This is a genomic window from Thalassococcus sp. BH17M4-6, from assembly GCF_049323015.1.
Lineage (GTDB): Bacteria > Pseudomonadota > Alphaproteobacteria > Rhodobacterales > Rhodobacteraceae > Puniceibacterium.
The window spans coordinates 319,228-428,449 of sequence record NZ_JBMPGU010000003.1; the positions used below are offsets into that span (position 1 = coordinate 319,228).

Here is a 109,222-nt window from a genome sequence, read left to right on the forward strand (position 1 = left end):
CTCAAAACGGGGGGGCGCGCCCGTCATCAACCCCGGGGGCCCGGGTGGACGGGCGCCCACAAACGCGGTCCCCCGCGCCAATCTCCAGCGGCCGGTTGCGACCTTCGCCGCCGGGAACGGGTCTGAGGCACTGGCAGGAACCCGGACGGACGTGTCAGCGGCGTCTGTGCATCAGGCTCATGAGCCGTGCCTGACGCTCGAAAGGCTCTTCCGGCCCGGGCGCACCGGCCTCTGCGCTCATCATCCGCTGAACCATCAGCGCAGCGATGCCCGCAAAGATTACGCCGCCCGCTGCCTGCCCGATCAGAACGCCCGCCGCGCCGAACATCGCGCCCCCCGCCAGAACGAACGGCACGGTGCCCAGCGTGTGCCGCCCCCAGTTGATCCCGGTGGAGCGGAACGGATGGCCCATGTTGTTGAACGCCGCGTTCGCGACGAAGATCACCCCGTTGAAGAAGAACGCCAGCGCCAGCGGCCCGCAGAAAAGCACGATCAGGTCGCGCGTCACCCCCTCGGCTTCGAAAAGCGCGATGATCGGGCCGCGCAGGGCAAAGAGGATCGCGGTCATGGCCAGGGTGAAGATACCGCAGAACAGCACGCCGTCGCGCCAGGCCTGCCTCACCCTGTCCATGCGTCCCGCGCCGAAATTCTGGCCGATCACCGGCCCGATGGCCCCCGACAGCGCAAAGATCACGCCGAAGGCCACAGGGGTCATCCGGCTCACGATGGCCATGCCCGCCACGGCCGCCTCGCCAAAGCTGGCCATGGCGCGGGTGACGACGGCCTGTCCCAGCGGCGTGGCCAGCTGGGTCAGGATCGCCGGGGCGGCGATGGTCACGATGGGCGGCAGGGCTACCGACAGCTCGGACACGCCCGGCCGCGCCAGCCCGCCGTGGTGGCGGAAGATCGGGATCAGCGCCGTGCCTGCGATCACCAGCCGCGCCGCCACGCTGGCCAGCGCCGCCCCTGCCAGGTCAAGTCCCAGTCCGAAGATCAGAATCGGGTCGAGCGCCGCGTTGACCAGCGCGCCCCAGATCGTCGCCATCATCGCGCGGCGCGCATCACCATGCGCGCGCAGGATCGCGCCGCCCACCATGCCGACGATCAGGAACGGCAAGCTGGGCACGATGATGCGCAGATAAAGAACGGCAAGATCCAGCGTCTCGCCCGAGGCGCCCATAAGCGCCGCCAGTGATCCGAGGTTCAGCCAAACCGCCGCCGCGAAGATCGCGCCGAAAACCACGCCCCAGACCAGCGCGGCCGCCGCCTGCGAGCGGGCCAGATCCGCATCGCCCCGCCCCAAGGCGCGGGCCACCAGCGCACCTGCGGCGATCGCCATGCCGATGCCGAAGGACGTTGTGAAGAACAGGATCGCGCCGGCATATCCCACCGCCGCGGCCAGTTCCGCGTTGCCCAGCATCGAGATAAAGACCATGTCGATGAAGTCGACCGCAAAGACCGCCATCAGCCCCACCGACGAGGTCAGCGCCATCACCGTGATGTGGCGAAAGAGGTTGCCCTCTAGAAAAACGGCGCGCGCTTCGGCCATGGGGCCTCCTGTTCGGGGTCTGATCGATCCACCCCGCCTTTGCGACGACGGGTCGATCCGCGGGAACCGACACGCGGGTGGTGCGCCAAACGTTCCAGCAGTAGAGGTCAGATCACGAGGAAAGCGAAGGGCAAATATCGAAGAGGCCGTAGAGCGCGGGCCTCGCGCGCGTTGATACGGGTCTTCCGCAGCTAAACACGAGGACGCAGAAGGCCCCCACGATGCCCGTCGCCTGCAACAAGGTCGTCCAGCCATTGGCCCAAAGACCAGGCCATGGCGTTCAGCGCGAAGACCCAAGGCCGCGTTGCCGCAAGAGCCATGACACTGTCCAGCAGAGTCCAGCCGACCTGGGGAACAAGGTCGTGGCTGAAGGGCCGATCAGGTGCCGCGCGTTTCACACCCAACATGGTGATCGCGTGCCCGAGGATGATCGGGCGTCCCTTTCCCCGCGCGTCGTCATAGCCGAGACCGGTCGGATCAGGACGACAAGGTCGGGCACCTTGCCCGCGGCATCAAGGTGGAGGATGTATATGCCGGTAATGGCCACACGGCCAACGCTATCGCGAAACGCGGGGTCATTTCCGAGAACCCCGCGCTCTGATCGGATATCGGGGCGGACCTCAAGCCTCAGATGTCCGCCCGAAACGACCGTTCGCCCATCGCCGATCGGGTGCGCGACGCCCAGGTCGACCTGATGCCTGCCGGACGGAGCGGGCCGAGGATATGGCCCTTGCGCTTTGTATCAGCCGCAGCACCTTGCAGCGGCGGTTGCGCGCGGCCGGCACATCCTATCAGGCCGCTCTCGACGCCACGCGGCGCGACATGGCATTCCGGGATCTCACCAAAACCACCCTGCGCGCCGACGAGATCGCGAATGTCCTCCTAGGCGAATTGCGCAAGGCGCAGGTCGAACCGATCCTGAGGTGACAGGTTCGCATCGATACCCTCGCGCTTGACCACCGCTTTTTCATGGTCGAGCAGGGAAGGCGAGCGCCAGAGCCACAGGGGTCTACGCCTCTTCCAGGAAGTAGCTGAGCTGCTCTATGAACCCGAACTTTCGCATCACGTCATCGCCGCGCGGCGAGCGGCTGATTTCGCGCAGTTTCTCGAGATCGTGGACCTGACCGACCACGGCGGCCTGATTGGCATCCTGCGGGTCGCGCAGAAACGTCATCTTGCCGACGGCTTCGCCAAAGACCTCTTTGTGAGCTTTATGAAAATCCTCAAGCTCGGCCCCGACGGGGATATGAGAAACGCGGCAGACAGATACGAGCATGGTCATGGTGTGTCCTTTCAAACCTTGGGATGCGCCGGCCGTTTGGTCGGCTTGCCTTAGGATGACACGGACGGATTACTGTGGGTATATAGGCATTATAGGCTTTATAGTTTCATAGGATCGAACAATGATAGATCAGCTCAGGACCATGGCGATCTTCCAGACGGTGGCTGAGCTTGGATCGTTTCGGCAGGCCGCGAAGGTGCTGAACCTGTCGCCCTCGGTGGTCAGCCATCACATCTCGAAACTCGAAGAGCACCTGGGCACACCACTGCTTTACCGATCCACCCGGCGCATGTCGCTGACCGATGCGGGACTTGAGTTGCTGGCGGCAAGCCAGCGCATGACGGCTGCCGCCCAGGATGGGCTGGCAGCCATCCAGCGGCGGGCAAAGCAGCCCTTTGGAACGCTGACGATTGCCGCTGCGACGCCGCTGGCGCAAAGCCCTTATGCCGAAGCCTTTACACGCTTTGCTCAGACCTACCCCGATGTGCATCTGAAAATTCAGCTTGATGACCGGTCGGTTCCTCTTGAGGGCTCGACCATCGATGTTGCCATTCGCGGGCGCACCAAGGAGCTCGACGACAGCAGCTACAAGGCGCGCAAGCTGGGCAACCTGCAGTTCTGCGTCTTCGCGGCGCCGTCCTACGTACATGGCCGGCCGAAACCGCACACGATTGAGGATCTGGCCGATTGGCATTGGATCCAAAGCTCACCGATTTCATGGACCGATTTCGCGAGGTCTGCGGATGGAACAGCGCCCGAACGGACACCGAAAATCGTGGCGACCTGCAACAATTTCGCATTGGCCCGGAAGTTTGTTGATGAGGGGCTGGGCTTCATGATCGAGACCTACCCGCTTGTTGCCGATGACATTCGCGCCGGGCGTCTGGTCCATCTTTTGCCACGGGCAAAACTACGCCCGATCGACGTTTATGCCATCTACCCGGCGAACAGTCCCAAGGATGGGATTGCGCATCTGTTTGTTGATTTCATGATGAATCAGGCCTGGGCTGCCGAGCATAGCTTTGGTCTCAGGTGATCGAATGCAACGCGGGAAAGCTGACATGGGCGCGGCCGCAGCGAAGGGTGATTTCCAGAGACGAGGCGTGAAAGTCCGGTTTGGGTCAAATATCGGCTCCGGGCCGTTGCATCCGTATGCTAAGGGGTCGTGATCGGCGGAGGTTTTCGGCGCTTTCCCGACAGCGCATTACCGACGATGGCAGCGAGCAGGACCGCACCGCCGATCAGGGTATAGACGCTCGCGGTTTCGCCCAGAAAAAGCCAGACCCAGAGCGGGCCAAGCAGGACTTCGGCCAAGGACAAAAGCGCGAGCTCTGCCGCGGGCAGGCTGCGTGAGCCCAGCGTGTAGAGGATCAGCCCGGCACCGACCTGGAAGACCCCCATACCCATCGCGATGCCGCCATCCCGGGCGCTCAGCACGACCGAGAGCCCGAGGCCCAGGCAAATCGCCAAGGTGATGGCGATCGCGAGAACGCCCGACAGGAAAACCGCTGGCAGCATTTCCCCCGTGCGTCCCCATCGCAGCGCCACGGTGAAGACGGCGAAGCCGAAAGCCGATCCAAGCGCGGCAAGGCTGCCCCTCAGGACCACGCCGCCGGACTTGTCGGCGACCATGATCGCGATTCCGCCGATTGCCACGGCGATGGCGAACCAGGTTGCGCCGCGGACAGGCTCCCGCAACACGATCCAGCCAAGCACCGCGGCCATGAACGGCGCGGTCGCAAACAGAAGCATGGCATTCGCGACCGACGTGTTCTGGATCGCGTAGATCCCGCCCGAATAGGCTGCGACCAGCGAAAGCCCCGCGATGATCGCCGTGGCGCCGATGCGTCGGATTTGAACAAACGGGCTTTCGCCCGAGCGCACGCGGATAAGTATGTACAGGAACAGCGACAGGCTGACCGACCTGTAAAGCAGTATCTGCCACACGACGGCATCCTCGATCAGGCGAATGCCAAGGCCGACGGTCGACCAAAGCACACCCGCCGCAAAGACGAATAGCACACCGTATTTGTGGGCATCCGTGTTGGTGGAGGCTGGCGAAATGGATGTCATGTCTGGCCGATCAGGAAGGTCACTGCGCCAAGGGTAATGTCTCGGCCGGCGTTTTGATCACTCATTAGCGACATTGATGGAGGCTGCTGCAAACCGCCATACGGAACCAGCATCACTGAAGGGTTCACGGAGGACCGCGACAGGGACGCTGCATTTGAAATGCACATAGCACGCACAAATGTCTGGCCTTGGCCGATTGCATTATTTGCATTTGGCCAAGGCGCCATCGCTTCACGCCACGGCTACTGGACGAATTCCACGTGCCATCCGTCCGCATTGGTTTCGACCGGCACCATGTGCATGATGTCGGTCAAATCGCCGACGTCACGGCCATGATGTCGCACCGGTTTCAGCAGGATCACACAAGTCTCAGCCACATTTGGAATGGCCGCAGCTGGCGCAGGTCATACAGCCTTCGACCATGCGCATGTCGTACTGGCCGCAGCTCGGGCAGGCCTTGCCGCGCGGGGTGTCGAGGTTCACGACACGGGCCTGCGGGTCGGTCTTGAGGCCCATGCCTTCGCCTTCGAGGAACCCGGTGGCCACGAGGTGCTGTTCGATCACGCCGCCGATGGCCGCGAGGATCGACGGGATGTACTTGCCCTTGATCCAGGCGCCGCCGCGCGGGTCGAAGACGGCCTTGAGCTCTTCGACCACAAACGACACGTCGCCGCCGCGCCGGAACACCGCCGAGATCATCCGCGTCAGCGCCACGGTCCAGGCGAAATGCTCCATGTTCTTGGAGTTGATGAACACCTCGAACGGCCGCCTGCGCCCGCCGACGATGATGTCGTTGATCGTGAGGTAGATCGCATGTTCGCTGTCAGGCCACTTGAGCTTGTAGGTATTGCCCTCGAGCGTCTGCGGACGGTCCAGCGGTTCGGACATGTAGACCACATCGCCATGCGGCTGCTGCGGCTCGGCGTCGTCATTGGCGATGACCTCGGGGGCGGCGGGCTTCTCCTCCGCCACGCTCAAGACCGATCCCGTGACGTCGTTCGGGCGGTAGGTGGTGCAGCCTTTGCAGCCGCTCTCCCACGCCTGCAGGTAGACCTCCTTGAAATCCTCGAAAGAGATATCCTCGGGGCAGTTGATCGTCTTGGAGATCGAGCTGTCGACCCATTTCTGCGCCGCCGCCTGCATGCGCACGTGATCGAGCGGCGCAAGGGTCTGGGCGTTGACGAAGTAGTCGGGCAATTCGGCGTCACCGAACTTTTCGCGCCACATCTGCACGGCGTAATCGACCACCTCTTCTTCGGTCCGGCTGCCGTCCTTCTGCAGCACCTTGCGGGTGTAGGCATAGGCAAAGACCGGTTCGATCCCGGAACTGACGTTGCCGGCGTAAAGCGAGATCGTGCCGGTGGGCGCGATCGAGGTCAGCAGCGCGTTGCGGATGCCGTGTTCGCGGATCGCGGCGCGCACGTCCTCGTCCATCTGCATCATCGTGCCGGATGCCAGATATTCCTCGGCATCGAAAAGCGGGAAGGCGCCCTTTTCCTTGGCCAGCTCCACAGAGGCAAGGTAGGCCTCGCGCGCGATGAGGTGCAGCCAGTCCTCGGTCTGCTGCGCCGCCTCTTCCGATCCGTACCGCAGCCCGCACATCAGCAGCGCATCGGCCAGACCGGTGACCCCCAGCCCGATGCGGCGCTTGTTGCGCGCCTCTTCGGCCTGCTGGGGCAGCGGGAAACGGCTGGCGTCGACGACATTGTCCATCATCCGCACCGCGGTGCGCACCAGATCCGTCAGCGCCGCCTTATCGACCGACGCCGCATCGCCGAACGGATCGGCCACCAGCCGCGAAAGGTTCACCGATCCCAGCAGACAGGCACCATAGGGCGGCAGGGGCTGTTCGCCGCAATTATGAACATAAAATCCGTTGGCATCGAAAGCGTTGACACCCGGCACCTGCACGTCGAAGACCTCGGCCATGCCCTCCTCTTCGACGCTGCTAATTTGCGCGACGAACCGTTCGCGGTTGAGCGCCCGCTTGTAGCCGCCAAGCGCCGACACCAGCCGCTGCGCCTTGTCCGCATCGGCAAAGCCGACGCGGCTGTGGAAGGCCTGCAGGTTTTCACCGCTGACCACCAGTTCGTGCTGCGCTTTGACATGATAGACGGCCTGACCGCCCTTGCCGTCCGGCAACAGCGCCTCGCTGCCGTTGGGGCGGCGGTCAGAATAGATGACAGCATTCACGCCCAACCGCGCAAGCATCCGTTGTGCGGCTTGCAGCAGCATCAGATCGCTTTGCGCCAGGCGCACCGAAACGCCCTTTTCCTGGCTGCCCTGCACCGATCCGTCGGCGTCGAAAAGCCCCTGCAGCACGGCCGCGACGAACCCGGGCGCGGCCGCTTCGATTTGTGGCGTTATGGCCTTGTGACCGCGGGACAGGCCAAAGCGCGCGGCCAGGTCGGTCAGCGCGGCCGTTCCAATCCGATATTCGCCGCGACCGTCCACGCGTTGCCATCCCGCAAAATCCGCGCGATGCGGCAAGGCGCGCAACAGCGCCTCGACCTTGGTCATGACCGGATCAGCGACGCTTGCGCCGTTGGCGACAGCCGCGCTTGGCCAGACCGAAATCAGCGTCTTGTCGTCACGGATCACACCGTCACCGATCAGAATGCCCAGCAGGTAGCCCTGAGCGTCCTCCGGGTTTTCCACAACAGGCGCCCTGCGGTGATCGTGCAACATCACCTCGTCGCCGATGGCAAGCTTCCCGGCCTCTACCCAGTCCGACTCAAGCCGCCAGCGCGTGCGCGACGTGACCTTGCGCACCAGATGATCCTCGGTCAGCCGCAAGACACGCCCGCAGCGTGTCGAAAGCCGTTTGACGGGCTTGGTCCCGGTCGGAAAGAACCCTTCGGGCCCACTGGCATAAGCTCTCCCGTCGACCATCGCATCGAACGGCTGCCCGACCAGATCGCTCACCTGTCGGGCGCCGTCGCGGGTGGCAACCCAGGTATCGGCAGTCACACAGGGATTGGTTGCGGCGATGGTTTCCACGTAGCTCAGGTTGTTGGCCTGGTTGATGCGGTCGATGAAGATTACGCCGGGTTCGGCATAGTCGTAGGTGGCGCGCATGATCCGGTTCCACAGGTCGCTGGCCTGCACGGTCTTGTAGACCTTGTCGCCGAACCGCAGGTCCCAAGGGCCGTCGGCCTTGACCGCATCCATGAAGGGATCGGTCACAAGCACCGACAGGTTGAACATGCGCAGGCGCGCTGCATCGGATTTGGCGCCGATGAAATCCTCGATATCCGGGTGGTCGCAGCGCATGGTCGCCATCATCGCGCCCCGGCGCGATCCGGCGGACATGATGGTGCGGCACATCGCGTCCCAGACATCCATGAATGACAGCGGGCCCGAGGCATCGGCGGCCACGCCCTTCACATCCGCGCCCTTGGGCCGGATGGTGCTGAAGTCATAGCCGATACCGCCCCCCTGCTGCATGGTCAGCGCGGCCTCTTTCAGCATTTCGAAGATGCCGCCCATGCTGTCGGGGATCGTGCCCATCACGAAACAGTTGAACATGGTGACAGACCGCCCGGTGCCCGCGCCCGCGGTGATCCGGCCCGCGGGCAGGTATTTGAAATCCTCGAGCGCGGTATAGAACCGGTCTTCCCAAACGGGGGCGTCATCCTCGACCTCGGCCAGGGACCGGGCGATGCGGCGCCAGGTATCTTCGACCGTGCGGTCGATTGCCGCGCCGTCCGCCTCTTTGAGGCGGTATTTCATGTCCCATATCTGTTCGGCGATAGGGGCGGCAAAGCGGGTCATGGGCGATTCCCTTGGATTCGGTCACGAGTCGGGCTAATTGAGAAGCAACACACTACAGTTAGAAGTACCGGTTGGCTAGTACACAACATCTTTGAAGACTGTGGGTAAGTCTGTGGATAGAGTATGGACAAGTTCACGCATCTGATCAAACTGAGCGTCGGCACCGAAGCCGTCGAGGGGCTGCAGGCCTGGCAGGCGTCATCGCGCGCCAAGGGGCCGGACGGCTTGCCTCGGCACGTCACCCGTATGTGGCCCAAGCGCGAGGCGGAAATCCTCAACGGCGGCAGCATCTACTGGGTGATCAAGGGCGTCGTGCAATGCCGCCAGCGCATCCTGCGGCTGGACGAGGTCACGGGGTCGGACGGCATCCGCCGCTGCGCCATCGTGCTTGAGCCGAAACTGGTTCGCACCAACCCCGCGCTGAAACGCCCGTTTCAGGGCTGGCGCTATCTGGATCCGGCAGATGCGCCCGCCGACCTGTCCGCGCGCCGCGCTGAGGATGACGCCCTGCCGCCGCAACTGGCCGGGGCGCTGGCCGAGATCGGGGTGCTTTAACCCCGCACAGCCGCCCTGCGGCGCTGCACATCGAACGACCTCTGGCAATTTGCGGGCGGGGTCATACCTTTTCCGGAACGTTCCAGAAAGGACCCTGCGATGACCGAAAGCTACACCCCGCCGAAAGTCTGGACCCATGACGCCGGCTCCGGTGGCAAGTTCGCCAATATCAACCGCCCCGTGTCCGGCCCGACCCACGACAAGGACCTGCCGGTTGGCAAACATCCGTTCCAGCTTTATTCACTGGCGACCCCCAACGGGGTGAAGGTCACCGTGATGTTCGAAGAGCTGCTGGCCGCAGGTCATGCAGGGGCCGAATACGATGCCTGGCCGATCAAGATCGGTGATGGCGACCAGTTCGGGTCTGGGTTTGTCGGGGTGAACCCGAATTCGAAGATCCCGGCGCTGATGGATCACAGCGGCGACACACCGGTGCGCATCTTCGAATCCGGGGCGATTCTGTTGCACCTGGCCGAGAAGTTCGGCGCTTTCCTGGGCGCACCGGCGGACCGGCCCGAGATGCTGTCCTGGCTGTTCTGGCAGATGGGCAGCGCGCCCTACCTCGGGGGCGGCTTCGGCCATTTCTACGCCTATGCGCCCGAGCCGATGGAATACCCGATCAACCGCTTCACCATGGAAGCCAAGCGCCAGCTGGACGTGCTGGACAAGCGGTTGGCCGACAACCGCTACCTGGCCGGGGACAGCTACACGATCGCCGACATGGCGGTCTGGTCGTGGTACGGGCAACTTGTGCTTGGGCGTCTGTACAACGCGGCAGAGTTTTTGGACGTAGAAAGCTACACCGACGTCGTCCGCTGGGCGAAAGAGATAGATGCCCGCCCCGCGGTCCTGCGCGGACGCATGGTCAACCGCACCTTCGGAGAGCCTGAGCTGCAACTGCATGAACGCCACGATGCGGCGGATTTCGACACGCAGACACAGGACAAGATCGGGGCGGACTGACGCTGGCCGACCAAACGAGTTGATCTGGCACCGCCCGAAACAAAACGGGCCCTGACGCGATAACGTCAGGGCCCGTACGTGTCATGGATCAGGCGTTACGACCGGTTGTCGGACTCGTCGCCGTTCAGCGCGTCCTTGATCTCGCCCTTGGTCTCTTGCGCTTCGCCTTTCAGCTTCTGCGCCTTGCCTTCAGCTTGCAACTGTTCGTTGTCAGTCGCCTTGCCGATCGCGTCCTTTGCGGCACCTGCCACCTTGTTCGCGGCGCCTTTTGCCTTGTCTGCAAATTCACTCATGGCGTTTCCTTTCATGTCGAAATGTCATGTCTACGTGCCTGCCGCAGCGCTAACATCGTCACGCTGCGGGGTCTGAAGAGGAAACGCGCGAGGCCCGCTTTGGTTGCATCGCACCGATCACGCTTCGGTGTAGGTTTGTCCACTCAGGCAGAGAGCCGCGCGACGATGCTGTCCGATGTGACCTGCCCGATAGGCTTGCCCAGAGACTCCACCGTCAGGCTCTTCTGATCCCTGAGCGCCGTCATCACCTCGCGCACGGGCAACTCTGAATTCACGGACACGACACCGCCCTCCCCCGGCACCATGACGTCGCGCGCGGTCAGCACCCCCAGCGGGTTCATGTTGGCGACGAAATCAGCGACGTAGTCCGACGCGGGGTTGGAAAAGATGTCGCGCGGGGTTCCGCATTGCACGATCCGCCCGCCTTCCATGATGGCGATGCGGCCGCCCAGCTTGAACGCCTCGTCCAGATCGTGGCTGACAAAGATGATCGTGCGCTGCAGCCGCGCCTGCAATTCCAGCAATTCGTCCTGCAGGCGGGTGCGGATCAGGGGGTCGAGGGCGGAAAACGGCTCGTCCATCAGCAGGATCGGCGCTTCGGTGGCAAAGGCGCGGGCCAGGCCCACACGCTGCTGCATGCCGCCCGAAAGCTCGGCCACCCTGGCGCCGGCGCGTTCCGACAGGCCCACAAGCTCAAGCTGTTCGGCGACCTTCCGGTCACGCTCGGCCTCGGGCATGCCCGCGAGTTCGAGGCCAAAACCCACATTCTCCGTCACCGTGCGCCAGGGCAACAGGCCGAACTGCTGAAACACCATCGCCACGCGGGTCTGGCGGATATGGCGCAGCACCGCGGGCTTGCAGCTGGTCACATCGACCATGTGGCCGCCATCGTTGACCAGCACCGCGCCGCGCGCCACCGGGTTGAGCCCGTTGACCGCCCGCAGCAGCGTCGACTTGCCCGACCCCGAAAGGCCCATGAGCACGAGGATTTCTCCCTCGTCCACGTCCAGCGTGCAGTCGTGCACGCCCAGCACCTGATCCGTGGCCGCCTGGATTTCCGACCGGGTCTTGCCCTGATCGGCGAGCGGCAGCGCCTTGTCCGGCGCGTTGCCGAACATGATGCTGACCTTCTGGAATTCGACCGCCTTTTTCATTTCGCACCCACCCGCAGCATCCGGTCCAGCATGATCGCGACTACCACGATGACAAAGCCCGACTCAAAGCCCAGCCCGGTGTCCACACGGTTGAGCGCGCGTACCACCGGCACCCCCAGCCCGTCGGCCCCGACAAGGGCGGCGATGACCACCATCGACAGCGACAGCATGATCGTCTGGTTCAACCCGGCCATGATCTGCGGCAGGGCATAGGGCAGCTCGATCTTCCACAGGATCTGCCGTTTCCGCGCGCCAAACGCCTCTGCCGCCTCGAGCAGCGCTGTCGGCGTGTTCGAGATGCCCAGATGCGTCAGGCGGATGGGGGCTGGCACCACGAAGATCACCGTGGCGATCAGGCCTGGCACCATGCCGATGCCGAAGAACACGATGGCGGGGATCAGATAGACGAAGGTCGGCAACGTCTGCATCAGGTCCAGCACAGGGCGCATCGTGGCGTAAAGCCGGGGCCGGTGCGCCGCGGCGATGCCGATGGGCACGCCGATCCCCATGCAGACCACGCAGGCCGACAGCACCAGCGTCAGGCTTTCGGTGGTTTCTTCCCAGTAGCCCTGGTTGACGATGAAAAGGAAGCCAAGCCCGATGAAGAGCGGCAGTTTCCAGCCTCGGTGAATGACCCATGTGAGCGCCACGAAGGCCGCGATCACCAGAAGCTCCGGCGGCGTCTGCAACACCCACAGGATCGCCTCGATCAGCCATTCCATCACGAGCGCCATCCCGTCAAAGAACCACGCGCCGTTGCTTTGCAACCAGCCAAAGATCGCTTCGGCCCAGTCCCCGATCGGGATTTTCCTGTCTGTCAGCCAGTCCATCGCCGCGTCCCCCTTGCCGATCGCGCCGGGGCGCGGTCCGATTGTGCGTTCTGCATTGTCATGCTGCAGTGTTAAGGCTTTTCTATCCCAAGAACAGCTACGGGAGGCAAGGATGCAGAAACTCACCTTCTACACGAACCCGATGTCGCGGGGGCGGATCGTGCGCTGGATGCTCGAAGAGGTGGGCGCGCCCTACGACACCGTCCTGCTGGGCTACGACACCACGATGAAGGCGCCGGAGTATCTGGCGATGAACCCGATGGGCAAGGTGCCGGCCATCCGCCACGGCAACACGGTGGTGACCGAGGGCGGCGCGATCTGCACCTATCTGGCCGACGCCTTTCCGGATGCAGGCCTTGCCCCCACCCCCCGCAGTCCGGACCGTGGCCCCTACTACCGCTGGATGTTCTTCGGCGCCGGGCCGGTCGAGGCAGCGGTCACGGCGGCCTCTTTCGGGTTCGACACCAAGGACCCGGCCGCCTACCGTCGTGCGGGCTGGGGAAACCTCGATGCCGTGGCGGACGCATTGTCGGGCCTGCTGTCGGACGGGCGCCCGCATCTGCTGGGCGAGGCATTCAGCGCTGTCGATGTCTATCTGGGCTCGCAGATCGTCTGGGGGCGGCAGTTCAGCGGCCTGCCCGACCGGCCCGGGTTCGACGATTACATCGCCCGCATCACCTCCCGCCCCGCGGCGGTGCGGGCCGCCGAAATCGACGATGCGCTGGGTCAGGACGGCGACGGGCAGGCCTGAAAATTGAGACGCTGCCCGGTGGCCCGGGCAGCGCGCGTATCTTGATGTCGCTCAGTTGGCCAGCGTCATCTGCGCCGCCTCGAGCCCGCTGCTGCCGTCGATGTGGGTCACGCCGTCAAGCCAGGCCGGGATGACCGCGTCATAATTCTCGGCGATCCAGGTGGCGGCGGCCTCGTTGGGGTTCATGCCGTCATCGAGGATCGCGCCCATGATCTCGTTCTCCATCTCGAGGGTGAACGCCATGTTCTGCAGCAACTTGCCCACATTGGGGCATTCCTCGACATAGCCTGCGCGGGTGTTGGTATAGACCGTGGCGCCGCCCAGGTCGGGGCCAAAGTAATCGTCGCCGCCGGTCAGGTAGGTCAGGTCATAGTTGGCGTTCATCGGGTGCGGTTCCCACGCCAGAAAGACGATGGGTTCGTCCTTTCCGGTCGCGCGCCCCACCTGCGCCAGCATCCCCTGTTCCGAGCTTTCCTTGACATCGAACCCTTCAAGGCCAAAGGCGTTTTCCTCGATCATGCTCAGGATCAGGCGGTTGCCGTCATTGCCGGGCTCGATACCATAGATTTCACCTTCCAGCGCGTCCTCGTGCTCGGCGATCTTGGAAAAATCGTCGATGCCCATTGCGGCGCCGGCTGCGTTGGTGGCCAGGGTGTACTTGGCCCCTTCGAGGTTGGCGCGCACGGTGTCGACGGTGCCTGCCTCACGGTAGGGGGCAATGTCGGCCTCCATCGTGGGCATCCAGTTGCCCAAGAACACGTCAATGTCGCCCGCCGCCATCGAGGTATAGGTGACCGGCACCGACAGCACCTTGATGTCGGTCGTGTATCCCAGCGCGTCCAGCACGACAGAGGCCGCCGCAGTCGTGGCGGTGATGTCGGTCCAGCCGACGTCCGAGAACACCACCTCGTCGCAGTTGGCAAAGGCCGTCCCGGCCACGAGTGACAGCGCCAGCGCGCTTGTGAATGTCTTGGTCATTGCTTTCTCCCGTTGGAAATGATCCTGCCCCGACTAAGCGCGGTTTTGCAGGAATTTGCAACCGAACGCGCGGGCGAGGCTATCCCCGGGTGCGGTTGCGCACATCAAGGCCCAGCCGGTCGTACAGCGCGCATAGCGTCGCCTGATGGGCTTCGTCACGCACCGCCGCGCGGCTGCGATAAAGGGTCGCCTGACTGCGCAACACCGGCTCCTCGGCCAGCACCTTGAGGTGGTTGGCGCGCAGCGTCTCCCCGGTCGAGGTGATGTCGGCTATCGCCTCGGCGGTCAGGTTCTTCACCGTGCCCTCGGTCGCGCCCTGGCTGTCGACCAGCTGATAATCCGCCACGCCGCCGTGGCGCAGGTATTCGCGCACCAGCCGGTGGTACTTGGTCGCGATGCGCAGGCGGAACCCGTGCCGCGCACGAAACGCCGCCGCCACCGCGTCCAGATCATCAAGCGTGTCCACATCGACCCAGGCCGCAGGCACGGCGATGATCAGGTCGGCAAAGCCGAAACCCAGTTCCGCCAGCGGTTCGACCTGCTGATCCCATTGCACCAGCTTTTCCTGCACCAGATCGGTGCCCGTCACGCCCAGATGAATGCGCCCCGCCGCCAGTTCGCGCGGGATCTCTCCGGCCGACAGCAGCACGAGGTCGATGCCCGCGATCCCTTCGACCGCGCCGGCATATTCCCGTTCCGACCCGGTGCGCGTCAGGGTCAGCCCGCGCTCACCGAACCACTGGAATGCCTTTTCCATCAGCCGCCCCTTCGACGGCACGCCCAGCTTCACGCTCATCGTACCGCCCCCCCAAGCATGCGCAGGATGTCGGGCCGGATCACGCCCCCCACCGCCGGGATGCTGGCCCCCTGCCCGAGCTGCCGGGTCAGTGCGTCATAGCGCCCGCCGGTGGCGACCGGCGGCAGGTCGGGCTGCGCCTCGGCGTAAAAGCCAAAGACGAAACCGTCGTAATACTCCATCGAGGTGCGCCCGTAGGACGCCTCGAAATCAAGGGTACCGACATCCACCCCGCGCGCCGAAAGCGCGTCGCAGCGGCGGGCAAAGCGTTCGACGGCGGAATGAATCGCGGGCAGGTCGACAGCGATGTCGCGCAGGTGATCCAGCGCATAGGCGCAGGTTTCGCGGACCGCCAGCACCGCGTCGATCAGCGCCACCTGGCCTTCAGACAGTGGCGGTTCCGCCGCATCCTCGCGCAGCGCCGCGACGCGGGCGGCAATCTCGGCCTCGCCGCGCAGGCCGATCACCGGTGCCGCATTGGCCATGGGATCGCCTTCGGCCAGCAGGGCGGCGCGGGTCGGCGGCATCGCCGTGCGCCCGGCAAACCGGTCGATCAGCTGGCGAAACCGCCGTGGCCGCCAGATGTGCCGCATCAGCGCCGCGCGCCTGCGCGCAGAGGTCTTCAGCCCCTGCACAGCCGCGGTCAGGATGCCGATGTCGCCGGTGGCCGCGCGCAGGTCATGACCCCCGAGCACGTCGCGGAAAAGCGCAAACACCTCCGCATCCGCCGCCTGCGGATCGCGGCGGTCGAATACCTCGTAACCGACCTGCAGGTATTCCGACGCACGTTCCGGATGATCCTCCTGCCGACGAAACACCGCGCCCGCGTAGGTGTAGCGCGCCGGTTCCGCGCCGCCCCGCATGTGCATCTGCACCACCGGCACCGTGAAATCCGGGCGCAGCATCTGCTCGCCCCGGCTGGGATCCTGCGTCACATAAGCCCGCGCGCGGATATCCTCGCCGTAAAGATCGAGCAGCGTTTCCGCCGGTTGCAGGATCGCGCAATCGACGGCCTGCGCGCCCGCCGCTTCGAACGCTGCGCGCAGCCGCGCCGCCTCGTCCTGCATGAGCACCGGTCCGGTCACGATCCCAGGATCTCTTTCACCTTGGCGACCAGATCGGCGCGGAGCACTTCGTACTGGCTGGGCCGGTCCTTCCATTCCTCGAGCGTCGCATTTTCGGCAATCTGCGCCCCCAGTATCAGGTCCTTGATCTGCACCACGCCCTTGTCGAACTCATCGCCCCCCGCGATGACCGCGACGGGGCTGCCGCGCTTGTCGGCGTATTTCAGCTGGTTGCCAAAGTTCTTGGGGTTGCCGAGGTAGACCTCGGCCCGGATCCCCGCATGGCGCAGCTCGGTCACCATGGTCTGGTAATCGGCCATCCGGTCGCGATCCATCACGGTCACGACCACCGGCCCGCGCGCGGTCTGGTCGATGCGCCCCTTTTCATGCAGCGCCGCGAGCAGCCGGTCCACCCCGATGCTGACACCGGTGGCCGGCACCACCTGCCCGGTAAAGCGCTTGACCAGATCGTCATAGCGGCCGCCGCCCGCGACCGACCCGAACTGCCGCTTGCGGCCCTTGTCGTCGAGGATGTCAAAGGTCAGCTCTGCCTCGAACACCGGCCCGGTATAATAGCCAAGGCCGCGGACGACCGACGGGTCGATGACGATGCGGTCGGGACCATAGCCCTGCGCCGCCAGCAGATCGGCCATCATGCGCAATTCCTCGACACCCTGCGCACCGATTTCGGAGCCGCCCACTGCGGCCGTCAGGTTCGCCAGCGTCTCATCCGCCGTGCCGCCTTTCGAGGTCAGGAACGCCAGCACCGGCGCGGCCTGTTCATCACTCAGCCCCACACCGTCGATATACGCCCCCGAGGCATCGAGCCGCCCCTTGCCCAGCAACTCGCGCACCCCGGCCTCGCCGACCTTGTCGAACTTGTCGATGGTGCGCAGCACCGCGTCGCGCTGATCCTCGGCCACGTCCATGACCTCAAGCACACCGTTCAAAACCTTGCGGTTGTTGATCCGCACGACGTAGTCGCCACGCGGAATGCCCACCTCTTCCAGGCAATCCGCCAGCATCGCGCAAATCTCGGCATCCGCCGCCACCGACGCCGCGCCTACGGTATCGGCATCGCACTGATAGAACTGCCGGAACCGCCCCGGCCCCGGCTTTTCGTTGCGCCAGACCGGCCCCATGGCATAGCGCCGGTAAGGCAGCGGAAGATCGTTGCGGTGCTGGGCATAGACCCGCGCCAGCGGCGCGGTCAGGTCGTAGCGCAGCGCCACCCACCCCTCGGCGTCATCCTCCCAGGCAAAGACGCCCTCGTTGGGCCGGTCGACGTCCGGAAGAAACTTGCCCAGCGCCTCGACCGTCTCAACAGCTGAGGATTCCAGCGCGTCAAAGCCGTAGCGATGATAGACCGCCGCGATCTTTTCCAGCATCTCAGTGCGCGCGCGCACCTCCGCACCGAAATAGTCGCGAAACCCGCGCGGCGTCTGCGCCTTGGGGCGGGGCTGCTTCTTGGTCTTGGCCATGGGGCGATCCAGCTCTGTGCACGTTCGCCGCCCAGATAGCCGCTCTCCCGCGCCGGAGCAAGCAACGCCCCCTTCTTCGGTTTCCAATAACCTCAGAGAGCACGAGAGACTGGTCTCTCGTATCGCCCGCCCGGGCGATCGGGCAATTGCACGCGACGCCCGAAACACCTATGTCGCGACCAACCAGAAGGACCCGCCCCGATGACCGACGTGACCGCCCTGACCGAACATCTGGCGCATCTGACCCGGATGCTGGACGACCTGTCGGATGTGGTCGCGCGCCAGGACCGGGAAATCGACCGGCTGACCCGCAAGGTCGAGATGCTGACCCTGCGCGAGGCCGAGCGTGAGGCGCAAAACAGCGGCGCGGTGGTGCTGGGCGACGAACGTCCGCCGCATTACTGATCGGCTCAGAACTCCTCGACCGCCATGATCCCGCCCAGCGACTTGATCGCGCCCTTGATTTCGGGCGTGACCGGGAATTGCTGTCCCAGATCCAGATCGACCTCGCCCGGCAGGGCCGGGTCCGACAGGCACAGGTGCACCGGACCGCGCGCGGCCTTGGGCAGCTGTTCCGCCGCGCGTTCCAGTACGGATGCGATATGCGGCAGGGCCGCCGATCCTTCGACGTATATCCGCAATCCCGCCGATCCCGCATCGGCCACCGCCACGTCCACCGGCGCGACCGACCGGCCCAGCAGTTTGAGCTGGTCGCTTTCCAGCGTCGCCTCGACCGTGACGACGACCTTCGCCCCGGTTTCCAGAAATTCACGGCTCTTTTCCAGCGTTTCGGAAAACAGCGTGACCTCGTAAGCGCCGGTCGTGTCGCTGAGCTGCGCAAAGGCAAAGCGGTTGCCGCGCGCCGATTTGCGCTCCTGCCGCCCCGCGACGACCCCGGCCATCTTGGCGATGCAGGCCCCGCGTTCGGCCTTGGCCAGCACCTCGTCGAGCGTGAGAACACCCTTGCGCTTCAGGGGGCCCATGTAGTCGTCCAGCGGATGGCCCGAGAGGTAAAATCCGATGGCCTTGAACTCTTCCGACAGCCGCTCGGCCGGCAGCCAGTCGCTGACCGGCGACAGGCGGGGTTCGGGCAGATCGTCACCGGCCTCGCCGAACAGCGACACCTGCGCCGATCCCTTCTGTTCGAAGATCGCCGCGGAATAGCCCACCAACGCGTCGAGCGAATCGAAGACCCGCCGCCGGTTCGGGTCAAGCTGGTCGAACGCGCCCGCCCGCGCCAGCATCTCGAGCGGACGCTTGCCCACCCGCTTGAGGTCGACCCGCCGCGCGAGGTCGTAAAGCGTGGCGAACGGTTTGTCGCCGCGCCCCTCGACCACCAGCCGCATCGCGTCGGTGCCCACGTTCTTGAGCGCGCCCAGCGCATAGACCAGCGCCCCGTCCGCCACATCGAACATCGCCTGCGACCGGTTCACGCAGGGCGGCACATACGCCAGGCCCAGCCCCTTCTTCACCTCTTCGAAATAGACCGCCAGCTTGTCGGTCAGGTGGATATCGCAGTTCATCACCCCGGCCATGAATTCGACCGGATGATTGGCCTTGAGCCAGGCGGTCTGATAGCTCACCACCGCATAGGCGGCGGCGTGGGACTTGTTGAAACCGTAGTTGGCGAACTTCTCCAGAAGGTCAAAGACCTCGCGCGCCTTCTTGGGTTCGACCCCGTTGGCCTTGGCGCCGGTCTCGAACTTCGGGCGTTCGGCGTCCATCGCCTCCTTGATCTTCTTGCCCATGGCGCGGCGCAGCAGGTCGGCGCCGCCCAGGCTATAGCCCGCCATTTCCTGCGCGATCTGCATCACCTGTTCCTGGTAGACGATGATGCCCTGGGTTTCCTCAAGGATATGGTCGATCAGAGGATGAACGGATTCACGTTCCCTGAGGCCGTTCTTGACCTCGCAATAGGTCGGGATGTTCTCCATCGGGCCGGGGCGATAAAGCGCCACCAGCGCCACGATATCCTCGATGCAGGTCGGCTTCATCCGCTTCAGGGCATCCATCATGCCCGAGCTTTCCACCTGGAACACCGCCACGGTCTTGGCCGCGGCGTAAAGTTTGTACGACGCCACGTCGTCCAGCGGGATCGCGCCGATGTCGTCCACCGCCAGTTCCGGCGGCTCGTAAAGCTCGGTCCCGTCGGCGGCGATGTGCAGATGCCGGCCGGATTTCTTGATGAGGTCGACAGCGTTCTGGATCACCGTCAGCGTTTTCAGACCCAGAAAGTCGAACTTCACCAGACCGGCCTGTTCGACCCATTTCATGTTGAACTGGGTCGCGGGCATGTCGGACCGCGGGTCCTGATAAAGCGGCACCAGCGCATCCAGCGGCCGGTCGCCGATCACCACCCCGGCAGCATGGGTCGACGCGTTGCGCAGCAGCCCCTCGACCTGCTGGCCGTAGGTAAGCAGCCGGTCCACCACCTCTTCGTTGCGGGCCTCTTCGCGCAGGCGCGGCTCGTCCGCCAGCGCCTTTTCGATGCTGACGGGTTTGACCCCCTCGACCGGGATCATCTTCGACAGCCGGTCGACCTGGCCGTAAGGCATCTGCAGCACCCGGCCGATGTCGCGCACCGCCGCCTTGGACAGCAGCGCACCGAAGGTGATGATCTGGCCGACCTTGTCCTTGCCGTACTTGTCCTGCACGTAGCGGATCACCTCTTCGCGGCGGTCCATGCAAAAGTCGATGTCGAAGTCGGGCATGCTGACCCGTTCGGGGTTCAGGAACCGTTCGAACAGCAGCGAATAGCGCAAGGGATCAAGGTCGGTGATCGTCAGCGCATAAGCCACCAGCGACCCCGCGCCCGATCCGCGGCCGGGACCAACGGGAATGTCGTGATCCTTGGCCCATTTGATGAAGTCGGCGACGATCAGGAAATAGCCGGGAAAGCCCATGCCCTCGATGATGCCCAGCTCGAATTCCAGCCGTTTTTCATACTCTTCCACCGGGGCCGCGTGCGGGATCACCCGCAGCCGCTCCACCAGCCCTTCCTTGGCCTGGCGGCGCAGTTCGTCGACCTCATCATCGGCGAATTTCGGCAGGATCGGATCGCGGCGGTAGGCCATGAACGCGCAGCGACGCGCGATCTCGACGGTGTTCTCGACCGCCTCCGGCAGATCGGCGAACAGCGTCACCATCTCTTGCTGCGACTTGAAGTAATGCTGCGGCGTCAGCCGCCGCCGGTCGCCCTGCTGGTCGACATAAGCGCCTTCGGCAATGCAGATCAGCGCATCATGCGCCTCGTACATCTCGGACTTGGGGAAATAGACGTCGTTGGTGGCGACAAGCGGGATGTCCATGGCATAGGCCATTTCGACAAAGCCGCGTTCGGTCTGGGCCTCGGCCTCTGGCAGGCCGCCGTCGCCCGGGTGGCGCTGCAATTCGACATAAAGCCGATCCCCGAACGCCCCGTGCAGCCGCACCATCAGCGCCTCGGCCGCACCCCGCTGCCCCTGCCGCAAGAGCCGACCCACCGGACCGTCCGGCCCGCCGCTGAGACAGATGAGGCCCTCGGCATGCTGTTCGAGTTCATCCATCGTCACATGCGCCAGCTGGCCGTCGCCGCGCAGGTAAAGGCACGAGTTCAGCTTCATCAGGTTCTCGTACCCGCCCTCGCTTTGTGCCAGCAGCACCAGCGCCGCCGGGTCCCGGGGTCGTTCGCCCTGCGCCGGGGCGACATAGCGCAAATCGACCTGGCAGCCGATGATCGGCTGGATACCCTCGCCCGCCGCCGCGACGGAAAATTCCAGCGCAGCGAAAAGGTTGTTGGTGTCGGTCACCGCCACCGCAGGCATGTCGGATTGTGCGCAAAGGCCGGGCAGCTTTTTCAGCCGCAGCGCACCCTCCAGCAGCGAATATTCGGTGTGGGTGCGCAGGTGGATGAATCGGGGGGTGTCGGTCATGGCGCCACACTAAGTTGCGGCGATGGGTGTGAGAAGGCCCAAATCGACTTTCTAAAAAACTTAGCCCAGGGGCTATCTTTCTTGTTGACGCGGAAACGATCCCGCCAATACTTAGCCAGATGGATAGCCAACTCGACGCCTTCTTCGCCGCCCTCTCAGACCCGACCCGCCGGGCAGTGATCGAACGTCTCACACAAGGTCCGGCGCCGGTGTCCGAACTTCACGCGCCGCACGACATGGCGCTGCCGAGTTTTCTCAAGCACCTGCGACGCCTTGAAACGGTCGGGCTCATCCGCAGCGAAAAAACCGGCCGCGTGCGTAGCGTGCGGCTGGCCCCCGAACCGCTGCACCGGGCAGAGGTCTGGCTCAATCAACAACGCAAGCTCTGGGAAGGCCGGACCGACCGGCTCCAGGCTCTGGCGGAAGCCCTGGAAAGGAAACCATCATGACCGATTTCGATCCGACCCTCGATCTGCGCATCGATCGCATGATCGCCGCCAGGCCCGAAACCTTGTGGCGCTGCTGGACCGATCCGGACCTCATCAAGCAATGGTTCTGCCCCGCACCGTGGCGCGTGTATCACGCCGAAATCGACCCCCGCCCCGGCGGTATCTTCCTGACCGCGATGGAAGGCCCTGACGGCGAACGCCACGACGGCGAGGCGGGGTGCGTTCTGGCAGCCGAACCGGGCAAGCTCTTTGCCTTCACCGACAGTCTCGGACCGGATTATCGCCCTCGCGGGTCCGGCTTTATGACCGGCATTATCACCTTTGCGGCCGAAGGCAACGGCACGCGGTACCTGGCGCAGGTGCTGCACGGCACAGCCGAAGACCGGCAGAAACACTTCGACATGGGCTTCGATGAGGGCTGGGGGACCGCCACCGATCAACTGGCAGCACTCGCGGCGACGCTCTGATGCACATGCAGCAGGCAGGGCGGCGCATCCGGCGCGGCCCCGCCGAAAAAAAGCTTGCAAAAGCGCGCGGCCCGCGCCTAGCCTGACCGAAAGACCGGCCCGCGCCCCCTCTACGCCGCATCGAGGGCGCGCATTCCAAGGGTTCTTTCGGTAAGGCGGCAGGTTTTCATCATGAATATCACCTTTCTTCTGAACGGAGAGAGTGTGTCGCTGACAGAGGTCGTTCCGACGACCACCCTGCTCGACTGGCTGCGCGAGGTGCGCGGGCTCACCGGCACCAAGGAAGGGTGCAATGAGGGGGATTGCGGCGCCTGCACGGTCATGGTCACCGACCCCGACGGCACGGCGCGCCCGCTCAACGCCTGCATCCTGCTGATGCCGCAACTCGACGGGCGCGCGGTGCGCACGGTCGAAGGCATCGCCGGCCCGGGCGGCGCGCTGCACCCGGTGCAGCAGGCGATGATCGATCTGCACGGGTCGCAATGCGGATTCTGCACGCCGGGCTTCATCGTCTCGATGGCCACCGCGCATCTCAACGGTGATGCCGCGCATGACGACGCGCTGGCGGGCAACCTGTGCCGCTGCACCGGCTACGCCCCTATCGTCCGCGCCGCAGAGGCCGCGGCGGGCGCCCCCGTGCCGCAGCACCTGCGCGACGATCCCGCCGCGCTGTCCGAACCCGGCCCGGCGGCAACGCAGGCCCCCGCCAGCGCCGATGCGCTGGCCGAGGCCTATGCCGCCAGCCCCGACGCGACGCTCATCGCCGGGGCGACCGATGTGGGGCTCTGGGTGACCAAGGGCCTGCGCGACCTGCCCGCGCCGATCTTTCTCAATAAATGCCGCGATCTTGCGCAGATCGAGGTGACCGACGATCAGATCCGCATCGGCGCCATGGTCACGATGGACCGGGTGCGGGACCTGATGCGCGATCACCACCCAAGCTATGCCGAAATGATCCGCCGCTACGGCTCTGCCCAAGTGCGCGCCGCCGCCACCATCGGCGGCAACATCGCCAACGGCTCGCCCATCGGCGACAACCCCCCGGCGCTGATCGCGCTGGGTGCCACGCTGCACCTGCGCTACCGCGACACCCGCCGGGAACTGCCGCTTGAGGCGTTCTTCCTCGACTACGGCAAGCAGGACCGCCATCCCGGCGAATTCGTCGAGGCCGTGACGATCCCCCGCCAGCCCGACCGGCTGCGGGTCTACAAGCTGTCCAAACGCTTCGATCAGGACATTTCCGCCGTCTGCGGCGCTTTCAGCGTCCGCACCGAAGACGACCGCGTGACCGAGGCGCGCATCGCCTTCGGCGGCATGGCCGGCATCCCGAAACGCGCGAGCAACGTGGAAAGGGCCCTGACCGGCAAGCCCTGGACCGACGACACCGTCGCTGCCACCTGGGACGCATGGGAGGATGATTTCCAGCCTCTGTCGGATATGCGCGCATCGGCCGACTACCGGTTGTCGGCGGCACGCAACATGTTGGCCCGCTACCTGCTCGACGATCTTGGCGCCACGACCTCGGTGCTGGAGGTGACGCCATGACCGCGCAAAGCCACACGAAAAGGGGTCGCCGATGACCGTCGCCAAACCCCTGCCGCATGACGCGGCGCATCTGCACGTGACCGGCCAGGCCCGGTATGTCGACGATATCCCGACTCCCACCGGCACCCTGCATCTGGCCTTCGGTCTGGCGACCATCGCCGCCGGGCGGATCACCGGGATCGACCTTGCCGCGGTGCGCGAGGCCCCCGGCGTCATCGCCGTGCTGCAAGCCTCTGATCTGCCGTATGCCAACGATGTCTCGCCTTCGGCACATGACGAACCGCTGCTTTCGGGATCGACCATCCATTATCACGGCCAGCCGGTGTTCCTGGTGGTCGCGACCACGCACCTTGCCGCCCGAAAGGCCGCGCGGCTGGCCCAGATCACCTATCAGGAGCGCGACGCGATCCTCGAGATCGAGGAGGCGATCGCCGCCGACAGCCGATTCGAGGACGGTCCGCGGATCTGGGAAAAGGGCAATGCGCCCGAGGCGATCGACGACGCACCCCGCCAGATCGAAGGCACGATCGAGATGGGCGGGCAGGAGCATTTCTACCTCGAAGGTCAGGCCGCGCTGGCGCTGCCGCAGGAAGGTGGCGACATGGTGGTGCACAGCTCCACCCAGCACCCGACCGAGATCCAGCACAAGGTCGCCGACGCCCTGGGCGTGCCGATGCATGCGGTGCGCGTCGAAACCCGGCGCATGGGCGGCGGCTTTGGCGGCAAGGAAAGCCAGGGCAACGCGCTGGCGGTGGCCTGCGCGGTGGCGGCGAACCTCACCGGACGGCCTTGCAAGATGCGCTATGACCGCGACGACGACATGGTCATCACCGGCAAACGCCATGATTTCCGGATCGAATACCGCGCGGGCTTTGACGGGCAGGGCCGCGTTTCGGGTGTCGAATTCGTGCAGTTCACCCGCTGCGGCTGGGCGCAGGACCTGTCGCTGCCGGTGGCCGACCGCGCGATGCTGCACGCCGACAACGCCTACCACCTGCCCCACGCCCGCATCGAATCGCACCGGCTGCGCACCAACACCGCCAGCGCCACGGCGTTCCGCGGTTTTGGCGGCCCGCAGGGGATGCTGGGCATTGAACGGGTGATGGACCATATCGCCCACGACCTTGGCCTTGACCCGTTGGCGGTGCGGCGGGCCAACTACTACGCGCCCCGCAGGAGCGCGCCCGCCCCCCAGTCCGCGCCGGAGGCGCCGCCGACCGCCAGTGCCGAAGGCACGGACCTTGCCAGCCGCGGCGCGACCGGACAGGTGCCGACAGGCACCGCCCCGCCGGTGCCCGAGGGCGCGCAGACCACGCCCTACGGCCAGCCTGTCACCGACTTCATCCTGAACGAACTGACCGACACGCTGGCCGAAAGCGCCGACTATGCCGACCGCAAGGCCGCTGTGGCCGACTGGAACGCCGCCAATCCGGTGATCAAGAAGGGCCTCGCGCTGACCCCGGTGAAATTCGGCATCTCGTTCACGCTCACCCACCTCAACCAGGCGGGCGCTCTGGTGCATGTCTACCAGGACGGATCGGTGCACATGAACCACGGCGGCACCGAAATGGGTCAGGGGCTGTTCCAGAAGGTGGCGCAGGTCGCCGCCACCCGCTTTGGCATCGACCTTGCGGCGGTCAAGATCACCGCCACCGACACCGGCAAGGTGCCCAACACCTCGGCCACGGCGGCGTCGTCGGGGTCGGACCTCAACGGCATGGCGGTCCAGGCCGCCTGCGACACCATCCGCGACCGCATGGCCGCGCATCTGGCCAAGCTGCACCAGGACACGCCCGGCGACGTGCGTTTTGCCGATGGCGCGGTCCACGTGGGCGGCAATCGCATCCCCTTCGCCGAGGCCGCGAAGCTGTGTTACGAGGGCCGCGTCAGTCTGTCCGCCACCGGATTCTACAAGACCCCCAAGGTGCAGTGGGACCGGATCAAGGGCCAGGGCCGCCCGTTCTTCTACTTCGCATACGGCGCGTCCTGTTCCGAAGTGGCGGTCGATACGCTCAGCGGCGAATACCGCATCCTGCGCACCGACATCCTGCACGACTGCGGCGCCTCGCTGAACCCAGCGCTGGACATGGGCCAGATCGAAGGCGGCTTTGTCCAGGGCGCGGGCTGGCTCACGACCGAGGAACTGGTCTGGGACGATGCGGGCCGCCTGCGCACCCATGCGCCATCGACCTACAAGATCCCCGCCTGTTCGGACCGTCCGCCCGTGTTCAACGTGACGCTCTGGGATGGTCGCAACACCGAAGACACCGTCTACCGCTCCAAGGCCGTGGGCGAGCCGCCGTTCATGCACGGCATTTCGGTGCTGATGGCGCTGTCGGATGCCATCGCGAGCTGCGGCACGGCGTATCCCGCGCTCGATGCGCCCGCCACCCCCGAACGGGTTCTGGCGACGATCCGCAAGGTGCAGGGCGATGGCTGAGCGGGCCGCGACAACCGGGGGCGGCGCATGAGCTTTGACCTTGCCGCCCTGCGCAGCGCCGTCGAAAGCCACGGCACCGTCGCCCGCGTGGTGGTCGCCGCCACCGCCGGGTCCGTGCCGCGCGAGGTCGGCGCGTCGATGCTGGTCTGGGACGGCGGGCAGTCCGGCACCATCGGCGGCGGCGCGCTGGAATACGAGGCCGCGCGTGTCGCGCTCCATACCTCCGGGCCCACCCGGCATCCGCTGGGCCCGTCGCTGGGCCAGTGCTGCGGCGGCGCGGTGACCCTTCTGACCGAGCATTTCCGTGCGCCGGACCTCGACGCGTTGTCGCATAGGCCGGTCCATGCCCGGGGGCCGGGCACCCCGCCGCTCGCCGTCCGCCGCATCCTTGACCGCGCGCGCAACAGCGGCGAACTGCCCGCCCCGCAGTATCTGCAGGGCTGGATGATCGAACCGCTGTCGCGTCCCCGCACCCCGCTCTGGATCTGGGGGGCGGGCCACGTGGGCCGCGCGCTGGTCGCCACGCTGGCACCGCTGCCTGAGATCGACATCACCTGGATCGACACCGCGCCGGACCGTTTCCCGCAGGATATCCCGCCGCAGGTCACGCCCCTGCCCGCGGCCGATCCGGCCCTGCTGGTCCCGCGCGCACCGCGCGAGGCGCATCACCTGATCCTGACCTACAGCCACGCCATCGACCTCGCCCTGTGCCATGCGCTGCTGTCGCATGACTTCGCCCGCGCCGGGTTGATCGGGTCCGACACCAAGCGCGCGCGATTCCACAGCCGCCTGCGCAACCTCGGGCATAGCGACGCCCGGATTTCGCGCATCCGCTGCCCGATCGGGCACAAAGCCTTTGGCAAGCATCCGCAGGCTATTGCCCTGGGCGTTGCGGCGCAGCACCTTCAGGACCTGCAAGAAAAGGAGGATTTGCCGTGGCAGACCCGCTCCTCAGCCTCCGGGGCCTGACCAAGGCCTATCCCGGCGTGGTCGCCAATGACGATGTCTCGTTCGACATCGGCAAGGGCGAAATTCACGCGCTTCTGGGCGAAAACGGCGCGGGCAAATCGACCCTGGTCAAGATGATCTACGGCCTCGTGAAACCCGACAAGGGCGAGATGCGGATGAACGGCACGCCCTTCGCGCCGCCGCAGCCCAGCGCCGCGCGGCAGGCCGGGGTCGCCATGGTGTTCCAGCACTTTTCGCTCTTCGATGCGCTCGACGTGGCGGAAAACGTGGCGCTGGGGATGGAAAACCCGCCCAAGCCCCGCGATCTGGCCCGGCAGATCCGCGAGGTGTCGGAAACCTACGGCCTGCCGCTCGACCCCGCGCGGCTGGTGGGCACGCTCTCGGCGGGCGAACGGCAGCGGGTGGAGATCATCCGCTGCCTGCTGCAGGACCCGCGCCTGCTGATCATGGACGAACCCACCTCGGTCCTGACCCCGCAGGAGGTCGAGATCCTGTTCGAAACCCTGCGCAAGCTGAAATCCGAAGGCACCTCGATTCTCTATATCTCGCACAAGCTCGAAGAGATCCGCAGCCTTTGCGACACCGCGACGATCCTGCGGCTGGGCAAGAAGGTCGACACCTGCACGCCCGCGGAAAAATCCGCCCGCGAACTGGCCGAGATGATGGTGGGATCGAGCTTTGCCACCCCGCAGGCCAAGGCGCATGCGCCCGGCGATGTCGCGCTGAGCGTGACGAACCTGTCGCTGCCCGCACCCGGCGCCTTCGGCACCCCGCTGCGCGACATTTCCTTTACTGTCCGCGCGGGCGAGGTGCTGGGGCTGGGCGGTGTCGCCGGCAACGGCCAGGACGAACTGCTGGCGGCCCTGTCGGGCGAACGGCTGTCGCAGTCCGGATCGGTCACCCTGCGGGGCGCGGATATCAGCCGCGCCAGCCCCGTGGCCCGGCGCGATGCGGGCCTGTTGTCCGCGCCAGAGGAACGGCTGGGCCATGCCGCCGCCCCCAACATGAGCCTGATCGAGAACGGTGTGCTGACCGCCGCCCGGCGCGAGGCGCTGGTGTCGCGCGGGATGATCAACTGGACGAAGGCGCGCGGTTTTGCCGAAACAGTGATCGAACGCTTCGATGTCCGCACCCCCGGCCCCGGCACGGCGGCGCGCGCACTGTCGGGCGGCAACCTGCAGAAATACGTGATCGGACGCGAGATCCTGCAGCGCCCCGACGTGCTGGTGGTCAACCAGCCGACCTGGGGCGTCGATGCCGCCGCCGCCGCCGCGATCCGGCAGGCGCTGCTGGATCTGGCGGCCGCAGGCGCCGCGATCATCTGCATCAGCCAGGATCTGGACGAGCTGATGGAAATCTCGGACCGTTTCGGCGCGCTGAACGAAGGGCGGCTGTCGGCCATCCAGCCGGTCGCCGACCTGACGATCGAAAGGATCGGCCTGATGATGGGCGGCGCCCACGACATGGAGACAGCGCATGTGGCGGAATGACCTGACCAGTCCAGCGGCGACGCCGCGGCGGACCCTGGCCAACGGGCACCGGAGGGGGCGCCGATGATCCACCTGGTCAAACGCCCGCAGCCGTCCCGGCTCTGGACCGTGCTGACGCCGCTTCTGGCGGTGGTGCTGACGATGATCGTCGGCGGCATCATGTTCGCGGCCCTGGGCACCGATCCGTTCGAAGCGATCCGCACGATCTTCTGGGATCCGCTCTTCAACCCGCAATTCGCGGGCTTCACCCGGCCGCAGCTTCTGGTCAAGGCGGGGCCGCTGATCCTGATCGCCATCGGCCTTTCGATCGGCTTTCGCGCCGGGATCTGGAACATCGGCGCCGAAGGTCAGTACATCATGGGCGCGATCTGCGGCGCGGGCGCGGGGCTGGCATTCTACCCGTCGGAAAGCGTCCTGATCTTTCCGCTGATGATCCTCTGCGGCGCGCTCGGAGGATGGGCCTGGGCGATGATCCCGGCAGTGCTCAAGGTCAGGTTCGGCACCAACGAAATCCTTGTCTCGCTGATGCTGGTTTATGTGGCCGAAAACATTCTCGCCTCGGTCTCCTCGGGTCTCTTGCGCAATCCCGAAGGACGCGGGTTCCCCGGCAGCCGCAATTTCAAACAATGGGACGCCGCCCACAATGCCGAGATCATCGGCGGCAGCGGCATGCACTGGGGCGTCGCCTTTGCCTTTATCGCGGTGATCCTGGCCTATGTGCTGATGTCGCGCCACATCCAGGGCTTCAACATCCGCCTCACCGGCGAGGCCCCGCGCGCCGCCCGGTTCGCGGGCGTCAACCCGGCGCGGATCGTCCTCTTGTGCCTGGGCATTTCGGGCGCGCTGGCCGGTATGGCCGGTCTTTTCGAGGTCACCGGCCCCGCGGGCCAGATCAGCATCGACTTCAATTCGGGCTACGGCTTCACCGCGATCATTGTGGCCTTCCTGGGCCGCCTGCATCCGGTGGGCATCCTGCTGGCGGGGCTGCTGATGGCGCTGACCTATATCGGCGGCGAACTGGCGCAACTGATGCTGGGCGTGCCTGGCGCGGCGATCCAGCTCTTCCAGGGCATGCTGCTGTTTTTCCTGCTGGCCACGGATGTCTTCACCAACTTCCGTATCGCCTGGGGCAAGGGAGAGGCCGCATGACCTCATTTTCTCTGGTTCAAAATAACCTCGGGGGAGTCGCCAGAGGCGACGGGGGCAGCGCCCCCACATCCACGCCCGCAAAAGGAGGCCACGCATGGACCTAGGCTCGATCAACCCGATCCTGCTGGTGGCGTCGATCATGGTCAGTGCCACCCCCATCCTGCTGGCCGCGATCGGCGAAATGGTCGTGGAAAAATCCGGTGTCCTGAACCTCGGGGTCGAGGGGATGATGATCACCGGCGCGGTCGTGGGCTTTGCCGTCGCCGTCAACACCGGCTCGCCCGTGATGGGCTTTGCCGCCGCGGCGCTGGCCTCGGCCATTCTGTCGCTCAGCTTTGGCTTTCTCACGCAAGTGCTGCTGTCCAACCAGGTCGCGACCGGCCTTGGCCTCACGCTGGTGGGGCTGGGCCTGTCGGCGCTGATCGGCAAACCCTACGAGGGGATGAAAAGCCCGACCCTGCCCAAGCTCGATATCCCGCTGCTGGGCGATATTCCGGTGCTGGGCCGGATGATCTTTTCCCATGACGTCATGGTCTATCTCAGCCTCGCGCTGGTCGCCGCCGTCTGGGGCTTTCTGAAATACACCCGCGCCGGACTGATCCTGCGTGCCGTGGGCGAAAGCCATGACGCGGCCCATGCGCTTGGCTACAAGGTCGTGCGCATCCGCATGATGGCGATCTTCTTCGGCGGGGCCTGCGCGGGGCTTGGCGGCGCCTACCTCAGCCTTGTGCGCGTGCCGCAATGGACCGAAGGCATGACCGCCGGTGCAGGCTGGATCGCGCTGGCCATCGTCGTCTTTGCAAGCTGGCGCGCGGGCCGGGTGCTGGTCGGTGCCTACCTTTTCGGCGGGGTCGCGGTGCTGCAGCTCAACCTGCAGGCCGCGGGCGCCAAGGTCCCGGTCGAGGTCTTGTCGATGTCGCCCTATCTGATAACCATTCTGGTGCTCGTCATCATCTCGGCCCGGGGCGTGCATGGCGCACCTGCCTCGCTGGGCCGATCCTTTCACGCCTCGAGCTGAGGCCAAAACCAATGAACCAAGTCCAACATCGGGAGATACCATGAACCGCAGAACACTTTTCGCCAGCGTCGCCGCCGCGGCCCTTGCCGCCACATCGGCCTTTGCCGCCGGTCACGGCGAACCGGTCAAGGCCGGTTTCATCTACGTCGGGCCCATCGGCGACGGCGGCTGGACCTATGAGCACAACAAGGCCCGCCTGGCCGTCGAAGAGGAATTCGGCGACGCGGTCGAAACCGTCTATCAGGAAAGCGTGCCGGAAGGGGCGGATGCGGAACGCGCGATCACCCAGATGGCGCTGTCGGGGGCGGACATCATCTTTACCACCTCGTTCGGCTACATGGATCCCACCATCGCCGTGGCCGAGAAATTCCCGGATGTGAAATTCGAACACGCCACCGGCTACAAGACCGCCGACAACGTCAGCGTCTATTCCGCGCGCTTCTACGAAGGCCGCGCGATCCAGGGCCACATCGCAGGCTCGATGACCAAGACCAACAAGATCGGCTATATCGCCTCCTTCCCGATCCCCGAGGTCATCCGCGGCATCAACTCGGCCTATCTGCACGCCAAGAAGGTCAACCCGGATGTCGAATTCTCGATCGTCTGGGCCTACACATGGTTCGATCCCGCGAAAGAGGCGGACGCCGCCCGCGCGCTGATCGAAAACGGCGCCGACGTGATCCTGCAGCATACCGACTCTACCGCCCCGCAGGCCGCGGCGCAGGAGGCGGGCAACGTCATCACCTTCGGTCAGGCGTCGGACATGGGTGAATATGCCCCGATGCCGCGCGTCAGCTCGATCATCGACGACTGGGCGCCCTACTACATCGAACGGGTCAAGGCGGTCATGGACGGCACCTGGGAAACCTCCGACACCTGGGACGGCATCGGCCCGGGCATGGTCGGCATCGGCGAGATTTCCGACGCCGTGCCCGAAGAGGTGAAGGCCGAGGCGCTGGCGATGAAAGACGCCATCGCGGCGGGCGAATACCACCCGTTCACCGGCCCGATCAACAAACAGGACGGAAGCGTCTGGCTCGAGGAAGGCCAGACCGCGCCGGACGGCGACCTGCTGGGCATGGATTTCTATGTCGAGGGTCTGACCGGCGAAATCCCGAACTGATCCGCAACGGATCCGGAACCGATAAGACCTGAAAGCCCCGCCATGTGCGGGGCTTTTTCCGTGTCCTGGCGGGCCGTGGGTGCGCTTGACCTTGCGTCCCGGGCCGGGACGGGGGAGCATGCGCCAAACGCCCCACCCAGCAACGCGTCAGGACAGCCCATGACAGAGCTTACGACCACCAGCGGCCAGCCCGTCGCCCGCTTCGCTTTCGGCACCATGCAATTCGGCGGCAAGGCCGACGAGGATCAGTCGCGCGCCATGTTCGACGCCTGCCGCGCCGCGGGCATCGCGCATTTCGACACCGCCCATGTCTATACCGAAGGCCGGTCGGAAACCCTGCTGGGCAGCTTTGCCCGGGCCGAGCGCGACGCGCTTTATATCGCCACCAAGGCAGGCTATGCGGGCGGCGCGTCGCGGGAAAATGTCCTCAAGACCTTTGACGAAAGCCGCTGGCGGCTGGGGATGGACGCGGTCGATCTGCTTTACATGCACCGCTGGGACGACGAAACGCCGCTGGACGAGACGTTCGAGACGTTGGCCGATCTGCAGACGCGCGGGCTGATCCGACATATCGGCGTGTCGAACTATGCCGCGTGGCAGGTCATGAAGGCGCAGGCCGTCGCCGCGAAACACGGCACGCGCATTGATGTGATCCAGCCGATGTACAACCTCGTCAAACGCCAGGCCGAGGTCGAGATCCTGCCGATGTGCGCTGCCGAAGGTATCCTGCCGGTGCCCTATTCCCCGCTGGGCGGCGGTTTGCTGACCGGCAAGTACGTGCAGGGCGACAAGGCCGGGCGGCTGGTCGAGGATGACCGCTATGCCAAGCGCTACGGCGTCGAGGCGATGCATGCCACCGCCGCCGCGCTGGTGTCGCTGGCGGCAGAGCTGGGCACCGATCCCGCGACGCTGGCGGTGGCCTGGGTCGCGCATCAAGCAGCGGCCCCGGTGCCGATCCTGTCGGCGCGCACCGCCGAACAGCTGGTCCCGTCGCTGGCCGGGATGGACTATGATCTGGACGAGGCCCTTTATGACCGGATCAGCGCGCTCAGCGCAACGCCACCGCCCGCGACCGACCGGCTGGAGGAGGCCTGAGCCGTCAGTCCCAGCGCCACTCCGCCGCCTCTTCCAAGCGCGCCCGCGCGGTACGAAAGCTGTTGGCGGGGTGATCCGCATCCGGGTGACCAAAGGCGATCCCGCACAGGACATCGCGGTCCTCGTCCACATCGAACCAGTCGCGCAGAAACCCCGCGTAACCCGCGACCGACGCCATCGCCGCCCCGGCCAGCCCGTGCGCGGTCAGGCCCAGCAGCACGGCGGTGACAAAGGCGCCGCAATCAAGCACGCCGTAAGGACCCAGCGCCTTGGGCGTCGTGACCAGCATGAAATGCGGCGCGCCGAACAGATGAAAGTTCTGCATCGACTGGCGCGCCGACCCGGCGCGGTCCCCCTTTTCCACCCCGACCGCACCGTAAAGCTGCCAGCCGCAGATGCTGCGCCGTTCCTTGTAGATGCCTTCGTAGGCCTGCGGAAACGGCACGTCGCTGCCCGCGTCACCGCCGCCCTGCACATGCTTCAACAGGGCGGTGCGCAGCGCCTGGGTCTGGTCCCGCCCGCAGACCGTGACCTGCCAGGGCTGCGAGTTGCACCAGGACGGCACGTGTTGCGCGGCCCGGAGCACGGCCTCGATCTTTGCGCGCGGCACCGCCTCGGGCAGGTATCCGCGACAGGTGTATCGCGCCTCGAGCAGCCTCTGAAATTCCTGCAGGGTCACAGCCATCCTCCGTCGTCTAGCTCTTGCCGGATCGCGGCGCTGTCCGCCCCGCGGTTCGGGCTGGGCGGGGCCGCCGCCGGTTGCCGGCCGTCGAAACGGGGAGCCGCGGCGGGTTGCAGCGAGTCGCCGCTGTCCTGCCAAAGGCCCCGCGCCGCCACGTGGGGGTCGTGCCGCGCCTCGGCCGGCGACAAGACCGGTGCCACGCAGGCGTCGGTGCCTTCGAACAGCGCACCCCAATGCGCACGGGGTCGGCTGGCGAAGAGCGTCGTCAGCCGCGCCGACAGATCGGGCCAAAGTGCGGCGTCGAACTGGCTGGCAAAGGCGGGATCCTCGGCCAGCCCCAGCCGGTCCAGAAAGATCGCATAGAACTTCGGCTCAAGACATTGCACCGCGATGTGCCCGCCACAGGCGCAGGCGTAACAGCGCGACCAGTGTGGCCCGTCCAAGAGCGACGCACCGCGCGCATCGGTCGAAAATTGCCCGCGCATCGACAAGAGCAGCGCCATCAGATGTGTCGCACCGTCGACGATGGCCGCATCCACCACGGTGCCCTGCCCGGTCCGCTGCGCCTGCAAGAGCCCCGCGAGCATGCCCACGGCCAGATACATCGCCCCCGCGCCCAGATCCCCCAGCATCGTCGGCGGCACGCCCGGCACCTGCCCCGGCAGCCCGGCATAGAACAGCGCACCGCTCAGACCCAGGTAATTCAGGTCATGCCCCGCCTGCCGCGCTCGCGGCCCGTTCTGCCCCCAGCCGGTCATCCGCCCGTAAACCAGCGCCGGGTTCAGCGCCAGCGCCTCTTCGGGGCCAAGGCCCAACCGCTCCATCACGCCGGGGCGCAGGCCTTCGGTCAGCCCCTGCGCCGAACGGATCAGCGCGCGGGCGATGCGCAGGTCGGCCGCGTCCTTGAGGTTCAGCGTGATCGACCGCTTGCCCCGGTCCAGCAGGTTGCGGTCTTCCTTGCCCGGCGTGTCGGCCGCGCCGGTGCGGTGCACGACGATCACCTCGGCGCCAAGATCGGCCAGCAGCATACCGGCGAACGGGGCCGGCCCCAGCGCCTCGAACTCGATGATGCGGATGCCGTGCAGCATGGCCCCTCCCTGCCCCGCAGAAAAGCCTGTGTCGGGCCCGAAGGCAATGGTGCAGGCGCACGGGCGGTGTTTGCCTTTTGTTCGGCGCGCGGTATCTGTTGGCGATGGCAGATCTTCCGGGCAATTTGCAGGCATGGTTCGACACGCGGGGCTGGAAGCTTCACCCGCACCAGCAGGCCATGCTCGCGCGCAAGGACGAACCGGCCCTGCTGCTGATCGCGCCCACCGGCGGCGGCAAGACCCTGGCGGGCTTCCTGCCCACACTGGCCGAACTGGGGAGCACCCCGCCTGACGGGCTGCACACGCTTTACGTCAGCCCGCTCAAGGCGTTGGCGGCGGACATAAAACGCAACCTGCGCACCCCCATCGAAGAGGCGGGGCTGGCGATCCGGGTCGAGGACCGCACCGGCGACACGTCGGCCCACCGCAAGAAGCGTCAGCGCGCCGATCCGCCGCATATTCTGCTGACCACGCCGGAATCGCTGGCGCTGCTGACCTCCTACGAGGACGCGCCACGGATTTTCGCGGGGCTACAGCGCGTGGTCGTGGACGAAATTCACGCACTTGCGGAAAGCAAGCGCGGGGACCAGTTGATGCTGGCGCTGGGGCGGCTGTCGACGCTGTGCCCCGGCCTGCGGCGGGTGGGTCTGTCGGCCACGGTCGACGATCCGGCAGCCATCGCCCGGCTGCTGGCCCGCCATCCCGACCCCTGCGCCATCCTTCAGGCCGATCCCGGCCCCGACCCAGACATCGCGATGCTGGTGACCGAGGAGGCCCCGCCCTGGTCCGGCGGCGGCGCGGCCTATGCGATCCCGGCGGTGCTGGCCGAGGTTCGCCGCCACCGCACGACGCTGATCTTTCACAACACCCGCGCGCAGGCCGAGATCTTCTTTCGCAATCTCTGGCTGGCCAACGAGGACGACCTGCCCATCGGCATCCATCACGGCAGCCTTGACCGGACCCAGCGCGAACGGGTCGAGGCGGCGATGGTGCGCGGCGATCTGCGCGCCATCGTCTGCACCGGATCGCTGGACCTGGGCATCGACTGGGGCGATGTCGATCTGGTGATCCAGGTCGGCGCGCCCAAGAACGTCAAGCGGCTGGTGCAGCGGATCGGGCGCGCCAACCACCGCTACAACGCCCCCAGCAAGGCGCTGCTGGTGCCCGCCAACCGGTTCGAGGTGGTGGAATGCGTCGCCGCCCTGCAGGCGGTGCGCGATCACGATCTGGACGGGGAGCCGCGCGGCCCTGGCCCGCGTGACGTGCTGTGCCAGCATATCCTCATCGCCGCCTGTGCGGGGCCGTTCGAGGCCGACGCGCTTTATGCCGAGATGACCAGCGCCGGGGCCTACGCCGATCTGACGCGGGCCGAATTCGACGCCTGCCTCGATTTCTGCGCCACAGGCGGCTATGCCCTGCGCGCCTATGACCAGTGGAAACGGCTGGTGCAGCGGCCCGACGGGCTCTGGCAGCTGCGCGATCCCCGCTCCGCCGCGCGCATCCGCCAGAACATCGGCACGATCCAGGACACCGACACGCTCAAGGTGCGCTGGCGCGGGCGCGGCGGCGCGCCGCTGGGCGAGATCGAGGAAGGCTTTGCCGCCTCGCTCAGCAAGGGTGACACCTTTCTGATCGGCGGGCAGATTGTGCGCTACGAGGGCCTGCGCGAACTTGTGGTCGAGGTGACGAAAGACCCCGGCCGCAAGCCCAAGATCGCCACCTTCATGGGCACCAAGTTCGCCACATCGACGCAGCTGTCGGACCGCATCGTGCGGATGTTCCAGCAGGACGATTGGCCGGAACTGCCCGCCCACACCGCCGAATGGCTGGCGCTGCAGCGCAAGGTCAGCCGCCTGCCCGAACCCGGACGCCTGCTGATCGAAAGCTTTCCGCATGACGGACGGCAGCAGCTCGTGGCCTACGGCTTTGCCGGGCGCAACGCGATGCAGACGCTGGGCCTGCTTCTGACAAAACGGATGGAGGAGATGGGGCTGGCCCCCATGGGCTTTGTCGCGACCGATTACGCGGTGCTGATCTGGGGGTTGGATGCGGTGACCGACCCCGCGCCGCTCTTTGACATTGCCGCGTTGGAGGCCGGCGTCGACGGTTGGCTGGCGGGCAACGCGGTGATGAAGCGCACATTCCGCGCCAGCGCCACCATCGCCGGGCTGATCGAACGCCAGGTGGGCGGCCAGCGCAAGACCGGGCGGCAGGCGACGATGTCGTCGGATATCCTCTATGACACGCTGCTGAAATACGACCCAGACCACCTGCTGATGCAGATCACCCGGGCCGAGGCGATGCGCGGGCTGGTCGATTTCGCCCGCATCCGCGAGATGGCGGCGCGCGTGGGCGACCGGATCGACCATATGGTGCTGGACCGGATCACCCCGCTGGCGGCCCCGCTGTTCCTGGAACCGGGCCGCGTGCCGATTCGGGGTCAAGCGGACGAACGCCTGCTGGAGGAAGAGGTGACGCGGCTGCTGAATGACAGCGGTCTGGCGCAGGTCGACGCGCCCAAGACGCGGGCGTGGCGGGTGCCTTACTGACCGGCGCTGGCCATCTGTGCTTGCAGCGCCTCAAGTGCCGCCTGCAGCTTGACCCCGAACTCCGGGCCGGGGTCGGGGTTGATGCGGATGGCGTGTTCCGCTTCGGTGCACTGCTGCGATAGCCACAGCACCGCCTCTTCCGGCGCACCTTGCTCGCGCATCCGCGTCATTTCGGCCTCGATTGCGTCTTCCAACGCGGTCAGGCGTGTTTCCAATGCCCCGTCGGGGATGGCATGACGCGTCATAAGCGCGTCCAGCCGCGCCGCGCCCCAGTCGCGATGCGCGCTGCGGATCGCCCCGGCTTCGGCGATCAGGGATTTCAGCGCAGCATCATGTTCCTCCCCGGTCTGCGCGGCGAGGCGAAAGTAGGCATTGAGGCTGCCCAGCGTCCTCGGATGTCCCGCCGCCAGCAGGTCGATCCGCGTGGCCGCCGCCTGTCGCATCAAAGCGCGCGCCTCCGGCAATTGCCCCTCTCGCTCCAATCGGATCGCCGCATTGTTGCGGTCGATGGCGACCTCAGCATTCAATGGCCCCAACGCGGAAAGCGCGGCGGACAAGGCGGCCTCTATGTGCAGCCGCTCCTTCTCGCGCAATGCCGCCGCCTCATCCTCGCGCACCGTCGCGGCCCATTCGCTGTAAAGCACGCCGAGGTTGCGGTCCTGGTTGATTGTCGAAGGATTGTCTGCACCCAGCGCCTCCCGACAGATGCGCTGCGCGTCCAGAAACATTGGCTCGGCTTGCGCGAAATCCTTTCGGGCGAAGTAAAGAGCGGCAATGTTGTTGAGTGTCGTGGCGTAGGACGGATGCCGGATGCCGATCTGCGGCAGGGCGGCCTTGATGTCCCTGACGCGGCTATACGTGTCAAAGGCGGCGTCGAGATCGCCGTCCTGCTTTTGAAACATGCCGAGGTTGTTCAGGCTTGCCGCGTGGCTTTCGCTGTCCGGTGCGTGTTTTTCATGGATGTTGGCCGAAGCTTCGGCAAAGGCGATATCCCCGGGCTGAACGCCGAAGCTGACGGCGTAGTTCGCGATTTCGTTGAACAACCGCGCTGCGGCACCGTCGTCGGCTCCGACTTCGAGCAGCGCACGAGCTTGGGGCATAAGGCGGCGGTATTTACCCCAGCTCGCGAGACTTTGAGGATTGGAGGGCGCATAGGCATTCACGAATTGCGCCGTCGCTGCGCGCCATTCTGCCGCATCCGCCAGTGTGGCGCGCCAGACCTCGGCGATCATGCGGTGCATGCGCCAGCGCTCCTCGTCTTGTTCGACCAGCGAATGCGCCGCCAGCCGGTCCATCGCCTCAGCCACCCAGCCGTCCTGCGCCGCCGCCACTTGCAGCGAGGTCGGGAGCGCCTGACCCTTAAACGGCGAACGTATCTCAGAGGCCACGCCCTCCGCCACCATCTCGGGCCACAGGTCGTCGGGGTCGATCCAGCACAGCACCGACAGCAGCGCGCGTTCGGGCGGGTTCAGCAGGTCGGTCGTCAGGCGCAGGGCGGCGGCGATGGTGTCGGTTTCCTCGCTGTCGGGATAGGAGGCGCGGCTGCCCGACCAGTCGATTTTGGTCATCTCGCGCTTTGTCACATCGAACCGCTCGAGATAGGCCTCGACCGTCACCGATGGGCGGGCGGACAGATACCCCACGGCGGCGTTGAGCGCGATGGGCCAGTCGCCCAGCCGTTTGGCCACCTGCGCCAGATCGCCCCGGTCGCGGTCCGGCAACCCGTCTGCCAGCATCTGCACCGCCTCATCGCGGGTCATGTGGCCCACGGACAGCAGCGACCAGTCCGGCCAGTCGGTGGAGCGCGAGGTGTAAAGCAGCGTCACCCGCTCGGCCGAGATCGGCGAATACCTCTGGCCACCTCTGGATCGTCGGCATTGTCGTAGATCAGCAGCCAGGGTGCGTCGTCCTGCGCGACCGTGTCGAGCGCGGCGCGGGCCGTGCCTTCACGATCCGTGCCCTCGGCCCCGGGAACGCTCAATCTGAGAGCCAGTTGCTGAAGGCTGGCGCGGATCGTGTCGGGGTTGGCCGCGCGAATCACCCAGACGCCGCGAAAGCGCGCTTGCTCGCGCCGAGCGACCTCAAGCGCCAGCGTGGTCTTGCCCACCCCCGCCATCCCCTTGACCGTCGCCTGCACCACCGAGCCCTTGGCCCGCGCGATCTGGCCGGACAGCGTCTGCATCTCGCGCCGCGCGACAAGGTTGTCGGGCGCGTGCTGCGAGGTGAGGTTGGAGATTTCGGGCCAATTGTCATTCGCAGGAAGCATTTCCGCCACTGCATCTGCAGCCCGACGCGCCCGCAGGTAAAGCCACACAATAATGGCAAGGATTGATGGCACACCGATCAGACCAAGAATGTCGAGCGGCTCAAGTCCGGCAATGCAAACTTCCCCTTTCAGGATGATCGCGCCCGCATTATCCAACAGACATTCGGGCACCCAATCCATACACACTCACTCCGGTCAAATCGCGCCCAGAATACACGCGCCCCACACCCTGTCACCCCTTGTCGGCACGGCGTCGGGGTGGCAGGAACAGGCCATGAACACCCATGCCTTCACCTTCCACGGCGCGGACCTCTGCGCGCTGCCCTCGGGGGCGCTTCACTGGCCGGATCAGGCGCTTTTGGTGGTGTCTGACCTGCACCTTGGTAAATCCGCGCGGCTGTCGGCCCAGGGCGGCGCGGCGCTGCCCCCTTACGAGACGCGCGAGACGCTGCAGCGGCTGGACAGCGACCTTGCCGCGACCAGCGCGCGGCGGGTCATCTGTCTGGGCGACAGTTTCGACACGCCCGGCATCGAGGATTGGCTGCCCGAGGACGACCGGCTCTGGATCATCCGCCTGCAGGCCGGGCGCGACTGGACCTGGATCGCCGGGAACCACGATCCCGGCCCCGTGGGGCTGGGCGGCGGGCATCTGGCACATGTCACCCTCGGACCGCTGACCTTTCGCCATATCGCAAGCGACGCCCTGGCCGAGGTCAGCGGGCATTACCATCCCAAGGCACGGCTTGCCTTGCGCGGTCGGATGCTGTCGCGGCCCTGTTTTCTGTTGGATGACCGGCGTCTGATCCTGCCAGCCTACGGCGCCTATACCGGCGGCCTGCGCAGCGACAGCAGCACGCTTTCCACGCTGATGGCGAAAAAGGCGCAGGCGATCCTCACCGGTCCGCGCCCCGTCGCCATCCCGATGCCACGCTGAGCCCTTGCCGCGACCCAGCCGACAGGTCAGAAAGGCGCATGGACGATTTCAACCGCATCCGCGCGAGCTTTGACCGGCAGGCGATCATGGCCACCTTCGGCGCCACGCTGGCCGAGGTGACGCGCGGCGCCGTCACGGTCACCGCACCGATCCTGCCGCTGGCCCGGCAGCAGCAGGGGTTCGGCCACGCGGGCCTGACCTTTTCGCTGGGCGATTCCGCCGCCGGGTACGCGGCGCTGACGCTGCTGCCCGAGGACCGCGAGGTCGTCACCTCCGAGATGAAGATCCACCTGCTGGCTCCGGCGATGGGGGAACGTCTGGTGGCCGAGGGGCGGGTGATCCGCCCGGGCAAGCGGCTGATCGTCGTCTCGGCGGATGTCTACGCGGTGGCGCAAGACACCCGGACCCACATCGCCCTGCTGACCGGCACGATGATCCCCGTCGCGGCCTAGCAATGCCCTCGTGAAACTGGACAGCAGCGCCTGATGGCCGCATCCTTGTACGGTCCGCTTATTGGGGTGCGACAGACAAGGGCCAACAGGGACATTTCGCAAAGATGCCGGACAGGGACAGCGTCGTGCTTTTCGGGGTCAAGAGCCCGCTGGTCGTCGACGTGGAGGAAACGCTCATCCGCGCCGGGGTCGAACTGGTCGCGGCGGTCGCGATGGACGACACCTCGCGTCTGCTGGACCGCAGCAGGCAGGTGGCGCTGGACGATTTCCTTGATCCCGATTTCGACATCGGCATCCTGCCCTGCGCCTTTGCCCCCGCCAACCGGCGCGCACTGGTGGACACCGCCATGGATATCGGTCTGATCCTGGCCCCGGCGCTCGTCGATCCCACCGCCACCCTGGCACAGTCCTGCCGCCGGGGTGCCGGCAGCTATGTCAACGCGGGCGCGGTGATCGGCGGGGCGACGATGCTGGGCGAATGCGTGCTGGTCAACCGCGCCGCCAGCATCGGGCATCACAGCGTCATCGGGGCCTATGCCAGCATAGGCCCTGGCGCGACCATCGCGGGCAACGTGCGGATCGGCGCGGATGCGATCGTCGGCGCGGGGGCGGTGATCCTGCCCGACCGGCGCATCGGGGACGGCGCGGTGGTCGCGGCGGGATCGGTGGTGCGGCGCGACGTGGCGCCGGGCACGCTGGTGTCTGGCAACCCGGCGCGGGTGTCGCGGCTTCGGCCCCATACGACGCCCGTGGCGCGGAATGCTCAGGAATGACCGCCACGCCCAGCCCCCTGTCCCAACGCCTTTGGAGCCGGATCACCGATGCGGCGGACGCGCCGTTCTGGATCGGACGCGATGCGCGGCGCAGCTATGCCGTGCTGGCAAGTCAGGTCCGGCGCATCACCGGTTGCCTGCAAACGCAGAACGTGCAGCCGGGCGACCGGGTGATGATCCTGGCCCGCGACGACTGGACCGGGTTCAGCACCTGGCTGGGCTGCCTGCTCAACGGTGCTGTGCCAATCCTGCCCGCCACCGATGCGGGCATCGACCGGCTGCGCGGCATCGCGGCGCGCGCCGAACCTGTTCTGATCGTGGCCTCACCGGACCGGCCCGGCCTGCCCTACGGCACGACCGCACAGGTTCTGCCCGACGCCGACATCGACACCCCCGGGGCGCAGGCGGACCCCTCGCTGATCCTGCCGGAAAGCAATCTGGCTTACGTGCTCTTCACCTCGGGCAGCACCGGCGCGCCCAAGGGCGTCATGATCACCCATGCCCATCTCAATGCGCAGTTGCAGACCGTTGCACGGGTGTTTCAGGTCACGCCAAAGGCGCGGATCTTCAACGGGCTGGTGCTCTCTCATACGGATGGGCTGATCCAAGGGCCGATGCTTGCGGCCTTTGCCGGGGCCAGGCTGATCCGCCCGCCCGCGTTTGCGGTGAACCGGCTCAACGCCGATCTGGACTGGTTGGCCGAGGAAGGGGCAACGCATATGGTCGCGGCACCGGCGCTGCTGGACCTCATCGACCGCTTTGCGACGCGCGAGGACTGTTTCGCCCGCCCCGGGGCCGTCGGCATCCTGTCCAGCGCTGCCACCCTGCGCCCGGCCCTGTGGGACCGGATCGAGGCGCGGTTCGGCGTGCCCGTGCTCAATGAATACGGCATGACCGAAACCGTGGCGGTCACGCATTTCGCCGGGTCCCTGCCCGAGGCGGGCGCGCGTCACAGCATCGGCAGGCCGGTCGATTGCGAGGCGCGGATCGCGGGCGACGGGCCGGTGGGTGAATTGCAGGTGCGCGGCGCGACTGTTTTCGCTGGCTACATGGGCGATCCCGAGCGGACACGGGCCGCCTTTGACGGCGACTGGCTGCGCACGGGCGACCTGGCGCGCAAGACCGATGCCGGGGATTACCATCTGCTGGGGCGGCGGGATACCGCGATCAACGTCGGCGGTTTCCTGATCCACCCGGAAGAGATTGACGAGGCCGTCATGGCCTTTGCCGGGATCACCGAAGCGCAGACCGTGGGGCTGGATGATCCGGTACACGGTGCGGTGCCGGTGACCGCCTTTGTCGCCGACAGCCCCGTTCCGCAAGCAGAGCTGATGGCCCACTGCCGCGCGCGGCTGGAGCTGCGCAAGATGCCCCGCCGCGTGGTGCAGGTAACCGGAATACCGCGCACCGCATCGAACAAGCCCGACCTTCCGGCCCTGCGTATCCTGCTGACACAGGCAGAGGCGAAAGCGCCGCCCGGCCCGGACAACGGCGATCTTGATGCACGGATCCTTGCGATCGCCGCGCAGGTTTTCGGCGTTGCCCTTGACGATCTGACCCTGGCGGGCACGCCGGACACCGTGCCGGGCTGGGACAGTTACGCCCACACCACCCTGATGCTCGAGGTCGAAGCCGCGTTCGGCATCCGCATCGGCACCGCCGACATCCTGAACGTCCAGTCGCTGCGCGACCTGCGCGATATCGTGGCGAAGGCGGTCGGCACAGGCGCGCCGGGCGACATCGCGCGGCTTGAGCGTATCCGCCCCGGCAAGGCGGCCGGCACGCTGATCGCCCTGCCTGCCATCGGTGGCAGATCCGAATACGTGCGCCGCTTCCTGCGCACTCTGGATCGCGGCCCGGCGGTCCATGCGATGTCGCTGGAGTCCGATCATATCGACCCGGACGATCCCGATACCGTGCCCGCGGCTGCCCGGCGCTGCGCAGCGGTCATCGCGCGCGACGACCTGTCCGAGCCGCTGATCCTTATGGGCCCGTCCTTCGGCGGCTTTCTGGCTTACGAAACCGCAGCCGCCCTGGCGGACACGGGTCATCGGATCGGGGCGGTGATCCTGTTCGACACGGCGATCCCGTGGCGCTACCGCAAGGCGCGGCGGCTGCATGCGCTGGCCTATGCCGCGCGGCGGGTGCGGCACAGCCTCAGGCCCCAGGGACAGGACGATCAGATCGCCTTTGTGCCCGGTTTCGGCGAGCTTGACCTTGCCGATTTTCCCGAGGCGCAGCGGGACAAGGTGCGGCGGTCGTTTCTGGCCATCGGCCGCTACAAACCGTCCCGGGCCCATCTGCCGATGCTGATCTTTGCGGCCGACAACCGCTGGCAGGGGCGCATCCCGGTCGAGGACAACCTGGGCTGGGGCCATTTCAACACCGGCCCGATGACCATGATCCGGCTGGGCGAGGGACATACATCCGCGATCAAGGACCCCGCCACCGCCCGCGCGGCGGCGGAGCGGATCAATCAGTTCCTGGGGGCGATCGGCGCGGTTTCGTGACGTTGACCGCTCAGGCCGCGTATGCTGGATGGACAGTCCCGTAGCCTGTGATACATCTTTAAAGCGAAACCATCCGCACATTCTTCATAGCCGAGCCGAGAAATGGGCCTGTTCCTCACCCTAGATGCCGTGACCGGTGCGCATGCACGGCGGCAGCCATTGGCCCCTGCGTTGCTGTCGCCGGGCCGCCCGCCGCTCGGCTACAGCGCGCTGGCGCTCTGTCTGGCGGACATGCGCAAGGGGCTGCGCGCGGCGGGGATCGGGCGCGCCGACCGGGTGCTGGTGATGGTCGAGGACCGTCCACGCGCGCTTGCGGCGATCCTCGCGGTCGCGGGCGCCGCCACCGCGATCCCTGTTGAACCGGACCTGCCCGAGGATGAACTCGCGGCGCTGGTCGCGCGGTTGCAGCCGGCCGCGGCGGTGGCCTGCGGCACGCTTTCCGACACCGTGGGCGATACGCTGCCACCTGACATCGCGCGCCTTCGGCTGGACGACCCGGACCGCCGCTACTGGCCGCATGTGCCGTCGCAACCGGGCGCGCGCCCAGAGGAAGAGGACGCCGCCGGCCCCGACGATATCGCGGCAATCCTGCTACGCTGGGACGACGGGGCGGAGGTCTTGGGCATCCCGCTTTCTCACGATGTGATGGGACAGCGCGCGGCAAAGCTGGCGGCGCAGCTCGATTTGAGGCCCGGGGATATCGGGCTGGACCTGCACCGCCCCTTTACCGGGCCCGAAGTCATGGCCGGGCTGATGGCGGCGATCTATGCGGGCGGTGCCTTTGGCGTGGCGCCGAACAGCGAGCCCACCAGCATCCTTGACGCGCTTGGCCAGAGCGCGGCCACCTGGCTGCGCGGGCCTGCACAGAACCTGCTGCGCCTGACGCGAAGCGACGACACCGCCCGGCCCGCGACGCTCAGGCTGATCGAATCCACCGGCCACGGCCTTGACGCAGCGGCGCAGCAGGCGCTGGCCGACCGCGTGGGCGCGACCTGCGTGCAGACCTACGGCACGGCGGAAACCGGGCCGATCAGCGCCGCCCGAACCCCGCTTGGTACGATAGGCCGCGCGCAGGACTGCGCCTTGCGCCTTCAGGATCCGCAGGGCGGGCCGGTGCATCCGGGCGGCGAAGGCCAGGTCGCGGTGTCGGGCCCGCTGCTGGTGCAGGGCTATGTCAAAGACGCCCCCCGCAGCCGCGCCGCCTTTTCCGGCGGCTGGTTCCGGACCGGCGATCTGGCGATGCAGGACGGCGGCGGGAACCTGATCCTGACCGGGCGGCTGTCAGAGCAGATCACGCGCGCCGGGCAGATCGTATCGCCGCACCGGGTCGAGGCGGCGCTGCGCCTGCATCCCGGCGTGGCCGATTGCGTCTGCCTGGGTCTGCCCGATCCGACCCTGGGCCAGCTCGTTGCGGCTCTGGTCGTGCCGGTTGGAGACGGGCTGGACCCCGATGCCCTGCGCGACACGCTGCGCGCACGCTTGCCGCCGTCGCATGTGCCCGCGCGGATCGAGCTGACCCCTTCGCTGCCGCGGGACCGCGCCGGACGTCCGCACCGCGCCCGTGCCGCGGCCCTGTTTCCAGGGGTCCGAGCAGCGATTGCAAATGCGTCGGACGCACCGGTCGGCAAAGCCGCGCCCGCGATCCTGCGGGTGCTGACCACGCTTTGGCGCGATGCGCTGCACCGCGCAGACGTGTCGCCCGACGCCGACTTCCTCGACCTTGGCGGAGATTCGATGGTGGCGGCGCGCCTTTTGTCGGAGGTGAGCGAGATTTTCGCCGTGCGCCTGCCCGAAGACGCGCTTTTGGGCAGCGCAAGGACCATCGCGGGCATGGCCGAGGCGATCCGCAGCGCGCGCTGCGGAACCGATGCTGCGCGCCCAAACGGTCATGTCATCCCGCTCTTTGCGCCGCCGTCGGCGGGCTTCCCACCGGACGCGGACGAGGTGGTTCGCCGCATGCGAATGACCGGCTCTCAGTGGGGCGGCACGCCGGTCGGGCAACGCCTGCCGGTGCTGGCGTTCAACGAAACCGGACGGGGCGTGCCGCTTTTCTGGTGCTTCAACGCCGCCCACGAACCCGCCGCACTGGCCGGGGCCCTTGGTCCCGATCAGCCGCTTTATGCGCTACGGTCCTTTCACGGGCTGGCCGATGGCGATGCCGCCAAGGCGCGCCTTCTGGCCCGGCTTCTGGATCCGATCTGCGACGAGGTTCAGCGCCTGGCGGGCAGCGGTCCGATCCTGCTGGGCGGCAATTGCCAGGCCGGGCAGATCATGCATGCCGTCGCCGAAAGGATGACCGCGCGGCAGACTCCGCCCGCGCTTCTGGCGCTGCTGGATCATGAACCGACGGCACCCTATCCGGGGCGGCTGGCGCTGTTTTTCGGGGCCGAAAGCGCCGAGTTCAATCCCTTCCTGCAGCGTCCGGACCCCGAGGCGGACTGGCGCGCCGCGCATGGTGATACCGTGCACGAGATTCTGCCCGGCGCGCATGGCAGCTACTTCGCCGAACCGCAGATCACAGCATTGGCCGCGGGGCTGAACCGACGGCTGCAAGAGGCTCTGGCGGATACGCATATGGGGGAGCGTGCAATCCGCCCCTGAACCGCGCGGGGTCGGCCCCCTGACGGCTTGCCCGGACCTCGCTGGGCAGCAATCATGGGTTAATATTTCCAACCAATAATACAACCTTAACGATACTAATTCTTGACAAGCCGCGAACCCCCTCGCTACCTTTTGAGCAGAGTTTCGATTTCCACCAAAGCCCTTTGGCCCCCGGGAGGGTTCAATGTCATTCTGCTCATCCCCCGTTTTCCGGGGGGCCAACCCCCTCGTCTTTCTGATCCTGACAGCGCTGCCCACTCTGGCCCCCGCGCAGTCGGCGCCGGTCGACATGTCGGGCCAGCCCGTCGTCGGCGAGAACTATGCCGGGCAGGATCTGAGCGGTGCCAATTTCCAGAACGCCCAGATCGAAGGCAGCAACTTTTCCGGCGCCAATCTGACCGGAGCGGATTTCAGCGGGGCCACCATCACCGATCAGGACGGAACGCCCACGCTCTTTACAGGCGCGGATCTGAGCAACACGGCCTTCACCGCCGCCGCCATGTCCGCCGCCGACATCCAGTATGCAACGCTCAGTTGTACCGATTTCTCAGACGCGCAGATGCCCGGTGTCGTGGCGGGAGCGGCGCTGGTCGGGCTGGACGCATCCTGCGCGCCGGTCTTCACCGGGGCCAGCGTCAACTGCAACATTGCGGAATTTCCAGATCAGCTTGACCTCGCGGGGGCCACGCTGCCGGCCTCCTGCCCGGGGGCCACGACGCAAAGCGCCGAAGCCGTCGCCACCGACCCCGCATGGGCCTGCGCGGGCACGGTGCCCACCGGCTATGACGCCTGGACCTATGCCAGCGCCAGCACCGGCCAGGACGGCGCGGCCTGCACCAGCGAAGCGCCCTGCGCCAGCGTGGCGGCGGCCCTGGCCGCCTGCCCCTCCGGCGGCTCTTGCGCGGCGCTGGTCTATTACGACGCCTACGAGGTGACCGAGACCATCAACCTGGGTCCGGACCAAGCCATACTCGGCGCCTGTTTGCCGTCCTCGACCCCGACCAGCGCCGACGCATCCAGCTATTATTCGGTGATCAGCATGACCGGAACCGACAGTGGCGGCGCGCCGGTCGTGGCGGCGGACGGAACCCCCAATGCGGCGCTGTCGTTCCTGCACCTGTCGGGCAATAGCCCCGCTGCCGCCTCGGCCCCCAGCGTCACGCTGCAGGCGACGAACGGCGCTTTCCTCACGCTGACCAGCGTGACAGTGGTGGCCGGAAACGGCAGTGACGGCGATGCCGGCGCGGATGCCAGCACAACATATTCCACCCCCGGCAGTGCCGGTGGGACGGCCGGCGCCAGCAACAGCCAGTGCACCGCCACCGGCGGCAGCGGCGGCAACGGAAAGGGCGGAACGGCCGAGCTGAACATGGACGGCCTGAAAATCAACCCAAGCTGCAGTTCCAGCTGTTCCGGCAATTGCGACGGCACCAACGGCGCGCCGGGCGGGGCCGGAGCCTCCACCAGTTATTCCAACGGCGGCGGCGCCGGGTCGACCGTATGCGGCAGCAACATCACCTATAACTGCGACAACGGAAAGGGCCACGGCGGGCAAGGCGGCCAGACCGGGCCTTGCGGTCCGGGCGGCGCGGCCAGCACCGTCGTGACCGGCACCTTCGGCGCCGACGGCTGGCAGCCGGTAAAGGGCGGCGACGGCACCGCCGGGGGCATCGGCGGCGCGGGCGGCGGGGGCGGGGGTGGCGGCATGTGCGCGGCCAACTCAACCCCGATTTCCGAGAACGTCCACACCGGCCAGAACGGCGGCGGCGGTGGCGCGGGCGGATGCGGCGGCGACTTTGGCCGGGGCGGCCAGCAGGGCGGCGCATCCATCGCGGTGGTGCTGGACAATGCCACGCTGACGGTGACCGACACGGTGATCACCGGCGGTCGCGGCGGGCCGGGCGGCAAGGGTGGCGCGGCGTTGCAAGGCGGCCAGGGGTCGAACGGCCATGCCGGGTTCACCAAGTCCGGCGGCTACAGCGACGGTGGCCCGGGCGGCAACGGCGCGCCGGGCGGCAGCGGCGGCGGCGGCGCGGGCGGCAATGGCGGCCCCGCCCTGGGCGTGGCGCTGGTCAATGGCGGCACGGTCTCGGGAACGCCGGTCTATTTCACCGGCTATGCCAGCAATGGCGGCGACGCGGGCGGCACCGCGGCGACCGCCAACAACAGCTGCACGCCCAACCCGGGCGCGCAGGGGGTGCCGGGTCGCGTCGCCAACACCGAAACCTATCAATACTGAGCGCGGCCCGCCCCGACCCGCGCCCCTTTTGGCCCAAAGGAATAAGCCATGCCCGCGTTGTTCCGATTGCTTTTTCCATTTAGCGCCCTGTCACTGGCCTGGCTGCCCGCGCCCCTGCCCGCGCAGACGCCGGCCCCGGGCGCATCGCTGGCCTGCAGCAGGCTGACCCATGCGGGTACGGACTACCGCAACAGCGCCACCGCCGGTCAGAACTACGCGGGCCAGGACCTGAGCGATGCCAACTTCTCAGGCACCGACCTGACCGGGACGACCTTCGAAAACGCCGATCTGACCGGCGCCGACCTGACCGGGGCGACGCTGGGCTATGCGAACGGCACCGCCACTAACTTCACCTCGGCCGATCTGACCGATGCCTGCCTGCAGGGGGTCATGATCACCGGGGCCGACAGCAATCCCGGCGCGGATTTCCAGTTCGCGACCCTCGACTGCACGGCGATCACCGACACCGATATCTCGCAGGCCGCATTCGGGCCGTCGATCACGCTGCATGTCCCCGACATGACCTGCCGCACCAGCTTTGCCAATACGGTCATGACCTGCGAGTTCCTGCCGCAATGGGCGCAGCTTGACCTGGGTTTCGCCGATATCTCGGCCTGCAAGGACGACCTGGCCGGGCGGGATCTGACAGGCGCGATGATGCCCGGGGTGCAGTTCGGTTTTTACGACCTCACCGGAACGGTGTTCACCGATGCCGGGCTTGCCGGGGCGAATTTCTATTCCGCCACCCTGTCGAAGGCGGTCCTGCAGGGGGCCGATCTGCAATATGCCACGCTAAGCTCGGTCAGCGCCGACAGCGCGGATTTTTCCGCTCAGGCGCGGCTTTCGGGGGCGACGATGTCTTTCGGCGATTTCAGCAACGCCAGCTTCAACACCGCGATCCTCGAAAGCTCGGACGGCGTGCCCGCCGCGGCCATGTCCTTTGGCAACTTCCGGGGCGCCGATTTCACCCAAGCCGCGATGGTCGGCGTGAACCTGTCGGGCGCGGCGCTTTACGACGGTACGATCATGAACTCCGCCACGATCGAGAACGCCAACCTCACCAATGCCAACCTTTGGGAGCTGCAACTGCCCTCTGCCGGGCTGAGCGGGATCACCTTCGATTATGCCAACCTCATCAACGCCAACCTGTCGGGCGCGACGCTGAATGCCACCAGCAGCTACCGCGCCACGTCGCTGGCCAAGGCGAACCTGCAAGGCGTCGATCTGAGCCAGGCCATCCTCGGCGGGGTGAACATGGCCAATGCCGCGGTCGCGCTTGACGACGGCGTGCCGCTTTTCGTGCTGACACAGGATGTCGCCGGGCTCACGTCCGATCTCAATGACAAATGGCTCACCGCCGAAATCTACCAGGCGTTCGGACAGAGCGGATACGCCATCGCCTATTGCAGCTCTCCGCAGGTCACGGTGCTGGGCAGCAACGCGCAATGGCTGATCCAGTTGCATCAGCGCAACGGCGTCGGACCCAAGGGGGGCACCGCCTACAAGGTGTTCCTGATCGAGGCGGACAACGACGGGGTGGCGGTCAGCGGCATGGCGGATGAAACGCCGACGGCGCTTTTCGATGTCGCGGGGGATTTTGCCGCGGCGCTGAACGGCCAGACCATCCCCCGCGCGCTGATGCAGGGGTTCGAAAGCAACGACTACACCCTGCCGCCCTGCGACGGGCCAAAGATCACCCCGAACCGGACCCGCGGCTACTGGGATCTTTCGTCGCTCCTCACCGACACCGCCGTGCCGGTGGTGGGCTACACCGGGTTCCGGATCTTCGACACCGGCGACGACACGCTTGCCGTCTACGGAACCAATGTGACCTCGATCTACCAGGACGACCAGGGGCGGCTGGCCTTTACGGCGACGCCGGTCGAGCCGACGAATTTCTACAATGCCAGTTTCTCTGACTCGACCGTCATGCCCAACGGCAACACCTACGGCGCCAACCAGGCCGCGGGGCTGGCGCTGTCCGACATGATGATCGCCCCCGCGCCGCCCGCCCCGCCGACCTGCGCGCCGGGGTCGCTTGGCTGCTGACGGACGCGCCCCACCTGCCCCATGCAAGGAACATCGACATGCATGCCCCCACACTTGACCGCACGTTTCATTTCGACATGGGCGGCATGGCCGACTGCTATGACCGGATGTACGTCAAGGTGCCGGGTGCCCGCGTCCCGCTCATCCCCCATACGGACGAAACACGCGCTGCGGCCCGTCGCGAAAACCCGGCCGTCGCGGCGCTTTCGGCGGACAATCTGGCCCGGCTGACCCATTTCGCCGCCGACGTGCCGGTGCCGCAAAAGGCGCCGTTCATGCTGCGCGTCCACAATGACGACGGCAGCAACGGGGTCCTGCCCACCCTGCTGGCCGTCAGCATCGAGGTGCCGGTGGTCGCGCTGATCGAACACCGGATCGGGCGGATGGCCGACCTGCGTGACCGGCCATTGGGCAGTTGGCAGCATTTCGGGCTGACGGCGCCGGCCACGCTGGCCGATGACCGTCAGATGGCCGAGTTCATGAGCAAGACCGACCTGATCAAGGCGGCGGCCCTCTCCACCGCGGGCGCATTGGCGTTTTCGCATCCGCAGCTTGCCTCGACCAGCAACCGGCATGCGGCGCTGATCAGCGATCTGTTCATCAACCGCTCTGCCGATATCGGGCCGCTGGCCAGCTATATCGCGCAGATGCCGCGCGGCCACGGCTTTGCGCTCAGCACACAGATCACCGATGACGAGGGCACCGCCACCACGCTGAACCCGGCGCTGGTCGACATGGCGGGGGGCGAGGTCAGCAACGATACGATCCTGTGTACCTATGCGCTCAACCCCGCGCTGATCGGCAGCCCTGACGCGCCGCCCAAGACAAACACCCTGGCCACGCTGCTGAATTCGGCGCTGGTGTCGATGACCAACGACCCGACGCTGCGCAACAGCCACTGGTCGGTGAACCAGGCCCACCAGGTTTCGCGCTTTCACCCCGGGGTGACGGCAAAGGGCGTCGTCGACAGCGCCGCGGCAGCGCTTTATCGCAGCGCGTCGCGCCGCGCCATGTCGCTGGCCACCGAGGCCGATGCGACCGGCGGCTACGAATTCACCACCAACAACAAGACCCCCGGCCACGGGATGGAGGTTCACAACGACTCCATCACCTTCGACACCGCAAGCCAGATGTTCAGCATCGACGTGCTCAACACCTATATGCGCACGTTGGCCACGCATGTGAAATTCTACGACGACCAGGGCAACGCCCTAGACAAACCGCCGTCGCAGTTCACCGAGCTGCAAGAGCTGGCGCTCCAGATAAAGGAAATGCTGGGCCTCGACACCGAGGAAGAGTTCCTGGGCTTCGTCTACGCGGTCTACACGATCATGGATATCCCGGTGAAACACGGCGATACCACGGTCAGGATGTACTGGCCCGAGGAGGCCGCCAGCGCCGATATCCTGTTCGGCGGCATCGGCACCAGCAAGTGGAACACCACCGCCGACATGCTGGGAGTGATCGCGACGATCCTGTTCCAGTTCGTGTCGCCCTTCATCTTTCTCATCGCGGGGGCCTGGGTCACCCACAGCGACTGGTACAAGAAGCTGATGAAGAACAAGGGCGTTCTGGCGCTGGTGATCATCATCGCGCTGATCCTTGGCAAGCTGACCGGTTTGTTGCGGTTCGAAGCGAACTTTGCCGTCAACCTCGCCGTGAACAAGGTGATCGGCTACGTGTTCGGCAACCTCGGCGCGTGGCTGGCAAAGAAGGTCCTGTTGCTCCTGACCGATGGTGTCGAGACGCTGTTCGACTTCTATGTCGTCAAGATCACCGTGTCGGACATCATCGACGCCATCCCCTTTGTCGGCTGGACGGCCGAGATCGCGGGCGTCGCGGCGACCGCAGGGGCGCTGATCGAGGCGAGCGTCGACGTGCTCAGCTCACCCGCCACCTACACGGTCAACGTCACCCGCGCGCTCAAGGTCGTGGCCACGGTGTCGCCCGATCCGCTGCACGGATCGGAAGGCAACCCGCCGATCTGGCCCACCGAGGCGACGCGCTTCAAGGCGGTGCTGTCCTGCAAGCATGGCACCGCGACCACGATCGAGGGCGCCTTGCCCACCGATCCTGCGGAACGGGACCAGCCCGTCGTCGTGACCTTTGACCGGATCCCCAGTGGCGGGCAGCTGCAGATCACCTTTGGCGTCTATTCCGACACCGACTGGCTGGCCGGAAACTGGACCGGCCCGTGGGTCGATGCGGTTCTGACCGACACATCGCAAACGCTGGATCTGAGCGGCGCGATCATCGAAAACCTCGTGCCGCTGACCGCGCAGACGCAATACCTGTGGTCGCAGGTACTGACCTATTCCGACGAGGGCGGCCATCAGTGGTCGAACGCGCCCGACGCGAGACCCGACCAGACCCAGGCCGATCTGAACGCCGACGGGCTGTCCCAGGTGGTGTCGATCACGCTCAACAACGGGGCCTACATGCTGGGCTATACCTGGCAGGCCGCGCACCAGAACGTGCCGGTACAGGGCACGGCTACGCCCTCCGATGCGACGCTCTACACCTTCCAGAACATCAACACGCTGTCCGATCCCGAAAGCGCGCTGAAATTCTCGTCCAGCGGGTTCGCCGCTGCGACCTTTCTGGCCTATGAACAGTTCGGGCCAGAACCGCTGTTCAACGCGCCTGCGTCGGTGCAATCCGACCTGGACGCGGGCACCGTCGACAGCACGCTGGCGACGACATTTGCCGACGCGGGCTATCCCCTGCCCGACGATCTGGCGACGGTCGTGGTCACGGTTTTGGAGGAGACCGTGGAATGGACCCTGACGCTGCCGGATCAGACCGACCCGACCTATCAGCTCAACCGCCAGTCGGATGGCGACATCGTCGTTTTCCTCTATCCGACCGACGTGGTGGGCCAGAACAACTATTTCCTCGACAGTTCGGGCACGGTCGGACAGTTGCGCAAGGTGATCCTGGACGACACCACGCCCTTCGACATGGATCAGACCACCAGCCACGGCGGCTTTGCGATGACCACCATCGACAGTCTGGTGATCCATCCCGCTAATTACGCCATCGCCGTGAGCTTTGACAATCATCGCATGGAGATTGTCCCGATCAGCCAGGACGGCACATCGGACGAGGACGCCCCGCTGGGCACGGTGGTGTCGGGCAAGGGAATCCGACAGGGCCTGATGATGGGGCCGCGTGCGGTGGCGATCACCCAGGACGGGCGCATCCTGGTGCTGGAAAGTCTGAACCGGCGGGTGCAGGCCTTTGACATCAACGGCAACCCCAACGCCTGCTTCAAGGCCGCCGACGTGACCCAGCTGGCCGCCGCCGACTATGCCGCCGATCTGGACGCCGGGCTGGTGAGCGTGGCGCTGCGCAGCGCCTTTGCCGTGGCGGGGTTCGACCTGACCCAGCACTGGACCCTGCTGGGCGGCGCGGACCTGATCGTCGACGTGACGTTGGCAGAAAACGGCCAGCAGTATCAGCTTGCTCTCAACAGCGCGCCGCTGTCGACGCAATGGACGATCACCAACACCGACGACTCTGTGTATCAGGCGGTTCTGGGCAACGATCAGATCACGGTGACCCCGCCCACCGGCGACGATTTTGCCCTGCCATCGGGCTTGTCCGACAACCTCGACTACGGGTTCCTGGGCGCCGAAGGGGTGGCCGCATTTGCCAAGGCGGGCGTCACCATCTCGCCCCAGGCCACGGTGGCGGGCAACGGGCTTTACGTCGATCCGTCAGAGTGCGAGGCCGCGCTGTGCGCCGGAGCGGTGCCGGACGCCATCGTCACAGCGCTGGCCACTGCCCAAGTCGCCCTGCCCGCGAGGGCACCGGTGGTGGCGTCGGTCCGGGTCACCGTCCAGGCGCAGGGGACGGTCTGGCTGATCAACGATGCCGAGGCCGGCCGGACCTATTCCATCGACGTCGATCCCGATGATACCACCCGCCTGGACACCATCGAACTCAGCCCCCTGATGACCCTGCAGGTCGACGGGCAGCAGCAGGCCGCGCAGACCCGGTTCCATGCGGACGATTTCGCGCGCGTCAAGGCCGAGGCCGAGACGGCGAAGGATCAGTACCTCGACCTCGCGACCGAGATGAAGGGCTATATCTACGTGCTGGGCTACACCGGCGACCCCGCCGATCCGGCGAACTATTTCCTGGATATCTACGATCCGCTGGGCATCTGGCTGTCGCGCACCCCCGATCCGGAGCTGAGCACCGAGGCGACGGGCGTCAACGGTTCGCGGATCGCCGTGGACATGTGGCGCAACCTCTTCACGCTCAACTACCAGCAGATTTCTGGACCGGGCGGACGGGTGGAACCGTCGGTCAGCATGTGGGTGCCGACCACGCCGCAGGGCTGATCGCCGCAGGGCCTCCGGAACGTGAGGTCACGCCTCCCCCCGGGGTGGCGATTCCTGTAGACTGCGCGCAACCAGCAAGCGGACGCGCCGGATGAAGCTGACTGTCAACGGAACAGACCACACCGTCGATGTCGAGGAGGACATGCCGCTTTTGTGGGTCCTGCGCGACGAGTTGGGGATCACCGGCCCGAAATACGGCTGCGGCATCGCGCAATGCGGCGCCTGCACGGTGCATATCAACGGCATGGCCGCGCGGTCCTGCGTCACCCCTGTGAGCGCCGTGGACGGGGCCGATGTGACCACGATCGAAGGCCTTGGCACGCCCGAGGCGCTGCACGCGGTGCAGGCGGCCTGGATCCAACATCAGGTGGCGCAATGCGGCTACTGCCAGTCGGGCCAGATCATGCAGGCCGCAGCGCTTCTGGCGGAACTGCCGGACCCGAGCGACACGGATATCGACAATGCCATGTCGGGCAACCTATGTCGCTGCGGCACCTATCCGCGCATCCGCGCCGCCGTGCGCACCGCCGCCCAAAGCCTGAAAGAGGTCTGAGATGAGCCGCTTGCGCACCTTCACCCGCCGCGCCTTTGTCGTCGGCGCGGTCGCCGTCGCCGGGGGCGTTGCCTTTGGCACCTACATGGTCCGGCGGTCCTATCCCAACCCGCTGAAAGGCGGGCTTGGCTCCGACGAGGCGGCGCTGACGCCTTATGTCAGGATCGACACGGACGGCGTGACCCTGATCACCCCCCGCGCCGACAAGGGGCAAGGCGCCTATCACGTACAGGCGGCGCTGCTCGCGGAAGAACTGGATGTCGATCTGGCGGAGGTGCGCGTCGATCCCGGCCCGCCCGCGCCCGTCTACTGGAACACCGCGCTTGCCGCCGAGGCGGCGGAATTCACCGTGCCCGCAGGCGGCGTGCTGCGCGACGTGGCCGAGGACGGCATCGGCGCGGTGATGAAGGTTCTGGGCCTGCAGATCACCGGCGGATCGACCACCGTGGCCGACGGGTTCGACAAGCTGCGCGCCGCCGGGGCATCGGCGCGCGAAACGCTCAAGGCCGCGGCGGCACAACGCAGCGGTGTGGACATTGCAGAGCTGCGCACCGAAAGCGGCGCGGTGATCCTGCCGGGCGGTGAGCGCATTCCCTATCCCGATCTCGCCGCAGAAGTTGCGGAGATGGAACCGGTGCAGGATGTGCCCCTGCGCGCGCCGTCGGACTGGCGTTACATCGGCAAGCCGATGCAGCGGCTGGACATCGTGGCCAAATCCACCGGCACGCAGACCTACGGCATCGACGGCGCGGTTGACGGGATGGTGCATGCGGCACTTTTGCTCAACCCCGCGCAGGGCGGCGGGATCAACGGCTATGACGCCACCGACGCGCTGGCGATGCGCGGCGTGCAGGCGGTGGTGCCGATCACCGGCGGCGTCGCCGTGGTGGCCGACAACACCTGGCGGGCCATGCGTGCCGCCCACAGCATCAAGGCCGACTGGACCCCCGCGCCGATGCCCGCGACGATGGACGCGCATTGGCAGGCACTGTCGGATGCCTTTACCCAGGATGCGCTGGACAGCCGCAAACGCGACGATGGCGATATCGACGCGGCGCTGGATGGCGCAGAGGTGATCGAGGCCGAGTATCGCGCGCCCTACCTGGTGCACGCGCCGCTCGAGCCGCTGAACGCCATAGTCCGGGTGGACGACGCCGGGGCCGAGGTCTGGACCGGCACGCAGATCCCCCGCTTTGTGCAGCAGAACGTCGCCCGCATCGCGGGGCTCGAGCCCGAGGACGTGACCCTGCACGCGCAGATGATGGGCGGCAGTTTCGGCCACAGGCTCGAGGACGAAGTGGTCAAATACGCCACCGAGATCGCGGTTCAGATGAAGGGCACACCGGTCAAGCTGACCTATTCGCGCGAAGAGGACATGCTGCACGACTTCCCGCGCCAGATCGCCATGGCGCGGATGCGCGGGGCGGTGTCGGGCGGGCAGGTGACGGCGATGGATCTGGGCATCGCGTCACCCAGCGTCATGGCCTCGCAACTGGGGCGGCAGAACCAGCCCGCCCCCGGCCCCGACAGCCAGATCGTGGCGGGGGCTTGGGACGCGCCCTTTGCCATCCCCAACCTGCGTGTCAGCGGCTACCGCGCGCCGGCGCTTGCGCCGATTTCATCCTGGCGGTCGGTGGGGGCGTCCTCGGGCGGGTTCTTCCAGAACGCCGCACTGGACGAGCTTATTCACGCCGCGGGGGCCGATCCGCTGGAGGAACGGCTGCGTCTGTGCAACGACGATCTGGCGCGGCAGGCGCTGGAGGCCGTGGCCGAGATGTCGGGCTGGGCCGGTCCGCTGGGCAACGGCAAGGGTCGCGGCGTGGCGCTGACCCGCAGCTTTGGCGTGCCCTGTGCCGAGGTGGTCGAGGTTTCGGTGACCGACGCGGGCATCGTGCTCGACCAGGTCTGGGTCGCCGCCGAGGTCGGCACGCTGGTCGACCCGGTGAACTTTGAAAACCTCGTGCAGGGCGGGGTGATCTGGGCGCTCGGGCACGCGATCATGGGCGAAACGACCTATGAAAACGGCGCGGCGCAGCAGGCCAATTTCGACACCTTCCCGTCCATGCGCCTGTACCAGTCGCCGCGGATCGAGGTGCGGGCGCTGGAAAACGGATCGCGCGTGCTGGGCATTGGCGAACCCCCGGTACCCCCCGCCGCCCCGGCGCTGGCGGGTGCGATCTTTGCCGCCACCGGCCAGCGGCTGCGCGAGATGCCGTTCAACCGGTTCGTCGATTTCGCCTGACCCGGGCCGGATCAGGACAAGGCGATCAGGTGGTTGTCGAAGCGTAGCGACGGGTGGCGCATGTCGCCTTCCCGCGCCCTGCCCCCCAGGCGCCGGATCGCGCCGGTGCCCGAGGTCGTGATGATCTGGCCAGCCTGCGCCGCGACCCCGCAGACATCCGCGATGGCGGTCGATGCGGTCAGCGCACCGGTGCGGCTGTCAAAGACCTGCACCCGCCCCCCGCGCGGCGAGGTGACGGCGATGCTGCGGCCGTCCGGTCCGAAGGCGACGCTGCCGATATAGCCCGCCATCTGCCGCAGTGCGTCGTCATCCGCCTGCATGAATGTCATCTGCCCGCCCCGGTCATGCCGCCCGACCAGCGCGGGCGGGTTGCCTTCGCCCTGCCACTGCATGCCAAAGGCCACCGTGCCCGCGGCGCTGACGGCGAGATGCCGGATCGAATTCTTGTGCATGGCTTCGGGCGGCTCTACACGCTCGACCACGTCGCCGCGTTCGATATAGGCCAGGTTCGGGCGCATGGTGGGGATGTTGAGCTTGGCCCGGCCGCTGTCGGGATGGGTGTCGATGCCGCCGTTCGCAATGACCAGCGTGTCGGTGCCTGGCAGCCGCTTGATCTCGTGCGGGCCGATGCCGCCGCTGTCGAATTCGCCGATGCGCTCGTAGCCGCCGGCGGCATCCCAGATGCCGATCCGCCCGCGCCCACCCTCGTAATCGTTTTCCGTGGTGTAAAGCAGGTCGCCGTCTTGCGAAAACGCGCCGTGGCCAAAGAAATGGCGGCCTGGCGGCGCCTGCAACAGCGCGCGCTCGTCGCCGGACCGGCAATCGATCACCACCGCAAAGGTACCCGGGCGGCGGGCAAAGGCCACCGCTTCGGGCCGCGTCGGATGCGCGGCCGCCGCATGGCCCCGACCCGGCAGCGGACGCTGGAACACGATCCCCAGGTCCGCACCGATCCCGCAGAGCATATGCGCCCCGTCAGCGGTAGCGGCAGCCGACAGGAAGGCGGGCGATCCGGCGTCCGCCCAGGTCGGGGCGGGCATAAGCCCCGCCGCCAGCAGTCCGCCGATGAAGTGCCGTCGTCCGGTCTGCGTCATCCGTTTCAATCCCCGTCCAAGGCGTTGAAGCCCGCCGCGACGCTGAGGCGCGGGCCAAGGTATTCGGCGGCGGTGTTGCGGATCGCGTCGATGGCCTGCGCCAGAACCTCGATCCTGAGCCGCGCGCCCGGCTCTGCCACACCGGCAAAGACCGGATCGTTGAGCGCATCGAGTTGCGCCAGCGCCTCATCGAACTCTTCTTCGAACTCCGCCACCAGAGCGCTGTCGCCCGCGGCCAGACGCACCGCGAGATCGTGCAGCGACGTCAGGGAGATTCGCACATGCGCGGCGGACCGGCCGGACCGGCGCGCCTCGGCCCGGTTGGGTCTTGGCTTGTCGAAGGTGCCCAGCGGGCGGCCCAGCCGGGTGTCCGAGGTGAACTGCAGGCCCGCGGTCAGCGCCTTGAAAAGCTCTTGCAGCGCGTCCTCGCGGCTGCGGTAGATGCCGTCGGGGCCGGGGTTTTCCATCGCCTTTGCATAGCCCGGCTGCCAGTCGTCCAAAATGGCGGCGGACAGCCCCGCGATATCTGCGGTGACCGTGCGGATCAGGGTGCAGCGATAGGCCGGATCGGTGCCCTGCCCCAGCGCGTCGTCGTAAAGCAGCAGTTCGAGCGCGTAGAACCCGCGTGCGGCAATCGACACCTCGCCATAGCGGTCGGGGTCGCTGGCAACGGGATCGGCCTCTGCCATCAGGCGGGCCAGCGTGCGCGGCGTGGCGCCGCGGCTGTCGGGCCAGAATGCGAGGGCGAATGCACGCTCCTCGACCTCGGTCGGGCCGAAGCGCAGATGGCTGGCGGCGATCCAGGCGTCAAAGGCGGTGCCAAAGGCCTGTCGAAGCGCGTCCGACCCCGGGTCGCAATCCTGCGCCGCGGTGTCGGCCAGACTTTGCGATGTCGCGGCGAGCGTTTCGAACCGGGGCAGGATGTGCCCCTCGACCACGTCCGCAACGACCGATTGTGCGGCGGCCCCCAAGGGCCAGGCGCAGATGGCAAAGGCAAGGATCGTGCGTTTCATAGGCTTTCCAGATATCTGAGAAGCGCGGCGCGGTCCGCCGTCGGCATGGCGACAACCGCATCGCGCTGGGTCTGTGCCTCGCCACCATGCCACAGGACCGCCTCGAGAATCGAGCGTGCGCGCCCGTCATGCAGGAAATAGCTGTGACCGCTGACCTGCCGGGTCAGGCCGATGCCCCAAAGCGGCGGGGTGCGCCATTCCTGCCCCGTCGCGCGCGCCTCGGGCCGGTCGTCGGCCAGCCCCGGCCCCATGTCGTGCAGCAGCAGATCGGTATAAGGCCAGATCAGCTGGAAGCTTTGTTCAGGCTGATCCCTCAGCCGGTGGGTCACGAAGTTGGGGGTGTGGCAGGCGGTGCAGCCGGTGGTGTAGAACACCTCTTTCCCGCGCAGCACCTGCGGGTCGTCGATGTCGCGCCGCGCCGGAACGCCCAGATTGCGGCTGTAGAAGGTGACAAGGTCCAGCCCTTCGGCGTCGATCTCGAACCCCCGCGCGTCGCCATCGCCGTGGATCGCCGCGCGGCAGTCGGCCTGCAGATCGGTGCAGTCGCCGCTTCCGGCAGTGAACAGCGGGTTCGAAATGCCGATGTCGCCCACGAAGGCCCCGGCGCTTTGTTCCCGGATCGTCGGATTGCCCGCCTTGAGGCCGAAGCGGCCCAGCATCGGCCGGTCGAATTCCGAGGACCACACGATGTTGGGGCGGCCGGAAATGCCGTCACCGTCCAGATCGTCGGGATCGGCCCGGGCCAGGATATCGGCGGCCGGGATCGCCTCGAGCAGGCCCAGCCCGATCATCTGCGGCGCGACCCGCGGGCTGAGCATCGCATCGGGGTGCAGCAGTCCGTACCCGAGGTTCACCGCCTCGTAGGTCGGGTGGCGCAGCCACACCGTCGTGCCGTCCGCCAGCGTCACCGCCTGTTCTTCGTAGCGTACCGAGAGGCGGTATTCGGACGGATGGCCCTGTACCGCGAATTCCTGAAGCTGGGTGCCGTAGGTCGGATCGGGCGCCGTGGCGATGTAGTCCGCAATCTCTTCAATTGCATCCTCTTCGCTGCCGGGGATCGAGATGCGCAGGAACATCGACACCGCAGGATCGTCCGGCCCCTCGGGCGGATGGCCACGCCCGTCCTTGATGTGACATCGCTGACACGAGCGCGCGTTGAAAAGCGGCCCAAGCCCGTCAGAGGCGAGGGTCGAAGACGGCGACGAGACCCAAAGCTTGCGGAAAAGCCCGTTGCCGACCTTGAAATCCAGCTCGCCCCCGAAGCTGATATTGCCCGAGGGCTCTGAAAAGGCGCTGGCATCGGACCTTGCCCGCACCGTCGCGGCCCCGGCCGACCGATCCTCGAACCGCTGCGGGGCGTGGAAATCCTGCGGCAGGGCGGTCGCGACGGCGATCCGCGCGGCCTCGTCCCCGGTGCGCGGGATCACCGCCAGATGCGGGTCATCCAGCCCCGCGTAAGGGTCACCGGCCCGGGCGCCGGACGCGGCCAGCAGGGCGATCAGCAGCAGGGTGCCCGGCATGTTCCATCCCGATTGCGAAAAGCTGCGCATGTTTTCCTATCCCGGTTTGGGCCCGAGGCCCGGATGCGACCGGACGCTCGGGCTCTGTGACAAGACGGGCGACCTACTGGAACACCGCGCCCGGATCATCCAGGCTGTCCGATCCTTCGATGGCGCTGCCGTCCACGCCCAGGGCCTTGATCACCCGTTCGATGGACCGCGTCTGGTCGATCAGACCGTCGACTCCGCCCATGATCAGCGCCTCACCCGCCGTGTTGCCGCGTTCCAGCATCTGGTCATAGGCGAACCCGGCTTCGGCCGCGATCTTGATGCGCGCGAGCGCCAGCACCGCCGCATCGAGCTTGCCGCGCATTTCCGCGTCCAGCGCCGCATCCTGCTGCGCCACCAGATCGGACAGCGACGGCCCCGTCACCAGTGATCCGTCGGCGCGGACATAGGCGCCCATGTAGACGTTGCGGATGCCCACGCCGTCATAGAAATGGTCGTTGTGGGTGTTGTCGGAAAAGCAGGAATGCTCTTCCTCCGGGTCGTTCAGCATGACGCCCAGACGCATCCGTTCCCCGGCGGTTTCGCCATAGGACAGCGACCCCATCCCGGTCAGGATCGCGGCGATCCCTGCGCCGGTGTCGGTCATCAGATCCGACCGCGCCGCGCCGCCTTCGGCCCAGGCCGCGGCCATGTACTCCAGATCCGACACCAACAGATCGGTGGCAGCGCTCAGATAGGCCCCACGCCGGTCGCAGTGCCCGCCGGTGCAGGCGTCACCTGTGGCGTAGTCGGTCCAGGGCCGGTTTCCGGCGCCTGGCTCGTGACCGTTGAGGTCCTGCCCCCAAAGCAGGAATTCGACCGCGTGGTAGCCGGTGGCCACGTTCGCCTCGACCCCGTCGGCCTCGTGCAGGGAGATTTCCAGAAACTCGGGCGTGATCGCCGTGGCATCGACCTCCTGCCCCGACAGGATAAAGGTCGGATTGGCGATGACATTGAGCGCGGCAAAGGCGTTTTCATCCGACGGGCCCGCGTAGGCCGCATCGACATAGTCGATCAACCCTTCGTCGAGCGGCCAGGCGTTCACCTTGCCTTCCCAGTCGTCGACGATGGGATTGCCGAACCGGAACACCTCGGACTGCTGGTACGGCACCCGCGCCGCAAGCCAGGCCGCGCGCGCCTTGTTCAGCGCCCCGGCCGACGGGTCAGACACCAGCGTGTTGACCGCGTCCTGCAGGCGTTGCGCGGTGATCAGGCTGTCTTCGTAGGTGGCGGCGGCGATGTCGGCATAGGTGTCCAGCACCTCGCCCGGTTCCACCGCATGGGCGGGCAGTGCGGCAAGCGTCGCCAGAGCGGAGAGTGTGAGGGTCTGTCGTATCATGAAGTCCGTCCCGTTGGTTCAGTGGAGTGTCTGGTGTGGGTATCGCGGCGCCAGATCGCGCGGTGCCGCGATCCGCATCTGCCTTAGCGCCAAGCCGACATCGGCGGCCAGCGACGCGATCAGCGGGGCCATGTCGACCCGGACCAGCAGCGTGGCGATCAGCATCGCATCTTCCCGCTCGCCCGTGGCGGCAGTGGCGATGAAATTGGCAAAGCAGGATTCGTCGGCGCCCAGGCATTTGCAGGCCACCGCATGCCGCATCAGCGGGCGGCGCCCGTGTTCGGCACAAAGCGCACAGAGCGTTTCAAAGGATTTGAGCGCCGCCCTGCCCCGGGCGGCCCCAAGCGCGGCGGCGAAGTCGTCCCAGATCCGGGCCCGCGCCTCGGGCCCGTCGCCCCAAAGCCGCAGGTAGATCACCGACGCGGCTTCGATCCCGTCCAGGTCCGCGACATGGCCCACCGGCGTGCCGCCGCGTTTGTCAACATTGCCCGTCATTTGGTCAGGATCAGCTTGCCGGCCCGCGTGATCCGCAGGGTGTAGGTCTGGTCGTCCAGCACGATCTGCGCCAGGTCGCCGCCCTCGGTCAGGTCGCGGACAGCATAGGTGGGCAGCACCGGCACGGCGGCGCGCTTCGGCGGGGCAGCATGAAAGGTCATCGCGATGCCTCGTCCAAGGTCGATGCCAGCGGCGCGGCCATGCAAGGAGTGGCAGAGTGTTTTACGGGGTGCGGCATCACGACGTCCTCTTATGACAGGTGCAACGGGTTCACGTGTCGGGCTGCCCGAGAATGACTCGGGGTGGCTGGACTGAAGACAAGACTGAGTGAAAGAGTCGGATATGTCAATCCGACAAATTCAGTTGGGTATTTCCATACAACCCGGAGGTGCCGGATCGAGCCGATCCTGTCGGCTGGCCGCAGGAAGCCATTTCGGTGCAACCGGCATGTCACCGTGCCAAAGCAGCACGCGCGCGCGCGGGGCGACGTTAACGCTCTGCTTTAACGTCGCGAAACAAATCGCAACGGTCCGCGCCCATTCCATACCGCCCAAAGAAGGCATAGGCGCGCGAACGAAAGAAAGCCGTCAGAGCAACAAAACCACCTCGTCCCCCGCGAACAAACAAAAAGGGCCGCCCAAGGCGACCCGTTCGAATTCGTCAAAAGTGCAAGGTGGCGGACCGAGGAGGATTCGAACCCCCGACCCCTTGATTCGTAGTCAAGTACTCTATCCAGCTGAGCTATCGGTCCGTGGAGTCGGGAATTATTAGAGGCCGGTCGGCTTTGCAAGGGCCAATGCGGGCAAAAGGGAAAACTTATTCGGCCGCGGGCGCGGCGCTTGCCCACCGAAAGACGCGATCAATCGGCGACGACGGGCCGGAGCGCCTCAAGCGTGGCGGCGAGTGCCGCGACCTCGGCGCGAAGGTCTGCCATCTCGGCCTCGTGCGCGGCATTGAGCTGATCGATGTAGAGATAGGCCTTTTCAAGCTCGTTGAGCATCCCCGTGGACAGACCCGACAGATCGAACGGCCCGTTCTCGTCGGTCGGGCCGACACTGGGCAGATGCCCCTTCTCGCGGATCGCGGCCATCTGCTCGGCAAAGCTGGGCAGCGGATAATCCGCGTCGAACACCCTGTCGCAGCCGGCAGCACAGGAGCCGCCGGTAAAGATCCGGCCTGGAATCGTCATGTCGCCATCCGCCGTCAGGGTCAGCTCCGGCCCGTCCGCCACGCCATCGGCGATGATGAAACGGTTGGGCGCAGCGTTTTCATGGTTGAAGAACCACGTGGTGCCGGCGTTGGTATTTTCGAAGGTGAAATAGGCCCCGCCGTTCGATGAAAGCTTGAAAAGCTCGCGCGCGACGCCCGGATCGCCGCCGGTGTTTTCCACCAGCACCCGCGCGCTGCCGTCGGCGCGGCTGACGTGCAGGGGGGCCACAGGCGACAAAATCCCCAGGCCGACGTTCCCGGTCGCGGCATCCCCGAAGAACGTGGTCTTGCCATCGGTTCCCCAGACCTGGAAATCCATGTCGGTATCTTCCCAGTTGACGTTGAACCGTCCCAGGGTGGCCAGGATCGTCCCATTGGGCAGGCCCGGGTCCAGGACGATAGGCTGCGTTCCCGCCCCGACATCCTGAAGGATGAAACCGCCGCTCCCCCCGATCATATCCCAGCTTGACGCCACGCCGCTTCCGTTCAGACGCAGCGCTGCGGAGCCAGATGGAGAAACAACATGCAGATCGGTTTGCGGCATCATCGTGCCCAGCCCGACATCGCCGTCGCTGGCCACGTAGACCGAATTCGACGGGGCACCGCCCTGAATGAGAAAGGGCCTTGTGCCGGCGGTTTCATCCTCGATGCGGAATTCCTCGGGATCGGTCGACAACGTGCCGTTCGTCTCGATCGCCCAGTCGCGATCCGGAAAACTGGGGTTCGTGCTGGTATCGTCGAACCGAAGCCGCACGCTCGTGCCCTTGAGCTTGAGTTCCTCGAAGCTGGTCGAGAAATCTTCGGCGTTCTGGCAGTCATTTCCCATACACATATCGTTCTGAACGATGGCCTGATCGGTGGTCAGAACGACATCCGCCAGCGCCGGGCCGGCGGTCAGCAGCGCGGCAAGGCCGGCCTTCAAAGCATCTCTTGAAAACGTCTTGTGCGACATCACGACTGCAACTCCCAGACAAAGAGTCCCAGACCGCGTGCCACTTGCAGGACTCGTTACATGAAAACACGGACCGCCAACCCCGTATGCCGCAGAATGCGCCGGTTACGCCACTCCGGTCAAAAGCTTAAGCCGTTGCGGCAATACATTTTCTGCCATTGCAGCGCAGCGCCCGGGCGCCCCGCCCTCAGCCCATCGATCCCATCGGCAGCTGCACCTCGAAGCGCGATCCGGTCGGTCCGCTATCGGCCAGGATCAGCGTGCCGCCATGGCCGCGCACCAGTTCCGCCGCGATCGCCAGCCCCAGGCCCGAACCGCCTTTGCGAACCCCGCCCTGGAATGGCTGGAACAGGTGTTCGCGCGCCTTGGGGGGAAGGCCGGGCCCGGTATCGGCGACCTCGATCACCCAGGCGCTGTCATTGGTGCGGGCGGCGACGCGGATCTCGCCCGGCTGTCCAGATCCAGCGATGGCCTGCCGGGCGTTGCGCACCAGGTTCGACACCACGCGATACAGCTGTTCGGGATCGCCGCGCACCATCATCTGGCCGGGAATTTCCTCGCTCAGGCTGATGTCGTCCTCGCCGATGGCCAACCGTTCGCTGTCCAGCACGTCGTCCACCAGCCGCGCGAGGTTGAAGAGCGTCAGCATCGGCGCCGGTTCCTCGGCCTTGCCGAAGGCGAGGGTGGTTTCACAGAGCGACACCGCCCGGGCGATGGAATTGACCAGCTTCGGCGCCATGCGCTTGACCTGCGGATCCTCGGACATCTCGATCCGGTCGGTGAAGAGCTGGGCCGAGGTCAGGATATTGCGCAGATCATGGCTGACCCGCGCCACCGCCCCGCCCAGCTGGGCCAGGCGCTCCTTTTGCCGCAGCGCCTGGGACAGCTGGGTCTCCAGAGATTGCAGCGTTTCTTCGGCTTCGCGCAGCTCGCGCACGCTGGCCGAGGGCTGGATGATCCGGCGGGCATCTTCAGGCGCGCAGGCATAGCTGCGCATGTGGCTGACGACCCCCTTGATCGGCTTGACCAGCAACCGGCGCACCGCAAGGAACAGAAACGACGCGGTGATCACGGAAATAACGGCCGACAAGGCGAGGATGCGCAGACCGTAATCCAGCATGGCGGTGCGCAGCTCGCCGGTTTCCATCGTGACCTCGATCAGCAGGCCTGCGTCGCGCAGGGGGTTGCCGATCACCCGGATCATCTGGGGTTCGGGCACGAACAGCACCATCATCGCGTCGCGGATGAGTTCGGGCGCAGAGGCATCGCGCAAATCATAGGTCGCCGACACCACCCCTGGCATCGGCGAGGACAGGACCAGCTGCCGGGCCTCGTCGCGGCGCAGCACCACGTTGAAGACGCCCGCATTCAGCAGAAGCTCTTCTTCCAGATCGCGGTCGATCATGTCATCCGCCAGCAGGGCCAGCGACGCGATCTGCGCCCGTTCCAGCCGGTCGAGCAGGTAATCCTCGCGGAAGCGCGCGACCGACGGCACGAAGATCAGCACCTCGGCCAACATGACGAAAACCGTCGTCAGGATCAGAAAACGACCAGAGAGCGAATTGAGCATGACCCCGGACCCGGCCCTTTCCTAATTCCTAAGGCAACCAGCGCTGCACGAGCCCGACGACCCGCTTGACCAGCGCGCTGTCGAACAGCCGTGGCGAGAAATAGGCTCCTGCGGCACGTTTGTTAACCTCTCCGATGGTTGGATAGGGTGCGACCATGTTCGCCACATGCTTCATCTTGAGCTTGTTGGCCAGCACCAGGGCCCAGAGGTTGATGAGCTCACCCGCCTGATACCCCGCGATGGACACGCCGACGGGGCGGCCCTTGACGACCATGACCTTGATCAGGCCCTTGGTCTTGCGTTCGGCAATGGCGCGGTCGTTGTGTTCGTAGTGAAAGCGCACGACCTCGAGGTTCATGCCATGCTCTTTCTTGGCCTGCGCCTCGGTCAGGCCGACCTGCGCCAGTTCGGGGTTCGTATAGGTGGCCCAGGGGATGTGATCGGTCTTGGCCTTGGCGGGCAGTCCGAACAGCGCCGAACGGATGACGATTCCGGCGTGATAACCCGCCACATGGGTGAACTGCAGCCCGCCCGCCACGTCGCCGATGGCATAGACCTTGCGGTTCGAGGTGCGCAGGCTGGCATCGACGTCGATGCCGCTACGGGTCGTCTTGATCTTGGCGGCCTCGAGGCCCATCCCGTCGGTGTTGGCCTTGCGCCCCACCGCCATCAGCAGGTGCGTGCCTTTGAAGACGGCACCGTCTTCGGTTTCGACCTCGATCGCCCCGGCGCTGCCGCGAACTTCCTTGGCCTTTGCATGCTCCGCGATCTCGATCCCCTCGGCGCGCAGGTTTTCCAGCACGACAGCGGCCAGTTCCGGATCGTCCTTGCCCAGCGCCGTCGCACCTTCGATGACGGTGACCTTGCTGCCCAGACGACGGTGTGCCTGCGCCATCTCCATCCCGATGGGGCCGCCGCCGATCACCAGCAGGTGGTCGGGCTGTTCGCGCAGCTGCCAAAGGGTTTCGTTGGTGATGTAGGGCACCGTATCCAGCCCGGGGATCGGCGGCACGAAGGGCGAGGATCCGGTGGCGATGACGATGCGCCGCGCCTCGATCAGATGATCGCCGGCCTGCACTTCGGTTTCGGAGACGAACACCCCGCGTTCACGGATGACCCGCACGCCGAGGCCTTCGAACCGTTCCTGGCTATCCACCGGCTCGATCTCGGCGATGACGCCCTGCACGTGATCCTTGGCGGCGGCATAGTCGACCTTGGGGGTCACGTTGGCCACGCCGTAGACCTCGGAATGGCTTTGCCCCCACGCGGCCTTGCCACTGGCGATCAGCGCCTTGGACGGCACGCAGCCATAGTTCAGGCAATCCCCGCCCATCTTGTGGTCTTCCAGCAGCACCACATCCGCGCCCATCTGCACCGCGCCCGCCGCGACCGACAGTCCGCCAGAGCCTGCGCCGATCACCAGAATATCCGTCTTGATGCGTTCCATGGATCACAGACCTTTCTTGCCGCGCACGGCCTTGAGGAGGATGGGAAGGGCGGCCAGCAGGCACAGGCCCAGGATGGGCAGAAGGATCTGCGGCTCGAAGATGATGCCAAGGTTCGGCGTTTCGCCACGCTCGAACACCTCGCCCAGTCCCGCCCCCACCGAGGTATAGACCACGGCCCCCGGGATGATCCCCAGGAAGGTCGAGATGGCAAAGCGCGACAGCGGCACACCCACCAGCGCGGGCACGAGGTTCGCCACAAAGAAAGGCACAGCGGGCACCAGCCGAATGAGAAAGAGCATCGACCACTGGTTTTCGTCGATCCCGTCCTTGATGCGCTTTACCACGCCCTCGCCGGTTTCCATCCGCGCGGCCAGTCGTTCGCCCAGACCCCAGCGCGCCGCCAGAAAGATCACGATGGCCCCCAGCGTCGCGGCCGTCACATTGAACAGCGCGCCCGGGAAGGTCGCGAACAGGAAGCCACCCGTCAGCGTCGCGATGGTGGCCCCGGGCAGCGAAAACGCCACGATGATCACATAGGCGAGCATGAAGACCGCCACGGTGGCCACATAGTTGTCATCGCGAAAGGCCAGCAACGCCTCGCGGTTGTCGCGCAGCGTGTCGAAGGTCAGGTAGTCGCGCAGGAACCACCCCCCCACAAGCGCAACGACGGCGATCAGGATCAATGGCAGGTAGCGGGCAAAGCCGGTCTTTTCTTGTGGTTGGGTCATATCGGACATCTCGGGGCCTTTGCGGCAGGGGTTGCGGATGACTAGAACATGCGCAGCGTGGCGCGCAAACAACAGCCATCTCACGGGCGCTTGATCCCCGGTGACGCGAGGCGTGACAATTGCGCCCCTTCTGCGCCGGATTGAAACATATCCCGCACCGGAACGGGCAAAATGTTGCAGTTTTCGCGCCTAGGCCGTTTGACACATCTGCCGGGGGCTTCTATAGACCGGGCTTCGAATGATTGGGCCCGTGCGAATCCGCTTGCGCGCGCCATATGGACGGAGACGGAGCGATGTCGAAACGCACCTTTCAACCCTCGAACCTCGTGCGCAAGCACCGCCACGGGTTCCGGGCACGCATGGCCACCAAGGCCGGCCGCAAGATTCTGAATGCACGCCGCGCCCGCGGCCGCAAGTCGCTGAGCGCCTAAAGCGCTTCAGACCGACGACGCCATGACACCGCCGGAGGCCCCCGATATCGCAGCGGGGAACACGCCCCCGGCGGTTTCGTCATGTCCAAAGCTTGGTATCCTGCGCAAGCGGCCCGATTTCCTGGCCGCGGCCCGCGCCCGCCGACAGGGCACGCAGGGCATGATGGTGCAGGCCCGTCCCCGGGATGACGACGACCCGACGATCCGCGTGGGCTTTACCTGTTCCAAGAAGGTCGGCAATGCCGTGGCGCGCAACCGCGCCAAGCGTCGCCTGCGCGAGGTTGCCCGGCTGGTGCTCCCGGAGGTGGGACGCCCGGGCTGGGATTATGTCCTGATCGGCCGGTTCGAGGCCACCGCCGCCCGCCCCTTCACCGATCTGCAGGGCGATCTGCGCTATGCATTGAAAAAGCTGCACGGATGAGCCCGCTTGCCTATCTGCTGTCGCTGCCGGTGCGCGGCTACCGCTTGGTCTTCTCGCCCTGGGTCGGGCACGGATGCCGGTTTCAGCCCACCTGTTCGGCCTACGCGCTGGATGCCTTGAAGCATCACGGCGCCCTACGCGGCGGCGCGATGGCCGCCTGGCGGATCTGCCGCTGCAACCCCTGGGGCGGCTCGGGGTATGACCCGGTGCCCGGCGACAACGGCAAGGAGTAAGGACCAGGCCATGGTTCTTGCCCGACGCGGGCAACTGCAGTAAGCCCCGCGCATGCTTGATGATGCCAACGACATCCATGCCCTGTTTCACGGTGCCCCCAAAAGCACCGAGTTCAAGAAGCTGCGCAAACGCATCGTGCAGAACGTGCGCGAGGCGGTCGAAAGCTACGGCATGGTCGAACCTGGCGCACGCTGGCTGGTGTGCCTGTCGGGCGGCAAGGACAGCTATACCCTGCTTGCAATCCTGCACGAACTGAAGTGGCGCGGGTTGCTGCCTGTCGATCTGCTGGCCTGCAACCTGGATCAGGGCCAGCCGGGGTTTCCGGCGACGGTGCTGCCGGAGTTTCTGGAAAAGATGGGGGTGCCGCACCGGATCGAGTATCAGGACACCTATTCGGTCGTGGTCGACAAGGTGCCCGCGGGCCGGACCTATTGCGCGCTTTGTTCCCGGCTGCGGCGCGGGCATCTGTACCGCATCGCGCGCGAGGAAGGCTGCAGTGCTGTGGTTCTGGGCCATCACCGCGACGACATTCTCGAGACATTTTTCATGAATCTTTTCCACGGCGGGCGGCTGGCGACCATGCCGCCCAAGCTGTTGAACGAGGAAGGCGACGTTTTCGTCTACCGCCCGCTGGCCCATGTGGCCGAGGCCGATTGCGACCGCTTCGTCCGGGCGATGGGCTACCCGATCATTCCTTGCGACCTTTGCGGGTCGCAGGACGGGCTGCAACGCCAGCAGGTCAAGCAGATCCTCGACGGGTGGGAGGCCAACAGCCCCGGCCGCCGCCAGGTGATGTTCCGCGCGCTGATGAACGCCCGGCCCTCGCATCTTCTCGACCCGAAGCTCTTTGATTTTGCCGGTCTGGCCCGCGGCGCGCCCGAGGACCGGCAGCCCGGCCTCGACATTCCCGACCTGCGTTAACTTCCGGCTTATCTTCGGCCCCTAGTCTGGCCCTGTCCGAATCCAGAATCAGTCAGGACCGGGGGAACAGATGTCTTTCCAGCTTCTCAAACGCGGGCAGCGGTTGCGCGACAGGACGCGACGGGCGCTTTCGGGCGCACATGCGCTGGCGCTGATCCCCGCCGCTGTCCTCGCCGCGTTCTGGATCGGGGGGGAGCCTGTGTTGCTGGCGGTGGCGCTGGGGCTGCCGGTGCTTTTCGCCCTGGCGGGCGGGTTCGACGGTGCCCGTGGCTCCGCCTCCGCCGCGCCGCAGGCCGACCTTGCCGACATCGGTCAGGCCCACCACCTGAGCGAAGAGATGCTGGCGCGGGCGCGCGGTGGCGGCCTGTCGACCGCCTGCCTCCTGATCGAGGTCGAGGGGTTTGCGCCGTTGTTGCAGCGGCACGGCGAACAGGCAATGGCCGCGGCGCAGGACCTCTGCTTGTCGCGCCTGCGCACCACCCTGCGCAACGACGACCGGGCCCTGCGTCTGGGTGATGCGCGCTTCATGGTCCTGGCCTCGCCCGCGCCGCGGATGGATCTGGAATCGCTTTTGCAGATGGCCAGGCGCCTGCAATCCGCGATCGAAGAGCCTGCGGCGATCTCTGGCACGACTTGCTTTTTCTCGGCCTCCATCGGCTTTTGCAGCTCCAATCGGCTCGGGCCCTCCGCATCGGGGGAAGAGATGTTCGACTCGGCAGCCTCGGCACTGGCCGAAGCGGCCGCCAACGGCCCCTCCGCGATCCGGGCCTGGTCAGACAGGCTCGGGGCCGCACGGACCGCCCGGGCGGATCTGCGCTCTGCCGCGTCGCAGGCGCTAGAGAATGGCCAGATCCAGCCGTGGTTCCAGCCGCAGATCTGCACCTCGACCGGGCGGATCAGCGGGGTGGAGGCCCTGGCGCGCTGGGTGCATCCGGACCGCGGCCTGATCGCACCGCCGCAGTTCCTGCAGGCGCTCGAGGATGATCGCCGCATGGAACGGCTGAGCGAGGTGATCGTGACCAACGCGCTGACCGCGCTTTGCGCCTGGGACAAGGCGGGCTGCGAGATCCCGCGCGTGAGCGTGAACTTCTCGATGTCAGAACTGCGCAACCCGGCGCTCGTGGACAAGATCGCGTGGGAGCTTGATCGGTTCGACATGCCCCCCGCCAGGCTGGGGATCGAGGTGCTGGAAACCGTGATCACCGAAACCTGCGACGGCACCATCGCGCGCAACATCGCCAACCTGACCAAGCTGGGCTGCCACATCGACCTGGATGATTTCGGGATCGGCACAGCGTCGATCGCGGCATTGCGGCGGTTTCCGGTGCACCGGGTCAAGATCGATCGCAGTTTCGTCACCCGCATCGACCGGGACGAGGAACAGCGACGCATGCTGTCGGCGATCCTCGGCATGGCTGATCGGCTGGGCCTCGAAACGCTCGCCGAGGGGGTCGAAAGCATCGGCGAACACGCGCTGCTGGCGCAGCTGGGCTGCGATCACGTCCAGGGCTTCGGCATCGCGCGGGCCATGCCCGCCGATCAGATCGACGACTGGACGCGCAAGTATCGCGACCGGATCGGCGATGCTGCAAAGCTGGGCCGCCGCGGCCCCTGATCTGCCGTCACGATTGGTCGCACAGGCCATGAAAACCGGCGAAACCGCTTGACCTTTGGCCCGGCTGTCTGTTGAACCCCCGGTGACGTACACTGGACAGGTGGCCCCCCCACATGGACGATCAGAACAAGAATCTCATCCTTGCAACCGCGCTCAGTTTCATTGTGATACTGGTCTGGTTCGTGCTGTTCCCGCCACCCGAGACCACCGCCGTCGATCCCAACGCCCCCGCCGTGACCGAGGCGGAGTCGGATACCCCGGCACTGGCGACGGCCCCGCAATCGGCGCCCGGCACCACCGCCGCGACCGATGTGGGCGGCCCTGCGACCGCCAGCGACGCGCCGCGCGTGGACATCGACACCGCCCGGCTCGAGGGTTCGATCTCGCTCACCGGCGGCCGCATCGACGACCTGAAGCTGCGCGACTACCGCGTGTCGATCGCCGAGGATTCCGAGATCGTTCATCTTCTCGAACCCGTTGGCTCGCCCGCGCCCTATTACGCGCTTTACGGCTGGGCGCCGGGGGCCGGTCTGGCACTCGAGGATGTCCCAGGGGCCAACACCGCCTGGACGCTCGAAAGCGGTGAGACGCTGGGCGTGGACAGCCCCGTGACCCTGCGCTGGGACAGCCCGTCGGGCCTGATCTTCCGCCGGACCATCGGCATCGACGAAAACTACATGTTCAGTGTGACCCAGTCGGTCGAAAACGGCGGCGACGGCACCGCGTCTCTGGCCCCCTACGGCATTGTCGCGCGCCATGGCGCGCCGGCGGATGCCAAGAACTTCTTCATCCTGCACGAAGGCGTCATCGCCATGGCGGATGGCGAGCTGACCGAAACCGGCTATGACGACCTGCCCGACCTGCCCGTGGTGCCCAGCGAAGGCGCGCGGGCCGAGGTGTTCCAGATCACCGAAAACGGCTGGATCGGCTTTACCGATCACTACTGGATGACGACGCTGATCCCGTCGCCCGGGTCTGCCTTCAAGGCGGTGGCGAAATACGATGAAAGCCGCGACATCCTGCAGACCGAAGCGGTCATGCCGACGCTGTCGCTGGCGCCGGGCCAAAGCCAGGAGGTCACGACGCAGCTGTTCGCTGGGGCCAAGGAATGGGCAACCATCCGCGAATACCAGGACCAGGGGGTCGACCGGTTCATCGACAGCATCGACTGGGGCTGGTTCTTTTTCCTGACCAAGCCGATCTTCTGGCTGCTGCACAACTTCAACCTGCTAATTGGCAACATGGGCGTGGCGATCATCGCGCTGACGCTGCTGATCAAGGCGATCCTCTTTCCGCTGGCCTACAAATCCTATGTCTCCATGGCCAAGATGAAGGAACTTCAGCCCGAGATGGAGAAGCTGAAAGAGCGCGCCGGCGACGACCGCCAGCAGCTTCAGCAGGGCATGATGGAGCTTTACAAGAAGAACAAGGTCAACCCCGCCTCGGGCTGTCTGCCGATCCTGCTGCAGATCCCGATCTTCTTTTCGCTCTACAAGGTGATCTTCGTCACGCTTGAACTGCGCCATGCGCCGTTCTTCGGACCGTTTCAGGATCTGTCGGCACCCGATCCGACCTCGATCTTCAACTTCTTCGGTCTGCTGCCCTGGGGCGCGCCCGATCCGCAGTCGATCATCGCGCTGATCTTCATCGGAATCCTGCCGCTGCTGTTGGGCATCTCGATGTGGATGCAGCAAAAGCTGAACCCGGCACCGACCGATCCGACCCAGGCGATGATCTTTGCCTGGATGCCGTGGGTCTTCATGTTCATGCTGGGCAGCTTTGCCAGCGGGCTGGTGGTCTACTGGATCGCCAACAACACCATCACCTTCACGCAGCAGTACCTGATCATGCGCAGCCAGGGCTACAAGCCTGACGTCTTCGGCAACATCCGGTCCAGCTTCAAGAAGGACAAGACAGCGGGCGAATCGGACAAGAAATGACCGCCCGCGTCACGGAAATCTGGCGGCATCCGATCAAGAGCCACGGGCGCGAGGCGCTTGAGCGGGTGACGCTCAGCGCCGGGCAGACCCTGCCATGGGATCGCGTCTGGGCCGTGGCACATGAAAAATCCGATGCCGATGGCAGCGTCTGGGTGCCCTGTCAGAATTTCAGCCGGGTGTCGAAAGTGGCGGCACTGATGCAGATCACCGCGCAGCTGGACGAGGATGCAGAAACCATCACCCTGCGCCATCCCGACCGGCCTGATCTGACCATCGCGCCCGACCGTGACGAGGCAGCGTTCCTGGAATGGGTCAAGCCGCTGATGCCGGAAAATCGGGCGCAGTCCGCGCGGCTGATCCGGGCGCGGCAGCACGGCATGGTCGACAGCGATTTCGCCAGCGTGACGCTCTGCAACATGTCCTCGCACCGGGCGGTCGAACAAAAGCTGGGCCGCGCCCTGTCGATCCACCGCTGGCGCGGCAACATCTGGATGGACGGCCTTGCCCCGTGGGAGGAGTTCGACTGGCTGGACCGCGAGGTGCAGATCGGCAGCGCCATCTTCAAGGTCCGCGAACGCACCGACCGGTGCCTTGCCACCACCACGAACCCCGACACGGGCCAGCGCGATGCCGACACGCTGTCTGTACTTGACACCTGGGGCCACCGCGACTTTTCCGTCCGGGCCGAGGTCGTGCGCGCGGGCGATGTGGCCACCGGCGACACCGTGCGGCGGCTTTAGCATGCAGCTTCCCTTTCCCATCGCAGAAGACCCCGGTCCGGACGTGATCGAGGCCGCGCGCCGCCTTTTCGCGGGCGAGACAGAGTTCCTCAAAGGCGTGGTCGCGATGCAGGGCCTGCCGCCCGACGACCGGATCGAGGTCTGTTTTGCCGGCCGCTCGAACGTCGGGAAATCGTCGCTGATCAACGCGCTGACCGGCCGCAAGGGCCTCGCGCGGGCGTCGAACACGCCCGGCCGCACGCAAGAGATCAACTTTTTCACCCTTGCCGACGACCATTACCTGGTCGACCTTCCGGGCTATGGCTTTGCCAACGCCCCTGTCGCGGTGGTCGAGAAATGGCAGCGTCTGCTGAAACAGTACCTTTCGGGCCGTGCCAGCCTGCGCCGGGCCTTCGTGCTGGTCGACATGCGCCACGGGATCAAGCCGGTGGATGAAGAGATCATGACGCTGCTGGACCGCAGCGCCGTGACTTTTCAGGTGGTGATGACCAAGACCGACAAGATCAAGGACAAGGACCGCGACCGCACCCTGGCGCAGGTCCGCGAGAAGCTGTCGAAACATCCCGCGGCCTATCCCGAAATCGTGCTGACCAGTTCGGAAAAGGGCGACGGCATCCCGCTTCTGCGGTCGATCATCGCCACGCTGATCTGACGCCCCTTGCACCGCGCGCGGTGAGGCCCGATAACACGGGCCACATGTTTCAAGGGATCCAAGGATGAAGACACGCGCCATGAACCCCGATTTCATCACCACCGCCCGCACGCTATCCGAGGCCCTGCCCTACATGCAGCGCTATTCCGGCGCTGTCGTGGTGGTGAAATTCGGCGGCAACGCCATGGGCGATGCCGATGCCATGGCCGAATTCGCCCGCGACATCGTGCTGATGCGGCAGGTGGGCATCAACCCGGTGGTCGTGCATGGCGGCGGGCCGATGATCAACGACCTGCTGAAAAAGCTCGGCATCCAGTCGGAATTCGTGCGCGGCAAGCGCGTCACCGATCAGGCCACTGTCGAGGTGGTCGAAATGGTGCTCACCGGCCTGGTGAATAAGCGCATCGTGCAGGCGATCATGGACGAAGGCGGCCGCGCCGTGGGCCTGTCGGGCAAGGATGACGACCTCATGGTCTGCGAAATGGAAGACCCGGAACTGGGCTGGGTCGGGCGGCCTGTGGAAATGAATGTGCAGGTGCTGCGCGATCTGATGTCCGCGGGCATCATCCCCGTCGTCGCGCCCGTCGCCACCGGGATGGACCCGGTGGAAACCTTCAACGTCAACGGCGACACTGCCGCCGGTGCCATCGCAGGCGCGCTCAAGGCCGACCGGCTGCTGCTGCTGACGGATGTGGCGGGCGTCAAGAACAGGGAGGGCGAGGTACTGACGCAGCTGACCCCCGACGAGGTGCGCGGAATGACCCATGACGGCACAATCGCAGGCGGCATGATCCCCAAGACCGAAACTGCGCTCAAGGCGCTGGAAGAAGGCGTGCGCGGTGTGGTCATCCTCGACGGGCGCGTGCCGAACGCCTGTCTGCTAGAAATCTTTACCGAACACGGTGCGGGATCGCTGATCAAATCCGCCGATCTGCCGCCCCGGTCTGCCGGGTGACGCTGACAGAGCTGGACGCCGCCGCGCGCGCCTGCGGGCTGCGAGTGCGCGGCGCCTTTCATCCAGAACCCGGGCATGCCTTGCCAAAGGGTTGCGGAACACTGATCCTGCTTGGCCCGGACGAACCTGCCTTCTGGCCGATGTTTCGCACGACACCCGAGATTCAGGACGCTGAGCCGCATCCGCTTGACCGCTGGTCCAAACGCGTGATCGGCGCGCTGGCGCGGAATTGGGGCGGCCAGGCGATCTTTCCCTACGACGGTCCGCCCTATGCGCCGTTCCTGAAATGGGCCGTGGCCGGGGGCTGCCATCCGTCGCCCGTCGGGCTTCTGGTGCATGGCGAGGCAGGGCTTTTCATCAGCTTTCGCGGCGCGGTTGCCGTGCCGCAGGTCATGGACCTGCCCGCCCCGGCACCATCGCCCTGCCCTGCCTGTACGACCAAACCCTGCGAAACCGCCTGCCCTGTCGACGCGCTGCGCCGCGGCGCACCCTACGACGTGCCCGCTTGCCAGGCCCACCTACGCGGCCCCGAAGGCGCGGATTGCAGGCAGGGCGGATGTCTCGTGCGCCGCGCCTGCCCGATCTCGCAGCGGTTTGGCAGGCATCCCGCACAGTCGGCTTTCCACATGGCCGCCTTCGTGAAAGACTGAGTCCGGAACGGTTGGGAGCGGCAGATGCGTCTTATCCTCATGCGGCACGCGAAATCGGACTGGTCGATGATCGGCGACGATCACGACCGCACGCTCAACGCGCGGGGCCGGAAAAGCGCCCGCGCCCTCGGCGACTGGATGCGCGACAACGACTACCTGCCGGATCAGGTGCTCTGCTCCTCGGCCGCGCGGACCCGCGAGACGCTGGCGCTGACGGGTGTCGAGGCTGCGACGAATTTTGAAGATGCGCTCTATCATGCCGCGCCAGACACCATGCTAACCAGTCTGCGCGCCGCGCGCGGGGACTGCGTCCTGATGGTCGGGCACAATCCCGGCATCGCTTTCTTCGCCGCCGCATTGGTCAAATCGGCGCCCGATCATCCACGATTTCAGGATTATCCGACCTGCGCCACGCTGGTCGCCGATTTCGACATCACCAACTGGGCGGACCTGACCCCCGGAACGGGAAACGCGCGGGACTTTGTGATCCCGCGCGAATTGATCGGAAGCTAGAGCGGGGCGCAGACCGTTTGGATCGTGCAAGCAGCCTGACGCGGACGTACAAGCAAAGCTCCCGGCGCGGAATCGAGGCCGAAGGCGGCCACGCCATCGCAGTCGCGCCCCCACGCGGCTGCAATGGCGCGGCTCCTCACCCTGTTTGCGCAAGGTCCGCTCGAGGCCGTTTCAAGCCAATCGAGTCACGCTTTATAACGCGCCCGGACGTCAGTGCCCCAGGATTTGGCTCAGGAACAGCTTGGTGCGTTCATGCTGCGGGTTGTTGAAGAACTCTTCGGGTTCGTTCTGTTCGACGATCTGACCGGCGTCCATGAAGATCACTCGGTTCGCGACCTGCCGGGCAAAGCCCATCTCGTGCGTGACGCAAAGCATGGTCATGCCTTCCTCGGCCAGGCTGACCATGGTGTCGAGCACCTCTTTGATCATCTCCGGGTCCAGCGCCGATGTCGGTTCGTCGAACAGCATGATCCGCGGCTTCATGCACAGCGACCGGGCGATGGCCACACGCTGCTGCTGGCCGCCCGACAACTGGCCGGGATACTTGTCGGCCTGTTCGGGGATCTTCACCTTTTCAAGGAAATGCATCGCGGTTTCCTCGGCCTCTTTCTTGGGCGTCTTGCGCACCCAGATCGGGGCCAGCGTGCAGTTCTCCAGGATCGTCAGATGCGGGAAGAGATTGAAGTGCTGGAACACCATCCCGACCTCTGACCGGATGCGGTCGATGTTCTTGAGGTCCGAGGACAGCAACGTGCCATCCACGGTGATCCGGCCCTTCTGATGTTCCTCGAGCGCGTTGATGCAACGGATGAGCGTCGATTTCCCCGAACCCGAGGGGCCGGCAATCACGATCCGTTCGCCGCGATAGACCGTGAGGTCGATGTCACGCAGCACGTGGAAGGTGCCGTACCACTTGTTCATGTTCTCGATCTGGATCGCGACCTCGTCCAAGACCTTCATCTGAGCAGCTTCAGCCATCTTCTCAGCTCCTTAACGGTGATCGGTCTGAAGCTGACGCTCCAACCATTGCGAATATTGCGAAATGCCGTAGCAAACGACGAAGAACAGCAGCGCGGCAAAGCCCAGCAGTTCCCAATAGACGCCGTTCCATTCGGTCGAGGCCAGAATCGGGCCGCGGATCATGCCAACCATGTCGAACATCGAAATGACCGAGACCAGCGTGGTGTCCTTGAAAAGCCCCACGGCGACGTTCACGATGCCCGGGATCGAGATCTTGAGCGCCTGCGGCAGGATGATCAGCCGCATCTTCTGCGCATAATCCAGCCCGAGGGAATCGCCCGCCTCGTACTGGCCGGTCGGCAGCGCCGCCAGACCGCCCCGGATCACCTCGGCGATATAGGCCGAGGCGAACATGGTGATCATGATGATCACCCGCAGGATCAGGTCAAAGTTGGTGCCCGGCGGCAGGAAATAGGCCAGCACCACGTTCGCCACGAACAGCAGCGTGATCAGCGGCACGCCGCGGATGAATTCGATGAAGAACACGCAGATCCACTTGATCACCGGCATGTCCGATTGACGCCCCAACGCCAGCGCGATCCCGATCGGGATCGACAGCGACACGCAGACCGTGCCCAGGATCAGGTTCAGCATGAACCCACCCATGTCGCGCGACGGCACCGCCTCGGTCGCCAGAACGCCTTCGACCGGGACAAAGCCGGTGAGCCACCAGAACACCAGCGTCGCGGCGATGCCGCCGAAGAACCCGGCGGCAAAGCTGCGCTGCACGAGCTTGGAATAGACCAGATAGCCGACAACGAAGCCCAGGAGTGCGAAGACCGGGATCAGGATCGACCCGCCCCAGATCAGGAAGTATGCGACAAAGGGATAGAGTGCTGTAAAGATCAGCATCTGCGCCGGAAACACCTTGCGGAACAGCACCGGCGCGATGGCCACGAACAGCAGCACAAAGGCCAGCGCGGGCCGCCAATACAGGTGGCTGGGGTATTTGAACCCGAACAGCAGCTGGTTCCAGCGTTCGGTCAGGACCGCGAAACAGCCCCCCGCATTACCCTGCAGGATGTCGCGGCATTCGCGGATGCTGGGCGCGTCCCAGACCCCGTTGAGGAACCAGGGAAGGAACCCCGACAGAAGATAGTAGATCGCCGCCAGTGCCGCGAGCGTCAGGATGGTGTTGGGGATGTTCAGAAACAGGTTCTGACGCATCCACTTGTAGGCCCCCGCCTCCGACGCGGGCGGGGCGACCTGCGGCAGCATGCTGTCGCGCACAAAGCCGATGGATTGCTGATGGGTATCCGACATCCTAGCGCTCCTTCAGTCTCATGCGGTTGTTGTAGACGTTCATGAACGCCGAGATCGACAGGCTGATGACCAGGTAGAACAGCATCAGTAGCAGCACGCATTCGATGGCGCGCCCGGTCTGATTCAGGGTGATCCCGCCCAGCGTGCCGGTCACGTCCATGTAGCCCACCGCGATCGCCAGCGACGAGTTCTTGGTGATGTTGAGGTAGTTGGAAATCAGCGGCGGGATGATCACCCGCAGCGCCTGCGGCAGCACGACTAGGTTCATGATCCGCTTGGGCCGCAGACCCAGCGATGCGGCGGCTTCGGTTTGGCCCTTGCTGACGGCCTGGATCCCGGCGCGCACGTTTTCCGCGATGAAGGCGCCGGTGTAGATCGCCAGCGCCCACCACAGCGCGATCAGCGAGCCCAGGACCTGAATGCCGCCCTGGAAGTTGAAGCCGCGCAATTCGGGATATTCCAGCGTGATCGGACGGCCCAGCAGGATGTAGAGAAAGAGTGTCGGCAGCACCAGAATGGCCAGCGACGGCCAGCCCGTCGGCAACAGGCGACCGGTGTCATAAAGCAGCTTGGTTGCGTACTTGCGATAGGCGAAGACGCCAACGATCGACGCGATGAAGGCAATGATCACGATCCAGCTGCCCGGACCCATGATCGGCGCAGGCAGGTAAAGACCGCGGTTGGTCAGGGCAAATGCCCCGAAAAGCATGCTGGCAGAGGGGTTTTCGCCCCGGAACGCGCTCGGCGCAGGCAGCACGGCGGTCATCACGGTAAAGATGATGATGATCCAGATCAGCACCGGCACGTTGCGGAACGCCTCGACATAGACCGCCATCAGCTTGCGCATAAGCCAGTTCGGAGACAGCCGCGCGATCCCGGCGATCACGCCGATGATCGTGGCGGTGACGCAGGCCAGGAAGGCCACCAACAGCGTGTTGAGGATCCCCACAAGCGCCGCCCGTAGGTGCGACGACTGGCTGTCGTACTCAATAAGGCTCTGGTTGATGTCATAATTGGCCGTGTCGGACAGAAAGTCGAAGCCGATGTTCAGACCGGCGGCCCGCAGGTTCGCCACCAGGTTCGACCCCAGATAGGCGAACAGGGCGATGATCAGCATAAGCGCGATGAATTGAAATGTATAAGCACGATACCGGGTATCGTTCACAAGCATTGAAAGCCGGAACGACGCCTGTGGCGGGTCGCTGAATGTGGTCATGATGGCATCCCTGAGTTCCCCAGGTTCTTGCGCCGACGGGTTGATCCCATCTGACCGGCCTGGGTGGTCTTGGTGTCCCCGGATGGGGAAAGGGGCGCAGAGTGATCTGCGCCCCCTTGGGTCGTCTTAGCGGAAGGGCGGGCTGTAGAGCAGGCCGCCGTCGGTCCACTGCGCGTTCAGACCGCGCGACAGGCCGATCGGTGTGTTCTCACCGATGTTCTTTTCGAACAGTTCGCCGTAGTTGCCACCGGCCGCGATCGCCATCTTGGCCCAGTCGGCGCTCAGCCCCAGCATCTCGCCCAGGTTGCCCTCGGTGCCCAGAAGACGGTTGATCTCCGGGTTGTCGGTGCCTGCGGCCATTTCCTCGATGTTGGCCGAGGTCACGCCGTATTCTTCGGCCGCGATCAGCGCGTTGAGGGTCCAGCGTGCGATGTCACCCCAGTCGTTGTCGCCGTGGCGCACGAGCGGGCCCAGCGGCTCTTTCGAGATGATTTCCGGCAGAACCACGTGATCCTGCGGGTTTTCAAACGCCGCGCGGGTCGCGGCAAGGCCGGACGCGTCGGTGGTGTAGGCGTCGCAGGCCCCGGCAAGGTACTGCTGCTGGCCTTCGGCGTTGGTTTCGATCGGCACCGGCTCGTAGTTCATGTTGTTCTTGCGGAAGTAGTCAGCAAGGTTGAGCTCGGTCGTGGTGCCGGTCTGGATGCAGATGGTCGCGCCATCGAGTTCCTTGGCCGAGCTCACGCCCAACGCCTTGGGCACGATAAAGCCCTGGCCGTCATAGTAGTTGATTCCGACGAATTCGAACTTCAGGTCGACGTCACGGGTGAAGGTCCAGGTGGTGTTCCGTGCCAGCAGGTCGATTTCGCCGGACGCCAGCGCGGTGAAGCGCGTCTTGCCGGTGGTGGGCACGAATTCGACGGCGGACGGGTCGCCCAGAACGGCGGCGGCGACAGCACGGCAGACGCCGACGTCAAAACCCTTCCATTCGCCGTTGGCATCCGGTGCCGCAAAGCCGACAAGACCAGTTGTCACGCCGCAGTTCAGCGTGCCGCGCGCCTTGACATCGTCAAGGGTGGCGGCGCTTGCTGCGCCGGCCGCCAGGCCAGCAACGGTAAGCGCGCCAAAAATTGCGGTTTTTTTCATGTTAACCTCTTCCTGTTTGTCCGCCTCTTGATAAGGCAGATCGGACGGTCCTTGTGGACCTTTGACTCCAAAGTAGGGAGCGTCCCCCTTTGTGGGGGCGAGTTTGGGCGGATTCAGCTTGCAAGGTCAAGCCGATTGGCCGGAAAACCGCCCTGTTCGCGTGCACATGCCCCTTCGTAAGGCAGCTTAGCCCGGCAAACCTTGGGGCGTGGCCAGAGAAAAGAACAAATGCGCATGCAAAAACGCAGTTTTCTTGCGGTTTGCAGTGTCTTCCGCCTCTTCATCGGCCCCCCAGAGCTCTGCCTGATAAAGCTCGTCCACGCGCGAAACCTGCCAGATTTCCTCGGGTCCCGTCAGATTGTGAACGCAGGCAAAGGCCAGCACGAGCGATCCGCTGAGGGACACAAGATCGTGAAACGCGGCCAGCTGGAAGGCGGTCATCGCGTGCACCGGTGCGCGCAGACGGTCCAGTGCCGCCGCATCCTGCGGCGCATGCATGATGCCCTGACGCGGCTCCAGCCGCGCGCCAAAGGTCGCGTCCGCCCAGTCCAGATAGGGGTCCCAGGCCTCGGCCTCGCGCTGGATCAGTTCTTGCGGGCTGTCGGCGCGGTAGCACAGCAGATCGCTGTCGCCATAGGCCGCCAGCATCTCGGCCACCTCGGCATGCTGGTGCGCGACCTTGTCGATGGCGGCATTTGCGGAGCGTGTGACAGGCATGCTGAGCGGGTCGATCCGGTCGCCCTGCGCCTGCCATTCCCCGGCCACCGCCTGCGCCATTGCGCGGGTCGGCAGGGTCAGCGTCGCTTTGGCCGGGGTGCGCACCGGTCGACCATCCAGCGCGACGCTGAAGTGATCCGGCGCCTCGGTCACTTCGGCCTGTTTCCAGAACCGTTTCGGGGCCCATTCGCTCATGCGGTTTGCTCCCATATCTGGGTCAGAAGGCCGGGCAGCAGGCGGATGTCGTCGATCACGATATGCGCATCCGCCAGCCGGTCGCGGCTGTGATAGCCCCAGCCGACGCCGATGGCGACCATGCCCGCCGCCCGGGCCATTTCCATGTCATAGCTGGTGTCGCCCACCATCACCGCGCGCTGTGCTGCCACGCCCGTATCGGCCAGCGCGGCCCGAAGCATGGCAGGATGCGGTTTCGACGGATGATCGTCGGCGGTTTGCGTGGTGTCGAAAAGCCCGCGCAGGTCATGCCCGTCCAGAAGCTTGTCGAGGCCGCGGCGCGATTTGCCGGTGGCGACGCCCAGGATCACCTCAGGTATCTCGAAAAGCCCGTCGAGCACCCCACGCACATGCGGATAAAGCGGAGAGGACACGGCGACGCCGTTTTCCGCGCGCAGATCCATATAGGCGGCCTTGTAGCCTGCCACGAGGTTGCGCCGCGCATCGGTCTTGATCCCCGGCACAAGCTGCGACATCGCCTCGGGCAGCGACAGGCCAACGATGCCCAGAAGATCCTCGCGTCCCGGCAGCGGCAGGTTCGCCCCGTCGAACGCCGCCTGCATCGCCGCCAGGATATCCGCCTGGCTGTCGACCAGCGTGCCGTCCACGTCGAACACCACCAGCTTCAGATCATCGGCCATTCAAAGCGCCTCGAACGGGTCTTCCGCGGCCAGATCCTCGGTCCAGCCGAAGGTGTCCCAGCTGTGTTTCATGTGCTCGGGCATCTCGGCGGTGATCGTCACCTCGCGCTTGGTCTCGGGGTGTTCGAACCGCAGCATCCGGGCGTGCAGATGCAGCTTTTTCGAGATGATGCCGCCCAGTTGCGCACCCCAGCCGTCGCCCAGGTTTTCCTGCCCCGAACCGCCGTATTTGCCGTCGCCGATGATCGGATGGCCAATCTCGGCCATATGCGCGCGCAGCTGGTGGGTACGCCCCGTTAGCGGCTCCATCGCGACCCAGGATGCGCGTCCCGCGATGCGGTAAAGCGTGGCGTAAAGCGTATGCGCGCGTTTCGCCCCGGGCACGGTGTCGACCTCGCGCGGGTGCAGTGCCATCATCTTTTCGCCCTCGCCGCCCTTGCCGTGGCCCGGGGCCTTGACCAGTGCATACTTGATCTCCCCGAGGTACGGCGTCGGCACCCCGGCGACGAGCGCCCAGTAGATCTTGCGCGTTTCCTTGTGCCGCATCGACGCGGTCAGGGCGCTGGCCGCGGCCCGCGTGCGCGCCAGCAGCAGCACGCCCGAGGTATCCTTGTCCAGCCGGTGGACCAGCCGCGGCTTTTCCTCCAGATCGAACTTCAGCGCCTCGGCCAGCCCGTCCACATGGCGGGTCTGCTTGCTGCCGCCTTGGGTCGGCAGGCCGGGCGGCTTGTTCAGCGCGATCACCTGATCGTCCTTGTAAATCACGCAGTCCCGGATCATCCGCGCATCCGCCGCCGTCACCTCGGTCTTGGGGCCGGATGTCACCTGCCCCGGTTCGGGCAGCGGCGGGATGCGCACCTGCTGGCCGGTCTGCAGCCGCGTGTTGGCCTTGACCCGTCCGCCGTCGACGCGCAATTCGCCCTTGCGGCACATCTTTTCGATCCGGCCCTGCGCCAGATGCGGAAACTGCCGTTTCAGCCAGCGGTCAAGCCGCTGATCGCTGTCGTCTGGACCGATGGTCAGTGTCTGGACACCGCTCATGCAAAGACCCCGCGTGCCAGCCAAAGCCCCGCCATCAGCGCAAGGATCGACCCGATGACCGACACCGCCACATACAGCAACGCCTGCCCGGTCTGGCCGCGCTCGATCAGCGTGACGGTCTCCAGCGAAAAGGCGGAAAAGGTGGTGAAGCCGCCCAGCAGCCCGGTCATGACAAAGGGGCTGAGATGCCCCAGCCCACGCTGTGCGGCCACCACGACAAAGACCCCCATCAGGAACGAGCCAAGGATGTTGGCACCCATGATCGCCACCGGAAACCCCGGTCCCACAATCCGCAGCACCGCGTGCCCCAGAAGGAACCGCAGGCTCGCGCCGATGGCGCCGCCAAGTGCGACAAAGGACAGATGACCGATCATGCCGCGTCCATCGCGCGGCACCGGTGCGATGTCAAGCGATGCCGCACGGCACCCGCGTCTAGCGTTTCGCGCGCAGCCGGGCGAAGTACTCCACCCGCTTCTTCAGATCCCTCTCGAACCCGCGCTCCACCGGGGCATAGAATTCCTGCCGCCCCATGCTTTCGGGGAAATAGTCCTGACCCGAAAAGCCATCTTCGGCATCGTGGTCATAGGCGTAGCCCTTGCCATAGCCCTGGTCCTTCATCAGGCTGGTCGGCGCGTTCAGGATATGCTTGGGCGGGGTCAGCGACCCGCTGGCCTTGGCGGCCTTGCGCGCGCCTTTGTAGGCCACGTAGGTCGCGTTGGATTTCGGCGCCAGCGCCACGTAGATCACAGCCTGCGCCAGCGCCAGTTCGCCCTCGGGGCTGCCCAGCCGTTCGTAGGCTTCCCAGCTTTGCAGGCAGACCGCCTGCGCCTGCGGATCGGCAAGTCCGATATCCTCGACCGCCATGCGGGTGATGCGCCGTGCCAGAAAGCGCGGATCCTCGCCCGCGTCCAGCATCCGCGAAAACCAGTAAAGCGCGGCATCGGGATCGGACCCGCGTACCGATTTGTGCAGCGCCGAGATCAGGTTGTAATGCCCGTCGCCGGATTTGTCGTACTGCGCCGCCCGCCGCATCAGCCGTGTGGTCAGCGCGTCGGTGTCAAGCTTGCCATCGACCTTCCAGGCCATCACCTGTTCGATGAGATTCAAGAGCGCGCGCCCGTCGCCATCGGCCATCTCCAGCAGCGCCTCGCGCGCGGGGCCGTTCAGCGGCAGAGCGCGACCCATCTCTTTCTCCGCCCGCTGGGTCAGGCGTTCCAGATCAGCGAGGTCCAGCCGCTCCAGCACCAGCACCTGCGCGCGGCTGAGAACGGCGGCGTTCAGCTCGAAGCTGGGGTTTTCGGTCGTGGCCCCCACCAGCAGGATCGTCCCGTCCTCCATATGCGGGAGGAACCCGTCCTGCTGCGCCTTGTTGAAGCGGTGGATTTCGTCGACGAACAGCAAAGTGCCCTGCCCGTTCGCGCGCCGATGCTTCGCCGCGTCAAAGACCTTGCGCAGGTCCGGCACACCGGTGAAAATCGCACTGATCTGGACAAAATGCAGGTCGGTTTCATCGGCCAGAAGCCGGGCGATGGTGGTCTTGCCCACCCCCGGCGGGCCCCAAAAGATCAGCGACCCGAGCGATCCCGACGCCAGCATCGTGCCCAGCGGCGCATCCGGCCCCAGCACCTGCTCTTGCCCGATAACCTCGGCCAGGGTGCGCGGGCGCAACCGGTCGGCCAGGGGCCGGTGGGCGGTGTCGGGCACCGCGCCGGTGTCCTGGTCTGAGAAGAGATCCGCCAAAGCTAGCCCCGGAACCGCAAGAACACGCGGCGATTGCCGCGCTCGGCCTCGACCTGCAGGCGGGGTGATGCGCGGCGCAGCACGTCCCCGACCTCACCCGGGCGGCGGATGGGAACGCCGTTGATGCTGCGCAGGATGTCGCCGCGGCGAAGCCCGACGCGGCCCCCGTACGGCCCCGGTTCCAGCACGACCACCCCGTCGGCGGTCAGGGGCAGCCCCAGTTCCGCCACGACAGCGGGGTTGGCGTTGGCCACCACCAGCCCGGGAAGCACGTCGCGGCGGCCCAGTTCGCGCTGATCGCGCGGCGGCTGATCCGGCGGCGCGATCATGGTGACGGCCACGGTTTCTTCCACCCCGCCGCGGCGGCGCGTGACCTGCGCGTCGGCCCCGATGCCGCGCACCGACATGCGATAAAGCATCTCGGGCGGCGTATTCACCGGCTGGCCGTCCACCGCCGTCACCACATCGCCGGTGGTGAAGCCCGCGGCGCGGAACGGGCTGAACGCGTGCAGCTGCGACAGGATCACCCCGCCCGGCACGCTCAGCCCCAGGCTTTCCGACAGATCCGCATCCACCGGCTGGCCGTTGACGCCGGCCCAGGGCCGCTGAAACCGGTCGTTGCCCGCGCGGGCCTGTTCGACGAACTGCGCCACCAGCGCTGACGGGATCGCAAAGCCGATTCCGTTCGACCCGCCCGAGCGTGTCAGGATCGAGGTGTTGACGCCGATCAGCCGCCCCTTCACATCCACGAGCGCCCCGCCGGAATTGCCCGGATTGATCGGCGCATCGGTCTGGATGAAATAGCCCCGTGCATTGCCCGTGGCCGTGCCCGACCGCGCCAGCCCCGACACGATGCCGCTGCTGACCGTCTGACCGACGCCGAAAGGATTGCCGATGGCCAGCACCAGTTCGCCCACCTCGACCGTGTCGCTGTCGCGCAGCGACAGATGCGGCATGTCCGTCGCCCCGTCGAGCCGCAGGATGGCCAAATCCGATTCCTCGTCCCCCAGCAGCACCCTTGCCTGATATTCGCGCCGGTCGTTCAGCACCACGCGGATGTCGGTCGCCTGCCCCACCACGTGATAGTTCGACACGACGATGCCGTCTTCCGACAGGATTACGCCGGAGCCGAGCGAATTCTGCACCCTTGGCCGGGCCTGCCCGAAATCGCGGAAGAAATTGCCAAAGATCGGATCGTCCTGAAACGGGCTGCGGGTCTGCACGACGCGGCTGGCATAGATGTTGACGACCGCCGGGGCCGCCTCGCGCACCAGCGGCGCGAAGGTCAGCGAAATCTCGGCCCGGCTTTGCGGCACGACCTCTTGCTGCGCCGGGGCGGACGCGGGCGACACCGCCAGGATCACGACGGCCAGCCATGCGGGAATCAGGTGCTTCATGCCCTGCATATGCGCAAGCTGCGGCGCGAAATCAACGCCCCGGACAGCGCGCGGCGGAACTGAGGCATCCCGTCGGCCGTTTCCCTTCGACAGGGTGGCATTGATCCGATGCCACCCGCCCCATCAGCAAGGAGCGATGCAATGGCAGAGCGACAGAGATCCAAAGACGGACGCAGCGAAACGGAAGAGCTGACTGACGATGTGCCGACACCCGGCCAGCAGGGCCGCGCCGACGGCAATCTGGAACGCAAGGTCGGCACGCGTGACAGCCTGAAACGCGCGACCGAAACGCGCCCCGGCGCGACCCGCGTGACCAAGTCCGACGAACAGGGCCAGGGCGGCCTTGGCGGGCATCACGGCACCGGAAAGGACGATTGAGATGGCAGAGCTTCAGCAAGGCACCTGGGTGGTGGTCACGGACAGCGAAAAGGTCCTGTTCCTGCGCAATCTGACCGATCACGCCGATCCGAATCTCGACTTCATGGAAAAGCAGACCGAAGAGAACCCGTCGGATCTGGAACAATCGGCCAACCGGCCGGGCCGGATGAACGATGGCGGGGTGCAGCAACGCTCGGCGCTGGATGACACCGACTGGCACGAGCTTCAGAAAGAGCGGTTTGCCAGCGATCTGTCCGACCGGCTTTACGAGGACGCCCATGCGGGCCGGTTCGAAAAGCTGGTGATCGTCGCGGCCCCCAAAATCCTGGGGATTCTGCGCGAGGAAATGCACAAGGAAGTCACCGACCGGGTGATCGCAGAGATCGACAAGAACCTCGCCAACCATCCGGTCGATGAGATCGAACGGCTGGTGAAGAAGGAACTCGACGCGGCCTGATCGGCCTGATCCGATGTATGACCAAAAGAAAAACCCGCGCCGGGCTGGCGCGGGTTTCTTTGTGTCGGCCCTGAGCGGCGCTCAGCTGTCGGCAGCTTCCTCGGCGGCGGTGCGGGCCTTGTCGGCGGCACCTTTCGCATCGCGGTCGCGGTCGACGAATTCGATGATCGCCATCGGCGCCATGTCGCCATAGCGGAACCCGGCCTTCAGAACGCGGACATAGCCGCCCTGACGTTCGGCATAGCGCGGGCCCAGCACTTCAAAGAGCTTGGCGACGTGCATGTCCTGCTTGAGCTGGGCCGAGGCCTGACGGCGCGCGTGCAGATCGCCGCGCTTGCCCAGGGTGACCAGCTTTTCGATCACGCGCTTGAGCTCTTTGGCCTTGGGCAGCGTGGTCTTGATCTGTTCGTGTTCGATGAGAGAGCCGGCCATGTTCGCCCACAGCGCCTTGCGGTGCTCGTGGGTGCGGTTCAGGCGGCGGTATCCTCTTGCGTGACGCATGTTTCTTTCTCCTTTGTGGCCTTGGTTGGCCTGATGCTTTGTCCGGGGCAGGATGCGTGTCCTGCCCGTCATTGGGGCGGGATGCCCGGGTGGTGGTGGTGGGTTGAAAACCCACCCTACGCAGATGTCGTAGGGTGGGTCTGTGACCCACCGGCCCTAGAAGCTGTCTTCGAGCTTCTTGGCCAGGTCTTCGATGTTGTCTGGCGGCCAGTCCTCGACATCCATGCCAAGGTGCAGACCCATACCCGACAGCACTTCCTTGATCTCGTTCAAGGATTTGCGGCCGAAGTTCGGGGTGCGCAGCATCTCGGCTTCGGTCTTCTGGATCAGATCCCCGATATAGACGATGTTGTCGTTCTTCAGGCAGTTGGCAGACCGCACCGACAGCTCCAGCTCGTCGACTTTCTTGAGCAGCAGCGGGTTGAACTCGAGACCGTCATCGTCGTCCTGGCGGGTGGCGCTTTCGGGCTCGTCGAAGTTGACGAAGATCGACAGCTGATCCTGCAGGATGCGGGCGGCATAGGCCACCGCGTCTTCCGGCGTGATCGATCCGTCGGTTTCCACCTTCAGCGTCAGCTTGTCATAGTCCAGAACCTGACCTTCGCGGGTCGGCTGCACGTCATAGCTGACCTTGTTGACCGGCGAATAGATCGCGTCGATCGGGATCATGCCGATGGGCGCATCCTCGGGCTTGTTCTTGTCGGCCGACACGTAACCCTTGCCGGTGTTGACGGTCAGTTCCATGAACAGGTCCGCGCCATCGTCCAGGTGACACAGCACGTGGTCCTTGTTCAGAACCTCGATGCCGTTGGATTCGGAAATGTCACCGGCGGTGACGACACCCGGCCCCTTGGCATTGATCGACAGGCGCTTGGGCCCTTCGACTTCCATGCGCAGGCTGACCCCCTTGAGGTTCAGCACGATGTCTGTCACGTCTTCACGAACACCGGCCACGGACGAAAATTCGTGCAGCACGTTGTCGATCTGAACCGAGGTGATCGCCGCACCCTGCAGCGACGACAGCAGAACCCGGCGCAGCGCGTTGCCCAGGGTCAGGCCGAAGCCGCGTTCCAGCGGTTCGGCAACGACAGTGGCCACGCGGGTCGGATCGTTGCCCGGCTTCACGTCAAGCTGGGTCGGCTTGATAAGTTCAGCCCAGTTCTTGTGGATCATACGTCCCTCCATTCCTGCTTTGGCCTCATGTCCGAAAGGCAAAAGCGCCCGAGGTTAAAATGACGAATTGAGGCCATGCGCCTGCGCGCGGCCTCAATCAAAAATCGATAGACTCAGACCCGGCGGCGTTTCGGCGGGCGGCAGCCGTTGTGGGCCATCGGGGTCACATCACGGATCGAGGTGATGTTGAAACCGACGGCGGCCAGGGCGCGCAGTGCGGATTCACGGCCCGAACCAGGGCCCTGCACTTCGACTTCAAGCGTTTTCACGCCGTGTTCCTGCGCCTTCTTGCCCGCGTCTTCGGCGGCCAGCTGTGCAGCGTAGGGGGTCGATTTCCGCGAGCCCTTGAAGCCCATGGTGCCGGCAGACGACCACGAGATGGCGTTGCCCTGCACGTCCGAGATCAGGATCTTGGTGTTGTTGAAAGAAGAATTCACATGCGCCACACCGGCGGCGATGTTCTTGGAGACCTTCTTCTTCGTGGTACGGCGGGTATCGCGTGCCATTCTGTCAGCCCTCCCTTATTTCTTCTTGCCGGCAATGGCCTTTGCGGGGCCTTTGCGGGTGCGTGCGTTGGTGTGGGTCCGCTGACCGCGCACCGGCAGGTTGCGGCGGTGGCGCAGACCGCGGTAGCAGCCAAGGTCCATCAGGCGCTTGATGTTCATCTGCGTTTCGCGGCGCAGGTCGCCTTCGACGGTGTAGTTGGCGTCGATGTGCTCGCGCACGGCCAGAACTTCGGCGTCGCTCAGCTCGTTGACGCGACGCGACGCGTCGATGTTCACGGCTTCGCAGATCGACTTGGCCGAGGCATGGCCGATTCCGGTGATGTAGGTCAGGGCGATCGGGACCCGCTTGTGGGTCGGGATGTTAACGCCGGCGATACGTGCCACGTGTCACTTTCCTTTTCGTTGCGGGTCCGTAGTTCCAGACCCTTTTTTCACAACATCAAGCCCGAGGCGGGCGCCTGCGGGCTTGGGGCTGATCAGGTGATCTTGCGAATGATTTGTTAACCATTTCGCAAAGGCGATTCTCGGTCAGAGATAGGGGTGGGTATGGGTATTTCGAAGGGGCGTCAACCCCGTTTTCACAGCGCCCCGTCTACCCCCGCGACGGCTGCGAAATCGAGGTCCAAGGAGCCGCCCCAGCTGACCCTGCGTCAGGCGTCCAGAACCCGCGCGATGGCCGCTTTGACATCCGCCATTTCGCCCAGACCATCGACCGACCGCAGTTGGCCCTTGGCGTAATAATAGCCCAGAAGCGGCGAGGTTTTCTTGTAGTACTCCATCAGCCGCTGCTTGAGGCTGTCGGCGTTGTCATCGGCGCGGCGCTTGAATTCGGCCTTTTCGCAGCAGTTGGTGCAGACCCCGTCGTCGGGAATCGGCTTGGTGTGATCGTTGTAAACCTCACCGCAGTTCCCGCAGGTCGAGCGTGCGGTGATCCGGTCCACCAGCGCCTCGTCGTCCACCTGCATCTCGATCACGGCATCCAGCGTTTCGCCGCAATCGTCCAGCAGTGTCGCCAGCGCGTCCGCCTGGGCCAGCGTGCGCGGAAAACCGTCGAAGATGACTCCGCCCTGCTTGTCGCCCTGCAGCTTTTCCCGGATCAGCCCGATGACGATCTCGTCCGTCACCAGCTCGCCCTTGGCCATCACGTCGGCCACGATATTGCCCATCTCGGTGCCGCTGTCCTTGGCCTCGCGCAGCATGTCGCCGGTGGAGAGCTGGATCATATTCCGCTCATCGACCAGAAACCGTGCCTGAGTGCCTTTGCCCGCCCCCGGCGGCCCAAGAAGGATAATGTTCATCGGCGTGCGGGCCCCCTGTTTTTGCGCGCCTTACCCTTACCACGCAGCTGGGATTTCTGGATAAGACCTTCGTATTGATGCGCCAGAAGATGGCTTTGCACCTGCTGGATGGTGTCCATGGTGACGCTCACCACGATCAGAACCGACGTGCCGCCGAAATAGAACGGGATGGCGAACTGGCCGCGCAGAATTTCCGGCAAGAGGCAGACCGCGGCAAGGTAGGCAGAGCCCAGGACCAGCACGCGGTTGACCACGTATTCCAGGTAATCGGCGGTCTTCTTGCCCGGGCGGATGCCGGGAACAAAGCCGTTCTGGTTCTTCAGGTTCTCGGCCACATCATCGGGTTTGAACGACACGTTGAACGTGTAGAAATAGGCAAAGAACACGATCATCGCGGCGAAGAACAACAGATAAAGCGGCTGGCCCGGTCCGAAATAGGCCAGGATCGTCGACATGATCGGCCCGGTCTGGCCCGCCTGACTGAAGGTCGCGATGGTCGTCGGTAGCAGCAGCAGCGACGAGGCAAAGATCGCCGGGATCACGCCCGCCGGGTTCACCTTGACCGGCAGGTGGCTATTCTGCGCCTCGGTCATCTTCATGCCGACCTGACGGCGCGGATATTGAATGGTGATCTTGCGCAGGGCGCGTTCCATGAAGACCACGAACATGATCACCGCCACGACCATGACGATCACGCCGATGATCACGGCGGGGCTGATCGCGCCGCTGCGACCGCTGGCAAAGAACTGCGCCAGCGCCGCGGGCACCTCGGCGATGATGCCGACGAAGATGATCAGCGAAATGCCGTTGCCGATGCCGCGGGCAGTGATCTGCTCACCCAGCCACATCAGGAACATCGTGCCGCCGACCAAAGTGATGACGCAGGAGGCGCGGAAATAAAGCCCCGGGTCATGGGCCAGATCACCGGCTTCGAGGCTGACGGCAAGGCCGTAGGCCTGGAACAGCGCCAGCAGCACCGTGCCGTAGCGTGTGTACTGGTTGATCTTCTTGCGCCCCTGCTCGCCCTCTTTCTTGAGCTGTTCGAGCGCGGGCACCATCGACGTCATCAACTGCACGATGATCGAGGCCGAGATATAAGGCATGATGCCAAGCGCAAAGATCCCCATCCGCCCCAGCGCGCCGCCGGTGAACATGCTGACCATGCCGCCAATGCCCTGGCCTGCCTGTTCCATGAACTGCTGCAGGGCCAGACCGTCGATGCCCGGCACCGGGATGAACGTGCCCAGCCGGTAAACGATCAGAAGGCCAAGCGTGAACAGGATGCGGTTGCGCAGATCCGTCGCCTTGCCCAGAGCCGACCAGCTCGTGTTCGCGGCCATTTGTTCTACTGCGGATGCCATACGGGATCTCTCTTGTCAGACAAACGCCGCCCGGAGCGGTCTTACGGCTCGGGCGGCGTCGTATAAAACCTGGTGCTTATGTAAGCGGCGAAGGCACCGCTCACAACCGCTTATTCAGCCGCTGTCGCCGCCGTGATGGTCAGTGAGCCGCCGGCCTTTTCCACGGCATCTACCGCGGATTTGGAGGCGCCAGTGACCTGCAGGTCGATCTTGGTGCTGATATCGCCCTTGGCCAGAACCCGCACGCCGTCCAGTTTGCGGCGCACCAGACCCGACGCCACCAGCGCGTCCTCGGTGATGGCAGAGCTGGCATCCAGTTTGCCCGCTTCGACGAATTTCTGGATCAGGCCGAGGTTGACCACCGCAAAAGACTTGCGGTTCGGCTTGTTGAAGCCGCGCTTGGGCAGGCGCTGGTAAAGCGGCATCTGGCCACCTTCGTAGCCGTTGATCGCCACACCCGAACGGGATTTCTGGCCCTTGATACCCCGGCCACCGGTCTTGCCCATGCCGGACCCGGCACCACGGCCGATCCGCTTCTTGCGTTTGGTTGCGCCGTCGTTGTCGCGCAGTTCGTGCAGTTTCATTGTCGCTTCTCCTGTGCCGGAAAGGCCCCCCAGCGACGGATGGGGCCCACGCGGCATATACTGATGTGAATCGGGTCCCTTCGGACCACTGCGGGCGTATAGACGTCCGCCGCCCCGGGATCAAGGGGCCACGCCCGCACATACCCGCTTCATCTGCCCGGAAATACTTCGGGGAGCGCGAGGGGCAGCGCCCCTCGCACGTAAAAGGCCGAACCCGTCAGGCCGGGGCGGGCCAAGTGAAATCCGGGCGCAGGCCTTCGTAGACCGGACGGCCGTCACTCGGCTTTTCGTAGCCTTTGGAGTCGTCGTAGAACGCGTGGTAATCGGCTTTTGGAAAGGCAGCGTCGTCATAGCCCATGACGTTGGGCACCGCGACGCGGATGCGCTTTTCCTTGTCGTCCAGCATCAGCGGCGTGCCGCATTCGGTGCATGTGCAGAGTTCCAGCGGACCGCCGGGATTGTCGGCGTTGAAGGGCTGGCGGGCGATCCGTTCGGGATGATCCACGGTGATGTCGCCGTAGTTGTAAAAGGCCACATGGGTGGTGTGCTGGCCGGTCACGTTCTTGCACACGTTGCAGTGACATTCGTGGTTGTCGATGGGCTCGCCTTCTGCATGGACATGCACGTGGTCGCAGCCGCCTTTGTAGGTGGTCATGGTCTCTCCTCCTCCGTTGGCGCGACTCTCTGGCCGCGCGATGGAATTGAACGCCCTTTGGCGGCAAAAAGCGACATACACTTTCGGATCGCCGGAAAACGGCCTCGCGGCGCTCAGCAGAACACAGTCCGGAAACGCGAAACGCCCCCACCCTGGGGCGGAGGCGTTCGATCTTTATGCACACGGATTTCCTGAAAAATCCGGTCCGGTTTCCTCAAGGAACCCGGTACAGGGGTCAGCCGCGCTCTTCGATGATCTTGACCATGTGCGGGATCTTGGCGACCATGCCGCGCACGGCGGGGGTGTCTTCAAGCTCGCGGGTCTTGTTCATCTTGTTGAGGCCAAGCCCGATCAGGGTCTGGCGCTGCTTGGCGGGGCGGCGGATCGGCGAGCCGATCTGCTGAACAACGATGGTTTTTGCCATGTTTCTGTTTCCTTACGCTTCGGCCGGCTCTGCGGCGGGCGCTTCGTCCTTGTTGCCAAGGATATCGGCAACCTTCTTGCCACGACGCTGTGCGACGTTGCGGGGCGACTGTTCTTTCGACAGGCCGTCCAGCGTGGCGCGGATCATGTTGTAGGGGTTCTGCGACCCGGTCGACTTGGCAACCACGTCCTGCACGCCCAGCATCTCGAACACGGCACGCATCGGACCACCGGCGATGATACCGGTACCCTGCGGCGCGGTGCGCATCACGACCTTGCCCGCACCATGGCGGCCTTCGATGTCGTGGTGCAGCGTGCGGCCTTCGCGCAGCGGCACGCGCATCATCTTGCGCTTGGCCTGCTCGGTCGCCTTGCGGATGGCCTCGGGGACCTCCTTGGCCTTGCCCTTGCCAAAGCCCACGCGCCCCTTCTGGTCACCCACGACCACCAGCGCGGCAAAGCCGAAACGCTTGCCGCCTTTCACGGTCTTGGAAACGCGGTTGATCGCGACCAGGCGATCTGCAAATTCCGGAGTCTCGTCGCGCTGGTTGCGGCGGCCCCCACGGTTGTCGTCTCTTGCCATCTGACGTCCTTTCGGTGCGGCGCGCGCGGCGCCATCATTGGTCTCAATCCAAGTGCCCGGCCTGCGCCGGTGCCCGGATCATCGAGGCGGCGCACCGCCTTCGCTTGGTCTGCCGAAGGTGGGTTGAAAACCCACCCTACGCATGACGGTCGGGCGGCCGAAACCGCCCGAACCGATCAGATCTTGAGGCCTGCCTCGCGTGCGGCGTCGGCCAGGGCCTTGACGCGCCCGTGAAACAGGAAACCGCCGCGGTCGAAATACGCTTCTTCCACACCGGCCTTCTTGGCACGCTCGGCAATCGTGGTGCCCACCTTGGTGGCGGCTTCCACGTTGTTCTTGCCGACGACGCCCAGGTCCTTCTCCATTGAGGAGGCCGAAGCGAGTGTCACGCCCTTCACATCGTCGATCAGCTGAACGCTGATGTTCTTGTTGCTGCGGTGCACGCTCAGGCGCACGCGCCCTGCATTTACCTTGCGCAGCTTGTTCCGTACGCGCAGACGGCGCTTCTGGAACAGATCTCGTTTGCTGTTGGCCATTGCTGTCCGTCCTTACTTCTTCTTGCCTTCCTTCTGGAAGATATACTCGTCCTTGTAGCGGATGCCCTTGCCCTTGTAGGGCTCGGGCCGACGCCAGTCACGAATATTGGCGGCCACTTGACCAACCTGCTGAAGATTACCGCCTTCGACGGTGATCTCAGTCGGCTTGGCGGCGGTCACCGTCACTCCAGCGGGGATATCAAAGTTCACGTCGTGGCTGTAGCCGAGGTTCAGTTTCAGGACATTGCCCTGCACCTGCGCCCGGTAACCCACGCCGCGGATCTCAAGCTCTTTCTTGAACACGTCCGACACGCCGTGGACCATGTTCGCGATCACCGTGCGGGACATGCCCCACTGCTGGCGCGCGCGCTTGGACTTGCCGCGCGGCGTCACAGTGACGACGCTGTCCTCGACCGTGATGGTCACATCGTCGGTGGCGGTGAAGGTCTGGGTGCCTTTCGGGCCCTTGACCTCGACCGTCTGGCCCGACAGCGTGACATTCACGCCCGAAGGCACCTGGATCGGTTTCTTCCCGATACGAGACATTGCCGTTCCCCCTTAGAATACGGTGCAGAGCACTTCGCCGCCGACATTCTGGCTGCGTGCGCTTGCATCCGACATCACGCCCTTGGCGGTGCTGACAATCGACACACCCAGGCCCTGACGGACCACGGGGATGTCCTTGACGCCCATGTAGACGCGACGGCCCGGCGTGGAAACACGCTTGAGTTCGCGAATTACAGGGGTGCCATCGAAGTACTTGAGGCTGATCTCGATGGCCGGGTGGCCGTCGATGCCAGTGGTTTTCTCGTAGCCGCGAATATAGCCTTCGTCCGCGAGCACATCGAGCACCCAGGCGCGCAGCTTGGAGGCGGGCGTGATCACCGTGGATTTGCCGCGCATCTGTGCGTTGCGGATCCGGGTGAGCATATCGCCGATAGGATCGTTCATATCATGCCCTCCTTACCAGCTCGACTTGACCATGCCGGGCAACTGACCCTTGGAGCCAAGGTCGCGCAGCATGATACGGCTGATTTTCAGCTTGCGGTAATAGGCGTGCGGACGCCCCGTAAGCTGGCAGCGGTTGTGAAGACGGGTTGCCGAGCTGTTGCGCGGCAGTTCAGCCAGCTTGAGGCGCGCCTTGAAACGCTCCTCGAACGGCTTGCTTTCGTCGTTGGCGAGTTCTTTGAGTTCAGCGCGCTTGGCCGCATACTTGGCCACCAGACGCTGGCGCTTCTTCTCGCGTTCGATCATGGATTTCTTTGCCATGTGTCGGATCCCCTCAGCTGGTGAACGGCATGTTGAAATGCTTCAACAGCGCTTTGGCTTCCGCGTCGGTCGCAGCGGTGGTGGTGATGTTGATGTCCATGCCCCAGACCTCGTCGACCTTGTCGAATTCGATCTCGGGAAAGACGATGTGTTCCTTGAGACCCATGGCAAAGTTGCCACGGCCGTCGAAGGACGGCTTCACACCGCGGAAGTCACGGATGCGGGGCATCGCGACGGTGATCAGGCGATCCAGGAATTCGTACATGCGGTCGGCACGCAGGGTTACCTTGGCGCCCAGCGGCATCTCTTCACGGACCCGGAAACCGGCGATCGACTTCTTCGCCTTGGTCACGACGGCCTTCTGGCCCGCGATCGCAGTGAGGTCGTCCTGGGCCGACTTGGCCTTTTTGGAGTCGCGCACGGCTTCGGCACCGCAGCCGATGTTCAGAACGATCTTGTCCAGACGCGGGATCTGCATGTCGTTCTTGTAACCGAACTCTTCCTTCATCGCGGCCTTGATGGTGCTCTGAAAGAGCGCCTCGAGCCGCGGGGTGTAGGTTGCGTCATCAAGCATCGATCACATCCCCCGTGGTCTTGGCCACACGCACCTTCTTGTCGCCTTCGATCTTGAAGCCGACGCGGGTGGGTTTGCCGTTTGCATCTACGATGGCCAGGTTGCTCAGGTCGATCGGCATCGCCTTGGGGATGCGTCCGCCCTGGCTGGACTGGCTCTGACGGGTGTGACGGATCGCCATGTTCACGCCTTCGACAACGGCTTTGCCGGACTTGGGATCGACAGAGGCGATGGTGCCCTGCTTGCCCTTGTCCTTGCCGGCGAGAACGATGACCTTGTCACCTTTGCGGAGTTTGGCAGCCATTACAGCACCTCCGGAGCAAGCGAAATGATCTTCATGAAGTTCTTCGCGCGCAGTTCACGCACCACTGGCCCGAAGATACGGGTACCGACCGGCTCACCTGCGTTGTTCAGGATGACGGCGGCGTTGCGGTCGAAACGGATGGCGGTGCCGTCATCGCGACGGACTTCCTTGGCGGTGCGCACGACGACGGCCTTGCGGACATCGCCCTTTTTCACGCGGCCGCGCGGGATGGCTTCCTTCACCGAGACGACAATGATGTCGCCAACAGAGGCGTAACGACGCTTGGAACCACCCAGGACCTTGATGCACTGAACCCGGCGAGCACCGGAATTGTCAGCGACATCCAGATTGGTCTGCATCTGGATCATGTGGTTTCTCCTGACCTTTGGGGGGCGTTATTGCCTTGTCCCCATGGTTTCGTTCAAACCGGATTGCGGGGGCTTACTCGGCCACCACCTCCCAGCGCTTGGTTTTCGACTTGGGCGCGCATTCGATGATGCGCACGGTGTCGCCGACGCTGAATTTCTCAGCTTCGTCGTGAGCCCGGTATTTCTTGGACTTACGGATCGTCTTTTGCAGAACCGGGTGCTTGAAGCGACGCTCGACCGACACGGTGACGGTCTGGGCGTTGGCCGTGGAGGTCACGGTGCCTTGCAGGATACGTTTGGGCATCGTTGCGCTCCTTATTCTGCGGCCGCTTGCGCGGCTTTCTGGTTCAGCACGGTCTTGACGCGCGCCACGTTGCGGCGGACGGTCTTCATGCGTGCGGTGTTTTCCATCTGGCCGGTCGCCTGCTGAAAGCGGAGGTTGAAGGCCTCTTTCTTCAGCGACACAAGCTCGTCCCGGAGCTGGTCCGGCGTCTTGTCGTGCAGTTCCTTGGCGTTCATGTCGCCCTTCCTTTGTTCAACAATCACCGGAGGGCCCCGTCGTTGCGCGGGTCACCCTGATTCCCGGTGGAGGTGGATGAACGCGCCGTATAGGAGGCTTCGGGCGCAGGATCAACCGGTAATTTCCCAGGCCACGCGGCGCGACCCTTTCTGAAAACGGCCACTTGGTATTCAGCCGGTGTCCAGGCGGCTCCTTACCCCCAGCCGTAGTTGAAACTGACCGAAATCCGCTCATCCTCGGACATGTTCATCGGCACCTCGTGGCGCAGCCAGCTTTCCCATAGCAGCACCTCACCCACCTGCGGTGAAACATAGGTGAACTGGCGCATCTCGGGACGGGCGTCTTTCACACGGGCTGGGGCCGCCATCATCATCGGTAGGCGCGGGTCCTCCAGCTTCAGCGCCGAGGCGCCATCGGGCATCGCCACGTAGGTGGTGCCCGAAATCACCGAATGCGGGTGGATGTGTGACCCGTGGGTGCCGCCTTCGGGCAGGATGTTGATCCAGATATCTTCCAGCTTGAGCTTCTTGCCGTCGAGATCGAATTGCAGATCTTTGGCGAAGGCCTTCACGTGCTTGTCCAGCAGCTTCACCAGATCCTTGAAGATCGGAAAGCGCCAGCCAAGATCGGTGAGCGAGGCATAGGAGGTGTAGCCGGGATAGCCGTTCTCCTCGCACCAGGCCTGCCCTGCCTCGTCATCCTCGGCAATGGAATAGCACGACGCGGCAAGCTCATCCGCATCCGGCGCCTTGCCCTGCTCGGACAGGTGCGCGCGGTAAAGACGGGTGACAAAAAGGGAATCGATCTGGGCCATGCCCCGTGTCTTAGCCGAGCCGACCGGGGCTGGCGAGAGGCCCCGGCGCTTGTTCTGGATCAAGACGCGCATCGGCTTTGTATGCTAGCATCGCTGGATGATCATCTTCGGTAAGGAGAACTGCCATGATCGAAAAGATGTCCCTGTCTCACGAGAACCTTCTGGGATTCCGCATCGCGGGCACGGTCAGCCAGGAGGATTATGAAACCGTTCTGATCCCCGCCCTGGAAGCCGCCATCGAAGAGCACGAGCGGTTGCGGCTGCTTGTCCGCGTCGAAAGCGATTTCAAGGACTACACGCTGGGCGCCCTCTTCGAGGACATGCGTGTTGGGCTCAAGCATTGGCGCGGCTTCGATCGCGTCGCGCTGGTGGCAGAAACCAAATGGGTGGTCCGCGCGGTCAAGGCGTTCAGCATCTTCATGCCCTGCCCCGTGGCGGTTTTTGATCTGTCCGAGCAGGACGAGGCGCACCGCTGGCTGACGGAATCGCTGGGCGCCATTCACCAGACCGACCTCGGCGGCGGTGTGCTGCACGTGCAACTCATGGGCAAGCTCGACGCGGCGGTCTACGACGAGGAGGAACAGGACCTCGACGCCTTCATCCGTGCCAATGACGGTTTCAAGCTTTTGCTGGATCTGCGCGAGTTCGACGGCTGGCAGGGGCTGGCCGCGCTTGGCGAGCACCTGTCGCTGGTGCGCGACCACCGGTCCCTGGTGGACCGGATGGCGATCGTCGGATCGGCACGCTACATCAAGCTGGGAGAGCGGTTGGCGTCGAAATTCATCAACGCCAAGGTCAAGCAGTTCGACGACGACGAACTGGACGCGGCAAAGGAATGGATCGCGAAGGGCTAACCCCACCACCCGAGCCGCGCGGCAAAAATAAAGAGCCCCTGCTTTCCAGCAGGGGCTCTTTCATCTTAATCGGTGCGAAAAGCGCGCCGTTTACCAGTCTTCGCGAACGACGACGCGGGTCTTGATCGGCAGTTTCATGGCCGCCAGACGCAGCGCCTCGCGGGCCACGTCTTCGCCGACACCGTCGATCTCGAACATCACGCGACCGGGCTTGACCTTGCAGGCCCAGAAATCGACGGAGCCCTTACCCTTACCCATCCGAACTTCGGTGGGCTTGGAGGTCACCGGCGTGTCCGGGAAGATCCGGATCCAGACCCGGCCCTGACGTTTCATGTGGCGGGTCATCGCGCGGCGGGCCGCTTCGATCTGACGCGCTGTCACACGCTCGGGCTGCAGGGCCTTGAGGCCGTAGGTGCCGAAGTTGAGGTCGCTACCGCCCTTCGCCAGGCCGGAGATCCGACCCTTGAACTGCTTGCGGAATTTTGTGCGTTTCGGTTGAAGCATCTGTCATTCCCCCTTAGCGACGCCCGCCTGCACCGCGAGGTGCCGGGCCGTCCTGGAGTTCCTGTGCCTTGCGGTCACGCGCTTGCGGGTCGTGCTCCATGATCTCGCCTTTGAAGATCCAGACCTTGATCCCGATGATGCCGTATGCGGTCTCCGCCTCGACCGAGGCGTGATCGATATCGGCCCTCAGGGTGTGCAGGGGCACGCGGCCCTCGCGGTACCATTCGGTCCGGGCGATCTCGGCACCGCCAAGGCGGCCCGCGACGTTCACACGGATGCCCAGGGCCCCCATGCGCATGGCGTTCTGCACGGCACGTTTCATCGCGCGGCGGAAGGAGACACGACGCTCCAGCTGCTGCGCGATCGACTCGCCCACAAGCTGCGCGTCCAGTTCCGGCTTGCGCACCTCGACGATGTTCAGGTGCAGTTCCGAATTGGTCATCCGGGCAAGCTTCTTGCGGAGCGTTTCGATGTCCGCGCCTTTCTTGCCGATGATGACGCCCGGACGGGCGGTGTGAACGGTCACGCGGCACTTTTTGTGCGGACGTTCGATGATCACGCGCGCGACACCGGCCTGCTTGCACTCATCATGGATGAACGCACGGATGGCCAGGTCTTCCAGCAACAGGTTGCCGTAGTCCTTGGTGTCTGCGTACCAGCGGCTGTCCCAGGTGCGGTTGACCTGAAGACGCATGCCGATCGGATTTGTCTTGTTACCCATTAGGCTTGCTCCTCGATCTGACGCACCTTGATGGTGAGTTCCGAGAACGGCTTGCGCAGGGCGCCGAACCGACCACGGGCACGCGGACGGCCACGCTTCATCACAAGGTTTTTGCCCACGTAGGCCTCGGCGACGACCAGTTCGTCGACGTCAAGGTTGTGGTTGTTCTCGGCATTGGCGATGGCGGACTGAAGGCACTTCTTCACATCCTCCGCGATCCGCTTTTTCGAGAAGGTGAGATCGCTGAGCGCCTTTTCCACCTTCTTGCCACGGATCAGCTGCGCCACAAGGTTCAGCTTTTGCGGGCTGGTGCGCAGCATGCGCAGCTTGGCCATCGCTTCGTTGTCCGCCACGCGGCGGGGATTTTTATCCTTGCCCATGGCTTACTTCCTCTTGGCTTTCTTGTCGGCGGCGTGACCGTAATAGGTCCGCGTCGGCGAATACTCACCGAACTTCTGGCCGATCATGTCTTCGGAGACGTTGACGGGGATGTGCTTCTGGCCGTTATAAACGCCAAACGTCAGACCCACGAACTGGGGCAGGATCGTCGAGCGGCGCGACCAGATCTTGATGACTTCGTTGCGGCCGCTTTCGCGGGCCGCTTCGGCCTTCTTGAGCACATAGGCGTCAACGAAGGGACCTTTCCAAACAGAGCGCGTCATGGATTACCGCCCTTTCTTCTTGGCGTGCCGCGAGCGGATGATCAGCTTTTGGGACGCTTTGTTCTTGTTCCGGGTCTTGGCACCCTTGGTCGGCTTGCCCCACGGGGTCACCGGGTGACGACCACCAGAGGTCCGGCCTTCACCACCGCCGTGCGGGTGGTCGATCGGGTTCATCACGACACCCCGCACCGAGGGGCGCTTGCCCATGTGCCGGACGCGGCCCGCCTTGCCGAGGTTCTGGTTGGAGTTGTCGGGGTTCGACACGGCACCGACGGTGGCCATGCATTCCTGACGCACCAGGCGCAATTCGCCCGAGCTCAGGCGGATCTGGGCGTAACCGCCGTCACGACCGACGAACTGGGCATAGGTGCCTGCCGCGCGGGCGATCTGGCCACCCTTGCCCGGCTTCAGTTCGATGTTGTGAACGATTGTCCCGATCGGCATGCCCGAGAACGGCATCGCGTTGCCCGGCTTGATGTCAGCCTTTGCACTGGCGACGACCTTGTCGCCGATGGCCAGGCGCTGCGGCGCCAGGATGTACGCCTGTTCGCCATCGTCATACTGGACGAGCGCGATGAAGGCCGTGCGGTTGGGGTCATATTCGATACGCGCGACGGTCGCGCTGACATCGAACTTGGAGCGTTTGAAATCGACGATCCGGTAAAGGCGTTTCGCCCCACCACCGCGGCGGCGTGATGTGATACGTCCGGTGTTGTTCCGGCCACCCGATTTCGTCAGACCCTCGGTGAGGGATTTGACGGGGCGTCCTTTCCACAGTTCCGAACGGTCGATCAGCACCAGCCCGCGCTGGCCCGGCGTCGTCGGCTTATACGACTTGAGTGCCATGCTTTCTGTCTTCCGTTAGCAGATGCGGCCCGTTTGGACCGCTATGTTTGGGCGGGGTGTGAACTCCCGCCGATGGTATAGGGCCCCGAAGGTCCCCGGTTCGGTATGGCCTTGCGACCAAAAGCCAAGCCCCGGACGAATCCGGGGCGTGGCCGATGGGGTCGTTTAGGGGAGGATGGGGGGAGGGTCAAGTGGGTGCCGCCAGAAGACGGCTTTGCGGATCGCCCTGTCGTGCCAGCGCCGGACCGGGGGGCGGCGCATCTGACGGGTCAGCGGATGCGCTTAATGGTGGCCAAGGACATCGTCGCGGCAAGCTAAGTACCAAAGGCAGCCAAAGCGCCATCCCATGGGACCGGTCCGGCGCTGGCACGGCGGCCGCCGAAGGCGGCCGCGATTCCGTGCCGAGTGACAAGGCTCACCAACCTCCATCCGCCTAGGTCTAGGGGTCGTCAGGAAACGAACACCTAAAGAAACTGCCAATCAGGACAAAAAACCCCGGCCGCTTTCGCAGCCGGGGTGAAATTTCGCGTAGGGTGGGTTTTCAACCCACCGCCGCTCAAAGACCGGTGGTCACGTCGATGGTGTTGCCCTCGACGAGCGTCACATAGGCCTTTTTCACGTCCCGACGACGGCCGAGCTGGCCGCGGAAGCGCTTCACCTTGCCCTTGGTGATCGTGGTGTTCACCGCCTTCACCTTCACACCAAAGAGCGTCTCGACGGCCTCTTTGATCTGCGGCTTGTTGGCGGCGATATCGACCTCGAACACCACCGCGCCGTTTTCAGACGCCATGGTCGTCTTTTCGGTCACGATCGGCTTGCGGATCACATCGTAATGTTCTGCTTTCGCGCTCATTTCAGACGAGCCTCCAGTGCTTCGACAGCCGCCTTGGTGAGCACCAGTGTGTCACGGCGGAGGATGTCATAGACGTTTGCGCCCATGCTCGGCAGCACGTCGACATCGGCGATGTTGGCCGCGGCGCGGGCAAAGCCCTCGTTCACGGACGCACCATCGATGATCAGCGTGCGCTTCCAGCCCAGATCCTTGATCTGCTTGGCCAGTGCACCGGTCTTGCCGTCGGATTCCGCGTTCTCGATGATCACCAGCTCGCCTGCCTTGGCTTTCGCCGACAGGGCATGCTTGAGACCGAGCGCGCGGACCTTTTTCGGCAGGTCATGGGCGTGGCTGCGGGGCACGGGGCCCTTGTAGATGCCACCCGAGCGGAAGATCGGCGCCTTGCGGGAGCCGTGGCGTGCGCCGCCGGTGCCCTTCTGGCGATAGATCTTCTTGGTCGAATAGCTGACTTCGGAACGGCCCAGCGTCGAGTGGGTGCCGGCCTGCGCCTTGTTGCGCTGCCAGCGGACCACACGGTGCAGGATATCGGCGCGCGGCTCGAGGCCAAAGACCTCGTCGCCGAGATCGACCGACCCGGCCTTGCCGCCGTCCAGTTTGATCACGTCGATTTTCATGCGTCGCCTTCCTTCTTCTCGTCCAGAGTTTCGCTCTGGTCGTTGGCGTCATCCTTGTCCGCTTCAATGGCGGCCTCGGCCTCTTTCAGCGCGGCTTCTTCGGCGGCGGCTGCTTCGGCTGCTGCGGCGGCTTCTGCGGCGGCGGCTTCCTCGGCGGCGGCGGCGGCGGCTTCTTCAGCCAGACGCTTGGCTTCCTCGGCGGCAGAGCGCAGGGCGGCGGGCAGGATGATGTTTTCGGGCGTCGGCTTCTTGACCGCGTCCTTGATCGTCACCCAACCACCCTTGGAGCCCGGCACAGCACCCTTGATCATGATGATGCCGCGTTCGGCATCGGTCTTGACCACTTGCAGGTTCTGCGTCGTCACCTTGGCGGCGCCCATGTGGCCGGCCATCTTCTTGCCTTTGAAGACCTTGCCCGGATCCTGACACTGACCGGTCGAGCCGTGCGAACGGTGGCTGATCGACACACCGTGCGATGCGCGCAGGCCGCCGAAGTTGTGCCGCTTCATGGCACCGGCAAAGCCCTTACCGATCGAGGTGCCCGAGACGTCCACGTACTGACCTTCGAAGTAATGGTCGGCAGTGATCTCTTCACCCACGGCGATCAGGTTTTCCTCGGCCACGCGGAACTCGGCGACCTTGCGCTTGGGTTCCACCTTGGCAACGGCGAAGTGGCCGCGCATGGCTTTGGAGACGTTCTTGGCTTTGATCTGGCCGGTGCCCAGCTGAACCGCGGAATAGCCGTGCTGTTCCGCCGTGCGCGTGGCCACGACCTGCAGGTTGTCGACATGAAGAACGGTCACAGGGATCTGCTTGCCGTCTTCCATGAACAGCCGGGTCATGCCGACTTTCTTTGCGATGATTCCAGAGCGCATGTTCCCAAGCCCCCCTTAAATCTTGATCTCGACGTCCACGCCAGCGGCGAGGTCGAGCTTCATCAGCGCGTCCACGGTCTGGGGGGTCGGGTCAACAATGTCCAACAGACGCTTGTGCGTCCGGATTTCGAACTGATCGCGGGATTTCTTGTTCACGTGGGGTCCACGCAGAACGGTGAATTTCTCGATCTTGTTCGGCAGCGGGATCGGCCCGCGCACGGCGGCACCGGTCCGCTTGGCGGTGTTCACGATTTCCTGCGTGCTGGCATCCAGGACGCGGAAATCGAAAGCCTTGAGCCGAATGCGAATGTTCTGGCTTTGCATAGTCTTGGCCTTTCGCGGCGTGAGAGTTGAGAGGAAGAGGCGGGATCACCCCGCCCCCTCATCGAACCCGTATTCTTGAGGTGCGCATCGCTGCGCACCCGTTGAGCAGTGGCGCGCGCGCCAATTACTCGATGATTTTTGCGACGACGCCGGAGCCGACGGTGCGGCCGCCTTCGCGGATGGCGAAGCGCAGCTTTTCTTCCATCGCGATCGGGGCGATCAGCTCGACCTCGAACTTCAGGTTGTCGCCCGGCATCACCATCTCCGTGCCCTCGGGCAGGTTCACCGTGCCGGTCACATCCGTCGTGCGGAAGTAGAACTGCGGGCGGTAGTTGGCGAAGAACGGCGTGTGACGGCCACCCTCTTCCTTGGTCAGGATGTACGCCTCGGCCTCGAACTTGGTGTGCGGCTTGACCGAACCGGGCTTGCACAGCACCTGGCCACGCTCCACGCCGTCACGGTCGATGCCGCGCAGCAGCGCGCCGATGTTGTCGCCTGCCTCACCGCGGTCCAGCAGCTTGCGGAACATCTCGACACCGGTGCAGGTGGTCTTCTTGGTGTCGCGGATGCCGACGATTTCCAGTTCGTCGCCGACGTTCACGACGCCACGCTCGACCCGGCCGGTCACAACCGTGCCGCGGCCCGAGATCGAGAACACGTCTTCGATCGGCATCAGGAACGGCTGGTCGGTGGCGCGCGGCGGCTGCGGGATGTACTCGTCGACAGCGGCCATCAGCGCCTTGATCTTCTCTTCGCCGATCTCGGGATCGCGGCCTTCCATGGCGGCCAGGGCCGAGCCTGCGATGATCGGAACGTCGTCGCCCGGGAAATCGTAGGCCGACAGCAGTTCGCGCACTTCCATCTCGACCAGTTCGAGCAGCTCCTCGTCGTCGACCTGGTCGACCTTGTTGAGGAACACCACCATCGCCGGGATGCCGACCTGGCGGCCCAGCAGGATGTGCTCGCGCGTCTGCGGCATCGGGCCGTCAGCGGCGTTCACCACCAGGATCGCGCCGTCCATCTGCGCCGCACCGGTGATCATGTTCTTGACGTAGTCGGCGTGGCCGGGGCAGTCGACATGCGCGTAGTGACGGTTCTCGGTCTCGTATTCCACGTGCGCCGTCGAGATCGTGATCCCGCGGGCCTTCTCCTCGGGCGCGCCGTCGATCTGGTCGTACGCCTTGAAATCGCCGAAATACTTCGTGATCGCCGCCGTCAGCGTCGTCTTGCCGTGGTCAACGTGACCGATCGTGCCGATGTTGCAGTGCGGCTTATTGCGCTCAAACTTTGACTTTGCCAT

The 109,222-nt window shown here is 65.4% G+C and carries 108 protein-coding genes, 1 tRNA gene and 1 pseudogene; 41 read left to right on the plus strand and 69 right to left on the minus strand.

Going from position 1 to position 109,222, the window contains the following annotated elements:
* Positions 1-154 precede the first annotated feature (154 nt).
* On the minus strand, positions 155-1,549 hold the full coding sequence (locus tag ACOXXX_RS06365) for an MATE family efflux transporter (protein ID WP_422825718.1): 1,395 nt from the start codon (positions 1,547-1,549) through the stop codon (positions 155-157).
* A 723-nt stretch (positions 1,550-2,272) separates the two neighbouring features.
* On the opposite strand from ACOXXX_RS06365, the gene ACOXXX_RS06370 reads away from it, so the two are divergent.
* Positions 2,273-2,476, plus strand: coding sequence for a hypothetical protein (locus tag ACOXXX_RS06370; protein ID WP_422825719.1), 204 nt, complete (start codon positions 2,273-2,275; stop codon positions 2,474-2,476).
* Between the two features lie 82 nt (positions 2,477-2,558).
* Here the strand turns inward: ACOXXX_RS06370 and ACOXXX_RS06375 are convergent, their stop codons facing one another.
* Entirely contained in the window at positions 2,559-2,831 is a 273-nt protein-coding gene (locus ACOXXX_RS06375) for a hypothetical protein (RefSeq protein WP_422825720.1), read from the minus strand.
* 142 nt (positions 2,832-2,973) lie between these two features.
* On the opposite strand from ACOXXX_RS06375, the gene ACOXXX_RS06380 reads away from it, so the two are divergent.
* The gene (locus ACOXXX_RS06380; protein ID WP_422825721.1) at positions 2,974-3,867 is read left to right on the plus strand and encodes a LysR family transcriptional regulator; all 894 of its coding nucleotides are present in this window, start codon (positions 2,974-2,976) and stop codon (positions 3,865-3,867) included.
* 119 nt (positions 3,868-3,986) lie between these two features.
* Here ACOXXX_RS06380 and ACOXXX_RS06385 read toward each other — a convergent pair whose 3' ends face one another.
* The 4 genes and pseudogenes from ACOXXX_RS06385 to ACOXXX_RS06400 form a co-directional block, all read right to left on the minus strand.
* The gene (locus tag ACOXXX_RS06385) at positions 3,987-4,904 is read right to left on the minus strand and encodes a DMT family transporter (protein ID WP_422825722.1); all 918 of its coding nucleotides are present in this window, start codon (positions 4,902-4,904) and stop codon (positions 3,987-3,989) included.
* A gap of 242 nt (positions 4,905-5,146) precedes the next feature.
* Positions 5,147-5,281 (minus strand): hypothetical protein, encoded by a 135-nt coding sequence (locus ACOXXX_RS06390; RefSeq protein WP_422825723.1) that lies wholly within the window; start codon positions 5,279-5,281, stop codon positions 5,147-5,149.
* Positions 5,274-8,432 (minus strand): LAGLIDADG family homing endonuclease, encoded by a 3,159-nt coding sequence (locus ACOXXX_RS06395; protein WP_422825828.1) that lies wholly within the window; start codon positions 8,430-8,432, stop codon positions 5,274-5,276. Before ACOXXX_RS06395 ends, ACOXXX_RS06390 begins: the two co-directional genes overlap by 8 nt.
* A 21-nt stretch (positions 8,433-8,453) precedes the next feature.
* Positions 8,454-8,678, minus strand: a pseudogene (locus ACOXXX_RS06400) (ribonucleotide reductase N-terminal alpha domain-containing protein); the annotation flags it as partial.
* Between the two features lie 123 nt (positions 8,679-8,801).
* On the opposite strand from ACOXXX_RS06400, the gene ACOXXX_RS06405 reads away from it, so the two are divergent.
* Both ACOXXX_RS06405 and yghU read left to right on the plus strand, forming a co-directional pair.
* Positions 8,802-9,233, plus strand: a complete 432-nt coding sequence (locus ACOXXX_RS06405; protein ID WP_422825724.1) for a DUF1489 family protein — start codon at positions 8,802-8,804, stop codon at positions 9,231-9,233.
* 99 nt (positions 9,234-9,332) lie between these two features.
* Positions 9,333-10,196 (plus strand): glutathione-dependent disulfide-bond oxidoreductase, encoded by an 864-nt coding sequence (gene yghU / locus ACOXXX_RS06410; protein ID WP_422825725.1) that lies wholly within the window; start codon positions 9,333-9,335, stop codon positions 10,194-10,196.
* 95 nt (positions 10,197-10,291) lie between these two features.
* Here yghU and ACOXXX_RS06415 read toward each other — a convergent pair whose 3' ends face one another.
* The 3 genes from ACOXXX_RS06415 to choW all read right to left on the minus strand — a co-directional run bounded on the left by ACOXXX_RS06415 (position 10,292) and on the right by choW (position 12,473).
* Positions 10,292-10,504, minus strand: coding sequence for a CsbD family protein (locus tag ACOXXX_RS06415; protein ID WP_422825726.1), 213 nt, complete (start codon positions 10,502-10,504; stop codon positions 10,292-10,294).
* Between the two features lie 128 nt (positions 10,505-10,632).
* Positions 10,633-11,643: a choline ABC transporter ATP-binding protein gene (gene choV / locus ACOXXX_RS06420; RefSeq protein ID WP_422825727.1), complete on the minus strand. Its 1,011-nt coding sequence runs from the start codon at positions 11,641-11,643 to the stop codon at positions 10,633-10,635.
* A complete protein-coding gene (gene choW, locus ACOXXX_RS06425; protein ID WP_422825728.1) occupies positions 11,640-12,473 on the minus strand; it encodes a choline ABC transporter permease subunit in 834 nt (277 codons plus the stop codon). Before choW ends, choV begins: the two co-directional genes overlap by 4 nt.
* Positions 12,474-12,585: 112 nt before the next feature.
* Here choW and ACOXXX_RS06430 point away from each other — a divergent pair, with 112 nt between their 5' ends.
* Positions 12,586-13,224, plus strand: coding sequence for a glutathione S-transferase family protein (locus ACOXXX_RS06430; protein WP_422825729.1), 639 nt, complete (start codon positions 12,586-12,588; stop codon positions 13,222-13,224).
* Between the two features lie 51 nt (positions 13,225-13,275).
* On the opposite strand, the gene choX is transcribed toward ACOXXX_RS06430, so the two are convergent.
* From choX to hisS, 4 genes are all read right to left on the minus strand, one after another.
* On the minus strand, positions 13,276-14,202 hold the full coding sequence (gene choX / locus ACOXXX_RS06435; RefSeq protein ID WP_422825730.1) for a choline ABC transporter substrate-binding protein: 927 nt from the start codon (positions 14,200-14,202) through the stop codon (positions 13,276-13,278).
* A 79-nt stretch (positions 14,203-14,281) separates the two neighbouring features.
* Positions 14,282-14,998, minus strand: coding sequence for an ATP phosphoribosyltransferase (gene hisG / locus ACOXXX_RS06440; RefSeq protein ID WP_422825731.1), 717 nt, complete (start codon positions 14,996-14,998; stop codon positions 14,282-14,284).
* Positions 14,995-16,065 (minus strand): ATP phosphoribosyltransferase regulatory subunit, encoded by a 1,071-nt coding sequence (locus ACOXXX_RS06445; protein WP_422825829.1) that lies wholly within the window; start codon positions 16,063-16,065, stop codon positions 14,995-14,997. Before ACOXXX_RS06445 ends, hisG begins: the two co-directional genes overlap by 4 nt.
* 14 nt (positions 16,066-16,079) lie before the next feature.
* Positions 16,080-17,543, minus strand: a complete 1,464-nt coding sequence (gene hisS / locus ACOXXX_RS06450; RefSeq protein WP_422825732.1) for a histidine--tRNA ligase — start codon at positions 17,541-17,543, stop codon at positions 16,080-16,082.
* 201 nt (positions 17,544-17,744) lie between these two features.
* Between hisS and ACOXXX_RS06455 the strand changes: the two genes are divergently transcribed.
* Complete coding sequence (locus tag ACOXXX_RS06455) at positions 17,745-17,948, plus strand: SlyX family protein (protein WP_422825733.1); 204 nt, start codon at positions 17,745-17,747, stop codon at positions 17,946-17,948.
* A 5-nt stretch (positions 17,949-17,953) separates the two neighbouring features.
* Here the strand turns inward: ACOXXX_RS06455 and dnaE are convergent, their stop codons facing one another.
* Complete coding sequence (gene dnaE / locus ACOXXX_RS06460; protein WP_422825734.1) at positions 17,954-21,454, minus strand: DNA polymerase III subunit alpha; 3,501 nt, start codon at positions 21,452-21,454, stop codon at positions 17,954-17,956.
* Between the two features lie 119 nt (positions 21,455-21,573).
* Between dnaE and ACOXXX_RS06465 the strand changes: the two genes are divergently transcribed.
* The 10 genes from ACOXXX_RS06465 (at position 21,574) to ACOXXX_RS06510 (ending at position 33,199) form a co-directional block, all read left to right on the plus strand.
* Positions 21,574-21,903, plus strand: coding sequence for an ArsR/SmtB family transcription factor (locus ACOXXX_RS06465; RefSeq protein ID WP_422825735.1), 330 nt, complete (start codon positions 21,574-21,576; stop codon positions 21,901-21,903).
* Positions 21,900-22,370 (plus strand): SRPBCC family protein, encoded by a 471-nt coding sequence (locus tag ACOXXX_RS06470; protein WP_422825736.1) that lies wholly within the window; start codon positions 21,900-21,902, stop codon positions 22,368-22,370. The genes ACOXXX_RS06465 and ACOXXX_RS06470 overlap by 4 nt, the downstream gene beginning before the upstream one ends.
* 171 nt (positions 22,371-22,541) lie before the next feature.
* Positions 22,542-23,915: a xanthine dehydrogenase small subunit gene (gene xdhA / locus ACOXXX_RS06475; protein WP_422825737.1), complete on the plus strand. Its 1,374-nt coding sequence runs from the start codon at positions 22,542-22,544 to the stop codon at positions 23,913-23,915.
* A 31-nt stretch (positions 23,916-23,946) separates the two neighbouring features.
* Positions 23,947-26,355 carry a xanthine dehydrogenase molybdopterin binding subunit gene (gene xdhB, locus ACOXXX_RS06480; protein ID WP_422825738.1) on the plus strand — a complete coding sequence of 803 codons (2,409 nt, stop codon included), beginning with the start codon at positions 23,947-23,949 and terminating at the stop codon, positions 26,353-26,355.
* Positions 26,356-26,382: 27 nt separating this feature from the next.
* A complete protein-coding gene (gene xdhC / locus ACOXXX_RS06485) occupies positions 26,383-27,324 on the plus strand; it encodes a xanthine dehydrogenase accessory protein XdhC (RefSeq protein ID WP_422825739.1) in 942 nt (313 codons plus the stop codon).
* Entirely contained in the window at positions 27,291-28,814 is a 1,524-nt protein-coding gene (locus ACOXXX_RS06490; protein WP_422825740.1) for an ABC transporter ATP-binding protein, read from the plus strand. The genes xdhC and ACOXXX_RS06490 overlap by 34 nt, the downstream gene beginning before the upstream one ends.
* A gap of 63 nt (positions 28,815-28,877) precedes the next feature.
* The gene (locus ACOXXX_RS06495) at positions 28,878-29,963 is read left to right on the plus strand and encodes an ABC transporter permease (RefSeq protein ID WP_422825741.1); all 1,086 of its coding nucleotides are present in this window, start codon (positions 28,878-28,880) and stop codon (positions 29,961-29,963) included.
* 94 nt (positions 29,964-30,057) lie between these two features.
* The gene (locus ACOXXX_RS06500) at positions 30,058-30,981 is read left to right on the plus strand and encodes an ABC transporter permease (RefSeq protein ID WP_422825742.1); all 924 of its coding nucleotides are present in this window, start codon (positions 30,058-30,060) and stop codon (positions 30,979-30,981) included.
* 40 nt (positions 30,982-31,021) lie between these two features.
* Positions 31,022-32,104 carry a BMP family ABC transporter substrate-binding protein gene (locus ACOXXX_RS06505; protein ID WP_422825743.1) on the plus strand — a complete coding sequence of 361 codons (1,083 nt, stop codon included), beginning with the start codon at positions 31,022-31,024 and terminating at the stop codon, positions 32,102-32,104.
* 159 nt (positions 32,105-32,263) lie between these two features.
* A complete protein-coding gene (locus ACOXXX_RS06510) occupies positions 32,264-33,199 on the plus strand; it encodes an aldo/keto reductase (protein ID WP_422825744.1) in 936 nt (311 codons plus the stop codon).
* Positions 33,200-33,203: 4 nt separating this feature from the next.
* Here the strand turns inward: ACOXXX_RS06510 and ACOXXX_RS06515 are convergent, their stop codons facing one another.
* Positions 33,204-33,884, minus strand: coding sequence for a nitroreductase (locus ACOXXX_RS06515; protein ID WP_422825745.1), 681 nt, complete (start codon positions 33,882-33,884; stop codon positions 33,204-33,206).
* Entirely contained in the window at positions 33,875-34,969 is a 1,095-nt protein-coding gene (locus tag ACOXXX_RS06520) for a CaiB/BaiF CoA transferase family protein (protein WP_422825746.1), read from the minus strand. Before ACOXXX_RS06520 ends, ACOXXX_RS06515 begins: the two co-directional genes overlap by 10 nt.
* A 104-nt stretch (positions 34,970-35,073) precedes the next feature.
* Here ACOXXX_RS06520 and ACOXXX_RS06525 point away from each other — a divergent pair, with 104 nt between their 5' ends.
* Positions 35,074-37,518 carry a ligase-associated DNA damage response DEXH box helicase gene (locus tag ACOXXX_RS06525; protein ID WP_422825747.1) on the plus strand — a complete coding sequence of 815 codons (2,445 nt, stop codon included), beginning with the start codon at positions 35,074-35,076 and terminating at the stop codon, positions 37,516-37,518.
* On the opposite strand, the gene ACOXXX_RS06530 is transcribed toward ACOXXX_RS06525, so the two are convergent.
* A complete protein-coding gene (locus ACOXXX_RS06530) occupies positions 37,512-39,344 on the minus strand; it encodes a tetratricopeptide repeat protein (RefSeq protein WP_422825748.1) in 1,833 nt (610 codons plus the stop codon). The genes ACOXXX_RS06525 and ACOXXX_RS06530 overlap by 7 nt on opposite strands.
* A complete protein-coding gene (locus tag ACOXXX_RS06535; RefSeq protein WP_422825749.1) occupies positions 39,341-39,964 on the minus strand; it encodes a hypothetical protein in 624 nt (207 codons plus the stop codon). Before ACOXXX_RS06535 ends, ACOXXX_RS06530 begins: the two co-directional genes overlap by 4 nt.
* A 94-nt stretch (positions 39,965-40,058) precedes the next feature.
* On the opposite strand from ACOXXX_RS06535, the gene pdeM reads away from it, so the two are divergent.
* The 10 genes from pdeM to ACOXXX_RS06585 all read left to right on the plus strand — a co-directional run bounded on the left by pdeM (position 40,059) and on the right by ACOXXX_RS06585 (position 58,486).
* The gene (gene pdeM, locus ACOXXX_RS06540; protein ID WP_422825750.1) at positions 40,059-40,718 is read left to right on the plus strand and encodes a ligase-associated DNA damage response endonuclease PdeM; all 660 of its coding nucleotides are present in this window, start codon (positions 40,059-40,061) and stop codon (positions 40,716-40,718) included.
* Positions 40,719-40,756: 38 nt separating this feature from the next.
* Positions 40,757-41,170 carry a PaaI family thioesterase gene (locus ACOXXX_RS06545; RefSeq protein ID WP_422825751.1) on the plus strand — a complete coding sequence of 138 codons (414 nt, stop codon included), beginning with the start codon at positions 40,757-40,759 and terminating at the stop codon, positions 41,168-41,170.
* A gap of 104 nt (positions 41,171-41,274) precedes the next feature.
* Positions 41,275-41,943, plus strand: coding sequence for a hypothetical protein (locus ACOXXX_RS06550; protein WP_422825752.1), 669 nt, complete (start codon positions 41,275-41,277; stop codon positions 41,941-41,943).
* Positions 41,940-44,453 (plus strand): AMP-binding protein, encoded by a 2,514-nt coding sequence (locus tag ACOXXX_RS06555; RefSeq protein WP_422825753.1) that lies wholly within the window; start codon positions 41,940-41,942, stop codon positions 44,451-44,453. The genes ACOXXX_RS06550 and ACOXXX_RS06555 overlap by 4 nt, the downstream gene beginning before the upstream one ends.
* A gap of 102 nt (positions 44,454-44,555) precedes the next feature.
* Positions 44,556-47,054 (plus strand): AMP-binding protein, encoded by a 2,499-nt coding sequence (locus ACOXXX_RS06560; protein ID WP_422825754.1) that lies wholly within the window; start codon positions 44,556-44,558, stop codon positions 47,052-47,054.
* Between the two features lie 184 nt (positions 47,055-47,238).
* Entirely contained in the window at positions 47,239-49,293 is a 2,055-nt protein-coding gene (locus ACOXXX_RS06565; RefSeq protein ID WP_422825755.1) for a pentapeptide repeat-containing protein, read from the plus strand.
* Positions 49,294-49,341: 48 nt separating this feature from the next.
* Positions 49,342-51,342, plus strand: a complete 2,001-nt coding sequence (locus ACOXXX_RS06570) for a pentapeptide repeat-containing protein (protein ID WP_422825756.1) — start codon at positions 49,342-49,344, stop codon at positions 51,340-51,342.
* A 38-nt stretch (positions 51,343-51,380) separates the two neighbouring features.
* Positions 51,381-55,691 carry a hypothetical protein gene (locus ACOXXX_RS06575; RefSeq protein ID WP_422825757.1) on the plus strand — a complete coding sequence of 1,437 codons (4,311 nt, stop codon included), beginning with the start codon at positions 51,381-51,383 and terminating at the stop codon, positions 55,689-55,691.
* Positions 55,692-55,782: 91 nt separating this feature from the next.
* Positions 55,783-56,244, plus strand: coding sequence for a (2Fe-2S)-binding protein (locus tag ACOXXX_RS06580; protein WP_422825758.1), 462 nt, complete (start codon positions 55,783-55,785; stop codon positions 56,242-56,244).
* A 1-nt stretch (position 56,245) separates the two neighbouring features.
* Positions 56,246-58,486: a molybdopterin cofactor-binding domain-containing protein gene (locus ACOXXX_RS06585; RefSeq protein WP_422825759.1), complete on the plus strand. Its 2,241-nt coding sequence runs from the start codon at positions 56,246-56,248 to the stop codon at positions 58,484-58,486.
* 11 nt (positions 58,487-58,497) lie between these two features.
* On the opposite strand, the gene ACOXXX_RS06590 is transcribed toward ACOXXX_RS06585, so the two are convergent.
* From ACOXXX_RS06590 to ACOXXX_RS06640, 11 genes are all read right to left on the minus strand, one after another.
* Entirely contained in the window at positions 58,498-59,580 is a 1,083-nt protein-coding gene (locus tag ACOXXX_RS06590; protein ID WP_422825760.1) for a DUF1513 domain-containing protein, read from the minus strand.
* 5 nt (positions 59,581-59,585) lie between these two features.
* Complete coding sequence (locus ACOXXX_RS06595) at positions 59,586-60,593, minus strand: imelysin family protein (protein ID WP_422825761.1); 1,008 nt, start codon at positions 60,591-60,593, stop codon at positions 59,586-59,588.
* The gene (locus ACOXXX_RS06600; RefSeq protein ID WP_422825830.1) at positions 60,590-62,113 is read right to left on the minus strand and encodes a di-heme oxidoredictase family protein; all 1,524 of its coding nucleotides are present in this window, start codon (positions 62,111-62,113) and stop codon (positions 60,590-60,592) included. The genes ACOXXX_RS06595 and ACOXXX_RS06600 overlap by 4 nt, the downstream gene beginning before the upstream one ends.
* Before the next feature lie 103 nt (positions 62,114-62,216).
* A complete protein-coding gene (locus tag ACOXXX_RS06605) occupies positions 62,217-63,479 on the minus strand; it encodes an imelysin family protein (RefSeq protein ID WP_422825762.1) in 1,263 nt (420 codons plus the stop codon).
* A gap of 18 nt (positions 63,480-63,497) precedes the next feature.
* The gene (locus ACOXXX_RS06610; protein ID WP_422825763.1) at positions 63,498-63,974 is read right to left on the minus strand and encodes a hypothetical protein; all 477 of its coding nucleotides are present in this window, start codon (positions 63,972-63,974) and stop codon (positions 63,498-63,500) included.
* Positions 63,971-64,135 (minus strand): hemin uptake protein HemP, encoded by a 165-nt coding sequence (gene hemP / locus ACOXXX_RS06615; protein WP_422825764.1) that lies wholly within the window; start codon positions 64,133-64,135, stop codon positions 63,971-63,973. The genes ACOXXX_RS06610 and hemP overlap by 4 nt, the downstream gene beginning before the upstream one ends.
* Positions 64,136-64,648: 513 nt before the next feature.
* A tRNA-Arg gene (locus ACOXXX_RS06620) sits at positions 64,649-64,725 on the minus strand.
* Positions 64,726-64,833: 108 nt separating this feature from the next.
* The gene (locus tag ACOXXX_RS06625; protein ID WP_422825765.1) at positions 64,834-66,135 is read right to left on the minus strand and encodes a hypothetical protein; all 1,302 of its coding nucleotides are present in this window, start codon (positions 66,133-66,135) and stop codon (positions 64,834-64,836) included.
* A 187-nt stretch (positions 66,136-66,322) separates the two neighbouring features.
* Positions 66,323-67,705: a sensor histidine kinase gene (locus ACOXXX_RS06630; RefSeq protein WP_422825766.1), complete on the minus strand. Its 1,383-nt coding sequence runs from the start codon at positions 67,703-67,705 to the stop codon at positions 66,323-66,325.
* Between the two features lie 28 nt (positions 67,706-67,733).
* On the minus strand, positions 67,734-69,152 hold the full coding sequence (locus tag ACOXXX_RS06635; protein WP_422825767.1) for a dihydrolipoyl dehydrogenase family protein: 1,419 nt from the start codon (positions 69,150-69,152) through the stop codon (positions 67,734-67,736).
* A 3-nt stretch (positions 69,153-69,155) separates the two neighbouring features.
* Complete coding sequence (locus tag ACOXXX_RS06640) at positions 69,156-69,890, minus strand: TVP38/TMEM64 family protein (protein ID WP_422825768.1); 735 nt, start codon at positions 69,888-69,890, stop codon at positions 69,156-69,158.
* Positions 69,891-70,174: 284 nt separating this feature from the next.
* Here ACOXXX_RS06640 and rpmH point away from each other — a divergent pair, with 284 nt between their 5' ends.
* The 11 genes from rpmH (at position 70,175) to ACOXXX_RS06695 (ending at position 78,953) form a co-directional block, all read left to right on the plus strand.
* On the plus strand, positions 70,175-70,312 hold the full coding sequence (gene rpmH / locus ACOXXX_RS06645; RefSeq protein ID WP_011453767.1) for a 50S ribosomal protein L34: 138 nt from the start codon (positions 70,175-70,177) through the stop codon (positions 70,310-70,312).
* Between the two features lie 22 nt (positions 70,313-70,334).
* A complete protein-coding gene (gene rnpA / locus ACOXXX_RS06650; RefSeq protein ID WP_422825769.1) occupies positions 70,335-70,733 on the plus strand; it encodes a ribonuclease P protein component in 399 nt (132 codons plus the stop codon).
* Positions 70,730-70,966 (plus strand): membrane protein insertion efficiency factor YidD, encoded by a 237-nt coding sequence (gene yidD / locus ACOXXX_RS06655; RefSeq protein ID WP_422825770.1) that lies wholly within the window; start codon positions 70,730-70,732, stop codon positions 70,964-70,966. Before rnpA ends, yidD begins: the two co-directional genes overlap by 4 nt.
* Before the next feature lie 52 nt (positions 70,967-71,018).
* Entirely contained in the window at positions 71,019-71,888 is an 870-nt protein-coding gene (ttcA, locus tag ACOXXX_RS06660) for a tRNA 2-thiocytidine(32) synthetase TtcA (protein WP_422825771.1), read from the plus strand.
* A 70-nt stretch (positions 71,889-71,958) separates the two neighbouring features.
* Positions 71,959-73,503: an EAL domain-containing protein gene (locus ACOXXX_RS06665; protein ID WP_422825772.1), complete on the plus strand. Its 1,545-nt coding sequence runs from the start codon at positions 71,959-71,961 to the stop codon at positions 73,501-73,503.
* A gap of 113 nt (positions 73,504-73,616) precedes the next feature.
* A complete protein-coding gene (yidC, locus tag ACOXXX_RS06670; protein ID WP_422825773.1) occupies positions 73,617-75,443 on the plus strand; it encodes a membrane protein insertase YidC in 1,827 nt (608 codons plus the stop codon).
* Positions 75,440-76,183, plus strand: a complete 744-nt coding sequence (locus tag ACOXXX_RS06675) for an MOSC domain-containing protein (protein WP_422825774.1) — start codon at positions 75,440-75,442, stop codon at positions 76,181-76,183. Before yidC ends, ACOXXX_RS06675 begins: the two co-directional genes overlap by 4 nt.
* A 1-nt stretch (position 76,184) precedes the next feature.
* Positions 76,185-76,835: a ribosome biogenesis GTP-binding protein YihA/YsxC gene (gene yihA / locus ACOXXX_RS06680; RefSeq protein ID WP_422825775.1), complete on the plus strand. Its 651-nt coding sequence runs from the start codon at positions 76,185-76,187 to the stop codon at positions 76,833-76,835.
* A gap of 64 nt (positions 76,836-76,899) precedes the next feature.
* On the plus strand, positions 76,900-77,790 hold the full coding sequence (argB, locus tag ACOXXX_RS06685; protein WP_422825776.1) for an acetylglutamate kinase: 891 nt from the start codon (positions 76,900-76,902) through the stop codon (positions 77,788-77,790).
* Positions 77,787-78,440, plus strand: a complete 654-nt coding sequence (locus ACOXXX_RS06690) for a ferredoxin (protein WP_422825777.1) — start codon at positions 77,787-77,789, stop codon at positions 78,438-78,440. The genes argB and ACOXXX_RS06690 overlap by 4 nt, the downstream gene beginning before the upstream one ends.
* A 24-nt stretch (positions 78,441-78,464) precedes the next feature.
* On the plus strand, positions 78,465-78,953 hold the full coding sequence (locus ACOXXX_RS06695; RefSeq protein ID WP_422825778.1) for a SixA phosphatase family protein: 489 nt from the start codon (positions 78,465-78,467) through the stop codon (positions 78,951-78,953).
* 210 nt (positions 78,954-79,163) lie between these two features.
* On the opposite strand, the gene ACOXXX_RS06700 is transcribed toward ACOXXX_RS06695, so the two are convergent.
* From ACOXXX_RS06700 to ACOXXX_RS06745, 10 genes are all read right to left on the minus strand, one after another.
* Positions 79,164-79,931, minus strand: a complete 768-nt coding sequence (locus ACOXXX_RS06700) for an amino acid ABC transporter ATP-binding protein (RefSeq protein ID WP_422825779.1) — start codon at positions 79,929-79,931, stop codon at positions 79,164-79,166.
* Between the two features lie 12 nt (positions 79,932-79,943).
* Complete coding sequence (locus ACOXXX_RS06705; protein ID WP_422825780.1) at positions 79,944-81,236, minus strand: amino acid ABC transporter permease; 1,293 nt, start codon at positions 81,234-81,236, stop codon at positions 79,944-79,946.
* 1 nt (position 81,237) lies between these two features.
* Positions 81,238-82,452, minus strand: coding sequence for an amino acid ABC transporter permease (locus ACOXXX_RS06710; RefSeq protein ID WP_422825781.1), 1,215 nt, complete (start codon positions 82,450-82,452; stop codon positions 81,238-81,240).
* A 126-nt stretch (positions 82,453-82,578) separates the two neighbouring features.
* Complete coding sequence (locus ACOXXX_RS06715; RefSeq protein WP_422825782.1) at positions 82,579-83,595, minus strand: amino acid ABC transporter substrate-binding protein; 1,017 nt, start codon at positions 83,593-83,595, stop codon at positions 82,579-82,581.
* Positions 83,596-83,781: 186 nt separating this feature from the next.
* On the minus strand, positions 83,782-84,507 hold the full coding sequence (locus tag ACOXXX_RS06720) for an ATP12 family chaperone protein (protein WP_422825783.1): 726 nt from the start codon (positions 84,505-84,507) through the stop codon (positions 83,782-83,784).
* Positions 84,504-85,187 (minus strand): HAD-IA family hydrolase, encoded by a 684-nt coding sequence (locus ACOXXX_RS06725; protein WP_422825784.1) that lies wholly within the window; start codon positions 85,185-85,187, stop codon positions 84,504-84,506. The genes ACOXXX_RS06720 and ACOXXX_RS06725 overlap by 4 nt, the downstream gene beginning before the upstream one ends.
* Positions 85,188-86,228, minus strand: coding sequence for an RluA family pseudouridine synthase (locus tag ACOXXX_RS06730; protein WP_422825785.1), 1,041 nt, complete (start codon positions 86,226-86,228; stop codon positions 85,188-85,190).
* Entirely contained in the window at positions 86,225-86,602 is a 378-nt protein-coding gene (gene crcB / locus ACOXXX_RS06735; RefSeq protein WP_422825786.1) for a fluoride efflux transporter CrcB, read from the minus strand. The genes ACOXXX_RS06730 and crcB overlap by 4 nt, the downstream gene beginning before the upstream one ends.
* Before the next feature lie 58 nt (positions 86,603-86,660).
* On the minus strand, positions 86,661-87,968 hold the full coding sequence (locus ACOXXX_RS06740; protein ID WP_422825787.1) for a replication-associated recombination protein A: 1,308 nt from the start codon (positions 87,966-87,968) through the stop codon (positions 86,661-86,663).
* 2 nt (positions 87,969-87,970) lie between these two features.
* Positions 87,971-89,365, minus strand: coding sequence for a trypsin-like peptidase domain-containing protein (locus ACOXXX_RS06745; protein ID WP_422825788.1), 1,395 nt, complete (start codon positions 89,363-89,365; stop codon positions 87,971-87,973).
* Between the two features lie 141 nt (positions 89,366-89,506).
* Here ACOXXX_RS06745 and ACOXXX_RS06750 point away from each other — a divergent pair, with 141 nt between their 5' ends.
* Both ACOXXX_RS06750 and ACOXXX_RS06755 read left to right on the plus strand, forming a co-directional pair.
* Positions 89,507-89,743, plus strand: coding sequence for a hypothetical protein (locus ACOXXX_RS06750; protein WP_422825789.1), 237 nt, complete (start codon positions 89,507-89,509; stop codon positions 89,741-89,743).
* 1 nt (position 89,744) lies between these two features.
* A complete protein-coding gene (locus ACOXXX_RS06755; RefSeq protein ID WP_422825790.1) occupies positions 89,745-90,200 on the plus strand; it encodes a host attachment family protein in 456 nt (151 codons plus the stop codon).
* A gap of 81 nt (positions 90,201-90,281) precedes the next feature.
* Here ACOXXX_RS06755 and rplQ read toward each other — a convergent pair whose 3' ends face one another.
* The 20 genes from rplQ to ACOXXX_RS06855 all read right to left on the minus strand — a co-directional run bounded on the left by rplQ (position 90,282) and on the right by ACOXXX_RS06855 (position 101,669).
* A complete protein-coding gene (rplQ, locus tag ACOXXX_RS06760) occupies positions 90,282-90,701 on the minus strand; it encodes a 50S ribosomal protein L17 (protein ID WP_422825791.1) in 420 nt (139 codons plus the stop codon).
* 156 nt (positions 90,702-90,857) lie between these two features.
* Positions 90,858-91,874, minus strand: coding sequence for a DNA-directed RNA polymerase subunit alpha (locus ACOXXX_RS06765; protein WP_422825792.1), 1,017 nt, complete (start codon positions 91,872-91,874; stop codon positions 90,858-90,860).
* Between the two features lie 113 nt (positions 91,875-91,987).
* Positions 91,988-92,380: a 30S ribosomal protein S11 gene (gene rpsK / locus ACOXXX_RS06770; protein WP_114510787.1), complete on the minus strand. Its 393-nt coding sequence runs from the start codon at positions 92,378-92,380 to the stop codon at positions 91,988-91,990.
* Positions 92,381-92,395: 15 nt separating this feature from the next.
* Positions 92,396-92,764, minus strand: coding sequence for a 30S ribosomal protein S13 (gene rpsM, locus ACOXXX_RS06775; protein ID WP_422825793.1), 369 nt, complete (start codon positions 92,762-92,764; stop codon positions 92,396-92,398).
* Positions 92,765-93,030: 266 nt separating this feature from the next.
* The gene (locus ACOXXX_RS06780; RefSeq protein ID WP_422825794.1) at positions 93,031-93,678 is read right to left on the minus strand and encodes an adenylate kinase; all 648 of its coding nucleotides are present in this window, start codon (positions 93,676-93,678) and stop codon (positions 93,031-93,033) included.
* Complete coding sequence (secY, locus tag ACOXXX_RS06785) at positions 93,675-95,039, minus strand: preprotein translocase subunit SecY (RefSeq protein ID WP_422825795.1); 1,365 nt, start codon at positions 95,037-95,039, stop codon at positions 93,675-93,677. The genes ACOXXX_RS06780 and secY overlap by 4 nt, the downstream gene beginning before the upstream one ends.
* A gap of 110 nt (positions 95,040-95,149) precedes the next feature.
* The gene (gene rplO, locus ACOXXX_RS06790; protein ID WP_422825796.1) at positions 95,150-95,623 is read right to left on the minus strand and encodes a 50S ribosomal protein L15; all 474 of its coding nucleotides are present in this window, start codon (positions 95,621-95,623) and stop codon (positions 95,150-95,152) included.
* A 217-nt stretch (positions 95,624-95,840) separates the two neighbouring features.
* Complete coding sequence (locus tag ACOXXX_RS06795; protein WP_422825797.1) at positions 95,841-96,278, minus strand: GFA family protein; 438 nt, start codon at positions 96,276-96,278, stop codon at positions 95,841-95,843.
* Positions 96,279-96,513: 235 nt separating this feature from the next.
* A complete protein-coding gene (rpmD, locus tag ACOXXX_RS06800) occupies positions 96,514-96,702 on the minus strand; it encodes a 50S ribosomal protein L30 (protein ID WP_422825798.1) in 189 nt (62 codons plus the stop codon).
* 12 nt (positions 96,703-96,714) lie between these two features.
* A complete protein-coding gene (gene rpsE / locus ACOXXX_RS06805; protein WP_422825799.1) occupies positions 96,715-97,284 on the minus strand; it encodes a 30S ribosomal protein S5 in 570 nt (189 codons plus the stop codon).
* Between the two features lie 176 nt (positions 97,285-97,460).
* Positions 97,461-97,820, minus strand: coding sequence for a 50S ribosomal protein L18 (gene rplR / locus ACOXXX_RS06810; protein ID WP_422825800.1), 360 nt, complete (start codon positions 97,818-97,820; stop codon positions 97,461-97,463).
* A gap of 12 nt (positions 97,821-97,832) precedes the next feature.
* Complete coding sequence (gene rplF / locus ACOXXX_RS06815) at positions 97,833-98,366, minus strand: 50S ribosomal protein L6 (RefSeq protein WP_422825801.1); 534 nt, start codon at positions 98,364-98,366, stop codon at positions 97,833-97,835.
* 12 nt (positions 98,367-98,378) lie between these two features.
* Entirely contained in the window at positions 98,379-98,771 is a 393-nt protein-coding gene (rpsH, locus tag ACOXXX_RS06820) for a 30S ribosomal protein S8 (protein ID WP_422825802.1), read from the minus strand.
* A gap of 12 nt (positions 98,772-98,783) precedes the next feature.
* A complete protein-coding gene (gene rpsN, locus ACOXXX_RS06825) occupies positions 98,784-99,089 on the minus strand; it encodes a 30S ribosomal protein S14 (protein ID WP_422825803.1) in 306 nt (101 codons plus the stop codon).
* Between the two features lie 13 nt (positions 99,090-99,102).
* Positions 99,103-99,663, minus strand: coding sequence for a 50S ribosomal protein L5 (gene rplE / locus ACOXXX_RS06830; RefSeq protein WP_422825804.1), 561 nt, complete (start codon positions 99,661-99,663; stop codon positions 99,103-99,105).
* On the minus strand, positions 99,656-99,967 hold the full coding sequence (gene rplX / locus ACOXXX_RS06835) for a 50S ribosomal protein L24 (RefSeq protein ID WP_422825805.1): 312 nt from the start codon (positions 99,965-99,967) through the stop codon (positions 99,656-99,658). The genes rplE and rplX overlap by 8 nt, the downstream gene beginning before the upstream one ends.
* On the minus strand, positions 99,967-100,335 hold the full coding sequence (gene rplN / locus ACOXXX_RS06840) for a 50S ribosomal protein L14 (protein WP_114510773.1): 369 nt from the start codon (positions 100,333-100,335) through the stop codon (positions 99,967-99,969). Before rplN ends, rplX begins: the two co-directional genes overlap by 1 nt.
* 73 nt (positions 100,336-100,408) lie before the next feature.
* The gene (gene rpsQ / locus ACOXXX_RS06845) at positions 100,409-100,639 is read right to left on the minus strand and encodes a 30S ribosomal protein S17 (RefSeq protein ID WP_114510772.1); all 231 of its coding nucleotides are present in this window, start codon (positions 100,637-100,639) and stop codon (positions 100,409-100,411) included.
* Positions 100,640-100,650: 11 nt separating this feature from the next.
* The gene (gene rpmC / locus ACOXXX_RS06850; RefSeq protein WP_422825806.1) at positions 100,651-100,854 is read right to left on the minus strand and encodes a 50S ribosomal protein L29; all 204 of its coding nucleotides are present in this window, start codon (positions 100,852-100,854) and stop codon (positions 100,651-100,653) included.
* Between the two features lie 194 nt (positions 100,855-101,048).
* On the minus strand, positions 101,049-101,669 hold the full coding sequence (locus ACOXXX_RS06855; RefSeq protein ID WP_422825807.1) for a 2OG-Fe(II) oxygenase family protein: 621 nt from the start codon (positions 101,667-101,669) through the stop codon (positions 101,049-101,051).
* A gap of 125 nt (positions 101,670-101,794) precedes the next feature.
* Here ACOXXX_RS06855 and ACOXXX_RS06860 point away from each other — a divergent pair, with 125 nt between their 5' ends.
* Positions 101,795-102,523: an STAS/SEC14 domain-containing protein gene (locus ACOXXX_RS06860; RefSeq protein ID WP_422825808.1), complete on the plus strand. Its 729-nt coding sequence runs from the start codon at positions 101,795-101,797 to the stop codon at positions 102,521-102,523.
* A gap of 90 nt (positions 102,524-102,613) precedes the next feature.
* Here ACOXXX_RS06860 and rplP read toward each other — a convergent pair whose 3' ends face one another.
* From rplP to tuf, 10 genes are all read right to left on the minus strand, one after another.
* On the minus strand, positions 102,614-103,027 hold the full coding sequence (gene rplP / locus ACOXXX_RS06865) for a 50S ribosomal protein L16 (protein ID WP_422825809.1): 414 nt from the start codon (positions 103,025-103,027) through the stop codon (positions 102,614-102,616).
* Positions 103,028-103,040: 13 nt separating this feature from the next.
* On the minus strand, positions 103,041-103,748 hold the full coding sequence (gene rpsC / locus ACOXXX_RS06870; protein WP_422825810.1) for a 30S ribosomal protein S3: 708 nt from the start codon (positions 103,746-103,748) through the stop codon (positions 103,041-103,043).
* Positions 103,748-104,128: a 50S ribosomal protein L22 gene (gene rplV, locus ACOXXX_RS06875; protein WP_422825811.1), complete on the minus strand. Its 381-nt coding sequence runs from the start codon at positions 104,126-104,128 to the stop codon at positions 103,748-103,750. The genes rpsC and rplV overlap by 1 nt, the downstream gene beginning before the upstream one ends.
* 3 nt (positions 104,129-104,131) lie before the next feature.
* On the minus strand, positions 104,132-104,410 hold the full coding sequence (gene rpsS / locus ACOXXX_RS06880) for a 30S ribosomal protein S19 (RefSeq protein WP_005621910.1): 279 nt from the start codon (positions 104,408-104,410) through the stop codon (positions 104,132-104,134).
* A 3-nt stretch (positions 104,411-104,413) separates the two neighbouring features.
* Complete coding sequence (rplB, locus tag ACOXXX_RS06885) at positions 104,414-105,256, minus strand: 50S ribosomal protein L2 (protein WP_422825812.1); 843 nt, start codon at positions 105,254-105,256, stop codon at positions 104,414-104,416.
* 556 nt (positions 105,257-105,812) lie between these two features.
* Complete coding sequence (locus tag ACOXXX_RS06890) at positions 105,813-106,109, minus strand: 50S ribosomal protein L23 (RefSeq protein ID WP_422825813.1); 297 nt, start codon at positions 106,107-106,109, stop codon at positions 105,813-105,815.
* Positions 106,106-106,723, minus strand: a complete 618-nt coding sequence (gene rplD, locus ACOXXX_RS06895; protein ID WP_422825814.1) for a 50S ribosomal protein L4 — start codon at positions 106,721-106,723, stop codon at positions 106,106-106,108. Before rplD ends, ACOXXX_RS06890 begins: the two co-directional genes overlap by 4 nt.
* The gene (rplC, locus tag ACOXXX_RS06900; RefSeq protein WP_422825815.1) at positions 106,720-107,598 is read right to left on the minus strand and encodes a 50S ribosomal protein L3; all 879 of its coding nucleotides are present in this window, start codon (positions 107,596-107,598) and stop codon (positions 106,720-106,722) included. Before rplC ends, rplD begins: the two co-directional genes overlap by 4 nt.
* A 15-nt stretch (positions 107,599-107,613) precedes the next feature.
* Positions 107,614-107,922 (minus strand): 30S ribosomal protein S10, encoded by a 309-nt coding sequence (gene rpsJ / locus ACOXXX_RS06905; RefSeq protein WP_422825816.1) that lies wholly within the window; start codon positions 107,920-107,922, stop codon positions 107,614-107,616.
* Positions 107,923-108,046: 124 nt separating this feature from the next.
* A partial coding sequence (gene tuf / locus ACOXXX_RS06910; RefSeq protein ID WP_422825817.1) for an elongation factor Tu occupies positions 108,047-109,222 on the minus strand: 1,176 nt, incomplete at its 5' end.

Bases quoted from the DNA above. Each gene is read 5' to 3' on its own strand.
- ACOXXX_RS06505 (WP_422825743.1), top strand. From the start codon at position 31,022: ATGAACCGCAGAACACTTTTCGCCAGCGTCGCCGCCGCGGCCCTTGCC.
- rplQ (WP_422825791.1), bottom strand. From the start codon at position 90,701: ATGCGTCACGCAAGAGGATACCGCCGCCTGAACCGCACCCACGAGCAC.
- ACOXXX_RS06545 (WP_422825751.1), top strand. From the start codon at position 40,757: ATGGACGATTTCAACCGCATCCGCGCGAGCTTTGACCGGCAGGCGATC.
- ACOXXX_RS06370 (WP_422825719.1), top strand. From the start codon at position 2,273: ATGGCCCTTGCGCTTTGTATCAGCCGCAGCACCTTGCAGCGGCGGTTG.
- rplR (WP_422825800.1), bottom strand. From the start codon at position 97,820: ATGGCCAACAGCAAACGAGATCTGTTCCAGAAGCGCCGTCTGCGCGTA.
- xdhA (WP_422825737.1), top strand. From the start codon at position 22,542: ATGAATATCACCTTTCTTCTGAACGGAGAGAGTGTGTCGCTGACAGAG.
- ACOXXX_RS06405 (WP_422825724.1), top strand. From the start codon at position 8,802: ATGGACAAGTTCACGCATCTGATCAAACTGAGCGTCGGCACCGAAGCC.
- rplC (WP_422825815.1), bottom strand. From the start codon at position 107,598: ATGCGCTCTGGAATCATCGCAAAGAAAGTCGGCATGACCCGGCTGTTC.
- ACOXXX_RS06380 (WP_422825721.1), top strand. From the start codon at position 2,974: ATGGCGATCTTCCAGACGGTGGCTGAGCTTGGATCGTTTCGGCAGGCC.
- rnpA (WP_422825769.1), top strand. From the start codon at position 70,335: ATGACACCGCCGGAGGCCCCCGATATCGCAGCGGGGAACACGCCCCCG.
- ACOXXX_RS06635 (WP_422825767.1), bottom strand. From the start codon at position 69,152: ATGGAACGCATCAAGACGGATATTCTGGTGATCGGCGCAGGCTCTGGC.
- rpmC (WP_422825806.1), bottom strand. From the start codon at position 100,854: ATGAACGCCAAGGAACTGCACGACAAGACGCCGGACCAGCTCCGGGAC.
- ACOXXX_RS06640 (WP_422825768.1), bottom strand. From the start codon at position 69,890: ATGTCCGATATGACCCAACCACAAGAAAAGACCGGCTTTGCCCGCTAC.
- ACOXXX_RS06755 (WP_422825790.1), top strand. From the start codon at position 89,745: ATGGCAGAGCTTCAGCAAGGCACCTGGGTGGTGGTCACGGACAGCGAA.
- rplX (WP_422825805.1), bottom strand. From the start codon at position 99,967: ATGGCTGCCAAACTCCGCAAAGGTGACAAGGTCATCGTTCTCGCCGGC.
- ACOXXX_RS06415 (WP_422825726.1), bottom strand. From the start codon at position 10,504: ATGAAAGGAAACGCCATGAGTGAATTTGCAGACAAGGCAAAAGGCGCC.
- ACOXXX_RS06455 (WP_422825733.1), top strand. From the start codon at position 17,745: ATGACCGACGTGACCGCCCTGACCGAACATCTGGCGCATCTGACCCGG.
- choV (WP_422825727.1), bottom strand. From the start codon at position 11,643: ATGAAAAAGGCGGTCGAATTCCAGAAGGTCAGCATCATGTTCGGCAAC.
- rplD (WP_422825814.1), bottom strand. From the start codon at position 106,723: ATGAAAATCGACGTGATCAAACTGGACGGCGGCAAGGCCGGGTCGGTC.
- rpsJ (WP_422825816.1), bottom strand. From the start codon at position 107,922: ATGCAAAGCCAGAACATTCGCATTCGGCTCAAGGCTTTCGATTTCCGC.
- pdeM (WP_422825750.1), top strand. From the start codon at position 40,059: ATGAACACCCATGCCTTCACCTTCCACGGCGCGGACCTCTGCGCGCTG.
- ACOXXX_RS06745 (WP_422825788.1), bottom strand. From the start codon at position 89,365: ATGAAGCACCTGATTCCCGCATGGCTGGCCGTCGTGATCCTGGCGGTG.
- hisG (WP_422825731.1), bottom strand. From the start codon at position 14,998: ATGAGCGTGAAGCTGGGCGTGCCGTCGAAGGGGCGGCTGATGGAAAAG.
- secY (WP_422825795.1), bottom strand. From the start codon at position 95,039: ATGGCATCCGCAGTAGAACAAATGGCCGCGAACACGAGCTGGTCGGCT.
- ACOXXX_RS06585 (WP_422825759.1), top strand. From the start codon at position 56,246: ATGAGCCGCTTGCGCACCTTCACCCGCCGCGCCTTTGTCGTCGGCGCG.
- ttcA (WP_422825771.1), top strand. From the start codon at position 71,019: ATGCTTGATGATGCCAACGACATCCATGCCCTGTTTCACGGTGCCCCC.
- ACOXXX_RS06590 (WP_422825760.1), bottom strand. From the start codon at position 59,580: ATGACGCAGACCGGACGACGGCACTTCATCGGCGGACTGCTGGCGGCG.
- ACOXXX_RS06625 (WP_422825765.1), bottom strand. From the start codon at position 66,135: ATGTCGCACAAGACGTTTTCAAGAGATGCTTTGAAGGCCGGCCTTGCC.
- ACOXXX_RS06675 (WP_422825774.1), top strand. From the start codon at position 75,440: ATGACCGCCCGCGTCACGGAAATCTGGCGGCATCCGATCAAGAGCCAC.
- crcB (WP_422825786.1), bottom strand. From the start codon at position 86,602: ATGATCGGTCATCTGTCCTTTGTCGCACTTGGCGGCGCCATCGGCGCG.
- ACOXXX_RS06365 (WP_422825718.1), bottom strand. From the start codon at position 1,549: ATGGCCGAAGCGCGCGCCGTTTTTCTAGAGGGCAACCTCTTTCGCCAC.
- ACOXXX_RS06470 (WP_422825736.1), top strand. From the start codon at position 21,900: ATGACCGATTTCGATCCGACCCTCGATCTGCGCATCGATCGCATGATC.
- rpsN (WP_422825803.1), bottom strand. From the start codon at position 99,089: ATGGCAAAGAAATCCATGATCGAACGCGAGAAGAAGCGCCAGCGTCTG.
- ACOXXX_RS06695 (WP_422825778.1), top strand. From the start codon at position 78,465: ATGCGTCTTATCCTCATGCGGCACGCGAAATCGGACTGGTCGATGATC.
- rplP (WP_422825809.1), bottom strand. From the start codon at position 103,027: ATGCTTCAACCGAAACGCACAAAATTCCGCAAGCAGTTCAAGGGTCGG.
- hemP (WP_422825764.1), bottom strand. From the start codon at position 64,135: ATGACCTTTCATGCTGCCCCGCCGAAGCGCGCCGCCGTGCCGGTGCTG.
- rpmD (WP_422825798.1), bottom strand. From the start codon at position 96,702: ATGGCAAAAACCATCGTTGTTCAGCAGATCGGCTCGCCGATCCGCCGC.
- yidD (WP_422825770.1), top strand. From the start codon at position 70,730: ATGAGCCCGCTTGCCTATCTGCTGTCGCTGCCGGTGCGCGGCTACCGC.
- ACOXXX_RS06550 (WP_422825752.1), top strand. From the start codon at position 41,275: ATGCCGGACAGGGACAGCGTCGTGCTTTTCGGGGTCAAGAGCCCGCTG.
- ACOXXX_RS06765 (WP_422825792.1), bottom strand. From the start codon at position 91,874: ATGATCCACAAGAACTGGGCTGAACTTATCAAGCCGACCCAGCTTGAC.
- ACOXXX_RS06565 (WP_422825755.1), top strand. From the start codon at position 47,239: ATGTCATTCTGCTCATCCCCCGTTTTCCGGGGGGCCAACCCCCTCGTC.
- ACOXXX_RS06730 (WP_422825785.1), bottom strand. From the start codon at position 86,228: ATGAGCGGTGTCCAGACACTGACCATCGGTCCAGACGACAGCGATCAG.
- hisS (WP_422825732.1), bottom strand. From the start codon at position 17,543: ATGGCCAAGACCAAGAAGCAGCCCCGCCCCAAGGCGCAGACGCCGCGC.
- rpsC (WP_422825810.1), bottom strand. From the start codon at position 103,748: ATGGGTAACAAGACAAATCCGATCGGCATGCGTCTTCAGGTCAACCGC.
- choW (WP_422825728.1), bottom strand. From the start codon at position 12,473: ATGGACTGGCTGACAGACAGGAAAATCCCGATCGGGGACTGGGCCGAA.
- ACOXXX_RS06720 (WP_422825783.1), bottom strand. From the start codon at position 84,507: ATGAGCGAATGGGCCCCGAAACGGTTCTGGAAACAGGCCGAAGTGACC.
- ACOXXX_RS06430 (WP_422825729.1), top strand. From the start codon at position 12,586: ATGCAGAAACTCACCTTCTACACGAACCCGATGTCGCGGGGGCGGATC.
- ACOXXX_RS06715 (WP_422825782.1), bottom strand. From the start codon at position 83,595: ATGAAAAAAACCGCAATTTTTGGCGCGCTTACCGTTGCTGGCCTGGCG.
- ACOXXX_RS06510 (WP_422825744.1), top strand. From the start codon at position 32,264: ATGACAGAGCTTACGACCACCAGCGGCCAGCCCGTCGCCCGCTTCGCT.
- rpsH (WP_422825802.1), bottom strand. From the start codon at position 98,771: ATGAACGATCCTATCGGCGATATGCTCACCCGGATCCGCAACGCACAG.
- rplV (WP_422825811.1), bottom strand. From the start codon at position 104,128: ATGGGCAAGGATAAAAATCCCCGCCGCGTGGCGGACAACGAAGCGATG.
- ACOXXX_RS06560 (WP_422825754.1), top strand. From the start codon at position 44,556: ATGGGCCTGTTCCTCACCCTAGATGCCGTGACCGGTGCGCATGCACGG.
- rplN (WP_114510773.1), bottom strand. From the start codon at position 100,335: ATGATCCAGATGCAGACCAATCTGGATGTCGCTGACAATTCCGGTGCT.
- ACOXXX_RS06575 (WP_422825757.1), top strand. From the start codon at position 51,381: ATGCATGCCCCCACACTTGACCGCACGTTTCATTTCGACATGGGCGGC.
- ACOXXX_RS06780 (WP_422825794.1), bottom strand. From the start codon at position 93,678: ATGAACATTATCCTTCTTGGGCCGCCGGGGGCGGGCAAAGGCACTCAG.
- ACOXXX_RS06610 (WP_422825763.1), bottom strand. From the start codon at position 63,974: ATGACGGGCAATGTTGACAAACGCGGCGGCACGCCGGTGGGCCATGTC.
- yghU (WP_422825725.1), top strand. From the start codon at position 9,333: ATGACCGAAAGCTACACCCCGCCGAAAGTCTGGACCCATGACGCCGGC.
- ACOXXX_RS06725 (WP_422825784.1), bottom strand. From the start codon at position 85,187: ATGGCCGATGATCTGAAGCTGGTGGTGTTCGACGTGGACGGCACGCTG.
- choX (WP_422825730.1), bottom strand. From the start codon at position 14,202: ATGACCAAGACATTCACAAGCGCGCTGGCGCTGTCACTCGTGGCCGGG.
- xdhB (WP_422825738.1), top strand. From the start codon at position 23,947: ATGACCGTCGCCAAACCCCTGCCGCATGACGCGGCGCATCTGCACGTG.
- ACOXXX_RS06495 (WP_422825741.1), top strand. From the start codon at position 28,878: ATGATCCACCTGGTCAAACGCCCGCAGCCGTCCCGGCTCTGGACCGTG.
- ACOXXX_RS06700 (WP_422825779.1), bottom strand. From the start codon at position 79,931: ATGGCTGAAGCTGCTCAGATGAAGGTCTTGGACGAGGTCGCGATCCAG.
- ACOXXX_RS06445 (WP_422825829.1), bottom strand. From the start codon at position 16,065: ATGCAGGACGAGGCGGCGCGGCTGCGCGCAGCGTTCGAAGCGGCGGGC.
- ACOXXX_RS06535 (WP_422825749.1), bottom strand. From the start codon at position 39,964: ATGGATTGGGTGCCCGAATGTCTGTTGGATAATGCGGGCGCGATCATC.
- ACOXXX_RS06600 (WP_422825830.1), bottom strand. From the start codon at position 62,113: ATGCCGGGCACCCTGCTGCTGATCGCCCTGCTGGCCGCGTCCGGCGCC.
- rplE (WP_422825804.1), bottom strand. From the start codon at position 99,663: ATGCTTGATGACGCAACCTACACCCCGCGGCTCGAGGCGCTCTTTCAG.
- ACOXXX_RS06605 (WP_422825762.1), bottom strand. From the start codon at position 63,479: ATGATACGACAGACCCTCACACTCTCCGCTCTGGCGACGCTTGCCGCA.
- dnaE (WP_422825734.1), bottom strand. From the start codon at position 21,454: ATGACCGACACCCCCCGATTCATCCACCTGCGCACCCACACCGAATAT.
- yihA (WP_422825775.1), top strand. From the start codon at position 76,185: ATGCAGCTTCCCTTTCCCATCGCAGAAGACCCCGGTCCGGACGTGATC.
- ACOXXX_RS06525 (WP_422825747.1), top strand. From the start codon at position 35,074: ATGGCAGATCTTCCGGGCAATTTGCAGGCATGGTTCGACACGCGGGGC.
- rpsK (WP_114510787.1), bottom strand. From the start codon at position 92,380: ATGGCACGCGATACCCGCCGTACCACGAAGAAGAAGGTCTCCAAGAAC.
- ACOXXX_RS06580 (WP_422825758.1), top strand. From the start codon at position 55,783: ATGAAGCTGACTGTCAACGGAACAGACCACACCGTCGATGTCGAGGAG.
- ACOXXX_RS06795 (WP_422825797.1), bottom strand. From the start codon at position 96,278: ATGACCACCTACAAAGGCGGCTGCGACCACGTGCATGTCCATGCAGAA.
- ACOXXX_RS06555 (WP_422825753.1), top strand. From the start codon at position 41,940: ATGACCGCCACGCCCAGCCCCCTGTCCCAACGCCTTTGGAGCCGGATC.
- ACOXXX_RS06395 (WP_422825828.1), bottom strand. From the start codon at position 8,432: ATGTTCAACTGTTTCGTGATGGGCACGATCCCCGACAGCATGGGCGGC.
- ACOXXX_RS06570 (WP_422825756.1), top strand. From the start codon at position 49,342: ATGCCCGCGTTGTTCCGATTGCTTTTTCCATTTAGCGCCCTGTCACTG.
- rpmH (WP_011453767.1), top strand. From the start codon at position 70,175: ATGTCGAAACGCACCTTTCAACCCTCGAACCTCGTGCGCAAGCACCGC.
- yidC (WP_422825773.1), top strand. From the start codon at position 73,617: ATGGACGATCAGAACAAGAATCTCATCCTTGCAACCGCGCTCAGTTTC.
- ACOXXX_RS06855 (WP_422825807.1), bottom strand. From the start codon at position 101,669: ATGGCCCAGATCGATTCCCTTTTTGTCACCCGTCTTTACCGCGCGCAC.
- ACOXXX_RS06665 (WP_422825772.1), top strand. From the start codon at position 71,959: ATGTCTTTCCAGCTTCTCAAACGCGGGCAGCGGTTGCGCGACAGGACG.
- xdhC (WP_422825739.1), top strand. From the start codon at position 26,383: ATGAGCTTTGACCTTGCCGCCCTGCGCAGCGCCGTCGAAAGCCACGGC.
- rpsS (WP_005621910.1), bottom strand. From the start codon at position 104,410: ATGACGCGCTCTGTTTGGAAAGGTCCCTTCGTTGACGCCTATGTGCTC.
- ACOXXX_RS06595 (WP_422825761.1), bottom strand. From the start codon at position 60,593: ATGAAACGCACGATCCTTGCCTTTGCCATCTGCGCCTGGCCCTTGGGG.
- rplO (WP_422825796.1), bottom strand. From the start codon at position 95,623: ATGAAACTGCACGAACTGCGCGACAACGACGGCGCAACCAAACGCAAG.
- ACOXXX_RS06890 (WP_422825813.1), bottom strand. From the start codon at position 106,109: ATGAGCGCGAAAGCAGAACATTACGATGTGATCCGCAAGCCGATCGTG.
- ACOXXX_RS06630 (WP_422825766.1), bottom strand. From the start codon at position 67,705: ATGCTCAATTCGCTCTCTGGTCGTTTTCTGATCCTGACGACGGTTTTC.
- rpsQ (WP_114510772.1), bottom strand. From the start codon at position 100,639: ATGCCCAAACGTATCCTGCAAGGCACCGTGACCTCCACGGCCAACGCC.
- rplF (WP_422825801.1), bottom strand. From the start codon at position 98,366: ATGTCTCGTATCGGGAAGAAACCGATCCAGGTGCCTTCGGGCGTGAAT.
- ACOXXX_RS06705 (WP_422825780.1), bottom strand. From the start codon at position 81,236: ATGTCGGATACCCATCAGCAATCCATCGGCTTTGTGCGCGACAGCATG.
- ACOXXX_RS06385 (WP_422825722.1), bottom strand. From the start codon at position 4,904: ATGACATCCATTTCGCCAGCCTCCACCAACACGGATGCCCACAAATAC.
- ACOXXX_RS06465 (WP_422825735.1), top strand. From the start codon at position 21,574: ATGGATAGCCAACTCGACGCCTTCTTCGCCGCCCTCTCAGACCCGACC.
- ACOXXX_RS06710 (WP_422825781.1), bottom strand. From the start codon at position 82,452: ATGACCACATTCAGCGACCCGCCACAGGCGTCGTTCCGGCTTTCAATG.
- ACOXXX_RS06375 (WP_422825720.1), bottom strand. From the start codon at position 2,831: ATGACCATGCTCGTATCTGTCTGCCGCGTTTCTCATATCCCCGTCGGG.
- rpsE (WP_422825799.1), bottom strand. From the start codon at position 97,284: ATGGCAAGAGACGACAACCGTGGGGGCCGCCGCAACCAGCGCGACGAG.
- ACOXXX_RS06515 (WP_422825745.1), bottom strand. From the start codon at position 33,884: ATGGCTGTGACCCTGCAGGAATTTCAGAGGCTGCTCGAGGCGCGATAC.
- ACOXXX_RS06520 (WP_422825746.1), bottom strand. From the start codon at position 34,969: ATGCTGCACGGCATCCGCATCATCGAGTTCGAGGCGCTGGGGCCGGCC.
- rplB (WP_422825812.1), bottom strand. From the start codon at position 105,256: ATGGCACTCAAGTCGTATAAGCCGACGACGCCGGGCCAGCGCGGGCTG.
- ACOXXX_RS06750 (WP_422825789.1), top strand. From the start codon at position 89,507: ATGGCAGAGCGACAGAGATCCAAAGACGGACGCAGCGAAACGGAAGAG.
- ACOXXX_RS06860 (WP_422825808.1), top strand. From the start codon at position 101,795: ATGATCGAAAAGATGTCCCTGTCTCACGAGAACCTTCTGGGATTCCGC.
- argB (WP_422825776.1), top strand. From the start codon at position 76,900: ATGAAGACACGCGCCATGAACCCCGATTTCATCACCACCGCCCGCACG.
- ACOXXX_RS06500 (WP_422825742.1), top strand. From the start codon at position 30,058: ATGGACCTAGGCTCGATCAACCCGATCCTGCTGGTGGCGTCGATCATG.